Annotated in this window: 104 protein-coding genes and 3 tRNA genes (2 of these 107 cut by a window edge); 50 read left to right on the forward strand and 57 right to left on the reverse strand. The window is 68.3% G+C overall.

All coding sequences use genetic code 11. From position 1 onward, the window contains the following. The 7 genes from pulA to G7043_RS19215 form a co-directional block, all read right to left on the reverse strand. Positions 1-323, reverse strand: partial view of a pullulanase-type alpha-1,6-glucosidase gene (gene pulA / locus G7043_RS19185; RefSeq protein WP_166047225.1) — the 5' end (the start) only. The gene continues 5,074 nt to the left of window position 1, outside the view; 323 of the gene's 5,397 nt are visible here — the first part of the coding sequence; it begins with the start codon at positions 321-323; the stop codon falls past the left edge of the window. A 94-nt stretch (positions 324-417) separates the two neighbouring features. After that, on the reverse strand, positions 418-1,662 hold the full coding sequence (locus G7043_RS47650; protein WP_207311417.1) for a hypothetical protein: 1,245 nt from the start codon (positions 1,660-1,662) through the stop codon (positions 418-420). 21 nt (positions 1,663-1,683) lie between these two features. Beyond that, positions 1,684-3,192, reverse strand: coding sequence for an alkaline phosphatase D family protein (locus tag G7043_RS19195; RefSeq protein ID WP_166047227.1), 1,509 nt, complete (start codon positions 3,190-3,192; stop codon positions 1,684-1,686). A 72-nt stretch (positions 3,193-3,264) separates the two neighbouring features. After that, positions 3,265-3,969 (reverse strand): ESX secretion-associated protein EspG, encoded by a 705-nt coding sequence (locus G7043_RS19200; protein WP_166047229.1) that lies wholly within the window; start codon positions 3,967-3,969, stop codon positions 3,265-3,267. Beyond that, the gene (locus G7043_RS19205) at positions 3,966-5,240 is read right to left on the reverse strand and encodes a PPE domain-containing protein (protein ID WP_166047231.1); all 1,275 of its coding nucleotides are present in this window, start codon (positions 5,238-5,240) and stop codon (positions 3,966-3,968) included. Before G7043_RS19205 ends, G7043_RS19200 begins: the two co-directional genes overlap by 4 nt. Then, positions 5,237-5,860: a DUF3558 domain-containing protein gene (locus G7043_RS19210; protein ID WP_166047232.1), complete on the reverse strand. Its 624-nt coding sequence runs from the start codon at positions 5,858-5,860 to the stop codon at positions 5,237-5,239. Before G7043_RS19210 ends, G7043_RS19205 begins: the two co-directional genes overlap by 4 nt. Next, the gene (locus G7043_RS19215; protein WP_166047234.1) at positions 5,857-6,156 is read right to left on the reverse strand and encodes a PE domain-containing protein; all 300 of its coding nucleotides are present in this window, start codon (positions 6,154-6,156) and stop codon (positions 5,857-5,859) included. Before G7043_RS19215 ends, G7043_RS19210 begins: the two co-directional genes overlap by 4 nt. 143 nt (positions 6,157-6,299) lie before the next feature. Here G7043_RS19215 and G7043_RS19220 point away from each other — a divergent pair, with 143 nt between their 5' ends. Then, on the forward strand, positions 6,300-6,998 hold the full coding sequence (locus G7043_RS19220; RefSeq protein ID WP_166047236.1) for a hypothetical protein: 699 nt from the start codon (positions 6,300-6,302) through the stop codon (positions 6,996-6,998). Here G7043_RS19220 and G7043_RS19225 read toward each other — a convergent pair whose 3' ends face one another. The 3 genes from G7043_RS19225 to G7043_RS19235 are packed head-to-tail and all read right to left on the reverse strand — an operon-like array spanning position 6,999 to position 11,361. Further along, the gene (locus G7043_RS19225) at positions 6,999-7,394 is read right to left on the reverse strand and encodes a DUF4233 domain-containing protein (RefSeq protein WP_166047238.1); all 396 of its coding nucleotides are present in this window, start codon (positions 7,392-7,394) and stop codon (positions 6,999-7,001) included. Then, positions 7,391-8,728 carry a bifunctional tetrahydrofolate synthase/dihydrofolate synthase gene (gene folC, locus G7043_RS19230; RefSeq protein ID WP_166047240.1) on the reverse strand — a complete coding sequence of 446 codons (1,338 nt, stop codon included), beginning with the start codon at positions 8,726-8,728 and terminating at the stop codon, positions 7,391-7,393. Before folC ends, G7043_RS19225 begins: the two co-directional genes overlap by 4 nt. Before the next feature lie 5 nt (positions 8,729-8,733). After that, positions 8,734-11,361, reverse strand: coding sequence for a valine--tRNA ligase (locus G7043_RS19235; protein WP_166047242.1), 2,628 nt, complete (start codon positions 11,359-11,361; stop codon positions 8,734-8,736). A 263-nt stretch (positions 11,362-11,624) separates the two neighbouring features. On the opposite strand from G7043_RS19235, the gene G7043_RS19240 reads away from it, so the two are divergent. Together G7043_RS19240 and G7043_RS19245 are read left to right on the forward strand one after the other, a co-directional pair. Further along, positions 11,625-12,323, forward strand: coding sequence for a hypothetical protein (locus G7043_RS19240; protein ID WP_166047244.1), 699 nt, complete (start codon positions 11,625-11,627; stop codon positions 12,321-12,323). A gap of 147 nt (positions 12,324-12,470) precedes the next feature. Beyond that, on the forward strand, positions 12,471-14,756 hold the full coding sequence (locus G7043_RS19245) for an FdhF/YdeP family oxidoreductase (protein ID WP_166047247.1): 2,286 nt from the start codon (positions 12,471-12,473) through the stop codon (positions 14,754-14,756). Here G7043_RS19245 and G7043_RS19250 read toward each other — a convergent pair. Together G7043_RS19250 and G7043_RS19255 are read right to left on the reverse strand one after the other, a co-directional pair. Continuing rightward, positions 14,749-16,956, reverse strand: coding sequence for a glycosyl hydrolase family 28 protein (locus G7043_RS19250; RefSeq protein ID WP_313887968.1), 2,208 nt, complete (start codon positions 16,954-16,956; stop codon positions 14,749-14,751). The genes G7043_RS19245 and G7043_RS19250 overlap by 8 nt on opposite strands. Before the next feature lie 239 nt (positions 16,957-17,195). After that, entirely contained in the window at positions 17,196-17,753 is a 558-nt protein-coding gene (locus G7043_RS19255) for an ArsR/SmtB family transcription factor (RefSeq protein WP_166047249.1), read from the reverse strand. A 72-nt stretch (positions 17,754-17,825) separates the two neighbouring features. Here G7043_RS19255 and G7043_RS19260 point away from each other — a divergent pair, with 72 nt between their 5' ends. Next, complete coding sequence (locus G7043_RS19260) at positions 17,826-18,410, forward strand: DUF2238 domain-containing protein (protein WP_166047251.1); 585 nt, start codon at positions 17,826-17,828, stop codon at positions 18,408-18,410. Here G7043_RS19260 and G7043_RS19265 read toward each other — a convergent pair. Both G7043_RS19265 and G7043_RS19270 read right to left on the reverse strand, forming a co-directional pair. After that, positions 18,355-18,846 carry a hypothetical protein gene (locus G7043_RS19265; RefSeq protein WP_086667632.1) on the reverse strand — a complete coding sequence of 164 codons (492 nt, stop codon included), beginning with the start codon at positions 18,844-18,846 and terminating at the stop codon, positions 18,355-18,357. The genes G7043_RS19260 and G7043_RS19265 overlap by 56 nt on opposite strands. 47 nt (positions 18,847-18,893) lie before the next feature. Next, positions 18,894-20,408 (reverse strand): phytoene desaturase family protein, encoded by a 1,515-nt coding sequence (locus tag G7043_RS19270; RefSeq protein ID WP_166047253.1) that lies wholly within the window; start codon positions 20,406-20,408, stop codon positions 18,894-18,896. Positions 20,409-20,473: 65 nt separating this feature from the next. Here G7043_RS19270 and fdhD point away from each other — a divergent pair, with 65 nt between their 5' ends. The 3 genes from fdhD to G7043_RS19285 are packed head-to-tail and all read left to right on the forward strand — an operon-like array spanning position 20,474 to position 23,338. Further along, positions 20,474-21,301 carry a formate dehydrogenase accessory sulfurtransferase FdhD gene (gene fdhD / locus G7043_RS19275; RefSeq protein WP_166047255.1) on the forward strand — a complete coding sequence of 276 codons (828 nt, stop codon included), beginning with the start codon at positions 20,474-20,476 and terminating at the stop codon, positions 21,299-21,301. Next, on the forward strand, positions 21,288-22,418 hold the full coding sequence (locus G7043_RS19280) for a CaiB/BaiF CoA transferase family protein (protein WP_166047258.1): 1,131 nt from the start codon (positions 21,288-21,290) through the stop codon (positions 22,416-22,418). Before fdhD ends, G7043_RS19280 begins: the two co-directional genes overlap by 14 nt. 38 nt (positions 22,419-22,456) lie before the next feature. Next, the gene (locus G7043_RS19285; protein ID WP_166047260.1) at positions 22,457-23,338 is read left to right on the forward strand and encodes an alpha/beta hydrolase; all 882 of its coding nucleotides are present in this window, start codon (positions 22,457-22,459) and stop codon (positions 23,336-23,338) included. Here the strand turns inward: G7043_RS19285 and G7043_RS19290 are convergent. The 7 genes from G7043_RS19290 to tig all read right to left on the reverse strand — a co-directional run bounded on the left by G7043_RS19290 (position 23,335) and on the right by tig (position 30,934). Then, complete coding sequence (locus tag G7043_RS19290) at positions 23,335-24,630, reverse strand: serine hydrolase domain-containing protein (RefSeq protein ID WP_166047261.1); 1,296 nt, start codon at positions 24,628-24,630, stop codon at positions 23,335-23,337. The genes G7043_RS19285 and G7043_RS19290 overlap by 4 nt on opposite strands. Further along, entirely contained in the window at positions 24,627-25,931 is a 1,305-nt protein-coding gene (locus G7043_RS19295; protein WP_166047263.1) for a serine hydrolase domain-containing protein, read from the reverse strand. Before G7043_RS19295 ends, G7043_RS19290 begins: the two co-directional genes overlap by 4 nt. A gap of 22 nt (positions 25,932-25,953) precedes the next feature. Beyond that, a complete protein-coding gene (locus tag G7043_RS19300; RefSeq protein ID WP_166047265.1) occupies positions 25,954-26,532 on the reverse strand; it encodes an RBBP9/YdeN family alpha/beta hydrolase in 579 nt (192 codons plus the stop codon). 65 nt (positions 26,533-26,597) lie between these two features. Then, positions 26,598-27,878, reverse strand: coding sequence for an ATP-dependent Clp protease ATP-binding subunit ClpX (gene clpX / locus G7043_RS19305; protein ID WP_030468156.1), 1,281 nt, complete (start codon positions 27,876-27,878; stop codon positions 26,598-26,600). Between the two features lie 326 nt (positions 27,879-28,204). Further along, positions 28,205-28,819 carry an ATP-dependent Clp protease proteolytic subunit gene (locus G7043_RS19310; RefSeq protein ID WP_086661641.1) on the reverse strand — a complete coding sequence of 205 codons (615 nt, stop codon included), beginning with the start codon at positions 28,817-28,819 and terminating at the stop codon, positions 28,205-28,207. 35 nt (positions 28,820-28,854) lie between these two features. Then, complete coding sequence (locus G7043_RS19315; protein ID WP_086661640.1) at positions 28,855-29,442, reverse strand: ATP-dependent Clp protease proteolytic subunit; 588 nt, start codon at positions 29,440-29,442, stop codon at positions 28,855-28,857. A gap of 145 nt (positions 29,443-29,587) precedes the next feature. After that, a complete protein-coding gene (gene tig, locus G7043_RS19320; RefSeq protein ID WP_166047269.1) occupies positions 29,588-30,934 on the reverse strand; it encodes a trigger factor in 1,347 nt (448 codons plus the stop codon). A 211-nt stretch (positions 30,935-31,145) separates the two neighbouring features. On the opposite strand from tig, the gene G7043_RS19325 reads away from it, so the two are divergent. Both G7043_RS19325 and G7043_RS19330 read left to right on the forward strand, forming a co-directional pair. Beyond that, complete coding sequence (locus tag G7043_RS19325; protein ID WP_166047272.1) at positions 31,146-31,859, forward strand: hypothetical protein; 714 nt, start codon at positions 31,146-31,148, stop codon at positions 31,857-31,859. 294 nt (positions 31,860-32,153) lie between these two features. Further along, complete coding sequence (locus G7043_RS19330; RefSeq protein WP_166047273.1) at positions 32,154-33,053, forward strand: LysR family transcriptional regulator; 900 nt, start codon at positions 32,154-32,156, stop codon at positions 33,051-33,053. 259 nt (positions 33,054-33,312) lie between these two features. Here G7043_RS19330 and G7043_RS19335 read toward each other — a convergent pair whose 3' ends face one another. Continuing rightward, the gene (locus G7043_RS19335) at positions 33,313-34,299 is read right to left on the reverse strand and encodes a LacI family DNA-binding transcriptional regulator (protein WP_166047275.1); all 987 of its coding nucleotides are present in this window, start codon (positions 34,297-34,299) and stop codon (positions 33,313-33,315) included. 114 nt (positions 34,300-34,413) lie between these two features. Between G7043_RS19335 and G7043_RS19340 the strand changes: the two genes are divergently transcribed. From G7043_RS19340 to G7043_RS19370, 7 genes are all read left to right on the forward strand, one after another. After that, complete coding sequence (locus tag G7043_RS19340) at positions 34,414-35,667, forward strand: ABC transporter substrate-binding protein (RefSeq protein WP_166047277.1); 1,254 nt, start codon at positions 34,414-34,416, stop codon at positions 35,665-35,667. Next, the gene (locus G7043_RS19345) at positions 35,664-36,533 is read left to right on the forward strand and encodes a carbohydrate ABC transporter permease (protein WP_207311419.1); all 870 of its coding nucleotides are present in this window, start codon (positions 35,664-35,666) and stop codon (positions 36,531-36,533) included. Before G7043_RS19340 ends, G7043_RS19345 begins: the two co-directional genes overlap by 4 nt. Next, positions 36,530-37,336: a carbohydrate ABC transporter permease gene (locus tag G7043_RS19350; protein ID WP_166047279.1), complete on the forward strand. Its 807-nt coding sequence runs from the start codon at positions 36,530-36,532 to the stop codon at positions 37,334-37,336. Before G7043_RS19345 ends, G7043_RS19350 begins: the two co-directional genes overlap by 4 nt. Before the next feature lie 3 nt (positions 37,337-37,339). Further along, positions 37,340-38,473: a glycoside hydrolase 5 family protein gene (locus G7043_RS19355; protein ID WP_166047281.1), complete on the forward strand. Its 1,134-nt coding sequence runs from the start codon at positions 37,340-37,342 to the stop codon at positions 38,471-38,473. A 4-nt stretch (positions 38,474-38,477) separates the two neighbouring features. Beyond that, positions 38,478-41,384 carry an alpha-mannosidase gene (locus tag G7043_RS19360; protein ID WP_166047283.1) on the forward strand — a complete coding sequence of 969 codons (2,907 nt, stop codon included), beginning with the start codon at positions 38,478-38,480 and terminating at the stop codon, positions 41,382-41,384. 110 nt (positions 41,385-41,494) lie between these two features. Next, positions 41,495-43,006 carry a PKD domain-containing protein gene (locus tag G7043_RS49400; protein ID WP_166047285.1) on the forward strand — a complete coding sequence of 504 codons (1,512 nt, stop codon included), beginning with the start codon at positions 41,495-41,497 and terminating at the stop codon, positions 43,004-43,006. Positions 43,007-43,170: 164 nt separating this feature from the next. Next, positions 43,171-43,347 (forward strand): hypothetical protein, encoded by a 177-nt coding sequence (locus G7043_RS19370; RefSeq protein ID WP_158102606.1) that lies wholly within the window; start codon positions 43,171-43,173, stop codon positions 43,345-43,347. A gap of 67 nt (positions 43,348-43,414) precedes the next feature. On the opposite strand, the gene G7043_RS19375 is transcribed toward G7043_RS19370, so the two are convergent. From G7043_RS19375 to G7043_RS19385, 3 genes are all read right to left on the reverse strand, one after another. Beyond that, positions 43,415-44,368 (reverse strand): ABC transporter substrate-binding protein, encoded by a 954-nt coding sequence (locus G7043_RS19375; protein ID WP_166047287.1) that lies wholly within the window; start codon positions 44,366-44,368, stop codon positions 43,415-43,417. A gap of 12 nt (positions 44,369-44,380) precedes the next feature. Continuing rightward, entirely contained in the window at positions 44,381-46,243 is a 1,863-nt protein-coding gene (locus G7043_RS19380) for an ABC transporter permease (RefSeq protein ID WP_207311421.1), read from the reverse strand. A gap of 79 nt (positions 46,244-46,322) precedes the next feature. After that, the gene (locus G7043_RS19385; protein WP_242642460.1) at positions 46,323-47,240 is read right to left on the reverse strand and encodes a quaternary amine ABC transporter ATP-binding protein; all 918 of its coding nucleotides are present in this window, start codon (positions 47,238-47,240) and stop codon (positions 46,323-46,325) included. Positions 47,241-47,678: 438 nt separating this feature from the next. Here G7043_RS19385 and G7043_RS19390 point away from each other — a divergent pair, with 438 nt between their 5' ends. Beyond that, the gene (locus G7043_RS19390; protein ID WP_207311422.1) at positions 47,679-48,524 is read left to right on the forward strand and encodes an ABC transporter substrate-binding protein; all 846 of its coding nucleotides are present in this window, start codon (positions 47,679-47,681) and stop codon (positions 48,522-48,524) included. On the opposite strand, the gene G7043_RS19395 is transcribed toward G7043_RS19390, so the two are convergent. Then, a complete protein-coding gene (locus G7043_RS19395) occupies positions 48,521-50,293 on the reverse strand; it encodes a hypothetical protein (protein ID WP_166047295.1) in 1,773 nt (590 codons plus the stop codon). The genes G7043_RS19390 and G7043_RS19395 overlap by 4 nt on opposite strands. A 43-nt stretch (positions 50,294-50,336) precedes the next feature. Here G7043_RS19395 and G7043_RS19400 point away from each other — a divergent pair, with 43 nt between their 5' ends. Then, the gene (locus G7043_RS19400; protein WP_166047297.1) at positions 50,337-51,092 is read left to right on the forward strand and encodes an alpha/beta hydrolase family protein; all 756 of its coding nucleotides are present in this window, start codon (positions 50,337-50,339) and stop codon (positions 51,090-51,092) included. Between the two features lie 54 nt (positions 51,093-51,146). On the opposite strand, the gene G7043_RS19405 is transcribed toward G7043_RS19400, so the two are convergent. Beyond that, positions 51,147-51,220, reverse strand: a tRNA-Pro gene (locus tag G7043_RS19405). A 61-nt stretch (positions 51,221-51,281) separates the two neighbouring features. Here G7043_RS19405 and G7043_RS19410 point away from each other — a divergent pair. Beyond that, positions 51,282-51,352, forward strand: a tRNA-Gly gene (locus G7043_RS19410). Between the two features lie 703 nt (positions 51,353-52,055). Here G7043_RS19410 and G7043_RS19415 read toward each other — a convergent pair. Beyond that, positions 52,056-52,610: an NAD(P)-dependent oxidoreductase gene (locus G7043_RS19415; protein ID WP_166047299.1), complete on the reverse strand. Its 555-nt coding sequence runs from the start codon at positions 52,608-52,610 to the stop codon at positions 52,056-52,058. Between the two features lie 57 nt (positions 52,611-52,667). Here G7043_RS19415 and G7043_RS19420 point away from each other — a divergent pair, with 57 nt between their 5' ends. The 3 genes from G7043_RS19420 (at position 52,668) to G7043_RS19430 (ending at position 53,860) form a co-directional block, all read left to right on the forward strand. Further along, positions 52,668-52,979, forward strand: a complete 312-nt coding sequence (locus tag G7043_RS19420; protein ID WP_313887969.1) for a winged helix-turn-helix transcriptional regulator — start codon at positions 52,668-52,670, stop codon at positions 52,977-52,979. Continuing rightward, positions 52,969-53,304, forward strand: a complete 336-nt coding sequence (locus tag G7043_RS19425) for a VOC family protein (protein WP_166047301.1) — start codon at positions 52,969-52,971, stop codon at positions 53,302-53,304. The genes G7043_RS19420 and G7043_RS19425 overlap by 11 nt, the downstream gene beginning before the upstream one ends. 220 nt (positions 53,305-53,524) lie before the next feature. After that, the gene (locus G7043_RS19430; protein WP_166047303.1) at positions 53,525-53,860 is read left to right on the forward strand and encodes a histidine triad nucleotide-binding protein; all 336 of its coding nucleotides are present in this window, start codon (positions 53,525-53,527) and stop codon (positions 53,858-53,860) included. Here G7043_RS19430 and G7043_RS19435 read toward each other — a convergent pair. Together G7043_RS19435 and G7043_RS19440 are read right to left on the reverse strand one after the other, a co-directional pair. Further along, on the reverse strand, positions 53,841-54,479 hold the full coding sequence (locus G7043_RS19435) for an MBL fold metallo-hydrolase (RefSeq protein ID WP_166047305.1): 639 nt from the start codon (positions 54,477-54,479) through the stop codon (positions 53,841-53,843). The genes G7043_RS19430 and G7043_RS19435 overlap by 20 nt on opposite strands. Continuing rightward, positions 54,476-55,177 carry a 2-phosphosulfolactate phosphatase gene (locus tag G7043_RS19440; RefSeq protein WP_166047307.1) on the reverse strand — a complete coding sequence of 234 codons (702 nt, stop codon included), beginning with the start codon at positions 55,175-55,177 and terminating at the stop codon, positions 54,476-54,478. The genes G7043_RS19435 and G7043_RS19440 overlap by 4 nt, the downstream gene beginning before the upstream one ends. A gap of 21 nt (positions 55,178-55,198) precedes the next feature. Here G7043_RS19440 and G7043_RS19445 point away from each other — a divergent pair, with 21 nt between their 5' ends. After that, positions 55,199-55,663: a ribose-5-phosphate isomerase gene (locus G7043_RS19445; RefSeq protein WP_166047309.1), complete on the forward strand. Its 465-nt coding sequence runs from the start codon at positions 55,199-55,201 to the stop codon at positions 55,661-55,663. A gap of 4 nt (positions 55,664-55,667) precedes the next feature. After that, the gene (locus tag G7043_RS19450) at positions 55,668-56,468 is read left to right on the forward strand and encodes an Fpg/Nei family DNA glycosylase (protein WP_166047311.1); all 801 of its coding nucleotides are present in this window, start codon (positions 55,668-55,670) and stop codon (positions 56,466-56,468) included. 58 nt (positions 56,469-56,526) lie between these two features. Here the strand turns inward: G7043_RS19450 and G7043_RS19455 are convergent, their stop codons facing one another. From G7043_RS19455 to G7043_RS19475, 5 genes are all read right to left on the reverse strand, one after another. Beyond that, complete coding sequence (locus G7043_RS19455) at positions 56,527-57,270, reverse strand: hypothetical protein (protein ID WP_166047314.1); 744 nt, start codon at positions 57,268-57,270, stop codon at positions 56,527-56,529. Positions 57,271-57,327: 57 nt separating this feature from the next. Then, positions 57,328-58,542 carry a GNAT family N-acetyltransferase gene (locus tag G7043_RS19460; protein ID WP_166047316.1) on the reverse strand — a complete coding sequence of 405 codons (1,215 nt, stop codon included), beginning with the start codon at positions 58,540-58,542 and terminating at the stop codon, positions 57,328-57,330. A 41-nt stretch (positions 58,543-58,583) separates the two neighbouring features. Next, on the reverse strand, positions 58,584-59,936 hold the full coding sequence (locus G7043_RS19465) for an aldehyde dehydrogenase family protein (protein WP_166047318.1): 1,353 nt from the start codon (positions 59,934-59,936) through the stop codon (positions 58,584-58,586). Between the two features lie 126 nt (positions 59,937-60,062). Beyond that, a complete protein-coding gene (locus G7043_RS19470) occupies positions 60,063-60,908 on the reverse strand; it encodes a DNA-3-methyladenine glycosylase family protein (protein ID WP_166047320.1) in 846 nt (281 codons plus the stop codon). Positions 60,909-60,967: 59 nt separating this feature from the next. After that, the gene (locus G7043_RS19475) at positions 60,968-61,576 is read right to left on the reverse strand and encodes a mycothiol-dependent nitroreductase Rv2466c family protein (protein ID WP_166047322.1); all 609 of its coding nucleotides are present in this window, start codon (positions 61,574-61,576) and stop codon (positions 60,968-60,970) included. 173 nt (positions 61,577-61,749) lie between these two features. Between G7043_RS19475 and pepN the strand changes: the two genes are divergently transcribed. Next, on the forward strand, positions 61,750-64,311 hold the full coding sequence (pepN, locus tag G7043_RS19480; RefSeq protein ID WP_166047324.1) for an aminopeptidase N: 2,562 nt from the start codon (positions 61,750-61,752) through the stop codon (positions 64,309-64,311). A gap of 83 nt (positions 64,312-64,394) precedes the next feature. Beyond that, a complete protein-coding gene (locus G7043_RS19485) occupies positions 64,395-66,713 on the forward strand; it encodes a GNAT family N-acetyltransferase (RefSeq protein WP_166047326.1) in 2,319 nt (772 codons plus the stop codon). Between the two features lie 43 nt (positions 66,714-66,756). On the opposite strand, the gene G7043_RS19490 is transcribed toward G7043_RS19485, so the two are convergent. Both G7043_RS19490 and ctaJ read right to left on the reverse strand, forming a co-directional pair. Beyond that, positions 66,757-67,236 carry a DUF5130 family protein gene (locus G7043_RS19490; RefSeq protein ID WP_166047328.1) on the reverse strand — a complete coding sequence of 160 codons (480 nt, stop codon included), beginning with the start codon at positions 67,234-67,236 and terminating at the stop codon, positions 66,757-66,759. After that, positions 67,223-67,468 carry an aa3-type cytochrome oxidase subunit CtaJ gene (gene ctaJ, locus G7043_RS19495; protein ID WP_166047331.1) on the reverse strand — a complete coding sequence of 82 codons (246 nt, stop codon included), beginning with the start codon at positions 67,466-67,468 and terminating at the stop codon, positions 67,223-67,225. The genes G7043_RS19490 and ctaJ overlap by 14 nt, the downstream gene beginning before the upstream one ends. A 590-nt stretch (positions 67,469-68,058) precedes the next feature. Between ctaJ and G7043_RS19500 the strand changes: the two genes are divergently transcribed. Beyond that, positions 68,059-68,484, forward strand: a complete 426-nt coding sequence (locus G7043_RS19500; RefSeq protein ID WP_207311423.1) for a DUF2345 domain-containing protein — start codon at positions 68,059-68,061, stop codon at positions 68,482-68,484. Positions 68,485-68,496: 12 nt separating this feature from the next. Here G7043_RS19500 and G7043_RS19505 read toward each other — a convergent pair whose 3' ends face one another. Beyond that, on the reverse strand, positions 68,497-69,165 hold the full coding sequence (locus tag G7043_RS19505; protein WP_390827466.1) for an HNH endonuclease: 669 nt from the start codon (positions 69,163-69,165) through the stop codon (positions 68,497-68,499). 151 nt (positions 69,166-69,316) lie between these two features. Between G7043_RS19505 and G7043_RS19510 the strand changes: the two genes are divergently transcribed. The 4 genes from G7043_RS19510 (at position 69,317) to G7043_RS19525 (ending at position 74,491) form a co-directional block, all read left to right on the forward strand. Continuing rightward, positions 69,317-71,413 carry a prolyl oligopeptidase family serine peptidase gene (locus tag G7043_RS19510; RefSeq protein WP_313887970.1) on the forward strand — a complete coding sequence of 699 codons (2,097 nt, stop codon included), beginning with the start codon at positions 69,317-69,319 and terminating at the stop codon, positions 71,411-71,413. A 74-nt stretch (positions 71,414-71,487) separates the two neighbouring features. Then, positions 71,488-72,339, forward strand: coding sequence for a mechanosensitive ion channel family protein (locus G7043_RS19515; RefSeq protein WP_313888015.1), 852 nt, complete (start codon positions 71,488-71,490; stop codon positions 72,337-72,339). Between the two features lie 118 nt (positions 72,340-72,457). After that, entirely contained in the window at positions 72,458-72,841 is a 384-nt protein-coding gene (locus tag G7043_RS19520) for a globin (protein ID WP_166047338.1), read from the forward strand. Between the two features lie 57 nt (positions 72,842-72,898). After that, positions 72,899-74,491: a glycoside hydrolase family 13 protein gene (locus tag G7043_RS19525; RefSeq protein WP_166047340.1), complete on the forward strand. Its 1,593-nt coding sequence runs from the start codon at positions 72,899-72,901 to the stop codon at positions 74,489-74,491. Here the strand turns inward: G7043_RS19525 and G7043_RS19530 are convergent. The 3 genes from G7043_RS19530 to G7043_RS19540 all read right to left on the reverse strand — a co-directional run bounded on the left by G7043_RS19530 (position 74,488) and on the right by G7043_RS19540 (position 76,732). Beyond that, on the reverse strand, positions 74,488-75,606 hold the full coding sequence (locus G7043_RS19530) for a low temperature requirement protein A (RefSeq protein ID WP_207311424.1): 1,119 nt from the start codon (positions 75,604-75,606) through the stop codon (positions 74,488-74,490). The genes G7043_RS19525 and G7043_RS19530 overlap by 4 nt on opposite strands. A gap of 75 nt (positions 75,607-75,681) precedes the next feature. Further along, positions 75,682-76,308: a hypothetical protein gene (locus G7043_RS19535; protein WP_166048185.1), complete on the reverse strand. Its 627-nt coding sequence runs from the start codon at positions 76,306-76,308 to the stop codon at positions 75,682-75,684. Continuing rightward, positions 76,301-76,732: an acyl-CoA thioesterase gene (locus G7043_RS19540; protein WP_166047344.1), complete on the reverse strand. Its 432-nt coding sequence runs from the start codon at positions 76,730-76,732 to the stop codon at positions 76,301-76,303. Before G7043_RS19540 ends, G7043_RS19535 begins: the two co-directional genes overlap by 8 nt. Positions 76,733-76,817: 85 nt before the next feature. Between G7043_RS19540 and G7043_RS19545 the strand changes: the two genes are divergently transcribed. Continuing rightward, positions 76,818-77,315, forward strand: coding sequence for a DUF2975 domain-containing protein (locus G7043_RS19545; protein ID WP_166047346.1), 498 nt, complete (start codon positions 76,818-76,820; stop codon positions 77,313-77,315). Positions 77,316-77,335: 20 nt separating this feature from the next. Here G7043_RS19545 and G7043_RS19550 read toward each other — a convergent pair whose 3' ends face one another. The 4 genes from G7043_RS19550 to ssb all read right to left on the reverse strand — a co-directional run bounded on the left by G7043_RS19550 (position 77,336) and on the right by ssb (position 89,577). Then, a complete protein-coding gene (locus G7043_RS19550; protein WP_166047348.1) occupies positions 77,336-82,279 on the reverse strand; it encodes an NAD-glutamate dehydrogenase in 4,944 nt (1,647 codons plus the stop codon). Between the two features lie 348 nt (positions 82,280-82,627). Then, positions 82,628-87,214 carry a hypothetical protein gene (locus G7043_RS19555; RefSeq protein ID WP_166047350.1) on the reverse strand — a complete coding sequence of 1,529 codons (4,587 nt, stop codon included), beginning with the start codon at positions 87,212-87,214 and terminating at the stop codon, positions 82,628-82,630. Positions 87,215-87,232: 18 nt separating this feature from the next. Further along, a complete protein-coding gene (gene ettA / locus G7043_RS19560) occupies positions 87,233-88,909 on the reverse strand; it encodes an energy-dependent translational throttle protein EttA (RefSeq protein ID WP_166047352.1) in 1,677 nt (558 codons plus the stop codon). Between the two features lie 272 nt (positions 88,910-89,181). Continuing rightward, positions 89,182-89,577 (reverse strand): single-stranded DNA-binding protein, encoded by a 396-nt coding sequence (gene ssb / locus G7043_RS19565; RefSeq protein WP_166047354.1) that lies wholly within the window; start codon positions 89,575-89,577, stop codon positions 89,182-89,184. 255 nt (positions 89,578-89,832) lie between these two features. On the opposite strand from ssb, the gene G7043_RS19570 reads away from it, so the two are divergent. From G7043_RS19570 to G7043_RS19580, 3 genes are read left to right on the forward strand one after another with little or no spacing between them, the layout of a single operon-like run. After that, the gene (locus G7043_RS19570) at positions 89,833-90,441 is read left to right on the forward strand and encodes a TetR/AcrR family transcriptional regulator (protein ID WP_166047356.1); all 609 of its coding nucleotides are present in this window, start codon (positions 89,833-89,835) and stop codon (positions 90,439-90,441) included. After that, positions 90,434-91,357 (forward strand): ATP-binding cassette domain-containing protein, encoded by a 924-nt coding sequence (locus G7043_RS19575; protein WP_166047358.1) that lies wholly within the window; start codon positions 90,434-90,436, stop codon positions 91,355-91,357. Before G7043_RS19570 ends, G7043_RS19575 begins: the two co-directional genes overlap by 8 nt. A 9-nt stretch (positions 91,358-91,366) precedes the next feature. Then, complete coding sequence (locus tag G7043_RS19580; protein WP_207311426.1) at positions 91,367-92,164, forward strand: ABC transporter permease; 798 nt, start codon at positions 91,367-91,369, stop codon at positions 92,162-92,164. Here the strand turns inward: G7043_RS19580 and G7043_RS19585 are convergent. Next, a complete protein-coding gene (locus G7043_RS19585) occupies positions 92,161-94,092 on the reverse strand; it encodes a cytochrome c oxidase assembly protein (RefSeq protein WP_313887971.1) in 1,932 nt (643 codons plus the stop codon). The genes G7043_RS19580 and G7043_RS19585 overlap by 4 nt on opposite strands. A 35-nt stretch (positions 94,093-94,127) precedes the next feature. Here G7043_RS19585 and G7043_RS19590 point away from each other — a divergent pair, with 35 nt between their 5' ends. Continuing rightward, the gene (locus G7043_RS19590; RefSeq protein WP_166047360.1) at positions 94,128-94,643 is read left to right on the forward strand and encodes a lipoprotein; all 516 of its coding nucleotides are present in this window, start codon (positions 94,128-94,130) and stop codon (positions 94,641-94,643) included. Here G7043_RS19590 and G7043_RS19595 read toward each other — a convergent pair. Then, on the reverse strand, positions 94,621-95,784 hold the full coding sequence (locus tag G7043_RS19595) for an MFS transporter (RefSeq protein ID WP_166047362.1): 1,164 nt from the start codon (positions 95,782-95,784) through the stop codon (positions 94,621-94,623). The genes G7043_RS19590 and G7043_RS19595 overlap by 23 nt on opposite strands. Positions 95,785-95,848: 64 nt before the next feature. Between G7043_RS19595 and G7043_RS19600 the strand changes: the two genes are divergently transcribed. Continuing rightward, positions 95,849-96,937 (forward strand): LacI family DNA-binding transcriptional regulator, encoded by a 1,089-nt coding sequence (locus G7043_RS19600; RefSeq protein WP_207311427.1) that lies wholly within the window; start codon positions 95,849-95,851, stop codon positions 96,935-96,937. A gap of 127 nt (positions 96,938-97,064) precedes the next feature. Continuing rightward, positions 97,065-97,140, forward strand: a tRNA-Arg gene (locus tag G7043_RS19605). Between the two features lie 132 nt (positions 97,141-97,272). Here the strand turns inward: G7043_RS19605 and G7043_RS19610 are convergent. After that, complete coding sequence (locus G7043_RS19610) at positions 97,273-97,971, reverse strand: TetR/AcrR family transcriptional regulator (protein WP_166047366.1); 699 nt, start codon at positions 97,969-97,971, stop codon at positions 97,273-97,275. Positions 97,972-98,051: 80 nt separating this feature from the next. Between G7043_RS19610 and G7043_RS19615 the strand changes: the two genes are divergently transcribed. After that, the gene (locus G7043_RS19615; RefSeq protein WP_166047369.1) at positions 98,052-98,735 is read left to right on the forward strand and encodes a DUF4386 domain-containing protein; all 684 of its coding nucleotides are present in this window, start codon (positions 98,052-98,054) and stop codon (positions 98,733-98,735) included. Between the two features lie 34 nt (positions 98,736-98,769). On the opposite strand, the gene G7043_RS19620 is transcribed toward G7043_RS19615, so the two are convergent. Beyond that, positions 98,770-100,359: an MFS transporter gene (locus tag G7043_RS19620; RefSeq protein ID WP_166047370.1), complete on the reverse strand. Its 1,590-nt coding sequence runs from the start codon at positions 100,357-100,359 to the stop codon at positions 98,770-98,772. A 101-nt stretch (positions 100,360-100,460) separates the two neighbouring features. On the opposite strand from G7043_RS19620, the gene G7043_RS19625 reads away from it, so the two are divergent. From G7043_RS19625 to G7043_RS19635, 3 genes are all read left to right on the forward strand, one after another. After that, positions 100,461-101,042 (forward strand): helix-turn-helix domain-containing protein, encoded by a 582-nt coding sequence (locus tag G7043_RS19625; RefSeq protein WP_166047373.1) that lies wholly within the window; start codon positions 100,461-100,463, stop codon positions 101,040-101,042. Between the two features lie 113 nt (positions 101,043-101,155). Further along, positions 101,156-101,887, forward strand: coding sequence for a MerR family transcriptional regulator (locus tag G7043_RS19630; RefSeq protein WP_313887972.1), 732 nt, complete (start codon positions 101,156-101,158; stop codon positions 101,885-101,887). 8 nt (positions 101,888-101,895) lie between these two features. Next, positions 101,896-102,279 carry a hypothetical protein gene (locus tag G7043_RS19635; RefSeq protein ID WP_166047376.1) on the forward strand — a complete coding sequence of 128 codons (384 nt, stop codon included), beginning with the start codon at positions 101,896-101,898 and terminating at the stop codon, positions 102,277-102,279. Here G7043_RS19635 and G7043_RS19640 read toward each other — a convergent pair. Continuing rightward, a complete protein-coding gene (locus G7043_RS19640) occupies positions 102,255-103,172 on the reverse strand; it encodes a LysR family transcriptional regulator (protein WP_166047378.1) in 918 nt (305 codons plus the stop codon). The genes G7043_RS19635 and G7043_RS19640 overlap by 25 nt on opposite strands. A gap of 24 nt (positions 103,173-103,196) precedes the next feature. Next, positions 103,197-103,766 (reverse strand): TetR/AcrR family transcriptional regulator, encoded by a 570-nt coding sequence (locus G7043_RS19645; protein WP_166047380.1) that lies wholly within the window; start codon positions 103,764-103,766, stop codon positions 103,197-103,199. Positions 103,767-103,851: 85 nt separating this feature from the next. Between G7043_RS19645 and G7043_RS19650 the strand changes: the two genes are divergently transcribed. Beyond that, positions 103,852-104,487, forward strand: a complete 636-nt coding sequence (locus tag G7043_RS19650; RefSeq protein WP_166047381.1) for a class I SAM-dependent methyltransferase — start codon at positions 103,852-103,854, stop codon at positions 104,485-104,487. Here the strand turns inward: G7043_RS19650 and G7043_RS19655 are convergent. After that, the gene (locus G7043_RS19655) at positions 104,435-105,226 is read right to left on the reverse strand and encodes a DUF3152 domain-containing protein (RefSeq protein WP_166047383.1); all 792 of its coding nucleotides are present in this window, start codon (positions 105,224-105,226) and stop codon (positions 104,435-104,437) included. The two genes, G7043_RS19650 and G7043_RS19655, sit on opposite strands and share 53 nt — an antisense overlap. A gap of 79 nt (positions 105,227-105,305) precedes the next feature. Between G7043_RS19655 and G7043_RS19660 the strand changes: the two genes are divergently transcribed. Continuing rightward, positions 105,306-105,971 carry a response regulator transcription factor gene (locus G7043_RS19660; RefSeq protein WP_313887973.1) on the forward strand — a complete coding sequence of 222 codons (666 nt, stop codon included), beginning with the start codon at positions 105,306-105,308 and terminating at the stop codon, positions 105,969-105,971. Positions 105,972-106,001: 30 nt separating this feature from the next. On the opposite strand, the gene G7043_RS19665 is transcribed toward G7043_RS19660, so the two are convergent. Then, positions 106,002-107,027 carry an RNA-guided endonuclease InsQ/TnpB family protein gene (locus tag G7043_RS19665; RefSeq protein WP_166047388.1) on the reverse strand — a complete coding sequence of 342 codons (1,026 nt, stop codon included), beginning with the start codon at positions 107,025-107,027 and terminating at the stop codon, positions 106,002-106,004. A gap of 122 nt (positions 107,028-107,149) precedes the next feature. Between G7043_RS19665 and G7043_RS19670 the strand changes: the two genes are divergently transcribed. After that, the gene (locus tag G7043_RS19670) at positions 107,150-108,877 is read left to right on the forward strand and encodes a sensor histidine kinase (protein ID WP_166047390.1); all 1,728 of its coding nucleotides are present in this window, start codon (positions 107,150-107,152) and stop codon (positions 108,875-108,877) included. Here the strand turns inward: G7043_RS19670 and G7043_RS19675 are convergent. Next, positions 108,861-109,667 carry an NAD(P)/FAD-dependent oxidoreductase gene (locus tag G7043_RS19675; protein ID WP_166047392.1) on the reverse strand — a complete coding sequence of 269 codons (807 nt, stop codon included), beginning with the start codon at positions 109,665-109,667 and terminating at the stop codon, positions 108,861-108,863. The genes G7043_RS19670 and G7043_RS19675 overlap by 17 nt on opposite strands. Positions 109,668-109,717: 50 nt before the next feature. On the opposite strand from G7043_RS19675, the gene G7043_RS19680 reads away from it, so the two are divergent. Together G7043_RS19680 and G7043_RS19685 are read left to right on the forward strand one after the other, a co-directional pair. Continuing rightward, positions 109,718-110,278, forward strand: coding sequence for a helix-turn-helix domain-containing protein (locus tag G7043_RS19680; protein WP_166047394.1), 561 nt, complete (start codon positions 109,718-109,720; stop codon positions 110,276-110,278). A 32-nt stretch (positions 110,279-110,310) separates the two neighbouring features. Continuing rightward, a complete protein-coding gene (locus G7043_RS19685) occupies positions 110,311-110,580 on the forward strand; it encodes a DUF2277 domain-containing protein (protein WP_166047396.1) in 270 nt (89 codons plus the stop codon). On the opposite strand, the gene G7043_RS19690 is transcribed toward G7043_RS19685, so the two are convergent. Next, positions 110,577-110,783 (reverse strand): hypothetical protein, encoded by a 207-nt coding sequence (locus G7043_RS19690; RefSeq protein ID WP_166047398.1) that lies wholly within the window; start codon positions 110,781-110,783, stop codon positions 110,577-110,579. The two genes, G7043_RS19685 and G7043_RS19690, sit on opposite strands and share 4 nt — an antisense overlap. 357 nt (positions 110,784-111,140) lie before the next feature. On the opposite strand from G7043_RS19690, the gene G7043_RS19695 reads away from it, so the two are divergent. Both G7043_RS19695 and G7043_RS19700 read left to right on the forward strand, forming a co-directional pair. Next, complete coding sequence (locus G7043_RS19695; RefSeq protein ID WP_242642462.1) at positions 111,141-111,791, forward strand: hypothetical protein; 651 nt, start codon at positions 111,141-111,143, stop codon at positions 111,789-111,791. Positions 111,792-111,897: 106 nt separating this feature from the next. Next, entirely contained in the window at positions 111,898-112,623 is a 726-nt protein-coding gene (locus G7043_RS19700) for a class I SAM-dependent methyltransferase (RefSeq protein WP_166047400.1), read from the forward strand. On the opposite strand, the gene G7043_RS19705 is transcribed toward G7043_RS19700, so the two are convergent. Both G7043_RS19705 and G7043_RS19710 read right to left on the reverse strand, forming a co-directional pair. Then, a complete protein-coding gene (locus G7043_RS19705; protein WP_166047402.1) occupies positions 112,610-113,260 on the reverse strand; it encodes an HNH endonuclease family protein in 651 nt (216 codons plus the stop codon). The genes G7043_RS19700 and G7043_RS19705 overlap by 14 nt on opposite strands. Positions 113,261-113,326: 66 nt before the next feature. Beyond that, on the reverse strand, positions 113,327-114,277 hold the full coding sequence (locus G7043_RS19710; protein WP_166047404.1) for a methionyl-tRNA formyltransferase: 951 nt from the start codon (positions 114,275-114,277) through the stop codon (positions 113,327-113,329). A 92-nt stretch (positions 114,278-114,369) separates the two neighbouring features. On the opposite strand from G7043_RS19710, the gene G7043_RS19715 reads away from it, so the two are divergent. After that, positions 114,370-115,343, forward strand: the 5' portion of a protein-coding gene (locus tag G7043_RS19715; protein WP_166047406.1) for a lysine N(6)-hydroxylase/L-ornithine N(5)-oxygenase family protein. It continues 277 nt past the right edge of the window; only the first 974 of its 1,251 coding nucleotides appear in the window; it begins with the start codon at positions 114,370-114,372; its stop codon lies beyond the right edge, outside the window.

A 115,343-nucleotide genomic window follows, 5' to 3' on the forward strand; every position in this document is an offset into this window, starting at 1 on the left:
TTCCCGCGCAGACCCTTGAGGTCGCCGCCGTGGTAGAAGCCCTTGTCAGCGGGGTTGAACCCGTTCTCGGCGCTGGTGCTGCGACCGCGGTCGTTGCCGGGGTCGCCGTTCGCGAACCGGTCGGGCATCACGAAGTAGAAGCGCTCGCCCCTCAGGTCGTCGCGCTTCGGCGGCAACGCGAGCTTCGCGTCCCCGTCGCGCACACCGGGCGCTATGTCCACCACCTCCCCCACGGCCAGGCGTTGCGGTGGTGCGGCAACGGCCTGGACCGGTGCCAGGGGGAGCAAAACCAGTGCAGCGAGCGCGGCGACGACCCGACGCATCGCGACCTCCTTGTCGCAACTTCTTGCAGGGTTGCTGCACGAAACCACGACAAACGGCGGGAAACAATACGTCGGGCTTTGCAAATATTTGCGATCAGCCTGCTGGACGCTGGTAGGTGATCGCCAGTCGGAGCGGGTGCGAGCGCCACTCGTTGACCGCCATCCCGGCGATCACGCCGATGCCCTCGACCGACTCCGGGGTCGCCAGGGCGCTGCGGCTCGGCGACCCCGCCAGCGGGCCCTCCGCGGGTGGCGGCGAGAACTGGGCGATGACGACCTGCTGTCCCTCGTGCTGCTGCACGATCAGCAGAACGTGGGGGTTCTCCTGCTCGCCCTGGCTCACGACGGGTTCGAGCGAGAGGTACTCGCCGCGTTCCGCCGCCGCTCCGGTCATCCGGCCGACCCATTTGAACGCGTCCATGACGTCGTCGTCGGACAGTTGGGCGTCCGCTTCCTGCAACGTGACCGGCACCAGGTGCGTGCTGTGCGCGGTCATGTTCCCGTTGGTGGTGTAGCGATCGGGGATCATCGCTTCGCCGGTCTCGACGTCGATCATGAGCATGTCCCGGAACCTGGTGTCCGCGAGCGGTGACCGGCCCATGAGGCCGCGGCCGAGCATCTCCTTCAGCTTCGGGTCCGTCATCCGCCAGTACGTGGTCTGCTCACCGATCTGCAGACCGATGAAGTCCTTCACCGGCAGGCCGGGCAGCGCCGTCACCAGGGTCTGGCCGGGCGCGACCGGAGGCGGCGGTGGCTGGACCTGGAACGCCGGAAGGGACGCGAACTGCGGGTCCACCCGTGCCGTGCGGACGACGTGATGCGCCCACGCCCGCACGCGTGACAACGGGTGGTCGGGGAACCTGGCGTCGTGCCGCGGATCGTCGCCCGCGTGGAACGGCAGCACACCTTGGAGTTCCGGCGCGTACGGGTGCGGCCTGACCCAGTTCTGGAACCCGATCTCGTCCGCCAGCACGGCTTCGCGCATGCCCGTCATGCCGCGTTCCATCGCGCCGAGCTGGAGCACGGCGCTGCAGTTCGCCTTGGGGATGGTGAAAGAGCAGACGAAGCCCTGCCCGTTCGGCTGGTTCGGCAGCGGCATCTTGACGATCCGCAGCAGCGCGGGCACCCCGGCGAGCTGGACGACGTGCGCCTCGATCAGGCACCCGGTCTCGCCGTGGATCAGCGCGAGGTCGTGCCGGAGCTTGGGCAGGTCGTCCAGCGCGGCGGGCAGGTCGGGGACCAGGCCGTAGTAGGTCAGCTCGGCCTGGTCGCCGCTGGCGTGCTGCCAGGTGTTCTGGTCGAGCTGACGGAAGCCGGTGGTGTCGAACGAGATGGGCACACACCGACACTACGGCGATCGTCAGGCGGCCTTGAGCGTTTTGGACCAGAGCGAGGCACCCGTCGCGTCGCGCAGCCAGACCGTGAGCTCGTGGCGGTCCGCCTCGACCTCGCCGAAGTGCTGGAACCCGTCCAGCGGCGTGGTGTTGGCGGCGGGCGGGGCGTGCACGAACACAGCCTGCGGACCGAACGTCGGGTCGAGCGTGTTCGGGCCGAACGCGCCGGCGTGCAGCGGTCCGGACACGAACTCCCAGAACGGGTCGAAGTCGCCGACGGCCGCGCGGTCCGGTGAGTAGTGGTGCGCCGCGGTGTAGTGGACGTCCGCGGTGAGCCACACGGTGTTCTTGACGCGCCGCTTCTTGAGCTCCCGCAACACCCACGCGATCTCGTGCTCACGGCCGTTGGGCGCACCCGGCAGGCCGTTCGCGACGCCCTCGATGTCCGTGCCGTCCGGGACGGTGAGCCCGATCGGCAGGTCCGCCGCGACGATCTTCCACGTGGCCGTGCTGCGGGCGAGCTCGGTGACGAGCCACTTCGCTTGGGCCGCACCGAGAATCACGCCCGGCTGGTTCTTCGGCGAGGTGTTCTTGTCCTTGTAGGTGCGCATGTCGAGCACGAAGACCTCGACGTTGCGGCCGTAGGAGAACTTCCGGTACACACGACCGTCGACGGCGCGCTGCTGATCGATCGGCATCCACTCGTGGAACGCCTGGAAAGCGCGCTGTGCCAACACGTCCACGCGCTTCTCGGTGTACTGCGGGAGGTCCAGGATCTCGCCGGGGTACCAGTTGTTGGTGACTTCATGATCATCCCATTGCGCGATGATCGGGACCTGGGCGGCGAAGCGCTTGAGGTTCTCGTCGAGCAGGTTGTAGGCGAACTGGCCGCGGTACTCGTCGAGCGTCTCGGCAACCTTGGCCTTCTCCGGCGTGACGAGGTTGCGCCAGATCCGGCCGTCCGGGAGCGTCACGGTGTCTTTGAGCGGGTTGTCGGAGTAGACGCTGTCGCCGCTGTGCAGGAAGAAGTCGGGCCTGCGGTCCGCCATCGCCTTGAAGATCGGCATGCCGCCGATGTCGGGGTTGATGCCCCAGCCCTGGCCCGCGACGTCACCGGACCACACGAACCGGACCTGGTCACGGCCGATCGGGGCGGTGGTGAAGCTGCCTGCGACGGCCTCGCTGCAGGTGCGGCCGTGCAGGTCTTCGGCCGTGACGCGGTAGTAGGCGGGGCGGCCGGGCAGGAGGTGGCCGACCCGGACCTGGCCGGTGCCGCCCGTCTCCGGGGTCAGCAACGGACCGCGGATGCGGCGGGAGAGCCGGAACTTCGGGTCGTTGGACAGCTCGACGAGCATCCGGGAGGGACGGTCCGCGCGGGTCCAGACGATGCCGCCGTCCCAGGTGACGTCGCCGGACTGCACGCCGTGCGTGAGGACCGGGCGGTCCGTCCTGGCGAGGCTGATGCCGGAGGGCACCAGCGCCGCGGCCGTGCCGAGTGCGCCTGCCTTGAACAACGTGCGACGGTCGAAGGTCATGCGCGGTTTGTAGTCGCCGGTTCTGACCGGGGGTGAAACCGCGGATGAACTCCGACCGTCAGACGTCGTGGATCACGTGAGGCGCTTGAGCCAGTCCGTGATGATCTGGCGCGACGCGGGCGTGGCGTGCACCCACGTCTGGTGGTTCTGGTCGGTGTACTTGACCACGAGCCAGCGGCCGTCCTCGAAGTCGATCGTGGTGAGGAAGGTCTTGGCCCGTTGCCGGCCCTCGCCGTTGCGCTTGGCGGCGTACAGCTTCGCCGTGCCCTTGCGGGGCTGGGCGAGCAGCTTGCGCAGCGAGATCGACGGCGACGCCTTGCCCGGCTGGTGCACGTTGATCTCCGACTCGTGCACGTTGATCGACGCGCCGCGACCGGCCGGCACGTCCGGCAGCTGCATCGCGAGGACCTCCGGCGCGTTCTCCGGCCGGATCGGATGCAGCTGCACGTACCCGTTGTCGTGCACCGCGAGCACACCGTGCTGCGAGTTCGCCGCGACCACCACGGGCTTGGTCTCGCTCGGCGTGAGCGCGATCCACGCCGAGTAGTCCTCGTCCGCCTTGGCGATCAGGTGCAGCGTGCCCCGGACGTCCGGGTGGTCCAGCCCGATCCTGCGCAGTTCGCCGATGACGTCGCGCTCGATCAGCGCGCGCTCGTCCTCGGTCTCACCGGGAGAGTCGACGTGCAGCGCCGGGTGGTACTCCCCCAGCTTCTCCTGCTTCCACAACACGTCGAAGGCGAGGTCGGACAGCTGAATGGACGAGCGCAGCACGCTCACCCCCCGATCGTCGGCGGTGCGACCATCGGCATGTCACCGATGATCTCGTTCGTGTTCTCCTCGTTGATCAGGTAGTCGGCCGACTTGTGCTCCAGGTCGTCCTCCCCCTGGCCCTTCTGGCCCTGACCACCCATACCGCCCATGCCCGCCGCACCGGCCCGGCCACCCGCGCCCGCGGCACCACCGCGACCACCGGCGTTCGGCCCGGTCTCACCCATGGCGCCGAACACACCGGACTTGCCACCGGGCTGCTGCCCCGCACTGCCGGTACCCGTGCCGCCGAGGCCACCGCCGCCGAACCGGCCGCCGGCTCCGCTGCCGCTGCCGCCACCTCCGCCGAACTTGCCGCCGCCGGCGCCACCGCCGCTACGACCGCCACCACCGGGACCGCCACCCAGGCCAGGCCCGGTGGGCACGCCGATGGGCGGGATGCCGGTGTTCGGCGGCCGTTCGATCACGCTGCCGGCAGGAGGCTTGCCACCGCCGGTGAGGTCACCGGGCTTCAGACCGCCGGTGGTGCTGTCGCCGGGCTTCAGCCCACTGATGTTGGTGTCGTCGCCGGTCACGGTGTCCGGTGGCGTCCACGTGCCGGTCGGCCCCTGCGGAGAGCCGGTCGTGCTCGGGAACGTCGGGTTCGGGTGGCCGGACGGACGCGTGGGGTTGCTGTTGGAGGTCTTGTCATCGCCGTTGCCGCTGCCGGTGTTGATGACCTCGACGTTCAGCGTGTCCGCCATGACGCCCGGGAACTCCTTGGGCAGATCACCGCGGTTGGTGTTGCTGGCGCTCTGGAACTCGCTGTAGACCTTGCGGTTGTGCGCCTCTTTGGAGTTGTAGCTGTTGACGGCGTCCTCGGCGTCGGTGTCCCACGGTGAGATGTCGTCCCAGAAGCCGGTGTCCGGCTTCTTCTCCGGCATGTCCTTGAGCTGACCCTTGTTGTAGTTGAACTGGTAGACCTGGTTCGACAACGAGCGGTCGGCCTGCCGGAGCGCGTCCTGCATCTGGATCATGGCCTGGTTGATCGGGTTGGCGGCGGTCTGCGCGGCGTCCGCGCTCGCCCCGGTCCACGCCTCGCCGAGGGTCTCGCCGACCTTCTTGAGCCGCGCCTCGACGCCGGCGTACGTGCGCTCCAGCTCCGACGCCTTGTTGGCGGCGTTCTGCGCCGATCCGGTGCCGGGCCCGCTGGTCATCTGGGTGTAGATCGTGTAGCCGGAGAGCCCGTCCGCGCGGGTGTTGTCCTCCGAGTAGCAGCTTGGCGCGGCGGACCCTGTCATTTCGCACCTGCCTTTATCGTCGTGATTGCGAGGTTCGCGAACTCGGTGACCCCAGCGCACGGGTCCGCGAAGTACTTGCTCTTCTCATCGCTGAGGAAGGTGAAGGTGATCGCCCTCGCGTCGGACGCGCCGACGACGACCTCGCAGTTGCCTTCCTTGCGCTGGTCGACGATGAGAGCGACGGCCACGGGGTAACCCTGGATCGCGGGCCGCTCTTCGAACACGGGGTACTTGTCCTTCTTGGCGTAGATGGAGTCGAGGCTCGTCCCCGAGGGGAGGACCACCATGCCCAAGGACATCTCCGCGGCGGTGAACGTGCCGGACCACTGGCAGGCGGGACCTGGAGCACCGGTGTTCACCGATCCGCTGACACCGGGCAGGCCGTAGGCCGTCAACTGGGCTGCGGTGACCGCGTTGCACGGAGCGGCCTCGACGGCCGCCAGGTCGAGCGGGTTCGAAACCTTGGGCGCTCCGCCGCTGTTGCCGGCGCTGGTACTGGTGGGCTGGGGCGCGTTCGTCGGCGTACCGGTGGTGCCGCCGCCGGTGCCGCAGCCCGCCAGCAGCACGAGTGCGGCGGTACCTGCGACGATGTTTCGGATGCGCAACTGCTCAGTCCTCACGGCTTGAAGGTGTCCTTGTTGCCCTGCTCGGTCGTCTCGTACTGAGCCAGCGTGGCCTTCAGGTTCAGAATTCGAGTCCTCAGCACCTTGCGCAGTTCGTCGTTCGACTTCTGGTGCGCCGCGCCCGCCGTGAGAGCCCAGTTGTTGTAGACCACGCTCGGCCGGTCTTCCCCCGCGGCCTCGACCTTGACCAGCGCGTCGCCCGTCGTGTGGGCCTTCTCGAGGTCCAGGTAGATCGACTCGTACTCCTTGATGGCAGCGCGCAGTGTATCGAGATCGACTTTGGTCCCGCTCATCCCCAGCACCCTCCCCTGAATATCGTGCGCCAAGCAGCATAGCGCGGGGCCCAACGCCTTGTCCCGGTTTCAAACCTCGTTCGGGTGAACACGACGAAGTGTCACCTGGGCATTGGGACGAGCAAGGCGGTACGAAGTGCGACATGGTTCGTTCTTCGGCGCTTTTCGTCAGCACCGCAATGCTTCTCGCCGCCTGCTCCACGCCCAGGCCGGTGGCCGCCCCCGTGATCACACCGCCCGCCCCGGCGATCGGCGCACAGGCGGACTGCGCTGAGCTCATCGCCATGGAGGACTCGCGGTGTCTGGGGTGGACCGCGCCTGAGCCGCACGGGTTCTTCGACGTCCGGAGGATCAACGACGACGAGGCCGGCGTCGGCAAGGAACTCCAGTGGGGTCCCTATTACTGGTGCGCCGCGTTGAATGACAACGTCGTCGAGGACGCATTGGGCTCGACGGATGTCGCGCGGGTAGTCACCGACAAGTTCTACTGTCAAATAGTGGTGCGCGGACACAAGGCGAGTGGAATTTACAACAAGCTTTCCGTTTACCTCTCGCCTTATGAACCGGGCAATCCGGCATTCGACTGGTTCGTCGAGCCGAACGAACTCGGCGAGGTCACCGAGTACAAGGGCCGGAAGGTCACCCGCAACGACAAGCTGAGCTACTCGTCCAGCGACCGCATCCAGTACACGGTCGAGATCCCCGGTCACGGCTCGGTGTGGAACCTCGAGCTGCAGCGGAGCCAGTCCAACCCGAGGTTGGAGTTCACGTCCGATCTCGCGGACGCCGAGCGGCGGACCAGGGTGGTCGTCGACGCGTTGATGGCCTACGACCAGACGTGATCAGCCGGCTTGCTGTTGCTGCGCGGGCAGCCGACCCTCGGCCATCCGCTTGAGCAGGTCCTTGCGCAGCCACAGCAGATAAGCCCACACCAGGCCGAAGATCACGCCGATCACGCCGAGAGCGGGCAGCAGCAGCCACGAGGCGATCAGCAGCACGTGCAGGGCAACCACGGCGGCGATGGCCCAGGACCGGCGGACGAAGGCGCACATCGCGATGAACACCGCGATGAAGCCGAACGCCACCCAGCCGGCCAGGGAGGTGACGCCGCCGTGCAGCTTGGCGATCACCGGCAGGGCCAGGGCTACGACGATGACCTCGAGGATCAGGGTGCCGGCCATGATGCCCCGGAACGCCTTCATCGGGTCCTTCTTCAACGGAGCGGGGGCCTCGCTCATGCCGGCTCCTTCCCGAACAGCGCGCGGGCCTCGCCCGCGGTGACCACGGAGCCGGTGACGATGACGCCGCCGCCGGAGAGTTCGTCCTCGGTGAGGTGGATGGCTTCCTCGATGGCGTCGTCGAGCCGCGGGCGGACCTCGAAGCGGTCCTCGCCGAAGATCGGGATGGCGAGACCGGCCAGGACGTCCGGGTCCATGGCGCGCGGGGACGAGTTGGTGGTGATCACCAGCTCCTGCACCACGGGCTCCAGGGCGGAGAGGATGCCCTCGGCGTCCTTGTCGGACATGACGGCGACCACCGCGACGAGTTTGCGGAAGCCGAACTCCGAGTCCAGGGCGCGAGCCAGCGCCGCAGCGCCGTGCGGGTTGTGGGCCGCGTCGACGAAGACGTTGGGCGCGGAGCGGACTCGCTCCAGGCGACCCGGCGTCACCACCGTGGCGAAGCCTTCGCGGACGGCCTCCACGTCCAGCTGGCGGTCGGGGCCGGCGCCGAAGAACGCCTCCACCGCCGCCAGTGCCAACGCCGCGTTGGCTGCCTGGTGTTCGCCGTGCAGCGGAAGGAAGATGTCCTCGTAGACGCCGCCGAGGCCCTGCAACGTCACCAGCTGGCCGCCGACGGCCACGGCGCGCGACACGACGCCGAACTCGCTGCCGAAGCGAGCGATCATGGCGTCCACGGAGGCCACGCGTTCCAGGATGACCTTCATCGCCTCGGGCGTCTGCTCGCCGACGATCGCGACCGAGCCCGGCTTGATGATCCCGGCTTTTTCAAGAGCGATGTCCTCGATGCGCGTACCGAGGTACTCGGTGTGGTCGAGGCCGATCGGGGTCAGCACGGCGATCTTCGCGTCGGCGATGGACGTCGCGTCCCACGTGCCGCCCATGCCCACCTCGACGACGGCCACGTCGACCGGGGCGTCCGCGAAGGCCGCGTAGGCCATGCCGGTGAGCAGCTCGAACTTGCTCATCCGGATTTCGGACCGGCTGTCCACCATCGCGACGTACGGCTCGATGTCGCGGTAGACCTCGACGTAGCGCTCGGGGCTGATCGGCTGGTTGTCGAGGCTGATCCGCTCGGTCGCGAGCTGCAGGTGCGGGCTCGTGTACCGGCCGGTGCGCAGGCCGATGCGCGTGAAGAGCGCATCGGCCATGCGCGACGTCGACGTCTTGCCGTTCGTGCCCGTCAGCTGCACGACCGGGTAGTTCGTGTGGGGGTCGCCCAGCACGTGCGCCAGCGCCTTGATCCGGTCCAGCGACGGCTCGAGCTTCGTCTCGGGCCACCGCTGGTTGAGCTCGTTCTCGACGTCGAAGAACTCGTCGAGGTTCTGTTCCACGGTGACTACGCCTCCGGCAGCGCGGCCAGGCGCTCGTTGATGCGGGTGATGTCGGCTTCGGCTGCGGCCTTGCGGGCCTCGATCTTGGCGACGACGTCGGCCGGGGCCTTGCCCAGGAACGCCGCGTTGCCGAGCTTGCCCGAGGTCTGGGCGAGCTCCTTCTCCGCGGCCGCGAGGTCCTTCTGGAGCCGCTTGCGCTCGGCCACGACGTCGATCGCGCCGGACAGGTCCAGCTCGACCTTCACCGCGCCCTTGGGCAGACCGACCTCGAGCGTCGCCGAGACGGTGAACTCGTCGCCCGGCTCGGTCAGGCGCGTCAGCGCGCGGACCGACGGCACCTGGTCGGTCAGGCCGACGCAGCACGCGCCGCGGACCTTGCCCGCGACCTTCTGGCCCGGCTTGAGGTCCTGCTCGGAACGGAACCGGCGGATCTCGGTGGCCAGCTTCTTCAGACCCTCGATCTGGGCGGCGGCGTCCAGATCGCGCTCCGCACCGGAAGCCGTGGGCCACGACGCGATGACGAGCGACTCCTCGCCGGTCAGCGCGGTCCACAGCGTCTCGGTGATGAACGGGATCGCCGGGTGCAGCAGGCGCAGCAGGACGTCGAGGACGTGGCCCAGGACGGACTGCGTGGCCTCGACGCGGCCGTCCGCGATCTGGACCTTCGCGATCTCCACGTACCAGTCGCAGAACTCGTCCCACGTGAAGCTGTACAGCGCCTCGCAGGCCCGGGAGAACTGGAACGCCTCGAAGTTGGAGTCCACAGTGGACACCAAAGCGTCGAGCTCGTCGAGGATCCAGCGGTCGGCCGCCGTCAGCTCGTCGCGGGGCGGCAGCGGACGGGCCACCGTCGCACCGTTGGCCATCGCGAACCTGGTGGCGTTCCACAGCTTCGTGGTGAACTTGCGCGAGCCGGCCGCCCAGTCCTCGGCGACGGCCATGTCCGAACCGGGGTTCGTGCCGCGCAGCAGCGTGAACCGGGTGGCGTCCGCGCCGTAGCGCTCCATCCAGTCCAGCGGGTCGATGCCGTTGCCCTTGGTCTTCGACATCTTCTTGCCGAACTGGTCCCGGATCAGGCCGTGCAGGAAGACGTGGTCGAACGGCTGCACGTCGTCCATCGCGTACAGGCCGAACATCATCATCCGGACGACCCAGAAGAACAGGATGTCGTAGCCGGTCGACAGGACCGACGTCGGATAGAACTTGCGAAGGTCCTCAGTGGACTCCGGCCAGCCCAGCGTCGAGAACGGCCACAGGCCGGACGAGAACCACGTGTCGAGGACGTCCTCGTCCTGGCGCCAGCCCTCACCGGTGGGCGCCTCGTCGTCCGGTCCGACGCAGACGACCTCGCCGTTCGGGCCGTAGAAGACCGGGATCCGGTGGCCCCACCACAGCTGGCGCGAGATGCACCAGTCGTGCAGGTTGTCGGTCCAGTCGAAGTACCGCTTGTTCAGCTCGGCCGGGTGGATCTTGGTGCGGCCGTCGCGGACGGCGGCCGACGCGGCCGCGGCGATCGACTCGACCTTGACCCACCACTGCAGCGACAGGCGCGGCTCGATGACCGTGTCGCACCGCGAGCAGTGCCCGACGGCGTGGACGTACGGCCGCTTCTCCGCGACGATCCGGCCGTCCGCGCGCAACGCGGCGACGATCGCCGGACGCGCCTCGAACCGGTCGAGCCCCTCGAACGGGCCGTGCGCGGTGATGGTCGCGCGGCCGTCCATGATCGTGAGGTTCGGCAGGTCGTGCCGCTGGCCGATCTCGAAGTCGTTCGGGTCGTGCGCGGGGGTGACCTTGACCGCGCCGGTGCCGAACTTCGGGTCGACGTGCGTGTCGGCGACGATCGGGATGCGCCGGCCGGTCAGCGGCAGCTCGACCTCGGTGCCGATGAGGTGCTGGTAGCGCTCGTCGTCCGGGTGGACGGCGACCGCGGTGTCACCGAGCATCGTCTCGGCGCGCGTGGTCGCGACGACGATCGAGTTCTCGCCGTCGCCGTAGCGGATGGAGACGAGCTCGCCGTCGTCCTCGCTGTGGTCGACCTCGACGTCCGACAACGCCGTCTGGCAGCGCGGGCACCAGTTGATGATCCGCTCGGCCTGGTAGATCAGGCCGTTGTCGTACATCTTCTTGAACATCGTCTGGACGGCGCGCGACAGCCCCTCGTCCATGGTGAAGCGCTCACGCGACCAGTCGATGCCGTCGCCGAGCCGCTTCATCTGGTCGAGGATCTTGCCGCCGTACTCCTCTTTCCACTCCCAGACGCGCTCGACGAACTTCTCGCGCCCGAGGTCGTGCCGCGACAGGCCCTGCTTGGCCAGGTCGCGCTCGACGGCGTTCTGGGTCGCGATGCCCGCGTGGTCCATGCCCGGCAGCCACAGCACCTCGTAGCCCTGCATGCGGCGACGCCTCGACAGCGCGTCCATCACGCTGTGGTTCATGGCGTGGCCCATGTGCAACGAGCCGGTGACGTTGGGCGGGGGCAGCACGATCGTGAACGGTGGCTTGTCGCTCTTGACGTCCGCCTCGAAGTAGCGCCGGTCGACCCACCGCTGGTACAGCTCCGCCTCTACCTCCGCCGGAGTCCACGCGGCGGGGAGGTCAGGACGCTGGGGTGCGGTCTCGCGTTCAGTCACAGCTGTCAAGTCTACGGAGGCGGGGGTATCGACTTAAATCGAGATACCTGCTAGGGCCTGTATCGAGGTCTGGGTTCGATGAAAGTCGCGCCTGAGGTGGTTCCTGGTGGTGCGGCCGAGCGGCCCGCATACCGGTGTTGTACGTGGGTCGTTCGGCCGTGCCGCCAGGGGCCGCCTCAGGCCCGGCTATCGCGGATCCAGACCTCGATACAGGCCCCAGCGGCGACGGGCAACCTCGGCGCGCCCGCGAACGTGCTGTTCTCGTGAACAACAAGGTGGTGTCCGGCGTCGCGTTGCTCGTCATCGGCGCGGTGCTGTTCGGGCTCTACCTGCGAGCTCAGGTGCCCTCGGTGAACGTGGCGATCCCGTTCGCCGGCACGCCTGCCGAGCAGTGGCAGGACGGCGACGAAGGCATCGGCGTGCCCGGCGCCGACCCCGTCTACGAGCAGGTGCGGCAGGCGCTCATCGCGTCGCGGACGGACCCCGTGATGATCAGCGAGCACAGGCCCGACAGGTTCCTGGCGATGCTCGCGCCGGACGTGCGCGACCAGGTGGCCCGCGATCTCTCCGGCTGGACCACCCGGCTCAAGACGGGCACGAAGCTGATCGGCCTGAAGGTGTCCGGGCGGATGACGCTGGGCCAGAAGAACGGCTACCCGGCCGTGGTGACGGACTACGTGTTCGCCTACGCGTTCGAGCCGCCGGATCCGGGGAAGCTGCGCAACCAGATGGAGATGGTCGCGGCGAGCCGCCAGCAGGTGACGTTCACGATCACGCCGGCCGGGTTGTGGCCCTCGGACGCAGCGGGTTTCCAGTACTCGATCGCGTGCCGGGCGGCGCGGGACGGGTTCCTCGCGCCGCAGTTCACGGAGCCCGCCGTCCAGAGCGACGGCGTCCCGAAGGACGACCGCAGGTACTTCTCCACGGACGGCAGCGTGCCGACCGAGAACACCTGCGATTGATCACCCTTTCAGAGGTGCCGGGCAGGAGTGACGGCGATCACAATTAGCCGTCACGGACCGTCTAACCCCTTGGGGCCCGTGCGACGGCGCCGCCGCGTTCTTCGGGGGCGCTGGCGGCGCCGACGTCGATCAGCGAAGAATGAACGCATGAGCAGCAAGCCCCCGCAGCACGACGTCGACGAGTCCGCGCTCGAAGTCAGCACCCCCAAGACATGGGCAGCGGGTATTCCCGGTGTGCTCGTGTCGCTCGACCGAGCGGTCGAGCAGATGGGTGTCGGGCGCACCGTCAAGACGTTGCGACTGCTCAACCAGCGTGAAGGTTTCGACTGTCCCGGTTGCGCGTGGCCGGAGCCGCAGGGCCACCGCAAGATGGCGGAGTTCTGCGAGAACGGCGCCAAGGCCGTCGCCGAGGAAGCCACCAAGCGACGGATCGGGCCGGAGTTCTTCGCCGAGCACTCGGTGCAGAGCCTGCAGACCAAGACCGACTACTGGCTCGGCCAGCAGGGCAGGCTCACCGAGCCGATGGTCCTCAAGCCCGGTGCCACCCACTACACGCCGATCAGCTGGGACGCCGCGTTCACGCTGGTCGCGGAAGAGCTGAACGCGCTGTCCTCGCCGGACGAGGCGATCTTCTACACCTCGGGCCGCACCAGCAACGAGGCCGCGTTCCTCTACCAGCTGCTGGTCCGGTCGTTCGGCACGAACAACCTGCCGGACTGCTCGAACATGTGCCACGAGTCCTCCGGTGCCGCGCTGAACGAGACCATCGGCATCGGCAAGGGCTCGGTGTCGATCAAGGACTTCGAGCTCGCCGACCTGATCGTGGTCGTCGGCCAGAACCCCGGCACGAACCACCCGCGCATGCTCAGTGCGCTCGAGGACGCCAAGAAGAACGGCGCGAAGATCATCGCCGTGAACCCGCTGCCGGAAGCGGGCCTGATGCGGTTCAAGAACCCCCAGAACGTCGCCGGCGTCGTCGGCAGGGGCACCGCGCTGTGCGACGAGTTCGTGCAGATCAAGGTCGGCGGCGACCAGGCGCTGTTCCAGGCGATCGGTCACCTCCTGCTGGAGTGGGACAAGATCGACAAGGAGTTCGTCTCCAGCGTCACGCACGGCTTCGAGGAGTACGCGGCGAGCCTGCGCGACCTCGACTGGGACCGCGTGCTCACCGCGACCGGCCTCACCCGCGAGCAGATCACCCGCGTGGCAGGGATGTTCGTCGACTCGCAAGCCACGATCGCCTGCTGGGCGATGGGTCTCACGCAGCACAAGCACAGCGTGCCGACCATCCGCGAGGTCGCGAACGTGATGTTCCTGCGCGGCATGATCGGCAAGCCGGGCGCGGGCCTGTGCCCGGTGCGCGGTCACTCGAACGTGCAAGGCGACCGGACCATGGGCATCTACGAGAAGATGCCGGAGAAGTTCCTGCTGGCGCTGGAGACCGAGTTCGGCATCCCGGTGCCGCGCAAGCACGGTTTCGACACCGTCGACGCGATCAACGCCATGCGCCACGGCCGCGGCAAGGTGTTCATCGCGATGGGCGGCAACTTCGTCAGCGCCACCCCGGACACCCCGGTGACCGAGAAGGCGCTGGAGCAGTGCTCGCTCACGGTCCACGTCTCCACGAAGCTCAACCGCTCGCACGTGATCCACGGCCGCACCGCGCTGATCCTGCCCGCGTTGGGACGCACCGAGAGCGACGTGCAGCACTCGGGCGAGCAGTTCGTGACGGTCGAGGACTCGATGTCGGTCGTGCACCGCTCGCGCGGCCGGTTGAAGCCCGCGTCGGACCAGCTGCTGTCCGAGATCTCGATCGTCTGCCGGATGGCGCGCAAGGTGCTGGGCGCCTCGCACCCCGTCGAGTGGGAGACGTTCGAGAAGGACTACGACATCATCCGCGAGCACATCTCTCGTGTGGTGCCGGGTTGCACGGACTACAACACGCGCGTGCGTCAGCCCGACGGTTTCGTGCTGCCGCACCCGCCGCGTGACTCGCGCGAGTTCGCCACGGCGACCGGCAAGGCGAACTTCACCGCGAACGAGCTGACGGTGCTGGAGGTGCCGGAGGGCCGACTGCTGATGCAGACCCTGCGCAGCCACGACCAGTACAACACCACGATCTACGGCCTGGACGACCGCTACCGCGGTGTGAAGGACGGGCGGCGCGTGGTGTTCGTGAACCCCGACGACATCAAGGCGCTGGGGTTCAAGGACGGTCAGATGGTCAACATCATCTCGGAGTGGAAGGACGACCCGACGGGCGTGGTGGAACGCCGCGCCGAGTCGTTCCGGATCGTCTCGTACTCGACCGCGCGAGGCTGCGTGGCCACGTACTTCCCCGAGGCGAACCCCTTGGTGCCGTTGGACTCCAAGGCGGACATCTCGGGAACTCCGACCTCCAAGTCGGTGATCGTGCGCCTCGAAGCTATTTGACCAACACCGTGTAGTTGCTGGCACCACCGTTGGGTCCCAGTTGGACCTCTCCCGCCGGGAAGCCCTTGGCGTACAGGCGGAAGGTCTTCGGGGACCCTTCGGTGTTGACCAGCTGCAGGCCGCTGTCGAGCCACAGCGCGTCCATCCACGGACGTTTACCGAGCCGCGTGTCGACCGCGACGTAGACCACCGCGTCGCGGTTGATCGTGAAGCGCGCCAACGGGTTCTGCGTCGCCGACTTCGAGTCGTTGGCGGTGCGGACCCACTGCGCGCCCACCACCTCCGCCGGCATCGCGCTGAACGTGAAGTCGCGGTCGCCGTACTGCGCGACGCCGGTGCGCAGGTTGGTCTGCAACGACCAGTCCCCCGCGTTCCCGGTGTCCGCCACCGCAAGCCCGCTCAGCACCAACTCGTCCGGCGCGTCACCGATCGTCAGCTTGGCGATTGCGGACTTCGTGATCGTGCCCGCCGTGCCGGTCACGGTGATGTTCGACGTGCCCTCCGGGGTGTCCGGCAGCGTCGCGACGGTCATGGTGGCGGTCTGGCCTGGGCTGACCGTGGTCGGGTTGAACTGGACCACGGCACCCGGCGGGATGTTCTCCGCGTCCAGCGCGATCGGTCCCGGCGAACCGGTCGCAGAGGTGCGGATCGCGTAAGACGCGGTCTCGCCGGGCTGGATCGTCCGCGCCGCCGGGTCGACGGTGAGGCTGAAGTCGTTGCTGACACCGCACTTCTCGGTGGAACCGGTGTTCTGGATCCGCGGCGAACCGCTGCCCCGGACGCAGAACCCGTTGGTGTTGCGGAACAGGAAGTCCGTCGGGCTGTTGCTGCCGCGCTCCCAGCCGAACGTGTCGAACGTCAGGTCGGTCGAGTTGTCGGCGATCACCGCGGGCCGGCCGTCGTTGCTGGTGAACGAAACCGCGCTCCCTCCGACCCACTTGACGCGGTCGGCATAACGGACGTACCAGCCGTACGCGGGCCGCGTGCCGATGCTGTTCGGGTTGTAGTTGGTGCGCTCGTTGCTCGGCGGGTTGGTCGACATGGTGCCGTTGCCGCCGGGCACGTTGATCTTGACGTTGGTGAAGGTCACGTCGGTGACGTGGCCGTCGACGTCACCCATGATCGTGGGGCTGAACGACGGCGAGGCACCGTTGATCGTGATGTTGTCGTAGGTGACGTTCTTGATGGTGCCGACGCCGGGGCTGTTGCCACATCGCTTGCGAGCCCCGACCTTGAGCATGATCGGCGACCGCACGCCGCTGACGGTGATGTCCTTGTAGTGCACGTCGGAGATGACCGAGCCGTCCATCGACACGAGCCCGAGCCCGGACTTGTTGGAGCCCTTGATGTCGATGCGCTGGAAGTCGTAACCGGTGAAGTCACCGCACGTCTCCGAGCCGAACATCAACGCGTTGCAGCACCCCGCGCTGAGCTTCGTGTCGTAGACCTTCACGTTGCCGTTGCTCAGCTTCTGCCCGAGCGCGTAGTCGCTCTTGAACGCCAGCGCGTCGTCGTTGCCCGCGAAGTTGCCGTTGGTGATCGTCACGTTCGTGGTGCTGATGACGTTCCAGCCGTCGCGGTCGCTCGCGGTGTCGATCGTCAGCCGGTCGCTGACCACGTTCTTGCAGCCGTTGATCAGCATCGCGAAGTGCCCGCCGCGGCGCAGCTTGATGCCGCTGACCGTGAGGTTCTCGCAGCGCGTCAAGGAAATGATCTTGTCGGCCTGCCCGCTGTCCGGATTGCCGGTGATCAGCGCGCCACCGCCGTCGATCGTGCCGGCGCCGACGAAGCCGATGTTGGTCAGCCGGTCGCCCCAGATCATGGCGTTGTGGAAGTGACTGTGCCCGTAGTCCTGGTAGTCGTCCCACGGGTTCGGCTCGGGCTTGTCGTACCCGCTGCCGCTCGCCCCCATGATCGTGGCGCCCGCGTCGAGCTGCAGGGTCACGTTGCTCTTCATGTGGATCGAGTTGGGCGAGCGGTAGGTGCCGGACGGGAACCTCACCGTGCCGCCGCCCGCGCTGTTCGCCGCCGTGATCGCCCTGTCGATGGCCGCCGTGTCGTTGGCGCTGCCGTTGCCGACGGCGCCGTAGTCCTTGACGTTGAAGTCCGCCGCCCGTGCTTGATTCCCTTGGGCGGGTTCCGCCAGCACTGATGCGGCCAACAGTGCCGCCAGAGTCGCCGCGCCGAGTCTCCGGAACACGCATGCCTCCCGGTGAAAGGTGTTGAAAACCTTTACAGCGGCGGCGAGGTCACACGCTACGCCGGTCGAACTCGAACGAACAGCCTTAACCGGCGCCGCTCAGGCTTGGCCGACACTTCCGCGGCTTTCTTCGCGAGCCGACGCGCGGCGGCGTCAGCCTCGAAGTCGGCCTGCCTGTACTTCGCGATAGCAAACGCTTGATCGTGCGACAACATAGTGAATCCCCTCAGTTCGTTCGGTCAGTCCTGCGAAACTGCCGTGCTCACGAAGAAGCGCACCGCTCGCGCGCCTTCTGGACGGAGCTCCGGGTTCTCGACGCGCTCGTCGAAGCGGTCGAGCAACGCCCGCATCTCGTTCTGGATCTCACGCAACTCTTCACGCGTCAGGAATGTCGTGGTGCTGCTGATGCCGTAGTGGTCGCGCCACTCCTCGGACAGGTGCTCGTGCAGCTTCTGGTAGTCGCGGATGCGCTCGAACTCCTGCTCCAGATAGGCCAGCTCGGCGGCTTCCGCGGCCAGCGCACCCTCTTCGTCGAGCCCTTCCGTCGAGATCATCTGATGCCGCTTGACGATCCGCCACGGCTTCTGCCGGCCAGGGCCTTCCACCTCGGCCACGAAACCGTACTTGGCCAGCATGTTCAGGTGGTACGAGCAGCTCGCAACACTCTCTCCGAGCTTCGCCGAGCACTGAGTGGCCGTACTCGGGCCCTGCTCGGTGAGCAGGTTGATCAACTTCCAGCGGAACGGGTGCGAGAGCGCACGGAGCACCTTGGGATCGGTGATGGGAGCGTCCGTCATGAGACCACCGTACGCGTAGCAACAAACCTTTAGCAAGGTTCCTTGATATAGAAGTGCTGATATAAGTGCCGCATGACTCGGGGGCAGCTATGGCTGTTGGGGGCGTTCGGGGCGCTGGCGGCAGTCACATGGATCAACCCGCCGTGGCCGGCAGAGCAGGCGTTGCACAGTTCGTTGACGGCCGTCGCGCTGGTGGCGTTGTGGCTGCTCAGGAAGAGGCTCGACACCGCGCAGTGGGCGTGGGCACTGCTGTTCCTCGCGCTGCACACGATCGCGGCGCGGTGGATCTACTCGTTCGTGCCGTACGACGACTGGACCGACGCGCTGTTCGGCGTGCGGCTGTCGGAGGCGTTCTCCTGGGACCGCAACCACTTCGACCGACTCGTGCACTTCGCGTACGGCGTGTGCCTGACCGCGGTGCTGCGGCAGAAGTGGTTGCGGTCGCTGGAGATCGTGCTCGCGACGAGCGCGGCCTACGAACTGCTGGAGTGGGCGATCGCGATGACCCTCGGCGCCGAAACAGCCGAGGCCTACAACGGCCAGCAGGGCGACATGTGGGACGCCCACGCGGACATGGCGCTGGCCGCGTTGGGCGCGCTCGTCACCAGTCTGGCGAGTTGCGCGCGACGGCGGTCACCAGCGGCAGCGACTCGATGACCGGCACCCGCAACAGCTCGGCGGGCACGTCCGGATCGCGCACCGGCTCGATGAGCTCCCGCAGCAACGCCCCGACGACGTCGTCCGCGGCCTGGTCGACCTCGTGGATGAGGTCGCGCAGCTGATCAGCGGCCTCGTTGAGCACCCGCGGCCGTTGCGGCTCCTCCAGCATCAGCGCGGCCAGCCGCAGCACCCGCCGGCACGTGCGCAACCTCAAGCTGCGACTGGCGGACTCACGGGCACCCGCGAGCCCCAGCCGGCCGCGCGTGCGCTCGATCCACGGCTCGACCGTCTCGCGGCGCCAGATCGGACCCGACGCGAGCTCGGCGTCCGGCTCCGGGATGCCGTGCGAGCGTCTCTTGCGCCACACAGCCACCAGCTGCCGACTGAGCCCCATGGCGTCGGCGATCTCGGCGATTCCGTAGAAGTCCCCCACGCCGTCACATGTAACCAGAGATGACGCGTGGTGTCATCAAAAATGTCTCAAATGCGTTCGAGAACGGCCCGCGCCGCGTTGTGGCCGCCGATGCCGCTGACCCCGCCGCCGCGCCGGGAGCCCGCACCGCAGACGAAGACGTTGTCCACGTCGGTCTCGACGCCCCACTTGCCGACCTCGTCGTCGGTCTCGGCGAACGGCCAGTCGAGTTCTCCGTGGAAGATGTTGCCACCCGGCAGTCCGAGCTCTTCCTCCAGGTCCAGTGGTGTGCGGGCCTCGATGCACGGCCGGCCGTCGGCGTCGAGGGCGAGACAGTCCTGGATCGGCTCGACCAGGTGGGCGTTGAGCTGGTCCAGGTAGCGCCGCACCAGCTCGTCACGCAGCTCGGAGTTGCGTCCTTCGAACAACGACGCGGGCAGGTGCAGCCCGAACAACGTCAGCGTCTCGTGGCCAGCCAGCGACGGCCCGAGGATCGACGGGTCGGTCAGCGAGTGGCAGTACATCTCGCCCGGCAGCACCGACGGCACCTGGCCGGCGGCGCTCTCCAGGTACGCGGTCTCCAGCTGGTCGTAGGACTCGTCGAGGTGGAACGTGCCCGCGAACGCGAGCCGTGCGTCGACCCCGGACTTCAGCTCCGGCAGCTCGCGCAGCAACATGTTGATCTTCAACTGGCAGCCGGGCGCGTCGTGGACTTCCTTGCCCTGCAACCGTCCCAGCACGGACGGCGCCACGTTGGACAGCACGAACCGGGCCTCGAAAGTCTCCGAGCCGCAGACGACGGACGCGGTCTTGCCGTCCGACTCGACGGACGTCACCTCGGCACCGGTGACGATCTGCGCACCGGCCTCCCGCGCGACCCGTTCCAGCTCGGCCGTGACGGCGCCCATGCCGCCGACCGGGACCTTCCACTCACCGGTGCCGTTGCCGATGATGTGGTAGAGGAAGCACTTGTTGGCGCGCAACGAATGCAGCGACGAGTGCGTGCCGATCAACGCGTCGGTGGCGACGACTCCGCGCACCAGGTTGTTGTCGAACAGCTCCTGCAGCGTCGCGCCGATAGGGCGTTCGAAGACCTGGTCCCACAACCGGCCGCGCGCCACCGCGTCGACGTGCACACGCAGGTGTTCGCGTGACACCAACGGTTCCAAAAGAGTCGGGGCGAGCACCGACGCCATCGACTCCAGGTCGGCGTACCAGCGCTGCCACCGCTCCCAGTCGTCCAGCGACCCGCACACGGCCTCGAACGACTTGAGCGTCGCCGCACCCGGCGACCGTTCGACCAGCAGTCCAGTCCTGCCGTTCGGTGTGTAGGAAGAGGCCGAACGAGACCGCAAAACCAGGTTCAGGCCCAGATCGCCGACGATCTGGGCCGGCAGGAGCGACACCAGGTAGGAGAACCGGGACAGCCGGGCGTCGACACCAGCCCACGGTGACGCGCTCACCGCCGCGCCGCCGACGTGCGGCAGCTTCTCCAGCACCCTGACCGACTTCCCCGCCCGTGCGAGGTACGCGGCCGCCACCAACCCGTTGTGGCCGCCTCCCACGATCACGACGTCGTCCATGCCCCGAGATCCCTCCCACGTAGCCTGGTCGTGGGGAAACATAGCGGTCCGAAGGAGAAGTGCACATGGGCCGAGTTACGGTTCGCCGAGCGGTCGAGCGGGTGTCGCCGAACGGTCGGCGGCGCCGGGTGGACGCGCTGGCGGCCGAGGAGCCGCTGGAGCTGAGGGTCAACGGCAAGGCGTTGGCCGTCACGATGCGCACACCCGGCCAGGACGTGGAACTCGCGCACGGCTTCCTGCTCAGCGAAGGCGTGATCGGGACGCCGCAGGACATCTCGATCGCACGGTTCTGCGAGGGCACCGGGCCGGACGGGATGAACACCTACAACGTGCTGGACATCGCGCTGGCCGACGGGGTGCCGCCGCCGGACACCGGGGTGGAGCGGAACTTCTACACCACGTCGTCCTGCGGGGTCTGCGGGAAAGCCGCGCTGGACGCCGTGAAGCTCAAGACGCGCTACTCCCCCGCGCTGGACGAGGTCAGGGTCACTCCGGAGGCGCTGACGGGGTTCCCGGACGCGTTGCGAGAAAGGCAGAAGGTCTTCGAGAGCACCGGCGGACTGCACGCCGCCGGGCTGTTCGTGGACGGCGAACTGCTGGTCGTGCGGGAGGACGTGGGCCGGCACAACGCCGTCGACAAGGTGCTGGGCTGGGCGGTGCTGCAGAACCTCGTGCCGTTGCGCGGCGCGGTGCTGATGGTGTCCGGGCGGGCGTCGTTCGAGCTGGTGCAGAAGGCCGCGATGGCCGGGATTCCGGTGCTCGCCGCGGTGTCGGCGCCGTCGTCGCTCGCCGTCGAACTGGCCGAGGAGCAGGGCATGACCCTCATCGGGTTCCTGCGCGGCGACTCGATGAACGTCTACACCGGTGGGGAGCGCGTGCTTGAGACCGCTTGACGGCGTCGTCGTGGTGAGCCTGGAGCAGGCCGTCGCCGTGCCGTACGCGACGCGGCTGCTGGCGGATCTCGGAGCGCGGGTCATCAAGATCGAACGGCCGGGCGTCGGCGACTTCGCGCGGCACTACGACTCGTCGTGCGGCGAGGTGTCGTCGTACTTCGCGTGGACGAACGTCGGCAAGGAGTCGGTGTCCCTCGACATCTTCGACCCCGACGGCCGTGAGGTGCTGGACCGGCTGATCGCGCGCGCCGACGTGCTGCTGTGCAACCTGTCGCCGCGCGTCTGGCAGCGGCTCGCCCTGGACCTGCCGGAGTCGTTGATCGTCGGCGAGCTGTCCGGTTACGGCTGGGACGGCCCGTACGCGGACCGCAAGGCCTTCGACGCGCTGGTGCAGTCCGAGGCGGGGCTGGTGTCGCTGACCGGCGAGGGCGACGTGATGGCCCGCGCCGGCATCTCGGTGGCGGACATCGCGGCCGGGGTGCAGCTGCAGGCAGCCGTGCTGGCGGCGTTGTTGCGGAAGGCTCGCACGGGTGAGGGCGCGCGGTTGCGGTTGTCGCTGTTCGAGGCGATGGCCGAGTGGATGCACCAGCCGATGCTCTACGCCGCCGGAACCGGTGCCGCCGCCCCGCGGTCGGGCGCGCACCACCCGAGCATCGCGCCGTACGGGCCGGTGGCCTGTGCGGACGGTGCCGTGCATCTGGCCGTGCAGAACGACGGTCAGTGGCAGCGGTTGTGCGGGTTGATCGGGCTCGATGCCGAAGAGAGGTTCGCCACAGTGGCCTCTCGCGTCGAGCACCGTTCCGAGTTGCAGGAACTGCTTGAACGCGCCTTTTCCGGCATGAGTTCGGCGGCTCTGCTGACCGCTTTGGACTCCGCCGACGTGCCTGCCGCACTGACCAGGCCGATCACCGAACTGCCCACTCACCCGCAGCTCGACACCTGGGTTGACGTGCGGGTTCCCGGCGGAACGGCACGAATGCTGCCGCCTCCGGTCACCGGTTTCGAATGGTCACCGGGTGCGGTTCCGGCACTCGGCGCGCACAATGATCACGTGTTGCGCTGGCTGGGTTACTCGGACGAGGAACTGTCCTCATTACGCGTGCGTTCCGTCCTCTAGAAGGAAACGAGGAACGGTTCCCACGCGATGAGGTGAGCATGGGGGATCCGAAGTACAGCCGCCGCACTCTCTTCGCGGCACTCGGCGCGGTCATCGCGACAGCCACCGGCGTCGCGACGTACGTGTCGTCGGCCTCCGAGGCCACCGAACGGCAGATCGCCACAGCGGACCGCGTGAACAGCACGCCGGCCGCCAAGCCGACGGTCCGCTTCGAGCGCGTGTACTCGGCCGCCCGCCACCGTGAGGTGACCCTCGCCTTCTACCTCCCGACCGGCGTGAGCTCCCGCGGCCTGCCGATGTCGATCCTGCTGCACGGCCTGCACGGCGACGCCCGGCACGCCGCCGGCGGCGGCCTCGCCGAGGTGCTGACCGCCGCCGTGGCGAAGGGTTCGGTTCCCGCGTTCGGCTTCGTGGCCGTCGACGGCGGCGACCACTACTGGCACGAGAACGTTCCCGGCGACGACCCGATGGCCATGCTGCTCGACGAGATCCCCGGCTGGCTCAAGGAACGCGGCTACGGCCAGCCGTTCGCGGTCACGGGCGTGTCCATGGGCGGTTTCGGCGCCCTGCTCTACACGCGGCGCCGGGCCGAACGCGGTGACCCGATCGCGGCCGCCGCCGCCATCTCCCCCGGCCTGATCACCACGTGGCCGGAGATGGCCAAGCGCAAGGCGTTCAAGAACGAGGGCGAGTGGGCCTCGCTGGACCCGCTGCGGCACCTGAAGTCGACCGGCCCGACCGCGCTGGGCGTGTGGATCGGCGACCGCGACCGGTTCATCGAGGGCACCCGCCAGTTCATGCACGCGGTGCGGCCCGAGGTGGGCGTGGTCAAGGACGGCGGGCACGACGACGGGCTCTACCGCAAGGTGATGCCCGACGTCGTGCAGTTCCTCGCCAAGTACGCCAAGCGCGCCGTTTAGACCCGCATCGCCGCCCGGCTCCAGTGCACCCAGCCGACCCGGCCCTGCTCGTCCCGGCCGCCGAGCGGGAGCACAGCGCTCCCGTCCGCGGCGATCAGCCTGTCGTCAGCCAGGTGCACGTAGTCGCACTCGTCCGTCGAGAGCAGCGCGGCGCTGACCGGGTCACGGCCGACCAGTCGCACCTTCACCCTGCCGTCTTCTCCGGGCGTGACGTGGATGTCGAGCGCTGAGCAGCGGTAGTGCCCGACCACCAGGTCCGGGTCCACCGGCTCCGGGTCGGCCGGCACGTCGGCGAACTTCCGCCTGCGCACCCCGGCCAGTTCACCCAGCACGTGATCGAAGATCCCGGAGAACAACTTGCCGACGGCCTGCCCACCGTTGGCGAGCGCGGCCACGGCGACGCCGGACGCAGGAACGACCCGAAGCAGCGCCTCGTAACCCACGGTCAAGCCGGAGTGGCCGATCACCCCGCCGCCCTCGTGGTTGGACAGCTCCCAGCCGAGGCCCCACCACCACTCGCCGGTGCCGAAGTCCGGGTGCGTGACCTGCCTTTCCCGCATCGCGTCGAACTCGGTGGTCTCCAGGTGCATCCGCACGAACCGGAGCAGCTCGCGGGCGGGCATCGCGAGCACCGAACCTCCGGCCAGCCACGACTCCGGCAGGTGTTCGGTGACCGGCTTGCCCTCCAGGTGCCCGTCCGCCATCTCGTGCTCGGTGTACTCGGCACGGGACGCCGCGACGTTCCGCAGCCCGACCCCGTCAGCCAGCTCGCGCAGCACGGCACTGAAAGGCTTGCCGCGCTTCACTTCGACGATCCGGCCGAGCACCGTGTACCCGCTGTTGCAGTACGAGTAGAGCTCACCCGGCGGGCTGGACTGCGCGGCGTCCGCGAGCAGTTCGACGTACCGCGCCAGCATGTCGTCGCCGGAGCCCGTCTCGAACTTCAGGTCGCCCTCGAAACCCGCCGTGTGGCTCAGCAGGTGGCGCGGCGTGATGACCTTCGCCGCCTGTTCGTCCGCGACCCGGAACTCCGGCAGCACGTCCCGCACCGGCCGGTCGAGGTCCAGCAGGCCCTCGTTGGCCAGTTGCATGATCAGCGTGGCCGTCCAGACCTTGGTGATCGACCCGATCTGGAACAGCGTGTCGCTCGTGACCGGCTCGTTCGTGACGTTGTTGCGCACACCTGCCGCCGCCTCGACGATCTCCCCGTCGTGCAGCACAGCTACTTGTGCGCCAACGACTCCGTGCTCCTCGAGCAGTTCCGGCAGCCTGCGCTCGATCCAGCCCTTCACTGTCGCACCGCCACTCGCCCCCAGTGCAGCCACTTGACTTTCCCCTCTCCATCACGTCCACAAAGGACGACAACCTCGTGACTGCCGTTCTCCGGCTCGACCGCGATCAACGCGTCGTCGCGGAATCCGGTGTACTCCTCGACCACGACCGGCGCGTCCGCGACGTCCCTGAGCACGCCCCGCACGCTCACCCGCCCGTGCTCGCTCGCGGTGACGTGAAGGTCGGCCCGCCGAGTGCGGTAGACGCCGGTCACCTTGTCGAGGTCGATCGGAACAGGAACGTCAGGCGGCTTCGGCGGCTCGCGCAAGGTGAGGTTCGCCAAGTCTCCCAACACCTTCCCGTGCACCGCCCGCACGACCGGCAGGGCCGCTCCGCCGTTGGTGAGGACCGCGACCGCGAGGCCGGCCTCCGGGATCACCCGCAGGTAGGCCCGAAAGCCGGGTGTCTGGCCGGCGTGCCCCAGCCCGCTGAGGCCGTTGTCGTAGTCGTGCAGGATCCAGCCGAGGCCTTGCCCGCCACCGAAGCCGAAGTCCGGTGTCACGACCTGGATTTCCCGCATCGCGTCGAACTCGGTGGTGCCCAGGTGCATCCGCACGAACGCGAGCAGGCTTCGCGCGCTCATGGCGAGCACGGAGCCGGCCGGTGAGTCTCCCTCGGGCGTCTTCTCCTCGACGAGCTTCATCCCGTCGTGTCCCGACGCGCACAGTCGGCCCGCGTACTCGGCGTGGCGCGTGGCGGCGTCGATGCCGAGCCGGTCGATCAGACGTTCGCGCAGCACAGTGTTGAAAGGCTTGCCGCGCAAGACTTCCACGATCCGGCCGAGCACCACGTACCCGCTGTTGCAGTACACGTACAGCTCACCGGGCGGAGACGTCTGCTCCGTGTCGGCCATGCGCTCCAGGTACTTCACCAGGATGTCGTCGCCGTTGCCGGTGTCGTAGAAGAGATCGCCCTCGAACCCCGCTGTGTGGCACAGGAGCTGGCGTGTCGTGATGACGCTGGCGGCCTGGTCGTCGGCCAGCCTGAACTCCGGCAGGACCTCCCGCACGGGACGGTCGAGGTCCAACAGGCCCTCGTTCACCAACTCCTGGACCAGCGTGGCCGTCCAGACCTTGGTGATCGACCCGATCTGGAAGATCGCGTCTCCGGTCACCGGTTCGTGGGTGACGTTGTTCAGCACGCCTGCTGCTGCGTCGACGATCTCGCCGTCGTGCAGCACGGCTACCTGGGCGCCGACGACCCCGTGCTCGGCGATGAGTTCGGGCAGCCTGATGCGCAGCCATTCGGCTGTGTTGTTCACGTTCCCCCCAGAAAGTGACGGTCTAGCGCGGTGAGAGCGGCACCGTCTTCGACCGCACCCACTTGAGCACCGCTGGCCACTCCCCGTAGCCCGCGTCGATGTTGATGTGTCCGGCGTCGGGAAGCACGTCGATTTCGATCCGCAACGCCTCGGCCAGCTGCTTGGCCGCCGGCATCGAGCAGTACGGGTCGCCGTCGCCCACGACCAGGCGCGTCTCGGTGGCGGCGCGGCGCAGTCCTGCCGGGTCGAGCGGGGCCGGGAAGAACGACTTGATGGCCGGTTCCGCGTAGTCCGGTGCGGGCGGGGCGACCAGCAGCACGCGGTCGACGTGACCGATGCCCTCGCGGGCGGCGTGGTGCAGCCAGAGGTAGCAGCCGAGCGAGTGCGCGACGACGACCCGTTCGCGGTCGGTGGGTGCGGCTTCGAGGTGGGTGTCGAGCTCACGCAGCCAGGTGTCGCGGTCGGGCTGGTCGGGGTCGCTGAAGTGCGGCATGTCGGCGAGGCCGCCGTGCTCGGACACCGTCTGGGCCAGCCAGCGCTGCCAGTGGCCGGGACCGGAACCGGTGTAGCCGTGGATCAGGAGCACGTGAGGCAGCGACATACCTCCACCTTAGAACGCAGAGAGGGCGCCGGTGTGATCACCGGCGCCCTTGTCTGAAGATCGAACTACGCGGACTTCTCCCGCCGCTCCCGGCGCGAGGGCTGCCGGGCCACGATCGTCGGGTTCACGTTCTCCTTCACCGTCTGCTCGGTGATGACGACCTTGGCGACGTCCGTGCGGCTCGGGATGTCGTACATCACCGGGAGCAGGACCTCTTCCATGATCGCGCGCAGACCACGAGCACCGGTACCGCGCAGGATCGCCTGGTCGGCGACCGCTTCGAGCGCGGTCTTGGTGAACTCGAGCTCGACGCCGTCCATCTCGAAGAGCTTCTGGTACTGCTTGACCAGCGCGTTCTTCGGCTCGGTGAGGATCATCACCAGTGACGGCTTGTCGAGGTTCGTGACGGAGGCGACCATCGGCAGACGCCCGATGAACTCGGGGATCAGACCGAACTTGATCAGGTCCTCCGGCATGGAGTCGGCGAAGTAGTCCGCCGCGTCCACCTCGGCCTTGGAGCGCACCTCGGCACCGAAGCCGAGGCCTCGCTTGCCGACGCGGTCCTGGATGATCTTCTCCAGCCCCGCGAACGCGCCCGCCACGATGAACAGCACGTTCGTCGTGTCGATCTGGATGAACTCCTGGTGCGGGTGCTTGCGGCCGCCCTGCGGGGGCACCGAGGCGGTGGTGCCTTCCAGGATCTTGAGCAGTGCCTGCTGAACACCCTCGCCGGACACATCGCGCGTGATCGACGGATTTTCACTCTTTCGAGCGATCTTGTCGACCTCGTCGATGTAGATGATGCCCGTCTCGGCGCGCTTCACGTCGTAGTCGGCGGCCTGGATGAGCTTCAGGAGGATGTTCTCGACGTCCTCACCGACGTACCCGGCCTCCGTCAGTGCCGTCGCGTCGGCGATGGCGAACGGCACGTTCAGCATCTTCGCGAGCGTCTGCGCGAGGTAGGTCTTGCCGCAGCCCGTCGGGCCGAGCATCAGGATGTTCGACTTCGCCAGCTCGACGCCGTCGTCACGACCCTCGCGCCCGCGGTCGCCCGCCTGGATGCGCTTGTAGTGGTTGTAGACGGCGACGGAGAGGGTGCGCTTGGCATCACTCTGGCCGATGACGTACTGGTCGAGGAACTCGTGGATCTCGGCGGGCTTCGGCAGCTCGTCGAGCTTCACGTCGCCGGCTTCGGCCAGCTCCTCCTCGATGATCTCGTTGCAGAGATCGATGCACTCATCGCAGATGTAGACGCCGGGGCCGGCGATGAGTTTCTTCACCTGCTTTTGGCTCTTTCCGCAGAAAGAGCACTTCAGCAAGTCGCCGCCGTCACCGATACGCGCCATGACCGCTGACCTATGTCCCCTCCGGCGCACACCTGCTGTAGTGCGCCTGCTGACTTGCTGTGGCAGTCCCACTGGCTGTGGGTGCTGAGCCCGTTCTCCTGACGGTACCTGGCCGACCCCGTTTCAGGGGAGGACCAGCGTCCTCCGACGCGCCGATCAGGCCGGTTAACCGGTCACATCGGCGTGTCGGGTGGGCGCGCGGTGCCCGGTGGCTGGGGTTTCCCAGCCACCGGGACGGGACCCGGGATCTGGGGTGTCCCCCAGACGACACCGGGCGGCGGAGAGGTGAGCGCTCTTCGCGAGCACACTCCGCCCCGCCGACCGCGTCAGGACTTGGCGGAAAGCTTCCGGTAGGGCAGCACCGTGTCGACGATGCCGTATTCCTTGGCCTCGTCGGCCGTGAGGATCCGGTCGCGCTCGATGCTCTCGCGGACCTCCTCTGCCGTCCGGTTGGTGTGCCGCGCGAGGGTGGACTCCATCAGGCGGCGCACGCGCTGGATCTCGTTCGACTGGATCTCCAGGTCGGACACCTGACCGTACGCGCCCTCCATCGAAGGCTGGTGGATCAGGATTCGCGCGTTCGGCAACGCGTGGCGCTTGCCGGGCGTGCCGGCCGCCAGCAGCACGGCCGCGGCGGAGGCCGCCTGGCCGAGGCAGTACGTCTGGATGTCCGGGCGGACGAACTGCATGGTGTCGTAGATGGCCATCAACGAGGTGAACGAGCCACCCGGCGAGTTGATGTACATCAGGATGTCGCGGTCCGGGTCCTCCGACTCGAGGACCAGCAGCTGCGCCATGACGTCGTTGGCCGAAGCGTCGTCAACCTGCACGCCGAGGAAGATGATGCGCTCCTCGAACAGCTTGTTGTACGGGTTCGACTCCTTCATGCCATAGCTCGTGCGCTCGACGAACGACGGCAGCACGTACCGCGACTGAGGCATGTGGAACTGGCTCACTTGAGGTCTCCTAGCTGACGTCAGTTGTTCGAGTCGCCGACGGGCTGGGCCCTGGTGACGACCTTGTCGACGAAGCCGTACTCCAGCGCTTCCTGCGCCGTGAACCAGCGGTCGCGGTCGGAGTCGCGGGTGATGGTCTCGAGCGTCTGGCCGGTGTGCTCGGCAATCAGCTCGGCCATCTCGCGCTTGGTGCGCGTCAGCATGTCCGCCTGGATCGCGATGTCCGCGGCCGTACCGCCGACACCGGCCGACGGCTGGTGCATGAGGATCCGGGCGTGCGGGAGCGCGTGGCGCTTGCCAGGGGTGCCCGCGGAGAGGAGGAACTGCCCCATCGAGGCCGCGAGGCCCATCGCGTACGTGGCCACGTCCGGCTCGATGAGCTGCATCGTGTCGAAGATGGCCATGCCCGCCGTGACGGAGCCACCAGGCGAGTTGATGTAGAGGGTGATGTCCTTCTCGGGGTCCTCAGCGGCGAGGAGCAGCAGCTGAGCGGTGATCTGGTTGGCGATGCCCTCTTCGACCTGCGATCCCAGGACGATGATCCGCTCGCGGAGCAGCCGCTCGTACACCGAGTCGTTGAGGTTCATCCCGGCGGTGGCCGACCGCATCTCGGGGGTCGGGAAGGAGTGCTGCGTCACGTCTGCCTGCCTAACTCCAGGTGGAACGAATCTGGATGCGAAAACTCTCTGCATTCGACCTTAACGAAGGCGGGCGGCGTCAGATGCCCGACACCGCCCGCGTTCGCTCTAGGCGTTACTCCTGGCCGTCCTCATCGGACTTGGTCTCGCCGAAGAGCTCGTCGAGGTCCAGCTTCTGACCGGCCGTGTCGCTGACCGTGGCCTGGCGCACAACGCTCGCAAGCGCCTTGCCCCGGCGGACGTCGGCGAAGATCGCGCCGAGCTGGCCGGACTGCTGCGCGCGCTTGACGTACTCGTCGGGCGAGATGCCGAAGCGCTGGGCCTGGTAGATGATCCGCTCGGTCAGCTCGCCGTCGGACACCGTGACCTGCTCGGCGTCGGCGATCGAGTCGAGCACCAGCTGCGTCTTGACGGCCTGCTCGGCGGCCTTGCGCAGCTCGGCGTCGAACTCCTCCTCCGTCTGGCCCTGCTCCTCGAGCCACGCGGCGAACTTCGCGTCGTCGTGGTCGAAGGCGTGCACGGCGTCGTGCTTCCGCGCGTCGATCTCGCCCTGGACGATGCCCTCGGGCAGCGGGACCTCGGTGGTCTCCAGCAGCGCCTCGAGGACCTTGTCGCGCGCCTGGACGCCCTGCTGCATCTTCTTGACGCGGCTCAGGCGGGTCTTCAGGTCGTCCTTGAGCTCGTCGAGCGTGTCGAACTCGCTGGCGAGCTGCGCGAACTCGTCGTCCAGCTCGGGCAGCTGACGCTCCTTGACGGAGTTCAGCACGACGGAGACCTCGGCCTCGCGGCCGGAGTGCTCACCCGCGACGAGCGTGGTGGTGAAGGTCTTGGTCTCACCCTCGGCGGCGCCGACGAGCGCGTCGTCGATGCCCTCGACGAGCTGGCCGGAGCCGATCTCGTAGGACAGGCCGGCGGTGCGGGCCTCCTCGACCTCTTCGCCGTCGACCGTCGCGGACAGGTCGACGCTGACGAAGTCGCCGGTCTCGGCCGGGCGGGAGACACCGGTCAGGGTGCCGAAGCGGGCGCGGAGCTCGTCGAGCTGGGTGGTCACGTCCTCTTCGGCGACCTCCTGCTCGTCGACGGTCACGGCCAGCTCGCCGAACGCGGGCACGGTGATCTCGGGACGAACGTCGACCTCGGCGGTGAACTCGAGCGTCTCGCCGTCTTCGATCTTCGTGACCTCGAAGTCGGGGCGGCCGAGCGTGCGCACCTCACCCGCGTTGACCGCCTCCAGGTACTTGGCCGGGATGGCCTCCTGGATGACCTCGTCCAGGACCGGAGCGCGGCCGATGCGGCTCTCCAGCACCTTGGCGGGGGCCTTGCCCGGTCGGAAACCGGGGATGCGGACCTGCTTCGCGAGCTTCCGGTACGCCTGGTCGAAGTTCGACTTGAGCTCGTCGAACGGCACCTCGACGTTGATCCGGACCCTCGTCGGGCTCAGGTGCTCGACGGTGCTCTTCAACGTGGACTCCTCGTAACGAACAAGAACGTGCAGACAGCCGGTACCGCCTTAGCTGGCGCCCGGATTCCCAGCGAGTCTAGGCGAGACCCGCTCTGTGACCGCCGCCACCCCGCTTTGACCCCGTGACAACCCCGCCTGGGAGCCGCTAGCGTCTGCGCCGCGGGCGATCTGTCCGCCTTGGGGGCTTCAACGTGATCCTGGGGGAACACGCATGTCCAAAACTTCCGCGCGCCTGCTCGCAGCCGGCGCCGCCCTGCTCAGCCTGACCGCCGCACCGGCGGCCAACGCGGCCGAACAGCCCGAATCCACAGTGGCCGCGTACATCTTCAGCAACGGCACGACGACCCACGGCATCTACACCGAACAGGGCGACCTCACCGCGCCGTACATCGCCTCCGGCTACACCGCGGTCCACCCCGGCTGGGACGTCCGCCTGTCCGACGAGACCTACGGCGCGGGCCTGCCCAGGCAGGACTTCCGCGCCAGCGCCTCCGCCACGTCCACCTCCGCGAGCGCGGGCACCAGCGGCTTCATCTCCCTGGTCGACGGCGACTCCCGCGACGTGCCGTTCGCAGTGCTCAAGCTCGGCAACCGCGGCGTGTCCTGCACGGTCGACGGCCCGCTGTTCACCGGCGGCAGCGGCAGCCCCCGCCTGTGGCTGCGCCAGCACGCGGGCGAGCTCTACGAGGTGACCAGCCTGGAGGGCACGACCAGCGCCGTGGTCGCCGACGAGGCGACCGGCACCCGCACCCCTACCACCGTGAAGGTCAACTCCATCACGACCACCGCCCTGGCCGCCGCGTACCCGCAGTTCGCCAAGTACGACGGCCGCGCGAAGTCCGGCGCCAGCGGCTACGAACTGGAGATCACCCAGAAGGGCAAGACCTTCCGCGTCCTGGCAGGCACCTCCGCCGCCTCCTGCTAGTCCCGCACCGCTCCCAGCGCCGCCGCCCACTTCAGGGCGGCGGCGCTTTTTTGTTCGCCTGGCGAACCACCTAACAGAAAAGAGTCACCCAGCTACCGCCCGTCAAAGACCCTCGACCCAATTTCACTCTTTCGGCCGAAACAGCCTTTCGCGACCGATCAAGATGACTCCGTTAGCACTAATCGCGACCTCGCGACTGACAGGTAGCGTTACTTCTCCCGCACCATCCGTAACAGGACCACGGGAACGAACGAGAAAAAGTCGTCGCACCGTTTTACCCCGAGGATCCGCCTGATGGAGACACGCCAGCTTCTCGCGTTCACAACCGTGGTTCAGACAGGGAGCTTCACCAAGGCCGCTGCCACGCTCAACTGCTCGCAGCCGACCATCACGACCCGCATCAAGGCACTCGAGGAGGGCCTCGGGGTCGTCCTTTTCCGGCGCCTCCCGCGAGGTATCCAGATGACGTCCGCGGGCGTGGAACTGCTCCCGTTCGCGCGAAACATCATCAACCTCACCGAAAAGGCCCGAAAAGCCATAACGATGAACGGTGAGCCCCACGGCAAACTGGTCATCGGCTCCGCACAGAGTTTGACCGACTACCGTCTGCTACCACTCATCGAATACATGTGCTGGCGCTACCCGTCCGTCCAACTCTCCCTGCACTCGCGCAACACCCTGAACAACCTCGCCTCAGTGCGCGACGGCCAACTCGACTGCGCCTTCTTCATCGGCGCGATAGAACCCCGCGAAGGCCTCGAAACAACAGTCCTCTGCCCCGAGCCCCTGGTCATGGTCGCAAGCGCGAACCACCCGCTGACCCAACGCCAGTCGCTCACCGAGGACGACCTGACCAGCAGCACCCTGATCAGAGCCGAGAACGGCGCCTCCTACCACGAACTGTTCGAACACTCCCTCGGCTACGACGACACCAGAGCCCCCATCCTGGAACTCGACTCAGTCGACGCCGCCAAACGCGCCGTAGCCTCCGGCCTGGGCATAGCCCTGATGCCTGAAGTCACCGTCTCCACCGAGCTCGCCGACGGCAGGTTGGTCCGCTTGCCCTGGTCCGCGTCCTTCCGCGTCTACACGCAGTTCGGCTGGCGCCAGGACAACTCGACGAACCCGGCGGTGACCGCTCTGGTCTCAGCCGCGGCCCAGGTGGTCAGCGACCAGGTCGCTTCCCTGACCTGATCAAGCCCGATGCCGCAGGCGAGGCACCCCGAAGGCGGAGCCGAGGCGCTTGGCGACGGCGGAGCTGAGCTGCTCTTCGCTTTTCCCGTGCGGTCCGGGTGGGGTCCCGCCCGGACCGCACCACCTACGGAACTGGCAGCCTCCCAACGGAACAGGCGTGCCATCAACCCGCCCGCGGCGCTGGCCCCCCTGATCAGATTGGCGGGGTCACTCGCGCCCCACCCGGAACGTGACCCGCCCGCTCGCCCCGCGCCCCCACCTACCGCCCAGGCGCAACCCCAGTACTCCCCCGAACCACCAACTCAGGCAAAACATCCTCAACGTCAGTAGGCGAAGCCCCCTCCACCACGGCCAACAAAGCCCGAGCCGCCCGAGCCCCAAACGCGAACGTGTCCCGAGACAACGCAGTCAACCGCCCGTGCTGACACAGAACCGAGTCGTCCCAAGCCACGATCGACAACTCGTCCGGCACCACAACCCCAAGAGACAGAGCCACCTCAGCCCCAGCCACCGCCATAACATCGTTGTCATAAACGATCGCAGTAGGCGGCTCAACCGACCCCAACAACGAACGAGTAGCAGCCGCCCCAGCCTCAGCCGTGTAATCCCCAGAAACGATCACACCGTCCACAGCAGACTCAAAAGCCTGATCCCGCCGCACCGTGTGCAACAACGACGACAACCCGGCAACCCGAGCAATCCGCCGATGCCCCAACGACTTCAGGTACTCCACCACAGAAGTCATGGCCGCGTAGTCATCGGCCCACACCGAGGCCAGCGACCCGTGGTGCCCCGCCCCACCCACCACGACGGCCGGCAGCCCGAGCGAAGACATCAACTCGACCCGCGGATCCGACACCAGCAGATCCACGAGGAACACCCCGTCGACCCGGTGCTCGGCCCACCACCGCTGGTACAGAGCGATCTCGGCGTCACGAGAAGAAACCACCTGCAACAACAACGCGGATGACATCTCGGACTGCATCCCGGCGATCAACTGGAAGAAGAACGCCTCGTCCCCCAGAGCCCGAGGCGGCCTCACCAGCACCAGCCCCACGGCGTCAGCCGAGGCGGAAGACAACGCCCGAGCGGTGACCGACGGCCGATACCCCAGGGTCGACGCCACGTCGAGCACGCGAGCACGCGTCGACTCGGACACCCCGGCCCGCCCGTTCAGGGCGAGTGAGACAGCCCCCTTCGACACCCCGGCCGCGGCCGCGATGTCCTTGATGGTCGGCCTCTTCACCGCAACACCCTCCAGCCGGCCCTGCCCTGTCCGGAACAAGACAACAAGACGTCCGGAGGCTAGCCGGAGATAAACCGGTTTAGCTAGGGTCCGCGACCAAGGAGGTGGGTGTCAATGAAGAGGCGCACGTTCCTCGCGGGCCTGGCGGCGGTGCCCGTCGCGGGCTGTGGTCTGTCGAGCAACACCACGAGCAACTCGTCGGCGTCCGGCCAGGTCACCGGCGAGATCACGTTCCAGACCTGGTCTCTCAAGCCCAAGTACACCGACTACGTCAACGGTGTCGTCGACGCGTTCCAGAAGCAGCACCAGGGCACCACCGTGAAGTGGGTGGACCAGCCCGCGGACGGGTACCTGGCCAAGGTCATGGCCGACGCGAGCGCGGGCAGCCTGCCCGACGTGATCAACGTGCCGCCGGACCTCAGCTTCCCGCTGGCCAAGGCGGGTCAGCTGGTCGACCTGGACCAGGAACTCAAGGACGCCAAGCCCGAGTACCTCGAGAACGCCTGGCAGGCGTTCGAGATCCCCGGCAAGGGCGGCTGCTACGGCTTCCCCTGGTACCTCAACACAGGGCCGGTCTTCTACAACAAGGCGCTGTTCCAGCAGGCCGGGCTCGACCCGAACAAGCCGCCGGCGAACTTCAAGGAGCTGGAACAACAGGCGCTGCAGCTCGCGCAGAAGAAGGTCGCGATGCTCGGCCAGACGCCGACCATCGCGGACTTCGGGCTGTACGGCGTGAAGTTGTTCGACAACGACAAGTTCACCTTCAACGAGGCCAAGGGCGTCGAGTTCGTCGAGAGCTACAAGCGGATGTACGACGCGGGCGCGCTGATTCCCGAGGCGCTGACGCAGAACTACACCGGCTCCGGCGCGAAGTTCATGGCGCAGCAGACCGCGCTCAGTCCCGGCAGCGCTTACGACCTGGGCAAGTTCAAGACCGACGCGCCCAGCCTGTACGCGAACATCGGCATCACCAAGCCCATCACGAACACGGGCAGCGCCAACATGTTCCTGCACGGCGTGAGCGTGCCGAAGAGCAGCAAGAACCAGGCGACCGCGCTCGCGTTCGGCCGGTTCCTCACCAACGCCGAGAACCAGGTGAAGTTCGCCAAGCTCGCGTCGATCTTCCCCAGCACCAGCAAGGGAGGCGACGACCCGTACTTCACCACCGAGGACGGGTCGGACGAGGCGCGCGTGCGGGTCGCGGCGGCCAAGCAGCTCAAGACCGCCGTGAACTACACGCCGGTGCAGTTCAGCGACCAGATGCGGGAGGCACTTCTGCAGCAGCTGGCCGACGCCATGCTCGGCAAGAAGTCTCCCAAACAGGCGCTGGACGACGCCGTCAACGAGTGCAACAGGCTCCTTAAGTGACCCACCGCCCGTACACGCCGTGGCTGTTCCTGTTGCCGGGACTGGCCGTCAGCCTCCTGTTCGTGATCTTCCCGTTCCTGAACATGATCGTGCTCTCGTTCACCGACGCGAGCGCGCTGGGCGGCGGCCAGTTCACCGGCGTGGACAACTTCGTGCGGATGGCCCAGGACCCGAAGTTCTGGGTGGCCGCGCGCAACAGCCTGCTCTACATGGTCGGCGTGGTGCCGCCGCTGGTGCTGTTGCCGCTGCTGATCGCGATGCTCGCGCAGAAGGTCGTGCCGGGCATCGGGATCTTCCGCACGGCGTTCTTCACACCGGTGATCGCGTCCGCGGTCGTGGTCGGGCTCATCTGGACGTGGCTGCTGGACAGCCGCGGCCTGGTGAACAACGTCGTGGAAGCGTTGGGCGGCACCAGGATCGGGTTCCTGACCGACTCGACGCTGCTGCTGATCAGCTCGATGGTCGTCACGGTCTGGCGCGGTCTCGGCTACTACATGGTGATCTACCTGGCCGCGCTCGCGAACGTGCCGAAGGACCTGCACGAGGCCGCGATGGTCGACGGCGCGGGGCCGATCAGGAGGTTCTGGTCGGTCACCGTGCCCGCGCTCCGGCCGACCATGGTGCTCGTCGCGGCACTGAGCGCGGTCAACGGGTTCCGCGTGTTCTCCGAGATCTACCTGCTGTCGGGCGGATCCGGCGGGCCGGGTGGGGCGAGCACGACGATGGTGCTGCTCATCCAGTCGGTCGGCCGCGGCCTCACCGGCGAGGTCGGGTACGCGTCGGCGTTGAGCTTCGTGCTGTTCGTGATCCTGCTGGGCCTGCTGCTGGTCACCCTCAAGCTCAACCGGCGGGAGGAACAGCTGTGAAGCTCGCACTGCGCTACAGCGCACTTCTGGCGATCCTCGCGATCAGCATCGGGCCGTTCCTGTGGCAGTTCGCGACCAGCATCAAGGGACCGAACGAGGACGTCTTCGTCCCCGACTTCATCCCGGACGACCCTACGTTCGCCAACTACGCCGCGGTCGCCGACGTCGTGCCGGTCTGGACCTTCGCGCTCAACTCGCTGACCGTGGCGAGCGTCAACGTGATCACGAACTGTCTCGGCGCGGCGATGGCCGGCTACGCCCTGGCACGGCTCAAGTTCCGGGGCCGCAGGTTCGCCGCGGTGGTCTTCGCGAGCAGCATCCTGGTGCCGTTCGAGGCCATCCTGATCTCGCTGTTCCTGGTGATGCGCGGATTCGGGCTCACCAACACCCTGACCGGCGTCGTGCTGCCCGGCTCGATCGCCGCGCTCAACGTTCTGTTGCTGCGCAACGCCTTCCTCGCACTCCCCGCCGAGGTCGAGGAAGCCGCGATCATCGACGGCGCCAACGCGTGGCAGCGGTTCACCCGCCTCGCGCTGCCGTCGGTGAAGGGCACGCTGGTCGTGGTGGCGCTGTTCTCGTTCATGTTCAGCTGGGACGACTTCCTCTGGCCGCTCGTGGTGCTGAGCGACCAGGAGAAGTACACGCTCACCATCGGTCTGGCGTACCTCCAGGGCACGTTCGTGCAGAACCAGCGGCTGGTGGCGGCGGGCACGATCATCGCCGTCCTCCCGCTGATCCTGCTTTTCCTGTTGCTGCAAAAGCACTTCTTCCGCGGTGTGGGAGAAGGCGCGATCAAGGGGTGACCATTGCGTTTCGGCGTCAACTACACGCCCTCGACCGGCTGGTTCCACCACTGGCTCGACTTCTCCATCGACGACGTCAAAGCCGACTTCGAGTCGATCGCCGCTCTCGGCCTCGACCACGTGCGGGTCTTCCCGCTGTGGCCGGTCTTCCAGCCCAACCGCGGCCTGGTCCGCCCGAAAGCCGTCGAGCAGTTGGCCCAGATGCTCGACGCCGCCCACGAGACCGGCCTGGACGTGCAGGTCGACGTGCTGCAGGGTCATCTGTCGAGCTTCGACTTCTACCCGTCGTGGGTGCAGACCTGGCACCGGCGCAACATCTTCACCGACCCCGACGTGATCAGCGGGCAGCGGTTCTACGTCCGCACGCTCGCCGAGGCCCTTCGCGACAAGCCCAACTTCCTCGGCTTCACCCTGGGCAACGAGGTCAACCTGCTCACCGAGTCGAACCCGTGCACGCCGGAACAGGCCGCGGCGTGGATCGACGCGCTGCTCACCGAGTGCGACAGCGCCGCACCGGGCTTCCCGCACGTGCACTCCGAGTACGACGCCGTCTGGTACGAGAGCGAGCACTCGTTCCTGCCGGCGCACGCGGCCAACCTGGGCGCGATGACGACCGTGCACTCGTGGGTCTTCAACGGCACCGCGCAGCGCTATGGACCGATGAGCACCGAGAGCGTCCACCACGCCGAATACCTCGTCGAGCTCGCCAAGGCGCACGCGGAGGACGTTCGGCGGCCGGTGTGGCTGCAGGAGGTCGGCGCGGCCCAGCCCGAGATCAGCGCGGAGCAGGCGCCCGAGTTCGCCGAGCAAACGCTTGCGAACGTGCTGACCTGCGCGAACCTGTGGGGCGTCACGTGGTGGTGCTCGCACGACGTCGACCGCGCGTTGGTGGACTTCCCCGAACGCGAGTACGAGTTGGGGCTGTTGACGACGGAACGCAAGGTCAAGCCGCTCGGGGAGGCGATCGCGAGGATCGTGCGAGATGCCCAGCATGAGACACAACAGTCGACGCCGGCCGTGCGCACGCCGATCACGCTGCACGGCGACCGTCCCTCGTGGGGACCGGGTGGCGCCTTCTTCGAAGAGTGGATGACTCTCGCGCGCGATGGCGTGCGGGCCTCGATCGAGCTGGGGTGATCACGTGCACGACGAACGCGCGCTGCTGGAAGAACGACTCAACCGCACGCTGAAGGAACGCATCCGCCCGGCGATCTACGGCGAGACCGCGCCGTTGGAACTGGCCGTGTGGAACGTGCCGGACGAGCCCGTCCCGGTCACCGAAGCACTCCAAGCCACCTACGCGCCGGCGAGTGTCGGCGACGCGTGGGGCGCGCCCTGGAGCACGAGCTGGTTCCGGCTGACCGGCCAGGTTCCGCGGGCGTGGCAGGGCAAGCAGGTCGAGGTGGTGCTGGACCTCGGCTTCACCCACCCCGGCCCCGGCTTCCAGTCCGAGGGCCTCGCCTACAACGCGCAGGGCGAGCCCATCAAGGGCATCGAACCGCGCAACACCTACCTGCCGGTGGACGGCGACGAGGTCCTCTTCTACCTCGAAGCCGCGGGCAACCCGACGATCCTCGACTTCCACCCGTTCCTGCCGACCCAGCTGGGCGACAAGGAAACGGCGGGCTCCGAGCCGTTGTACAGGATCCTCAAGGCCGAGCTCGCGGTGTTCCAGCCTCAGGTGTGGCACCTGATGCTCGACATCGAGGTGCTGCAGTCGCTCATGAAGGAGCTGCCGGACCACGACCCGCGCCGGCACAAGATCCTGCACGCGCTGGACCGGGCGATGGACGCGCTGGACCTCAACGAGGTCGCCGCCACCGCCGACCTGGCCCGCGCCGAGCTCGAACACGTGCTGTTGTTGCCCGCCAACGCTTCCGCGCACAAGGTGTCCGCGATCGGCCATGCGCACATCGACTCCGCCTGGCTGTGGCCGCTGCGCGAGACGGTCCGCAAGTGCGCCAGGACGTTCTCGAACGTCACGAAGCTGATGGACGAGTACCCGGACTTCTACTTCGCGTGCTCGCAGGCCCAGCAGTACGCGTGGATGAAGGACCATCACCCGCACGTGTGGGACCGGGTCCGCGCGAAGGTCCGGAGTGGACAGTTCGTGCCGGTCGGCGGCATGTGGGTCGAGTCGGACACGAACATGCCCGGCGGTGAGGCGATGGCCCGCCAGCTCGTGCACGGCAAGCGCTTCTTCCTGGACAACTTCGGGGTGGAGACCGAGGAGGTCTGGCTGCCGGACTCGTTCGGCTACAGCGCCGCACTTCCCCAGCTGATCAAGCTGAGCGGGTCGCGCTGGTTCCTCACCCAGAAGCTGTCGTGGAACCAGATCAACAAGTTCCCGCACCACACCTTCTGGTGGGAAGGCATCGACGGCACGCGGATCTTCACGCACTTCCCGCCGGTCGACACGTACAACTCGTCGCTGTCGGGCGAGGAGCTGGCCCGCGCGTCCCGCCAGTTCGCCGAGCACGCCAAGGCGTCCCGGTCGCTGGTGCCGTTCGGCTACGGCGACGGCGGTGGTGGCCCCACCCGCGAGATGATGGAGACCGCGCACCGGGTCGCGAACCTCGAGGGCTCGCCGACCGTGCGGGTCGAGCCGCCGCGCGAGTTCTTCCAGGCCGCGCAGGACGAGTACCCGGACGCACCGGTGTGGGCGGGCGAGCTGTACCTGGAGAAACACCGCGCCACCTACACCACGCAAGCCAAGACCAAGCAGGGCAACCGGCGCAGCGAGCACCTGCTGCGCGAGGCCGAGCACTGGGCCACCGCGGCCGCGCTCCAGGGTCACGACTACCCGTACGAGGACCTCGACCGGCTGTGGAAGACCGTGCTCCTGCACCAGTTCCACGACATCCTGCCGGGCAGCTCGATCGCCTGGGTGCACCGCGAGGCCGAGGCCACCTACGCCCGCGTGGCCGCCGAACTGAAGGCGCTCACCGCCGACGCGATCGACGCGATCAAGGGCGACGGCGACGACGAGATGACGTTCGACGTGCTCGGCGGCGACGCACCGAAACCGTTCGTGGCGCCGGAGAACGGCGTCCTGGACAACGGCCGGCTGCGCGTCACGATCGACCCCGACGGCATCGTGTTGTCGGTCTTCGACCTGGAGGACGACCGCGAGGTCCTGCCACCGCACGGGTTCGCCGGCATGCCGCAACTGCACCGCGACAACCCGAACCAGTGGGACGCCTGGGACATCGACCCGTTCTACCGCAACTGGAAGGCCGACCTGATCCCGTCCGAACGCGTCGACGCCGAGGACGGCGTCGTGGTGCGGGCGAAGTTCGGCAACTCGGTGCTCACCCAGACCATCCGGCTGCGCGAGGGCGCGAAGCAGGTCGACTTCGAGACCGAGGTCGACTGGCAGGAACGGGAGAAGCTGCTCAAGATCGCGTTCCCGCTCGACCTGCGCGCCGAGGTCTCGACCGCGGAAACCCAGTTCGGTCACCTGCACCGCCCGGTGCACACCAACACCTCGTGGGAGGCCGCGAAGTTCGAGATCTGCGCCCACCGCTTCCTGCACGTCGGCGAACCCGGCTACGGCGTCGCGGTGGTCAACGACTCGACCTACGGCCACGAGGTCACCCGCACCACCCGCGAGGACGGCGGCACCACCACGACCGTGCGGCTGTCCCTGCTGCGCGCGCCGCGGTTCCCCGACCCCGAGACCGACCAGGGCGAACACCGCTTCCGCTACGCGCTGGTCGTCGGCGGCCTGCCGGAGGCCATCGACGCGGGCTACCGCATCAACCTGCCACCGCGGTCCGTCCGCGGCTCCCGGGCACCGGAACCGCTGGTCCGCACGAACAACCCGGCGGTCAGGGTCGAGGCCGTGAAGCTCGCGGACGACCGGTCGGGCGATGTCGTCGTCCGGCTCTACGAGGCGCACGGCGGTCGTGCGCGTGCCTCGATCAGCACCTCCTTCGCCTACCAGGGCGTCCAGGAGACCGACCTGCTCGAACGGCCGCTGGCGGACGCGTCCGCGGACGTCGGGCTGCGCCCGTTCCAGGTGATCACGCTGCGCTTCGCGAGGTAGCACGGACGAGGCAGCTCGGGGCGGGGGGCAACCGGCACCCCGCCCCGTGCGTGCAGGAGGTGGGGACCCCCATCGCTGGGGGTGGGGGCAGGAAGAGGGGGAACTCGTCCATGCTTGTCCTGAGATCACTCGCGGTCGCCGCAGCGCTCGCGCTGGGAGTGCTGACGCCGGGCATCGCCCAGGCGGCACCACCGGCCAACGACGACTTCGGCGCATCGACACCGGTCACGACGTTGCCGTTCACCACGCAGGTGGACCTGGCCGCGGCCACGGTGGCGCCCGACGACCCGCACGAGTGCACCAGCGCCGGCTCCAACGGCCACACGGTCTGGTTCCACCACACCGCCACCGAGGACGGCCTGCTGCGGTTCGGCACGACCAACAAGCCCTCCCCGCCGCACATCGCGGCGTTCACCGGAGACCGCGGCAACCTGCGGAAGGTCGAGAACGGGTGCAACTGGGGCGCCCCCGGTCCGAGTCCGATCACGATCCAGGTGACCGCCGGCCAGACCTACCACTTCATGCTGAGCACGTGGAACGGCGGCGCCGGCTCGGCGGAGGACGTCACGGTGCAGCGGGTCCAGCGGCTCGCCAACGACGACTTCGCCAACGCGCAGCCGATCACGTCACTGCCGTTCAGCATGCCTTATCCGGACTTCGCACTGGCCTCCCACGAACCAGGCGAACCGTCGGCGACGGAGTGCAACGGGACGTACAAGCGCTCCGCTTGGTACTCCTACACGCCGACCCGCTCGCAGTCCGTCGTCGCCAGGGTGAAGGGAGGCGGCGCCAACGGTCCCAGCCTCGCCGTCTACGAGGGCGCGTCCCTGCCGGAACTGCGATCGCTCGGGTGCACCCAGGCCGCGTACAACGACCCCTCCAAAACGGTCGGACTCGTCGCCGGCAAGACGTACTACGTGCAGGTGGAAGGCCTCGACTACTACGCCCTGCCGCCCACTGTGGAGCTGGCGGAAGCGCCGCCGCTGAGCACGGACCTGTACACGTACGGGAGAGACGAGCGGTCGATCTTCGAGGACATCTCGTTCTCGGTCTACCACAACGGCAACCTGAACGAGCAGGTCACCACGGCGTGGGACTTCGGCGACGGCACGACCACGCCGCCGAGCACCGAGACGAACGCGACGCACCGCTACGCCAAGGACGGCACCTACACCGTGTCGGCTCGCGCGACGTCCGCGGACGGACGCACGGCGACTGACAGCGTCACCGTGGTGGTGAAGACGCACGACGTCGGCATCACCAAGTTCTCCGTGCCCTCGTCCGCGCAGGTAGGACAGCAGAAGGAGATCACCGTCAAGGTCGGGAACACCCGCTACCTCGAAAAGAACACCTCGGTCAAGCTGTACAAGGCCAAGGGCGCCAACTTGGATTGGGTGCTGGTCGGCGTGCTCGAGCGCGATGTGGCGGCGCACCCGACCGACACGGTCAGGTTCAAGTTCACCTACACGTTCACGAACGAGGACGCGGCACTGGGCAAGGCGACGTTCCGCGCCGACGTCTCGTTGCAGGCCCCGGCGTGGGACGCGCTGCCGATGGACAACTCCGTGATCGCGGTCGCCACGACCGTCCGCCCGGCGGCAGTGACCGCCACCGTCGACTAGCCGCGGTGGCCCCTTACCCGGCTGGGGAGAGCCCTCCGAGGCCGACCTCGGCAGCCGGGTAAGGGGTCTCACGGCCCAGCCTTAGGTGATCGTCCGATGTAAGGGGTCGTCCCTCAGGAGCAATCTCAGTCTCGTCAACAGAGCGAACTGAGGAGCTGGGTCAGATGGAGTGGACGCCCGAAGCGATCAAGGCGGAGATGGACTACCGGCAGGCGGCTCTGCGTGAGGACGCCCGTCGGGTCCAGGAGTTCTACCGCAACGGCGGGAAGCCGCGTTCGTGGTGGCACCGCATGACGCACCGCCACGAGCCTGAGGTGCCCAACGGCCAACAGGCTGCGTGATGCCGGGGGTAGCCGTGAGGGGTGGTTCCTCTCGTCCGGGAACCACCCCTCACGGCTGTTGCGCTGCCTAGGCCTTAGCGGTCCACGCCTTGACCTTGTCGGCGTTGGCGTCGACCCACTTCTTGGCCGCGTCCTCGGGCTTCATCTTGTCCTCGGCGATGTACTTCGCCACGGTGTTCTGGTCCTCGTTGGTCCACTTGAAGTTCTTGACCAGCTGGAAGGCCGGGCCGTTCGCGTCGGCGAACTTCTTGGACACGATCTTGTCGAGGTCGTAGTCCGGGTAGTCGCAGGCGACCTTCTCGGCGTCGGCGTCACAGCCCGCCTTGTACTCGGGCAGCTTCACCTTCTCCAGCTTGATCTCGTTGAGCAGCCACTGCGGCGAGTAGAAGTAGCCGATGACCCACTTCTTGTCCTTCTCCGCCTGGCGGAAGGCCTGGATCAACGCGGTCTCGCTGCCGCCGTAGACGACCTTGTAGTTGAGGTTCAGGTTCTTCACCAGAGCCTCGTCGTTGGTCACGAACGACGGGTCGCCGTCGAGCAGCTGGCCCTTGTCGCCGGACTCGGACGTCTTGAACTTGTCGGCGTACTTGTTGAGGTTGTTCCAGTCGAGGATGTCGGGGTGCTCCTTGGCGAGCCACGGCGGCACGTACCAGCCGATCTGGCCCTTCACCCCGGTCGACCCCGCGCTGACGGCGGTCTTCTGCTCGTCGATGTACTTCTTGCGCAGGTCGTCGTGGCCCCAGTTCTCGACCACGGCGTCGACCTCACCGGTGCCGAAGCCCTGCCAGGCCACCTCTTCCTTGAGCTCCTTCTTGGTGACCTTGCACTTCAGCTCCTTCTCGGCCACGTACGCGAGCACAGCCGCGTTCGCCTCGTAGCCGACCCACGGGTTGACCGCGAGGTTGAACGTGCCGCAGTCGCCGGTCGCGCCCGAGGAGGAGTCACCGACCTTGGCGCCACTGCAACCAGAAAGCGCGAGTGCTCCTACAAGCACCGCTCCCAGCACGTTGTGCCTTGCCACTTTCCAGACCTCCTAGTTGGTCCACCGCTTGGCGGCCGCCTGGGTGAGGCGGTCGAGCATCACGCCCAGCACGACGATCGCGACACCGGCCGCGAGCCCCTTGCCGTACAACTGGCCCTGCGAGAACCCGGCGACGACGTCGTAGCCGAGTGCGCCGGCGCCGACGAGACCGCCGACGACGACCATCGAGAGCACGTAGATCAGTCCCTGGTTGGCGGCGAGCGTCAACGCCCCGCGCGCCATCGGCAGCTGCACCTTCACGATCGTCTGCCACGAGCTCGACCCGAGCGCGGTGGACGCCTCGACCGTCGTGGGCGACACCGCGCGGATGCCGTCCGCGATGATCTTGATGGCGACCGGCGCCGCGAACACCACGGCCGCGATGATCGCCGTGAACCGGCTGGCCGAGAACAACGCCAGGAACGGCACCAGGTACACGAACGCGGGCATCACCTGACCGGCGTCCAGGACCGGCCGGATGAACCGGTCCGCCCGCTTGCTGCGTCCCATCCAGACGCCGACCACGATGCCGAGGACCATCACCATGATCGTGGCGACCAGGGTGGACGCCAGCGTGATCATCGAGTCCTGCCACAGACCGGTCGCGACCAGCAATCCCAGGCACACGGCCGAAACCACCGCGGCCCGGACCCCGCCGATGAGGAACGACAGCGCCACGATCACCAGCGCCACCAGGAACCACGGCGACTCGGCCAGCAGCGCCTGCAGCGGGTTGATCAACACGAACGTCACGAAGTCCTTGAAGCCACCGGTGATCAGCGGCAGCGAGTCCTGCGCCCACTCCGTCACGGCCGTCGCGCCCTGCCGGATCGAGCTGCCGATCTCGACGTCGGACTGGAACTCGGCCGCCCACAGGTAGGTGTAGGAGAGGTACACCAGGACACCCGTGACACCGAGCCCGCCGAAGAAGGCCCAGCGCGGCAGCTTGCGGCGTTCGGTCGCTGCGGTCGTCACCCGGTCCAGCACGATCGCCAGCACCACGATCGCCAGACCCGCGTTGAACGCTGTACCGACGTCGAGCGTCTGCAACGCCTTCACGACCGTCTTGCCCAGACCCGGCGCGTCGATCAACGCGGCGATCGTGACCATCGACAACGCGGCCATGATCGTCTGGTTGACGCCGAGCACGATCGTCTTGCGCGCGGACGGCAGCAGCACCTTCACGAGCGTCTGCTGCCGAGTCGCCCCGAGGGATTCGGAAGCCTCGACGGTGTTGCGCGGCACCGAGCGGATGGCGTGCGCGGTGATCCGGATCGCCGGCGGCGCCGCGTAGATCAGCGTGGCGATCGTCGCCGAGGCCGGGCCGATCAGGAAGAACAACGTCAGCGGCGCCAGGTAGACGAACGTCGGCATGGTCTGCATGAAATCGAGCACCGGTGTCATCACCCGGTTGGCGCGATCGGACAGTCCCGCCCAGATCCCGAGCGGAATGCCGAACAGCAACGAGATCACGACGGCGGCGAGCGTCAGCGAGAGCGTGTCCATGCTCTCCTGCCACAAACCCTGCAGCCCCAGGAAGACGAAGCCCGCGATCGTCAGCAGCGCCACCCGCCACCCGGCGACGGCGAGGCTGACGAAGCCCGCGATGCCGACCACGCCGAGCCAGCCGATCACCGGCACCGGCCGGCCGAACGACGGCTGCGCGATCAACGCCTGCACGAAGGTCACGAACTCGTCGATGACAAGCCGGATCTCGTTGAAGAAGTAGAGGAACACCGGGTTGGAGTTCCTGGACGCGCCGACCGCGTCGTTGATGTCGTTGATCCACCGGTGCAACGGCGTCAGCGCGGAGGCGTCCAGCGGCAGCGTCCCGATGTTGCGGAACAGCAGCCACAGCACCAACCAGGCGAGCACGATCCCGCCGATTATCAGAGCCTGCTTGTATCGATGTAGCAGCCGCGGTAGCTGCCGAGGGGCGGCGACGGCAACCATCTCACGCCTCCCCGGCGACGACCCCGAGGATCTCCTCGTCCGCCACGACACCGAGCAGTTCGCCGTCCCGCACGACCTTCACCGGCTTGTCCGCGCTGAGCACGCTGCGCACGGCCTCGCGCACCACGGTCTCCGGCGACAGCTCGGGGCCGTCCAGATCGTCCTCGGGACGCGGCGGCCGCATGATCCACTTGAGCGTCAGCACGTTCGAGCGGGGCACGTCCTTCACGAAGTCGCGCACGTAGTCGTCCGCGGGCGCGCCGACCAGCTCGTCACCGGTGCCGACCTGCACCACCTGGCCGTCCCGCATGATCAGGATGCGGTCGCCGAGCTTGAGCGCCTCGCTCAGGTCGTGGGTGATGAAGACCATCGTCTTGCCGACCTCGCGGTGCAGCCTGATGACCTCGGACTGCATGTCGCGCCGGATCAGCGGGTCGAGCGCCGAGAAAGGTTCGTCGAAGAACAGCACATCTGGATCACCGGCAAGAGCGCGAGCAAGACCGACGCGCTGTTGCATACCGCCGGACAGCTGATCCGGATAGGACTTCTCGTAGCCGGACAGACCAACGAGGTCGATCACTTCCTGCGACCGCTCGCCACGTTTCGCCCGCGGTACCCCGCGGATTTCCAGCCCGTAACCGACGTTGTCGGCGACTGTCCGGTGAGGAAGCAACCCGAAGTGCTGGAACACCATCGAGAACTTGTTCCGGCGCAGGTCGCGCAGACGTTTCGGATCTGCTTCGAGAATGTTCTCACCCTCGAACATGATCGTGCCCGCGGTCGGTTCCACCAGTCTCGTCAGACAGCGGACCAGTGTGGACTTGCCCGAACCGGACAGTCCCATGACCACGAACATCTCACCCGGAGCGACGTCGAAGTCCACTCCGCGCACGGCCGCGACAGCACCTGTGCGATCCATCAGCTCCGACCGTGGCAACGATTTCAGCTCGTCCGATGCCACCACTTGAGACGCGTTGGAGCCGAACACCTTCCACAGGTCCCTGACCGAAATCACGGGATCCACGCCAAACCACTCCGACCTGTTGCGGACTACGCACACCGTTTCTCGATGCGCGACAGCATCGACCTTCACACGGGTGCGGTCAAGGGTTACGACAAATGGAGTCCAAAAAGGACAACCAATCATCCCATGACTTGACTGGGTTAGTCCGATCGGGAAAAGCTGAACTGAGCGGTCTCCTGCGCCGCTCTTCCCCTCCACGAGGAGCTGTTCGTGCAAGCCCCCAGAATCGCTCTGGCAATGATCGTCGTCTTGACTGTTGCCGGTTGCGGTGGTGGATCGACGTCGTCATCACCGCGCTCCAGTTCCGCAGCACCCACAGAGCCCTGCGACTCCATGACCATCGCGGTCAACCCGTGGGTCGGCTACGAGGCGAACGCGGCCGTCGTCGCGTACCTCGCCGAGAAGCGGCTCGGCTGCAAGGTCACGAAGAAGGAAGTCGACGAGCAGACGGCCTGGCAGGGCCTCGACTCGGGCGAGATCGACGTGGTCCTGGAGAACTGGGGCCACGAGGACCTGAAGCAGAAGTACATCGAGGAGAAGCACACCGCCGTGCGGGTCGGCCCGACCGGCAACAAGGGCGTGATCGGCTGGTACGTGCCGCCGTGGATGAAAAAAGAGTTCCCGGACATCACGAACTGGCAGAACCTCAACAAGTACGCGGACAAGTTCAAGACCGCGCAGTCCGAGGGCAAGGGCCAGGTGCTCGACGGCGACCCCTCGTACGTGACCAACGACGAGGCACTGGTGAAGAACCTGGGCCTCAACTACAAGGTCGTCTACGCGGGCAGCGAGCAAGCGCTGATCAAGGCGTTCCGCCAGGCCGAGGAGAAGAAGGCGCCGCTGATCGGCTACTTCTTCGAACCCCAGTGGCTGCACCTCGACATCGAACTGATCAAGGTCGACCTGCCCGAGTACACGGCGGGCTGTGACGCGGACGCGGCCAAGGTCGCCTGCGACTACCCGCGCTACGAGCTCGACAAGATCGCCTCCAAGAAGTTCATGGACAAGGGCGGCCCTGCCGCCAGGCTGATCCAGAACTTCCAGTGGAGCAACGACGAGCAGAACACGGTCGCGTCGTTCATCGCGAAGTACAAGATGTCGCCGGACGAGGCGGCGAAGCGGTGGGTCGAGGCGAACCCGGACCGGGTCGAGGACTGGCTGGCCAAGCCCAAGCCCTAATCCTTCGTCCTGGAGCTCCTGCCGCGCGACCACCACTTCTCGTCGGGGCCGGAGATGTCCTCGACGCTGAGCCTGCGCACGGACCCCGCTCGCTTGAGCCGGGCCTCCAGCTGGTCCTTTCGCTGGGCGAGCCGGCGGTAGATCTCCACCGCGGAGGTCTCCCGCCGGCTCTGCTGTCTTTCCACAGTTCGCCAGTTCCCGAGGAACTCCAGCGTCAGGTCGGCGACGGCCTGCCCGGCGTGCGCGGTCAGCTCGTCCGCCGGCGTGGCGAACCGCCCGGCGTGGAACGCCAGGTTCCTGGTGACGTAAAGCCACTCCAGCACCGCGGTCATCGTGTCCTCCTGCTCCCGCAACCACCGCGCGAGCGCCTTGGAGTCCGCGAGCCGCGCCTGCCAGATCTCGGCCAGGTCCTGCACCAGCCCGCCCTCGTTCTCGGCCAGTGCCGCGACGGCGTCCTGGGCGGCCCTGAGCTGTTCGCCCGGCCGGTTGTGCTCGACCAGCACCTCAAGCCACGCGTCCACCGACTTCAGGTGGTGCTTCACGCCGGTGGTGGGCACCTGCGCGTCGAGGGGTCCACGCATCGCCTTGTCGTGGTTGGTGACGACGACGTGCAGGCTGATCAGGTGCTGCCGCAACATCTGCAGCGCGCACGCCTTGGCCAGCCACGCGATCTTGCTCGGGTCCAGCCCCGTCGCCTCCAGCGCACTCCACGCCAGCCCGGCACTGGCCATCGGCGCGTCGACCTGACGGGCGAGGTTCGCCACCCGCATCGCACTGCGCAGCTCGGCGGGCCAGTACGGCGTGAGCGGATAGGCGTTGCCGACCGTGCGCTGGTGCTCGGTACCGCGCGTGACCCGTCCGCCGGGCCCGCTCACGTGCCACAGCGGCGCGATGTTCAGCTCGGTCAGCCGCTCCCCCGCCGCGTACTGGTCGAGCACCTCGCTGAGGATCCGCCTCCCGAGCAACGCCGCCGTGTGCGCGTCGGCCGCGTTGACCGGCAACCGCACCAACACCGACGAACCCACCACAGCGTCCTTCAGGAAGTCGTCCTTCGGCAACCTGTTGCGGTGCAACGGCTCCTGCCTAGCCAACGGCAACAGCTGGTCGAGGTGCCGAAGAACACGCGCACCCCGCACCACCAACGCCACGACGTGCCGGCGTGGTTGCGGCCAGAGCACCTCTTCGAGGTCGTCGCCGGGCTTCTTGAGCCACCGCATCAGGTCGGCGCGCAGCTGCCTGCCGTCCCGGCCGTGCACCGCCACCACCACCGCCACCTCGGCGATCATCCTGGCGCGCAACGGAAGTTCGACTCCGTTCCACAGTGGAGTGATCCACTGCTTGACCGCCACCTCCAACGCCCGCGGATCGAGCTTCGCCGCAGCCGCAGCCGTGACCTGCGGATCGAGCTTCGGCCCGTCAGCCGCGATGGCTGCCTCGACGTCCAGCAGCGTCCGCCGCGCCTCGGCCAGCTCCTGAGCACCACCGTGCGCATACGCGGGCCTGGCGGCATCCATGCACGCGAGCGAGGTGGCGATGATGCGGCGCAACAGGTTCCACCGCGGCTGGTCCTCGGCCGCGTGGCTCTCCAGAGCGGTCTGCGCACGCGTAACAGCGAGAAACGCGCTGTTGAGCCCCGCCACGTGCTCACCGAGGTGCGCGTCAGGATCGAGCGCCCGCAACACGCCCTGCAGCAACGCCCGTTGCCCGCGATCGAGCTTGGCGTCGTCGAACACCTCCCGCAACCGGGCATCGAGGTACTGGTAGCGCACGCAACGACCCTAGTGGCGCGAGGCCACTGGAACACTGGACTTCATGGACAACAGGAAGGCGCTCTTCGCAGGCGCGGACGGCCAGTCGCTCGCCGGTCGCCTCGAACTGCCCACCGGAGACGTCGTGGCGACCGCCGTGTTCGCCCACTGCTTCACCTGCGGCAAGGACTCGGTGGCCGCCACCCGCATCTCCCGCGAACTGGCCACCCGCGGCGTCGCGGTCCTGCGCTTCGACTTCACCGGCCTCGGCCAGTCAGACGGCGACTTCGCCAACACCACCTTCACCTCCAACGTCGCCGACCTGGTGTGCGCCGCCAACCACCTGCGCGACACCATCGGCGCCCCGAGCGTCCTCATCGGACACTCACTGGGCGGCGCCGCAGTGCTGACCGCCGCCCGCCAGATCCCCGAGGCCAAAGCCGTCGTCACCATCGGCGCCCCCGCCGACACCACCCACGTCGAACACCTCCTCGGCTCCTCCAAGAACGAGATCGAGAGCCACGGCATCGCCGAGGTGGTGCTGGCCGGCCGGCCGTTCCGGATCAGCAACAACTTCCTGCTCGACATCAACCAGCAGGACCAGACGGCGTGCATCGCCGGCCTGAACCGCGCACTCCTGGTCATGCACTCGCCACAGGACGACCTGGTGGGCGTGGACAACGCCAGGATCATCTTCGACTCGGCCCGCCACCCGAAGTCGTTCGTGTCACTCGACGGCACCGACCACCTGCTGACCGACCGCGCGGACGCGACCTACGTGGCAGAAGTGCTCGCCGCCTGGGCCAGCCGCTACCTGTAGACGCCGCAGACACGAAAACCCGCAGCGATGAACGCTGCGGGTTTTCGTCAACCGTCGGGGCGACAGGATTTGAACCTGCGACCCCCCGCTCCCAAAGCGGGTGCGCTACCAAACTGCGCCACGCCCCGGTTGCAACCAGCTTACCGCCCTCCGCTAAGGTATTGACCGCAGCCCCTCAAGGGCGGCAACGCGGGCGTAGCTCAATGGTAGAGCCCTAGTCTTCCAAACTAGCTACGCGGGTTCGATTCCCGTCGCCCGCTCGCGACCGAGGCTGACCAGTGTCTGCAGAAAGCGCAGACCCTGTTCGGCCTCTCGGTTTTTATCTGGGGGCCGAGCCCCCAGACCCCCAGCCGGGGGATACCCCCGGACCCCCATGGCCGGCTTCGCCGGAACTGGGGGGCCAGGGGCGGGGGCAGACATTGGGTGGCTTCTCGGTTCCTGGTTGGGGTCGAGCCCGGCCCCTCATCGGCCGGGCACGCCGGGGAGCGGAATCGGGGCACGTACAGGCCTGGATGGCATCACGGTTCTTGTCGGGGGCGACTCCTCGAACTTGTCATCCGGGCTCGCCGGGAGCGGGGCAGGACGAGCGCAGACATTGGTCGGGCTTGGTCTCATCTGGGCTCAGGCTCCCAGTGCGTGGGCTCGCCTGGAGCGGGGGCGGGTCGAGTGCAAACGCTGGTCGGGTTTCTTGGTCTTCTCAGGGCTCAGGCCCCTAGCGCCCGGCTCACCTGGAGGGGAACTGGTCGCGCACAGACGCTGGTCGGTCTCTCGGTTCTCATTTCAGGCCTGGGCCTCAGCGGCCGGGCTGGTGGGAGCGGAAACAGGATGGGCGTAGGCCTGGCGGCAGGCTGCGGGTGCCATCGGCCGGGGTTTGCCGGAGGGCTCGTGGGTCCACTGTGTCAGTGGGAAGTGCGGGCGGGCTCTCGTGAGCCGCGCGATGGGTGTGCTTGGGAGTGAGGTGGATCACTGTGAGGTGACGCCTAGTTGGGTGTGGTGGTGGGTGGGGTGTTCGATTTGGTCTACGACGGCTAGAGCGAAGTCCTCGTAGGTCAGTTCGTCGGACGGGTTCACCGGGCCCAGTTGGTAGGTGCCTGTGGGGGTGCCGCCGAACATGCCTGCCGGGCTCATCACCAGCCAGTTCGCGGCGGACTTGGCCAGGACCTCCACGCCTGCGGCGTGGCCCAGGGAGAACGGGCGGTACTCGGGCGGGAAGTCCGGGCTGTCGATCACCCGTACGCCTGGCGCCGTTTCCATCAGGGTGTAGATGCCCACCACGATGATTCGGCCTGCCCCGGAAGCCACCAGGGCGTGGGCTGCCTCGCGGTAGAACTCGGCCGGGTCGCGGGACAAGTCGGCCACCGCGCTCACCGCCACGTCGTGGCCGGCTGCGATCTCCGCCGCGGCCTGTACGCCGGGGTTTCGGCCGATCTTCGTCACCTCGTGGCCGCGCGACTGTGCCACGGCCGCGATCTCCCGTCCCGCTTTGCCGGACGCTCCGAAAACAACGATCTTCGTCATGAGCGCGAAGGTAGGGTGCGGGTGTCCGGTTTCCGCAACGATATCGGGAGTGACCAGGTGCGATGCCAGCACGGGGACCTGCCCTACCGCATCGGTGACAAGTGGACCGCGCACGTGTTGCGGGCGTTGCAGGACGGGCGTCGGCGGTTCACCGAACTGCGGGCCGGACTGCCGGGCGTGACGCCCAAAGTGCTCACCGAGACGTTGCGGGCCATGGAGCGCGACGGCACGGTGAGCCGCGAAGCGTTCGACGAGAACCCGCCGCGGGTCGAGTACGAACTGACCGAACAGGGCCGCAAGGTGCTCGGACTGCTCGACCTGTGCTGCAACTGGGCCCGGAAGAACCTGGTGGAGACCAATGCGTCTTGAGCAGATCGTCATCGACAGCAACGAGCCCGCGCGCCTCGTGCGGTTCTGGGCCGAGCTCCTCGGCGGCGAGCCGGTGAACCGCGAGCACGGCTGGGCGCACGTCGAACCGCCCGACGGGCCGCGGATGTCGTTCCAGCCGGTGCCCGAGCGCAAGGACGTGAAGAACCGGCTGCACCTCGACTTCGAGGTCGACGACATCGAGGCAGCGGTCGTGAAGGCGGTCAACCTCGGAGCGGAGCGCGAAGGCCTGGTCGTCACCGACGAACAGGGCAGCTTCCAGGTCATGCGCGACCCCGAGGGCAACGAGTTCTGCTTCGTCCACTGAGGAGACGGGTCCGGGCAGACGGGTTTTCGGGGAGACGGCTACTGGACCGCGCGCCAGAGCGCCTCACCGAAACGGATCGCGAGGACCAGGAGCAGCACGCCGATCGCGAAACTGATGAGGCACCGGACGATGACCAGGAGCTTGGCGCCCTTCACGCAGCCATGATTCATCGGTGCCCGGCAAGAACAACAGGGCCCAACGGAACCAATACCATGCAGGCGTGACCGATTGCCTGTTCTGCCGCATCGTCGCGGGCGAGATCCCGGCGAACGTCGTGACGGAGACCGACACGACGCTCGCGTTCCGCGACATCGACCCCAAGGCGCCCACGCACGTCCTGGTGATCCCCAAGGAACACCACCGCGCGATCGGCGACGTCGACCCGGTGCTCGCGGGCCAGATCCTCGCGACCGCGCACCAGGTCGCGAAGCAGGAGGGCGTCGACGAGTCCGGCTACCGGCTCGTCTTCAACACCGGCAAGAACGGCGGCCAGACCGTCTTCCACGTGCACTGCCACGTCCTCGGCGGACGCGGCCTCACGTGGCCTCCGGGGTAACCCCTTCGGGACTGGTCACTGCCGGGAGAGCCATCGCCTCCACGAACCGCGCGTCGACCGGGTCCCCGTGGCCCGGCACGACGATCCGCGGGTTCAGCTCCAGCATCAGGTTCAGGACGTTGCGCCAGTTCGACGGCGTGGCATCCGACCCGGCCTGAGCGGGCGCGCCCTCCTCCACGAGGTCGCCGGCGAACACCACGCCGACGTCCGGCACGTGCACGATCACGTCGTGCGAGCTGTGCGCGGGGCCGAAGTGGTACAGGTCCACCCGCCGGCCGCCGACGTCCAGCGTGACGGTGTCGCGGAACGTGTGTGTGGGTGCGATGAGCCTGCCTTCGAAGGGCTCCGAGTAGTACCTGGCGCGGCTTTCGAGCAGGGTTTCGTCCACGACGCAATCCTCGTGCGCCCACACCTCGCACGGCAGGAACGCCTCGGTGGCCAGCACGTGGTCGAAGTGGTTGTGCGTCAACACGATCCGCGACGGCCGGACTTCCAGGGCGAGCGCCGGATCCATGCCGGAGTCCACCAGCAACGAATCACCTGATCCGGTGATGAGGCCGAGGGTCAGATCCAGCTCGGTGTGCCGCCGGATGAACACGCCGTCCGCGATCTCGATCACCGCAGCACCCCTTCGACCAGCACCGGCACCGCGCCGCTGACATCGACCTGCACCGCGAGATCGACGTCGGCGGCATGACCGTTCTCGATCAGCTCTCGCCCCGAACCGCACTCACGTACGGCGGTCACGACGTCCGTGCCGGTGAACGCCGCCGCCGCGAGCTGCGCCTCCGGAGAGGCCCTGCCGGAGAGAGCACTGCCGGAGAGAGCACTGCCTGGTAGCGCCGCCAGCACCGCGCCCGCGCCCAGGTAGTCCTCGACGCACGGCCGCAACGGCCCGAACTCGCGCGGTCCGGAGTTGAGGATGTCGAGACCCCACCGTTCGCCGCCGGGGATCACGCCGATCGTCTCTCCCAGTTCCGCGGCCCGCGCAGCCACCGCCGACGCGTTGCGCAGGCACGCCGCGAGCACGTGTGCCCCGGTCTCGGCGGCGAGGAAGCACAGGTTCGACCCGTTCGGCGACGGCAGCTCGACCAGTCCCGTCGCGTCGACGAGTGATGCTGGTCGCAGCGTCTTGCCCGACGAAGGCTTCCAGCGCGACGGCCGCACCTGGCCGCCGTTGCCGACCACCAGGTCGACCGACGTCGTGAACGACAGCACGTCAACGACGACCAGCACGTCACAGTCCCGAAGCGCGTTGACGCCCTCGGGCCCCCATTCCAGCTTCAGCTGGTACCCCTCCTGGCTGAACACACCCACCAGCGTGTCAGACTCCCGGACGTGCGCGTTTATCTGGCAGCAGACCACGCGGGCTTCGAGCTGAAGTCCTACCTGTCCACGGCTCTCACCGAGCAGGGTTACGAGGTCGTCGACGTCGGCGCCCACACCTACGACGCCCAGGACGACTACGTGTCGTTCTGCGTCGACGCGGCCGAGCAGGTCGTCGCGAACCGTGCCGCTGGTGGGGACAGCCTCGGCGTCGTGATCGGCGGCTCGGGCAACGGCGAGCAGATCGCCGCGAACAAGGTGAAGGGCGCCCGCGCCGCACTGGCGTGGAACGTCGACACCGCCCAGCTGGCCCGTGAGCACAACGACGCCAACCTCGTCGGCATCGGCGCCCGCCAGCACACCACCGAGGAAGCGACCGCGATCGTCCTGGCGTTCCTCGAGACCAAGTTCTCCGGCGAGCCCCGGCACCAGCGTCGTATCGACAAGGTCGGTGCGTACGAAGACAGCGCCCGCTAAGGCAGTGCCTGAGGGTCACACGCTGCACCGCCTCGCGCGGCTGCACCAGCGCCGGTACGCGGGCAAGACCGTGTCCGTCACCAGTCCACAGGGACGCTTCGCGGCGTCCCTTGTGGACGGACGCAAGCTGGTCAGGGCCGAGGCGCACGGAAAGCACCTGTTCCACGTCTACGGCCCGGACGCGATCGTGCACGTCCACCTCGGCCTGTACGGCACGTTCACCGAGTCACCGCTGCCCGTGCTGCTCCCCGTCGGCCAGGTCCGGATGCGGATGGTCGGCGAGACGCACTGGACGGACCTGCGCGGCCCGACGGCGTGTGAAGTGCTCAACAAAGACGAGGTCAAGGCGATCCGCGAGCGGCTCGGACCCGACCCGTTGCGCAAAGACGCCGACCCGGACCGCGCCTACGAACGGATCATCCGCTCCAAGCAGCCGCTGGCCGTGCTGCTGATGGACCAGAAGATCCTCGCGGGCGTCGGCAACGTCTACCGCGCCGAGGTGCTGTTCCGGCACAACGTGAACCCGCTGCTGACCGGCGACAAGGTCAGCCGCGAGCTGTGGGACACCCTGTGGGACGACCTGGTCGTGCTGATGAAGGACGGCGTGAAGGTCGGCCAGATCAACACGGTCCGCCCCGAGCACCTGCCCAAAGCCATGGGCCGCGCGCCACGCGTGGATCGGCACGGCGGCGAGGTGTACGTCTACCGCCGCGCCGGGGAGCCGTGCCTGATCTGCGGCACCGAGGTCCTGACCACGGCACTCGCGGCGCGCAACCTCTTCTGGTGCCCCGCCTGCCAACCCTGAGAATTCGGGTCGGGGTGGGTTTTTCGGTCCGGCCGGAAAGTGCTCAGTTCGTGAGCACTTAAAAGTCGAACCCGCCGCCCATGTCGCCGAAGTCGAAGCCGCCGGCGTCACCCATGTCGGCGGCACCGCTCATGTCGCCTCCGAAGTCACCGGCACCAATGTCACCGGCGCCCATGTCCGCCATGCCGTAGTCGCCGATGCCGTGCATGCCGGAGAACATGGCGTCCATCAGCAGAAACGTGCCCACGCCCCATGCGCCGGCCACGAGCGCGGGCTTCCACCACGGCTCGGAGTACCAGCCACGCGGCACCGGACGTCCGGCGACCATGCCACCGGGGTAGTAGTAGGGCGTGCCCGAACCGGAGTGCGGCGACGCGGCGTACTGGTGGCCTTCGACGCTGACCTGACGGTCCTCGCTGACAGCACCCGCCTGCTTCTGACTGGCGCTCTCGGGCAGCGCGGGTCCGGGGTCCATGCCCATGGCCTCACGCGCCGCGCGCACGTAGTGCAGGCCCTCCATCGCGGTCTCGGTGACCAGCCGCGCCTGCGGGATCGTGCGGGCCTGCTCCATCTGCGACCCGGCGGCGGTGAAGCGCTCGGACGCGTCGGCCATCGCCTGGGTGGACGCGGCGTTGGTGCCGGTGAGGCTCATCACCTGCCCGCCCAGCCGTTCGACCCAGCGGCGCGCCTCCGCCTTGGCGTCGTCGAGCTCTCGCGCCTTGCGCGCGTTGCTCTGGCTGACCAGGTAAAACACCCCTGCGACCAGCAATACCAGTACAACCACCCACACGATGGCGCCCACGGCTTTACCTCCCACACCAGGTAAACCGTCAACGAGCAACAACGGCCGTGAGTTCCGTCAGAAGACCTCTGGGCAGTGCGGCTCGCACGCGCTGAGGAACGCCATCGTCAGCGCGTCCACGTGTCCGGGCGTGTGTTCGACCACGCGGTGTGCACGCTTGAGCACGGAAAGCCGTACGCCACCGAGGAAAGCACTGCCGAGAGCGGCTGCGTCGAGCGACACGTCCGCAGGCTCCTCGGTGCGCGCCACGACCGCCTCGCCGTTCTTCACGGTGAAGCGCCAACGGCCGGAGTTCCACGGGCAGAAGGAGTCCTCGACCTCGAGCACACTGTCCACATCGGACGAATAACGCCGCAGCGGCAGAGCCCGGTCGACATCGACGATCCGCAACCACAGCGCGTCGCCGAGGTCGCGCGACACCTTCCGCGGGTTGTCGACCATGTGCAGGATCGGGTCGTCGGTGGCGGTGTAGAAGGAGATCTCCGTCGCCAGGTCGATGTCCAGCAGGAACCGGTACAGGTCGGCGTACGCCTGTTCGGTCTCGCACACCAGCTCCCGCACGTGCAGCTCGTCCTGCGGCCCCCGCGGACCACCGTCGCCCTTGACCCGGAACACCACATAGCCCTCGGGGTGCAGGCAGTAGCGGTAGGACGTCAGGCCGTCGCGATCGACCTCGCGATCGGCGAGCTGGACCTCCCACGTCGCGTCGACCCGGCTCAGCCAGCCGACCCGCGTGCGGCGCACCCGGTCGTGCACCTCGCGCATGAACGGCATCGCTTCCTCACGGGTGACCTGCCGGATCCGGGTGTCGCTGACCGAGACGCCGGGATGGAACGCCATCCGCGTCGGCATCGTCATCCGGTTGATGCTCGTGGCCAGCTCGCCGTAGCCGAACCGGCGGTAGATCGAGCCCTCCGACGCCCAGAGGATCGCGATCGCCTCACCCGACTCGTGCATGGTGTCCAGCTGCGTCTTCATGAGCAACGACGCGACGCCCCGCCGTCGATGGCCCGGTTTGACGGTCACCACCGTGACCGCGCCGACCGGCGCCAGGACGTTGCCCGGCAGGGTGATCTCCCGGCTGAGGATCCCGGCGGTGCCGACGATCTCGTCGCCGTCGAGGACCACGTGGGCTCGGTCGTGCTCGAGGACCTTCAGCCACTTGCTGTCGACGCCACGGGGATCGTCGAGGAACGCCCACGCCACCACCCGCGAGAACTCGGGCAGGTCGGATTCGGTGATGGTCCTGATGCTCAGCGCCGAGTCAGCCATGGCAGCAGTGATACGCCGCCACGACATCGCTCGCAGCTCAATTACCGCTGGACGGACTTGACCTCGCAGAACTCGTCCAGCCCGAACCTTCCGAACTCACGGCCGTTGCCCGACTGGCGGTAGCCGCCGAACGGCGCGCTCGTGTTGAACGCGGCGGCGTTGATGTCGACCTGGCCGGTGCGCAGCCGCTTGGCCACGCGGAGAGCGCGCTCGGTGTCCGTGGAGAACACGCCGCCCGCCAGGCCGTAGATGGTGGAGTTCGCGATCCGCACCGCGTCGTCCTCGTCCGCGTACGGCATGACCGACAGGACCGGCCCGAAGATCTCCTCCTGCGCGATGGTCATCTCCGCCGTCACACCACCGAACACCGTCGGCGTGACGTAGAAGCCTTGGGGCAACGGAGCGTCCGGCCCACCGGCCGCGAGCCGCGCGCCCTCGTCCACACCCTTGCGGATGTAACCGACCACGCGGTCGCGCTGCGCCTTGGACACAGCCGGGCCGATGCGCGTCGACGGATCCGCCGGATCGGCTGACGTGTACTTGGCAGCGGCTTGGGCAGCCAGTTCGACGGCCTCGTCGTGACGGTCGGCGGGCACGAGCAGACGGGTCCACGCGCTGCACGCCTGGCCGTTGTTCATGAACGCGTTGGCGACCGCGATCTTCACCGCGCGCCCGAAGTCGGCGTCGTCGAGCACGATGCACGCCGACTTGCCGCCCAGCTCCAGCGCGACCCGCTTGACCGTCTCGGACGCGACCGCGGACACCCGCCGCCCGGTCCGCGTGGAACCGGTGAACGACACCATGTCCACGTCCGGGTGCGCGGCCAGCGCCTCGCCGACGACCGGCCCGGTGCCGTGCACCAGCCCGAAGACGCCCTGCGGGGTCACAGCGGTGATGATCTCGGTGAGCAGGTCGGCGGTCCCCGGCGCGAGCTCGCTCGGCTTGAGCACCACGGTGTTGCCCGCGGCGAGCGCCGGCACGACCTTCGCGACCATCTGCTGCAGCGGGAAGTTCCACGGCGTGATGGCGGCGACGACCCCGATCGGCTCGCGGAAGATCAGCGAGTTGCCGATCTCCTCGGGCTCGAAGTAGCCGCGCTCCAGCACGTCCGCGACGCCCTCCGCGATGGCGATGGGGTTCGCGACCTGCACCTTTCGGCTGAAGGTGATGGGCGTGCCCATCTCCCGGGTCATGGTCGCCGCGAGCTCGTCCGCACGGGCGCGCAGTCCGTCGATGATCGCGCGGACCACCTTCGCCCGTTCCTCCACCGAGGTCTGCGACCACGCCGCGAAGGCGGCCACCGCGGCGGCCACGGCCGTGTCGACGTCGGCCGGCGTGCCTTCGGCGAGCGTGCCGACGACTTCCTCGGTGGCGGGGTTGACGACCTCGATCACGAGAGCCCTCCAGGCGGATGTGACACCTAACGCGCTGACAGCGGTCAGACTGTCACATCGACTCGCGATGGTCACCCCCACGGGTGTGGTACGTGCCGGCGAGGCAGGAGGTTCGTGAGGGGCGACTCAACGACCCGAAGCTGCCACAGCACCCCCAAGCCGCCGCTCGCGCAGCACTCGCAGGTGCACCGACGCCCACGTCCGGTACGGCCGCCACGCCTCGGACACCTCCGCCAACGGCCTGCCGTACCGCTCGCGGACCTCGTCGGCGAGCCGGGCTTCGTTGTGCGGCACGGCATCCGGCACGTTCGCCCCGCGCAGCACCACCAGCTCGGCCGCGAACGGCCCCAGCCCCTTGACCTGCTGCACCGCGAGCACCGCCGCCGCGGGCTTCATCGCGCGCAACGTGACCGCGTCCAGCAGACCGTCCAGCGCCGCCTCGGCAACCGCCCGCAGGTACTCGGGCTTGCGGCCGGGCAGGTCCAGGTCGAGCCCGAGCAACTCCGCCGGTGCCGGGAACACGCCGTCCCGCAGCAGCGAAGCCTTCAACCGGGCCGCCTGCGACATGCTGATCCGCTGCGACAGCACCGACCACGCCGCCGCCTCGTAGGGCGAGTAGAAGCCGCACGGCCGTAAGCCGGGCAAGGAGGCCTGAGCCTCGGCGATCACCGGATCGCGATCACCGACCTCCGGCCACGCCCGCCCGTCGACGTCCAGCGACAGGAACCGGCACACCTGCGCCGCCGCCAGATCCAGGTCCCCGGAACCGGACAACGACAGAACAGCAGCGGCGCCGAGCTGGGTCACGGAGACCGAGGCACGACGCCACTCACTCTCGACCAGGAACGTCGACCGCAGCGCCTCACCCTCGCGCTGAGGCAACGCCGACGGCCGGAAGCCCTCCCAGAACGCCCTGGACGTCGCCACCGACCAGGGCCCCTGAACTGCGACTTCGACGTGGTGCTGGGCCATGTCTGAAGACGCTAGCCAGCACCTCTGACAAAAAATCCAGCCGAAGACCCCAGCGGGGCTCAGCTGAAGTCGAGTTCACCCGTACGAGTGCGCTTGAGCTCGAAGAAGTACGGGAAGCCGGCGAGCATCCGGGCACCGTCGAAGATCGTGCCGGCGTCCTCGCCCCGCGGGATCTTCGTGAGCACCGGGCCGAAGAACGCGACACCGTCGATGTGGATGGTCGGCGTGCCGACGTCCATGCCCACCGGGTCCATGCCGCGGTGGTGCGAAGCCCGCAGCGCCTCGTCGTACTCGGTCGAGGTGGCGGCCTCAGCGAGCTCCGCCGGCAGCTCGGCGTCGGCCAGCGCGAGCTTGATGACCTCGTCGAACTCCTCGATGTCCTCGTTGTGGATGCGCGTGCCCATCGCCGTGTAGAGCTTCGGCAGCACCTCGTTGCCGAACTTCTGCTCGGCGGCGATGGCGACGCGGACCGGACCCCAGCCCTTGGTCATGAGCTCCTGGTACTGCTCGGGCAGGTCGCGGCCCTCGTTCAGCACGGAAAGACTCATCACGTGGAAGCTCAGGTCGATGTCGCGGACCTTCTCCACCTCGAGGATCCACCGGGAGGTGATCCAGGCGAACGGACAAAGAGGGTCGAAGTAGAAGTCGACCTTCGCCTTGGCGGCCATGCGTGCCCCTTCGGTCGCGTTCTGTCGCGTTGGGTGTGGTTATCGCCCCATCAGCCCAACCAGATCACCCTGTCATCTCTTCCCGTACGCCGGTTCCGTGATTGGATGCGGGAGTCATAACCATTCCCGACGACGTCAGCGCGTAACCAAACGCGTGGCAGACGAGGTGACCAGTGGCCGCGCCCAACCTCACCCGCGACCAGGCTCAGGAACGTGCTGAGCTGCTGGAAGTGGAGTCCTACCGGATCGAGCTGGACCTGACCGACGGCGGCGGAAAGCCGGGTTCGGACACGTTCCGCTCCACCACCACCGTGGTGTTCCGCAGCCGGACTCCGGGTGCTTCCTCGTGGATCGACATCGTGGCGGCGACCGTGCACCGCGCTGTGCTCAACGGCAGCGAGCTCGACGTCTCCGACTACCGCGAGGAGGACGGCGTCAAGCTGCCGGACCTCGCGGAGCGCAACGAGCTCACCATCGAGGCCGACTGCCGGTACATGAACACCGGCGAGGGCCTGCACCGGTTCGTCGACCCCGTCGACGGTGGCGTGTACCTGTACTCGCAGTTCGAGACCGCGGACGCCAAGCGCATGTTCGCGTGCTTCGACCAGCCCGACCTCAAGTCGGTCTACTCGATGAAGGTCACCGCACCGCACGACTGGAAGGTCATCTCGAACGGCGAGATCACCGCCACCGAGCCCGGCGAGGGCGGCGCGGACGTGCACACGTTCGCCACCACCAAGCCGATGTCGACCTACATCGTGGCGCTGGTCGCGGGCCCGTACGCGGAGTGGCGCGACGAGTTCGTCGAGGGTGACTTCCGCATCCCGCTGGGCATCTACTGCCGTGCCTCGCTCGCTCCGCACATGGACCACGAGCGGCTGTTCACCGAGACCAAGCAGGGCTTCGGGTTCTTCCACAAGGCGTTCGGGGTGCAGTACCCGTTCGGCAAGTACGACCAGTGCTTCGTGCCGGAGTTCAACGCGGGCGCGATGGAGAACGCGGGCTGCGTCACGTTCCTGGAGGACTACGTCTTCCGCAGCCGCGTGACCCGCTACCTCTACGAGCGGCGCGCCGAGACCGTGCTGCACGAGATGGCGCACATGTGGTTCGGCGACCTGGTCACCATGCGCTGGTGGGACGACCTGTGGCTGAACGAGTCGTTCGCCACCTGGGCGTCCGTGCTCGCGCAGGCCGAGGCCACCGAGTACCGCCAGGCCTGGACGACGTTCGCGAAGATCGAGAAGTCGTGGGCCTACCGGCAAGACCAGCTGCCGAGCACGCACCCGGTCGCCGCGGACATCTCCGACGTGCAGGCGGTCGAGGTCAACTTCGACGGCATCACCTACGCCAAGGGCGCTTCCGTGCTGAAGCAGCTCGTCGCGTACGTCGGGCTGGAGAACTTCTTGGCGGGCCTGCGGGTCTACTTCGCCAAGCACGCCTGGGGCAACGCGACGCTCGCGGACCTGCTGGGCGCGCTGGAGGAGGCGTCCGGCCGCGACCTGTCGTGGTGGAGCGCGCAGTGGCTGGAGACCACGGGTCTCAACCTGTTGCGTCCCAAGTTCACCGTTGACGCGGACGGCCGCTTCACCGAGTTCGCCGTGCTGCAGGGCGGCGCGCGTCCGGGCGCGGGCGAACTGCGCACGCACCGCATCGCGGTCGGCATCTACGACGACGACGGCTCGGGCAAGCTCGTCCGCACGCACCGCCACGAGCTCGACGTCACCGGTGACCGCACCGAGGTGCCCGAGCTGGTCGGCGTGCACCGCGGCAAGATCGTGCTGGTCAACGACGACGACCTCACCTACTGCACGATGCGCCTCGACCCGGACTCGCTGGCCGGGCTGATCGACCACATCTCCGACATCGCCGAGCCGCTGCCGCGCACGCTGTGCTGGTCGGCCGCGTGGGAGATGACCCGTGAGGCCGAGCTGAAGGCCCGCGACTTCGTGAACCTGGTGCTCGGCGGGCTGCACTCCGAGTCCGAGGTCGGTGTGGTGCAACGACTTCTGCTGCAGGCCCAGACCTCGCTGTCGTCCTACGCGGACGACTCGTGGCGGGCGGAGGGCTGGCGCCGGTTCGTGGCGAAGGCGCTGGAACTGGCGCAGGCCGCCGAGCCGGGCTCGGACCACCAGCTGGCGTTCGTGAACGCGCTCTCGTCGTCGGTGCTCGACGAGTCCACTTTGGAGATCCTGCGCGGCTGGTTCGACGGCAGCGCGGTCCTGGAGGGTCTCGACGTCGACACCGACCTGCGCTGGCGTCTGCTGCAGGCCCTGGTCGCGCACGGCAAGGCCGACCTGGCGGAGATCAACGCCGAGGAGGAGCGCGACCCGACCTCCACCGGCCACCGCCGTGCCCAGTCCGCTCGTGCGCTGCGCCCGACGACCGCGGCCAAGGACGAGGCGTGGGACCGCGCGGTGAACGACGACGACCTGCCCAACGCGGTCAGCGAGGCGATCATCGCCGGCATCTCCCACCCCGGACAGAAGGAGCTGCTCGCGCCGTACGTCGAGCGCTACTTCCGGGACGTGAAGGGCGTGTGGGACCGCCGCACCTCCGAACGCGCGCAGTCCATGGTGGTCGGCATGTTCCCGGCGTGGTCGATCGCGAAGTCCACTGTGGAGGCCGCCGACGCGTGGCTGGCGGACGAGCACCCGCCGGCGCTGCGCCGTCTGGTGTCCGAGGGCCGCGCGGGCATCGTGCGCGCCCTGGCCGCCCAGGAGTTCGACCGCTCCTGACTTCGCTGATGTGAAAGCCCCGCAATGCGTTCGCGCGTTGCGGGGCTTTTCGCGTAGCGTCGAAGTGGCTCTGGGGAGGTCCGTTGCGGTACGAGATCGCGCAGGCGTGGTACGACGGCGGACGCAAGTACGAGGTGCTGGCGCGGGCGGTGGACGTCGACGGCCTGTTCTCCCTTCCCGTACCACCTGAGCGGGAGCGGGTGGTGCTGCGCGGATGCACGGCCCCGGTCGACTCGCTGACCGGTGACGTGTTCCTGGAGATCAAGGACGGTCGCGCCTGGGAGTTGTGGCGCCTCGGCGACCTCGTCGTCCACGCCGAGCTGCCCGGCGGTGATCTCGTCTGCAGCGCTTCCGCGTTCCAGCTGGACAACAACGATGAGCCGGTGCGGCCGCGATACGTGCTCAGCAGCACGGGCGGCGGCAGCACCGTGCTGGGCACATGTCGTGTGGTGGAAGGGTTTCCGCGTTCGTTCGACGAGATGCGGCCTCCGGTGACGTTGATCGGCTGCACCGTCTCGGAGTTCACTGCGTCCGAGCGGCCGGGTGTCCGGATGGTTCTGCGTGCCCTGGACCGCGACGGCAGGGTCGTGGCGGAAACGGGAGTCAGGCTGGACATCGTGTCGGCGCACCCGTCCGCGGTAGGGCCCGGACTCTTCGACATCGTGCTCGACGGCGTCGTCCTGCTGGACGAACACGTGCCCGATGCCCGGCCGGTGTGGCGCATCTGGATGGAAGGCACCCCGACGGAACGGAACCTGTGGGCACCGCTCAGCCCGGACGGCCGCATGGTGTGGAAGGAAATCGCCGCCGATGCACCCCGCGTCCGCCCCACCGCAGGGGTGCACCACGTGGACGGCGCCCACGCCACCGAGAAGCACGGCCTGCACCTGGCGCTGAACGAGGCGCTGGTCGGGTCTGGCCATTACCTCGGGATTCCGTACTGGGCCGCCGGCCCGCCCGACCTGTGGGGGCTCCCACCCGGTCTCACCGTCGTGTGGCACGACCCCGGCGTGGCACTGGAAGCCGTACCGGACCTGTTCTTCGGCGTGCTGAAATACCTGCGACGCACCGGAATCGACGTGTCGTTCGAACCGTCCACACCAGACCTCACCGACCGGCTCTCCCGCTGGGTGGACCTCGGCGCGATGGTCGACCGCTGGATCGCGGGCTCGGCCTGGACATCGACGGCGGGGTCGGACCGTGTGATGGACAACTGGCAGTTCTGGAACGGCCCGCAGGAACGGGAGTACGACCGAATTCTCACCGGTGACGCTGACGTCGTGGGACACGCCGAGAACATCGCGAGTGGGTTCTCGGAGACCTGGCTGACGGTGCCGACGGATTCTCCGGACGAGGTGATCCGGACAGTGGAGAAGGCCGGGCTGGCCGTTCGCTCGCTGGAGACGTTCATGCGACGCTCACTCACGGACCATCCCGCACCGGAACCACCCGATGGGTACGCCGTCGAGGTGACTCGCAAGGACGCCGTCATCGAGGTCCGGGTGCTTTCCGGCCGCGCTGAAGCCGCCAGTGGCCTGATCGCCGTGGTGGGCTCGGACGCTGTGCCACGCCGCGTCACCACCACGGCCGAGCACCGGCGGCGAGGACTCGGCAGCGTCGTGATGGGTGTGCTGGCACGGGAAGCGGTGGCGGCCGGAGCGGTGGACGGGCTGCTGTTCGCCACGGCGGACGGCCTGCACCTGTGCCGGAAACTCGGCTGGCAGAAGATTTCCGACGTCGTGATCGCGTCCAGGAGGGGAAGCATGATCAGTGAACTGGTGGAGCGCTGGCACCGCGGCTGGATCGCGGCCGACGGGCTGACCTCGTCGTACCGCGACGGCTACCTGGTCGTCCACGTGAACCGCGCGCACCGCGCGAACGAGTGGATCGCCACCGACGACGCGGAAACCGCCGCCATGGCGAGGATCGTTGCCGCCACTGAGGAACCGAACTGGCTGAGCGTTCCGACGGACGTGCCGGAGAAGGTGACCGCGGAGATGGAAGCGGCCGGGTTGATCGTGGCCAGGCCGGACGAGACGTTCATGCGGTGCGAACTCATCGCGCACCCGCCGCTGTTCGAGCCGCCCGCGGGCTATGCCGTCGAGGTGAGCCGGGGCCCGGTCATCGGGGTACGGGTGGTGAAGGACGGCGAGGTAGCGGCGAGCGGGCTGATGGCAGTCGTCGGTGAAGACGCTGTCGCACACCGCATCGAGACCGCGCAGGCGCATCGGCGGCGTGGGCTCGGCAGCGTGGTGATGAGTGTGCTGGTACGGGAAGCGATGAAGGACGGCGCTACGACCGGGCTGCTGTTCTCGTCCACCGAGGGAGTGCACCTGTACCGCAGGCTCGGCTGGGAGCGGATCTCCGACCTCGTGGTCGCGAAGAACCAGGTCGAGGTGTGAGAAAGGCCCCCGGCGCGCACGCCGGGGGCCTTCGAACAGCAAATCAGGAACGCGGCGCGTTGCCCGCCTGGTCGGTCAGCATGCGCAGGCCCGACACGAGGCCGCCCGCGAGGTCGCCCTCCTTGAAGGACGCCACCATGCTCATCACCGCGAGCTTGGCCCCGCGGTCGGCGAGACGGCGGTGGGACTCCTCGCCTGTCACGATCTCGACCACGCGCTCGCCCGGCGACACGGCCACGAGGACGTGGTGCGACGGACGCTCGGTCGAGGCGTGCAGCTCCTGTGCGCGCTCGTGAGCGTTCGTGCCGAGTTCGCCCAGGTACACGCTGAAGTCGAGGCCCGTGGTGCGGCTGGACAGCGTCAGCGCCTCGTCCAGCTGCGCGAGCTGGGCCGGCGTGAACGGCAGTTCCGGCGCGTGCGGCTCGTACATCTTCGCTGCGGAGACGCGGCCGCTGTTGGTCACAACAGAGCCGAGCGGCAGCGTCGACGGGTCGACGGCCTCGATCGCTTTACCAGTTGCCACGGGCACCTCCCTTGGCGGTCGAACCCGAGGCAGCGGGCTCGGCGGCGCCGTGGTGGTCCGCGCTCAACCCGGCCGGGTTCGCGCTCCACCACACCGGGGCGTAGCCCCATTCCTGGCCGGGCCGGTACCGGGGAATCCGGGTGGCCTTTGGCCTCACCGTCAGCAGCGTGATCACGCCGTAAATCGCCAGCGGGATCAGCGCGAAGACGAGAACGGTCTCCACGATGGTCACGGCGGGTACGGTAGCCGAACTCGGCCGCGCGCGAACGGCCGGGCCAGCAAGATCGCGGTCAATCGCACGATCGAGCCGCTAGCAGAGCACCGGCCGCCGTGCACACGGCAAGGCCGGAAACCACCGGTTCGATGAGACCCAATACCTGGATGGCCTAGAGCGCCTGCACGGCCAAGCTGTGATTGCAACGGCAACTACCAGTGACCACAGGCCGGCCACGGGTTCGGGCGCGAACCACCACGGCATGCGCTCGCGACGGCGAACAACGGCGGCACGACGATGCGATCGCCGTTTCTACTATGACGCACGTCACGTTCCACCCGTTTGAACGCTACGGAACGTGTCCATACCGGCCAGTAAGGCCAATGAGTGCTCTCGTGCGGCGCAGCGGTTACACCCGGTCAGTCCTCACCCGGTCGGATGCGAACGGGTGCCGGTTTGGGGTCTTGTTCCCGGAACACCCACCTCTTAGCTTTTCACCTATACGGGTCTTGCGCACCCGCCCCGAGCGTCTTGGAGGACACAAAATGTTCACGATGACCCGCCCCCAGGCCGTGACCTTCACTCTTCCGAGCTACAAGGACGATTCAGTGCGTATCACGGCCAGTGACTCCGTTCGCATCACGGCGAGCGACTCCGTTCGGATCACCGCGGCCGATTCGGTGCGCATCACCGCCGGAGACTCGGTGCGCATCACCATGTCGGACTCGGTCCGCATCACGGCGAGCGACTCGGTCAGGATCACCATGTCCGATTCCGTCCGAATCACGGCGCGTGAGGACTCCGTTCGGATCACCGCCGAGCAGGATTCCGTCAGGATCACCGCGCGTGAGGACTCGGTCCGCATCACGGCACACGACGACTCGGTCCGCATCACGGCACACGACGACTCGGTCCGCATCACCGCTCAGGACGACTCGGTCCGCATCACGATGGACGACTCCGTGCGGATCACCGCGCACGACGACAGCGTCCGCATCACGGCACGTCAGAACGACTTCTCCCTCGCGGCCTGACCCACCAGCAGATCAGGCCGCGGGTTCACCCAGGTACGGCAACCACTGCGGATCAGCCTCGGCCACCCCGGCGAGCAACCGCCAGTGCGGACCCCGCGGCGCGGCAGGGACGACCCGCAGCCGCCAGCCCAGTTCGGACAGCAGCTTGTCCGCCTTGCGGTGATTGCACTTCGCACAGCAGGCGACGCAGTTGGTCCAGGTGTGAGGTCCGCCACGCGAACGCGGCACGACGTGGTCGATCGTCTCGGCCCGCCCGCCGCAGTAAGCGCAGCGATAACGGTCGCGGTGCATGAGCCCGGCACGGGTCATCGGCACGCGACCGCGATAGGGCACGCGAACATAGGTGCTCAGCCGGATCACGGACGGCACGAGCACCTCGGACTTCGACGAGTGCAGCACGAGCCCTGAAGCGTCCCCGTGCACGACTTCAGCCTTCCCGCACACCACCAGGACGACCGCCCGGCGCAGTGACAACGCCGTGAGCGGCTCGAACGTGGCGTTCAGCAGCAGGACCTTGCGTCTTCCCCAGGGGAACACCGCCGGCGTCGGACCGGAACCTCCCCCGTCTCGATCCGCATCCGGCACCGCCCGCAACTCGGGCTGATTTCGGCATGGGGGGACCGTCGGCGCCGTCTCGCCCGAGAGCGAGCCGCCGATAGGGGTCGGTTGTCGGTCTGGCACGCGACCACCTCCACCGGTTCAGCCATAGGAGACCACACTTACCAGGAAAAAATCACGTGTGATAAGTGACGCGTCATGGATGTGTGATCAAACCCGAGGTGAACGCGCTCCCTATCGGGGATGGTTTTCATCGCCCGCTACGCTTGACAAGGTGACAGAGGTTCCTTCCACTCCACTGCCTGCGACGATCACCTACCCGATCGCCGAACGGCTAAACCTCACCGAGCAGATTCACGGCCGCGACATCGCGGATCCGTATCGCTGGCTCGAGGACACGGCGGACCCCCGCACCGAGGCGTGGTCGCAGGCGCAGGACGTGCTCGCCCGCTCCTGGCTCGACGCCGTACCGGGCCGCGAACGCCTCGGCACCAGGCTGAAGGAGCTGATGCGCACGGGTTCGGTGTCCACCCCGACCTGGCGCGCCGGCAGGGCCTTCTTCACCCGCCGCGGTCCCGAGCAGGACCATCCCGTGGTCATGGTGCGGGAGACCGACGGCACCGAACGCGCGCTGCTCGACGTGAGCGCCCTCGACCCGTCCGGCCGGACCACTCTGGACAGCTGGTCCCCCAGCCTCGAAGGCACGCGCCTGGCGTACCAGGTGTCGGTCGGCGGCAACGAGCACTCGTTGCTGCACGTCATCGACGTCGAGACGGGCGAGCTCATCGAGGGCCCGATCGACCGGTGCCGCTACTCCGCGATCGGCTGGCTGCCGGGCGGTGAGGAGTTCTTCTACGTCCGCCAGCTCGACCCGGCGTTGCTGCCCGACGACGAGAAGCTGTTCCACCGCCGTGTGTGGCGCCACCGCGTCGGCACCGACCCGGCCACGGACCTCGAGGTGCACGGCGACGGCCAGGCGCACACCTTCTACTACTCGCTCACCCTCTCGCAGGACGGCCGCTGGCTGATCGTGAGTGGTGCGCCCAGCACGATGAAGCACGACTCGGTGTGGATCGCGGACCTGCACGGTGACGCCGCCCTCAAGCCCGTGATCCTGACCGAGGCGGGTGCGCAGTGCTCGGCGTTCGTCGCCCGTGACGGCAGGCTCTACCTGCACACCAACCACGGCGCTCCCCGGCAGCGCCTCTGCGTCGCCGACCCGGCGAACCCCACCGAGTGGACCGAGCTCATCGGCGAGGAGCCGGACTCGGTGCTCGACGGCGTCCGCTGGATGAACGGCGACCTGGTCGTCCTGCGCACCAGGCACGCGGTGTCCGAACTGCACCTGCACGACGCCGTGACGGGCGCGCACAAGCAGGCGATTCCGCTGCCCGGCACGGGTTCGTTGCACGGCATGTCGGTTGTGGACGCTCTCACCGACCACGACCAGGACACGTTGTGGTTCGGGTGGACTGACTTCGTGACGCCGCAGTCGGTGTTCCGCTTCTCCAAGTCCACCGGCGAGACCGTGCTGCACGAGGCCGCGCCCGGCCGCGTCGAACTGCCCGCGGTGACGACGCAGCAGATCGCGTACACGTCCAAGGACGGCACGACGGTCCGGATGTTCGTCGTGAGCGGCGAACAGCAGCCCGACCTGCCCCGTCCCGCGCTGCTCACCGGCTACGGCGGTTTCGCGATCGGCCGCGGTCCCGGCTACAGCGCGACCACGCTGGCCTGGGTGGAAGCGGGCGGCGTGTGGGTGCACGTGTCGTTGCGCGGTGGCGACGAGGAAGGCGAGGACTGGCACGTCGCCGGCATGCGCGAGAACAAGCAGAACGTGTTCGACGACTTCCACGCCGCCGCGGAGCGTCTGGTGCGCGACGGGTGGACCACGCCGCAGCAGTTGTCGATCATGGGCGGCTCGAACGGCGGTCTGCTCGTCGGGGCCGCCCTCACCCAACGCCCCGAGCTCTACGCGGCGGTGGTGTGCTCAGCGCCACTGCTCGACATGGTGCGCTACGAGAAGTTCCTGCTCGGACGGTTGTGGGCCGATGAGTACGGCAGCGCAAGCGTTTCCGAGGAGCTGGGCTGGCTGCTTTCCTACTCTCCTTATCACCAAGTGGTAACGGACGTTGAGTACCCTTCTGTCTTGTTCACGGTGTTCGAGTCGGATTCTCGTGTGGACCCCAACCACGCCAGGAAGATGTGCGCGGCACTGCAGCACGCTTCGTCAAGTGATCCGACCAAGCACCCGGTGCTGATCCGCCGCGAGACCGAGGTCGGTCACGCGGGACGGTCGGTCAGCCGGACGGTCGCTCTCGCCGTGGACCAGCTGACGTTTCTCGCGAATGCCACCGGCATGGAGTTGTAGGAGGGCACGACCACGTGCTGAGGACGAGTCCCGTGGACGACGTCTCGAACAAGGCCGCGGAAGCGGTCGACTTCGTGGACAGGTACGGCCCCACGATCCTCGCGGGCGCGATCAAGATCGTCGTGGTCCTGATCGCCGCCTTCGTGCTGAGAGCCGTGCTCCGCAAGATCATCGACCGGATCACCATCCCCGGCAAGGAAGGCAAGAAGCCGGGGCTGCTCAAGCCGTTGCGCGAACGCGCGCCCCAGGCGCTCGGGAACCTCGTCTCCGAACGCCGGGAGCAGCGCGCCCGCACGATCGGCTCGGTGCTGAAGTCCATCGTCACGATCCTGATCTTCGGAATCGCGTTCCTGGAGATCATGATCGTGATCGGGCTGGACATCACGCCCGTGCTGACCTCGGCGGGCATCCTGGGCGTCGCGATCGGTTTCGGCGCCCAGAACCTGGTCAAGGACTTCCTGTCCGGCATGTTCATGCTGCTCGAGGACCAGTACGGCGTCGGTGACGTCGTCGACCTCGGCCCGTCGATCACCGGCACCGTCGAGGCGGTCGCGCTGCGCACCACCACGATCCGCGACACGGGTGGCACCGTCTGGTACGTCCGCAACGGCGAGATCCTGCGCGTCGGCAACTCGTCGCAGGGCTTCGCGGTCGCGGTCGTCGACCTGCCGCTGAGCTACGGCGCCAACCTCGCCGAGGCGACCAAGGTGCTGGAGCGCCGGGTCGCCGACGTGGCCGAGAAGGAACCGCTCAAGACGGACATCACGGCCAAGCCCGAGGTGCTCGGCGTCGAGAAGTTCACGCCGGAGGGCATCACCCTGCGGGTCACCGTGAAGACCCGCCCCGGCCGGCAGTGGGCGGTCCAGCGCAACCTGCGCGCGCAGCTGATGCCGGCGCTGGAAGAAGCGGGCTTCACGGCCAAGTGAGTTAGAACACCCATTCGAGACGGTGATCACCCGGCGTCCTGCCAGTTCACACCCCTATGGCGAAACCAACAGCCGGGGCGGCCTGCGCGCGGTGGCTCGCGTGAGTCAGGATGGTTGGGTGGGAAACCCCGTGAGCTTCTTCGAACAGGTCGGTGGCGAGGAGACGTTCCGCCGTATCGTCGCGCGCTTCTACAAAGAGGTGAAGGCCGACGACGTCCTCCTGCCGCTGTACCCGGAAGAGGACCTCGGACCTGCGGAGGAGCGGCTGCGGCTGTTCCTCATGCAGTACTGGGGCGGCCCGCACACCTACTCGGAGAACCGGGGTCACCCGAGGCTGCGAATGCGTCACGTGCCGTTCTCGATCGGCCCGATCGAACGCGACGCGTGGCTGCGCTGCATGCGGATCGCCGTCGACGAGGCAGGCCTCGACGAGGCCCACCGCAAGCAGCTCTGGGACTACCTGGAGATGGCCGCGAACAGTCTGATGAACAGCTGGTCCTGAGCGCCCATCACCCGATCGGGTCCTTTCGCAGCGAGACGAATGGCAGGATGACCCCCCGTGCGACGTTCCTCCGACCTCAGCCCCGAGATCGCCGAAGAGTCCGTCTGGTGGCGTGACGCCGTCTTCTACCAGGTGTACGTGCGCTCCTTCGCCGACTCGAACGGCGACGGCGTCGGCGACCTCGACGGCATCAGGTCCCGCCTCGGCTACCTGGAACTGCTCGGTGTCGACGCCCTCTGGCTCACCCCGTTCTACCGCTCGCCGATGGCCGACCACGGCTACGACGTCGCCGACCCGCGCGACGTGGACCCGCTGTTCGGCGACCTGGCCGCGTTCGACCGGCTGGTGGCGGACGCGCACGAGCACAACATCCGCGTGACGGTCGACCTGGTCCCGAACCACACGAGCGACCTGCACGAGTGGTTCCAGGAGGCGCTGCAGGCCGGTCCGGGCAGCATGGAGCGGTCGCGCTACATCTTCCGCGAGGGCCGCGGTTTCGACGGCTCGCAGCCGCCGAACAACTGGGTGTCCGTCTTCGGCGGTCCTGCCTGGACCCGCGTGCCCGACGGCCAGTGGTACCTGCACCTGTTCGCGCCGGAGCAGCCCGACCTGAACTGGGACCACCCTGAGGTCCGCGCCGACCTGGAACAGACGCTGCGGTTCTGGCTGGACCGCGGTGTCGACGGGTTCCGCATCGACGTGGCGCACGGCATGGCGAAGCCGGAAGGCCTGCCGGACATGGAGATCCGCACGCAGGTTCCGGGCGTGCTGTCCGACGACGTGCACGACCCGCGGTTCGACAACGACGGCGTGCACGAGATCCACCGCATGATCCGCAAGGTCATGGACGGCTACCCCGGCACCATGGCCGTCGGCGAGATCTGGGTGAAGGACGACGAGCGCTTCGCCGCCTACGTCCGTCCCGACGAGCTGCACCTGGGCTTCAACTTCCGGCTGGTCGAGGCCGACTTCGACGCCGACGCCGTCCGTTCGGCGATCGAACACTCGCTGGCCGCGGTGTCGTTGACCGGCACGCCCGCCGCGTGGACGTTGTCCAACCACGACGTGGTGCGCCACGTGACGCGGTACGGCGGCGGCGCTCTGGGCGAGCAGCGGGCCCGCGCGATGACGCTGGTCGAGCTGGCGCTGCCGGGCGTGATCTACCTCTACAACGGCGAAGAGCTCGGCCTGCCGAACGTGGAACTGCCCGACTGGGCGCTGCAGGACCCGACCTGGGAGCGCTCGGGCCACACCGAGCGCGGCCGGGACGGCTGCCGCGTGCCGATCCCGTGGGAGGGCGCCACCCCGCCGTTCGGGTTCTCCACGGCCGTCAACACCTGGCTGCCGCAGCCGAACGAGTGGGACCACCTCACCGCCGAGGCGCAGCTGGAGGACCCGGGCTCGATGCTCTCGCTGTACCGCGAGGCGCTGGAGCACCGGAAGTCCCACGCGGGCTTCTCCGGCGAGGAGCTGGAGTGGTACGGCGCCCCGGCGGGATGCTTCGCGTTCCGACGCAAGGGCGGCGGGCTGATCTGCGCGCTGAACACGTCCGGTGCGTCCGTGCCGCTGCCGCCCGGCCAGGTGCTGCTGTCGTCCGGGCCGATGGACGGCGACCAGCTTCCGCCGGACACCGCGGTCTGGCTCGCCTAAGCCCGCTCCTTCTCCTCCACCGCCAGCAGCGCGCCGACCACGAGAACGAGCGCGGTGACCTGCGCGATGGCGAGCCACAGTCCGATCGGCACGGTCGCGAGCGCCGCGACCGTGCCGATGACACGCCACTTGACCGTGCCGATCCGCAGCCTGAGGCGGAAGTAGACCTGGCCGGCCAGGAAGATCGCGACACCGCCGCCCAACGCGAGCGCGCCGCTGAGGTAGAGGTGCTCGGTGGCGTGGCCGATCGTCTTCTTCACGCCGACCGCCACGACGACGATGCCGAGCAGGATCGGCGCGTGGGCCCAGCCGAACGCCGACAGCGCCGCGCGGGCCCGTTCGGACCGCGTCATGTTCAGGAGACTGTGTTCGGCCCGCACGTCCTGGTCGCGGCCGAAGTAGCACCACCACATCTGGTAGACGAGCGCGAGACCGAGCAACGCGGCCACCACGAGCTGCAGGTTGAGCGGCAGCCCGGCCGCCCCGATGCCGATCGCGATGATCGACTCGCCGAGCGCGACGATGACCACGAGGCCGTGCCGTTCCACGAAGTGCGCCGACCTGATCTGGAACTCCCCGTGCCGCCGGTTCACGTACGGCGACACGATCATGAGCACCACGGCGGCCGTCCAGGCCACCGCTCGCCACGTGCTGGGCAGGAACCCGCCGATCATCACCAGGCCCGCTGAGCCGAGGTTGAACGGCGCCAGGCGCGCCATCGCCGCGGCCGAGCCCGGTCCGCCCGCCGAGATGAACAGCCCGGAGTGCACCAGGTTCACGATCAGGTAGCCGATGCCGAACGCCGGTCCGGCCGCCTCGAACGCGTTCGGGATCGCGAGCGCGATGACGAGGAACCCGCCCATGCCGGCCATGAGCAACACCCGCCGCAGCGCGGTGTTCGGCGGGACGGCGTTCGTGAGCCAGACGTACCCGAAGTACATCCAGAGGATCACGAACAGCATGATCACGACCTGGCCGAAGCCCAGCGGCGACGTGTCGTCGGCGAGCTTGCGGGTCAGCTGCGTGATCGTGAAGACGAACACCAGGTCGAAGAAGAGCTCCAGGGTCGAAACCCGGTACTCGGTCTCCTCCTGCGGCTGCGTTTCGGCGGACACGCGCGACATCGTGCCCCGCGCATCCGCTTGGGGCGCCCCGAATTCTCCGGCGGCGAAGCTGGACCTAACTCCAGGTCAGACGATCAGCGGCAACATCGAGTGCCGCCGGCGCACCACCGCGCCGTACTTCGCGTCGATCCGCAGCCAGGCGTCCGTCGCGGTGACCCGAACCTCGCCGTTCTCACCGAGGAAACCCATGCCCGACAACGCGAACAGGACTCGCAGCGGCACCTTCACGTCCAGCCCGGACCCGCTGATCGTGAGCACGGTCTGGTCCAGCAACGACGCCGGCGGCGTCCCGTGCGGTCCGGTGTTCTCCCGCGCCACCTCGGCGCCTTCGTCCGCGAGCTTCGCGATCACCTCGACGGGCAGCCGGTCCACGAGCAGCCAGCCCTCGGCGGGTGGGAGGGCCGAGCGCCACATCAGGTCCTTGGCGGGACCGGGATCGATGCGTTCGTCCCGCATGACCGCGAGCCCCGTCAGCAGGTCCGGTCCGGACACCGTGACGTCGGCCGGATTCGCCTGCCCCGCAACGGTTCGCGTGGCCAGCGCGTCGAACGGCGTGGCGACCCACGCGTCGAGCAGTTCCTCGTTGCGGTTGCGCAGCCGCACCACGGTCTGCCCGTCCAACCGCACGGCCCTCGCGGCGAACGCCCCGAGGTCGTCTCTCTCGGCCGCATCGGCCAACACCAGTTCAGGCACCATTTCCCCCTGCCCGCCACCCGGCGAGAAAGTCACGCTCGGCCTCGGTCAGCCGACGCGGCCGCGCGGTGGTCACGTTGTAGGGCGCCATGAGCGTCTCCGCCCTGGTGACCACCGGGCTGTTCGGCTCACGACTGCCCCGCACGACGTAGTCGAGTGTGAACGACGCGGACTTCAGCTCTCGCACCGACATCTCCACCACGATGTCCTCGCCGGTGAACACGATCGGCGCGAGGTACTCGACCAAGAGCTTGGCCACGACCATGCCCTCGGCCATCTCCTTCACCCCGTGGCGGGCCGCCTCGGTGAACAGCAGCTCGATCCGGGCCTCTTCCAGCAACGTCACCGTGTTCGCGTGGTTGACGTGGCCGAACGCATCCATGTCCGACCATCTCGGCCGCACACCAGTGACGAAGACACCCATGCAGGGACCCTACCGTTCACGAACCTTCACAGGACCTCCACACCAGCCGATTGAAAGTCGATAGGCAGCTCTCGATACTCGATCTATGTCTCGCGCACCGGTGATCTTCCTGCAGGCTCTGCTCGCCATCGCGTTCCTCGGCGGGCTGTTCGCGCAGGTCGTGGTGATCCCGACGACCGCGGTGGATGAGGTCGAGCTGTTCCCGCCCTACGAGTCCGTGAGAGTGCCGTTCGTGGTGTCCGCGATCGTCTTCGTCGCGTGCCTGCAGGTCCTGGCGGTGGCATTGGGCGGAATGCTGCACAGGGCGGGCAAGGGCACGGTGTCCGAGGCCGGCACGCTCATGTGGACGAACATCGCCATCGGCGCCGTCGCCGCCGGTGCCGTGGTGCTCGCCTGGCTGTTCGTCTACGTCACTTTCGCCGAAATCCCCTCGCCCGCCGACGGCATGGAGACCCTGAGCCTGTGGATGGGGTCCGCCGTCGGCACGGTCGCGGCGATCGGCGTCGCGCTGCTGCTCGTGATCGGACGGCAGTGGCTGCGTCGCGCGATCGAGCAGGGCGCCGAGCTGGAGCAGGTCGTCTGACCTGCTCCAGCTCTTCAGCACTACCTGACCATGCTCCGCACCTGGCGGGCAGCGACGGACAGGGTGGCCAGGTCCAGCTGGTGCACCCGGTTGATCTCTTCCAGCGCGCCGCGCGAACGAGCCAGGCGGGAGGCGTTGGCCTGCTCCCACTTGGAGATCTTCTCGCTCGCCGTGTCGCCCTCGTCGCTGGCCCTCAGCACGTCGATGGAGATGGCCCGCAACGACGAGTAGAAGTCGTCGCGCAGAGCCAGCCGGGCCAGGGCGTGCCAGCGGTTGCCACGTTCCAGGTTGGTCACCGAGTCCAGCATGTGGTCGATGTCGAGGTGGGCGGACAGCGCGAAGTACACCTCGGCCGTCTCCCGGTGCGTGCGCTCCGGGCCCGCACCGCCGGTCGGGCCGAACTCGCGTTCGGCCAGCTCGGCGATCTCGGTGACGTCGAGCAGGCCGTACATGTAGAGCAGCGCGGCGACCTTGCGGGCCAGCTCAGCCGGGACGCCCTGTTCGACGTACCGCTCCGCCTTGCCGGCGACCACGTCGAACTCCTTGCCCTGCAACAGCTCGAAGGCGAACGGGCTGAGCTCCCCGACCACGCCGCGGAAGCGGTTGATCGTCGAGCCCACCGCGAGCGGCTGCGGGCGGTTCGAGAGCAGCCAGCGGGACGCGCGGTCCAGCAGGCGGCGGGTCTCCAGGACCATGCTGTCCTGGACCTCCGTCGGCACCACGTTGTCCAGCGCCTGGATCTCGCGCCAGATCGACGGCAGGTCGAAGACCTCGGTGACCACGGCGTAGGAGCGGACCGCGTCGGTCGCCGACGCGCTCATCTCCTCGGCCAGGCGGAAGGCGTAGGACACGCCACCGCCGTCGACCACCTCGTTGACGACCACCGTGGTGATGATCTCCTTCGCCAGCGGGTGGTTCGGGATGGCCAGACCGAAACGCTCGCGCAACAAGCTCGGGAAGTAGTCCGGCAGCTTGTTCTTGAACGTGTCGATCGTCGGGATCTCGCTCGCGAGCAGCTCTTCCTTCAGCGTGAGCTTGGTGAACGCGAGCAGCGTGGCCAGCTCCGGTGAGGTGAGGCCCGCGCCCTGCTTCTCCAGCGCCTTGAACTCCGCGACGCTCGGCAACGCCTCCAGCTTGCGGTTGAGCGCCCCGCGCTGTTCGAGGTCGGCCGTGAGCCGCGCGTGCACCGACAGCATCGGACCGGCGTGCGCCCGGCTGACGCCGAGGACGTTGTTCTGCGAGTAGTTGTCCGCCAGCACGAGCTCGCCGACCTCGTCGGTCATCTCGGCCAGGACCTCGTTGCGCTGCTGCTGCTCCAGCGACCCCTCGCGGACCAGGTGGTCCAGCAGGATCTTGATGTTGACCTCGTGGTCGGAGCAGTCCACGCCGGCGGAGTTGTCGAGCGCGTCGGTGTTGACCTTGCCGCCGGCACGCGCGAACTCGATGCGGCCGCGCTGGGTCAGGCCCAGGTTGCCGCCCTCACCGACGACCTTGACCCGCAGCTCGTCGCCGTTGACGCGGATCGAGTCGTTCGCCTTGTCGCCGACGTCTGCGTGCGACTCGGTCGACGCCTTCACATAGGTGCCGATGCCGCCGTTCCACAGCAGGTCGACCGGCGCCAGCAGGATCGCCTTCTTCAGCTCCGGCGGCGACAGCTTGTCGACGCCCTCGGGCAGTCCCAGCGCGACACGGGCCTGTTCGGAGAGCGGGATCGACTTGGCCGTGAGCGGGAAGATGCCGCCGCCCTCGCTGATCAGCGAGCGGTCGTAGTCGTCCCACGACGAGCGCGGCACGTTGAACAACCGCACGCGCTCGGCGTAGGAGGTGTCCGCGACCGGGTTCGGGTCGATGAAGATGTGCCGGTGGTCGAACGCGGCCACGAGCCGGATGTGCTCGGACAGCATCATGCCGTTGCCGAACACGTCACCGGACATGTCACCGATGCCAACGACGGTGAACTCCTCGGTCTGCGTGTCCACACCGAGCTCGCGGAACGAGCGCTTCACGCTCTCCCACGCGCCCTTGGCCGTGATGCCCATGGCCTTGTGGTCGTAGCCGATCGAGCCACCGGACGCGAACGCGTCGCCCAGCCAGAAGCCGTAGCTCTGGCTCACACCGTTCGCGATGTCGGAGAACGTCGCGGTGCCCTTGTCCGCAGCCACGACCAGGTACGTGTCGTCGCCGTCGTAGCGCACGACCTGCGGCGCGGGCACGACCTCGTTGTTGATCAGGTTGTCGGTGAGGTCGAGCAGGCCCGAGATGAACATCTTGTAGCAGGCGATGCCCTCGGACATGAAGTTCTCGCGGTCGATGCCGGGGTCGCCCGTCACGGCGATCGGCTTCTTGACCACGAAGCCGCCCTTCGCGCCGACCGGCACGATCACCGCGTTCTTCACGGCCTGCGCCTTGACCAGGCCGAGGATCTCCGTGCGGAAGTCCTCCCGGCGGTCGGACCAGCGCAGACCACCGCGCGCGACGCTGCCGAACCGCAGGTGCACGCCCTCGATCCGCGGCGAGTACACGAAGATCTCGAACTTCGGCCGCGGCGCGGGCAGGTCCGGGATGGCCTGGGGGTTGAGCTTGACCGACAGGTACGGCCGGGCGTTGCCGTCGGCGTCGCGGAAGAAGTAGTTCGTCCGCAGCGTGGCGTTGATCAGCGTGAGCAGGCTGCGCAGGATGCGGTCCGCGTCGAGGCTCGTCACGTCGTCGATCAGCTTGCCGGTCTCGACGACCATCGTCTCGGTGCGGCCGGCCCGCGTGGCGTCGTCGAGCCGCGGGTCGAACCGGGACTCGAACAACGCCACCAGCGCGATCGCCACGCTCGTGTGGCCGAGCACGGCGTCCTCGATGTAGTCCTGCGAGTACGGCGTGCCGGCCTGCCGCAGGTACTTCGCGTACGCGCGCAGCATCGCGGCCTGCTGCCAGGTGAGCCCGGCCTGCAGCACCAGCGAGTTGAACCGGTCGACCTCGGCCTCACCACGCCACACGGCCGCGAACGCGTCCTGGAACCGCACCCGCACGTTGTCGAGGTCGGCCTCGGACAGCTGGGCGAGCGCGGCCTGGTCGATGCGCAGGCCGAAGTCGTAGATCCAGCACTGCACGCCGTCTTCGCGCGCGATCTCGTACGGCCGTTCGTCGACCACGATGACGCCCATGCGCTGCAACATCGGCAGCACGTCGGACAGCGTGATGCCTTCGCCGGTCAGGAACAGCTTGAAGCGCCGCTCCCCCGGCTCGGCGTCCTCGGGCACGTAGAACACCATGTCGAGGCCGCCCTCGACGAGCGCCTCGATGCGCCGGTAGTCCTCGAGACCCGTGCTCGCCGGGAAGTCCTCCTTGTAGGCCTCCGGGAAGACCGCGGCGAACCGCTGGCCCTGCTCCGTGGCCGACTCGGCGCCGAGCTCACCGCTGTCACCGGTGACGGCCTCGACCATGCGGTCGTCCCAGCTGCGCACCGCCTCGGCCAGCTTGGCCTGGATCGCGTGGACGTCCGGCTCCAGCGTGCGCGCCGGGTCCGTGTGCACCATGAAGTGCACACGCGCGAGTGCGGACTCGCCGATGCGCGCGCTGTATTCGAGGTTCAGCCCCCCGAGCTCGGCGAGCAGCACCTCCTGCATCGCGAGGCGGCTCGTCGTCGTGTAGCGGTCGCGCGGCAGGTAGACCAGGCACGAGAAGAAGCGGCCGAACGGATCGCGGCGCAGGAACAGCCGCAGCCTGCGGCGTTCGGCGAGCGCGATGACACCCGTCGTGGTCTGGTACAGCGTCTCGCTGTCGACCGAGAACAGCTCGGTGCGCGGGTAGTTCTGGATCACCTCGAGCATCCGCTGGCCCGAGTACGACTGCAGCGGGAAGCCCGCGCGGTGGATCACCTCGCGCACGCGGCGCTCGATCACCGGGATGTCGAGCACGTCCTCGTGCAGCGCGGTGGTGCTGAAGATGCCCAGGAACCGGTGCTCCCCGGAGACGTTGCCCTCGGAGTCGAACGTCTTCACGCCCACGTAGTACGGGTAGACGCTGCGGTGCACGCTGCTCTGCGCACTCGCCTGGGTGAGGACGAGCAGGTCGGGGCTGAGCGCCTGCGCGCCGTTGTCCGGCCCGGCGGTGAGGCTGCGCGCCGCGAGGCTGTCCTGCCGCAGCACGCCGAGCCCGCTCGCGAGCACCGCCCGCAACGCCGGCTCGCCGTCCTCCTGCACCAGCTCGTACTGCCGGTAGCCCATGAAGGTGAAGTGCCCGTCGGCGAGCCACTTGAGCAGCTTCGAGCCGTCGGTGGTGTCCTCGGCCGAGTCCTTGCCCAGCTCCTCGGCCAGCTGCAGGGCAGTCGTCACCATCCGGTCGGTGTCCTCGACGACCTCGCGCACGTCGGTCAGCACCGTCAGCAGCCGGGTCTCGAGCTCGCGGGCACGATCGGGGTCGGTGATGAGGTCGACCTCGATGTTCATCCACGACTCGGCCAGCGCGTCCGCCGGCGGATCGGCCGGGTCGGCGGTGGGCAGCACCTCGGTGCGCTCGCCGGTGACCGGGTCACGCCGAACAACGACGATCGGGTGCACAACGCGCTGCACCTGCACACCACCGCGGGTGAGCTCGGACGCGACCGAGTCCACGAGGTACGGCATGTCGTCGGTGACGACCTGGACCACCGTGACGGGGCACTGCCACCCGTCGGTCCCGCGCGTCGGGTTGAGGATGCGCACCGCGGCGCGTCCCGGGACGCGGCTCTCGGCGAGCTGGTAGTTCGATCGCACCGCTCCGACCAGGTCCACCGGGTCGTCGTCGTTGACTTCCTCGGCGGGCACGTGCCGGTAGAAGAGGCGGATCAGATCAGCGAGTTCGGGTGCATTGGCGGCGGCCCGTTCGATCAGCTCGTCACGGACCTGTTCAGGACTGGCCGTTGGACTCTCGCCGTCCGCGGTGGTGACCGCGGGGGCGTCGTCGGTTCGGGTCGGGGCTCCAGTCGAGGTCATCTTCAGGCGACTCCACGCTATCCGGCACCTCTGTGTGCCGGGTTCGCCCCCACCCTAGATGGGATGGGAGCCGCCACCGGCAACAGGAGGGGCACTGACGAACCACTGAATCGAGGGCTGAATCGAGTCACATCATCAGTCGCGACAACGCATTCCGCATGGTGGACGCGACAGCACACGAGCGAGCCCGACGGGCTGGCCGGACCGGCCATCCGGCCGGTCCGCAGCGCACGATCGATCATGGGCCCCGGCGGTCCCTGGAGGACCGCCGGCGACGTTCACCAAGCCTTGGCTCGCACCCGGCGGGCTGAGCACTTCGCGGTGCCGGGAGTGTGGTGTTTCCCACCATCACGCGCCCGGCAGAGTCCACCCCGCGGGACCGTGCGGCCCGACCGGGCGGATGGGCCCGGTGGTCTCGCTGTCCGGCGCCGCGCCCACGGGGACGATCGGGCCGGTCTTCTCCTGCTCGGTCTCCGCTAAGGGTGGAGCGGACTCCGGGCCGGGTTGAGCTCCCGGCTCCACGGCGGCGGGCGAGGTGTACGGCTGTGCCGGGAGGAAGTACTCCGAACCCGGTCCTTCGCCTGCCGACGGCGGCTGCGCGCCGAACGAGCTCAGCGGGCTGTCGCCGGCCGGTTCAGCCGGGAACTGCTGGCTGCCGAAGGACGGTGTTGAGCGGTAGAGCGAGTCGGCGACGGGTGAGCCCGCGGCCGAGTCCTGGTGGGCACCGAAGGACGAGCCGGGCCGAAAGAGGGGGTCCGCGCCGGACTCGCCCGGCAACGCCTGCGTGCCGAAGGAGGAGCCAGGCCGGAACCCCGAGTCGTCGCCGGGTTCCGCTGGCACCGACGGCGAGCCGGCCGACTGATCAGACCCGAACCTGAAGCCGACACCGGACTCCGCCTGCGAGCCGAACGAAGAGCCGGCCCCAAATCCGGATCCCTCACCCGGCTCCGGCTGCGAGCCGAAAGGCGAGCCGGGCCGAAATCCCGAGTCCTCGCCGGACTCCACCGGCATAGACGGCGAACCGAACGACGAACCAACCCCAAGCCCGGAACCCTCACCGGACTCCGACTGCGAACCGAAGGACGAGCCCGGCCCAAACCCCGATTCCGTGCCCGACTCCGACACGGAAGGCGAGCCAACCCCAAACCCCGAACCCTCACCGGATTCCGGTTGCGAGCCGAACGAAGAGTCCCGCCCGAACCCCGAGCCCCCGCCGGACTCCACCGACGGCGAACTAGGGCGGAGCCCGGCGTTCCCACCCGACTCCTCCCCCGACACCGGCTGCGTACCGAAGGACGAGCCCGGTCCAAATCCCGAGTTCTCGCCCGGCTCCGCCGACGGCGAACCGAAGCGGAACCCGGCGTTGCCACCCGACTCCTCCGCCGACATCGGCTGCGTGCCGAAGGACGAGCCGGGGCCGAACCCCGAGTCCTCGCCCGAGTCCGGCACCGACGGCGAACCGAAGGACGAACCAGGCCGGAAGCCGGAGTCCTCACTCGACCGCGCCGACACCGGCTGCGTGCCGAACGACGGGCCAAGGCCGAAGCCGGGGCTTTCGCTGGACGCGGCTTCCGCGGACGACTGCGTGGCGGACGGCTGCGCGCCGAAGGACTCCCCTGGGCGAAAGAGCGGGTCCGTGGTGGAGGACCGCTCCCCTTCCGCGCCGGATCGCTCGGAAGCGACGGCGGAGTCCGCGGCGGCCCCTGGTTCGGCGGCCGACCAGTCCGGGACGCTCAGGTCGGTGGCTTCGACCTGCTCCTCGTCGGAGCGGCGGCCCGTCTCGTAGGCGACGAGCGCTTCCGCCAGCAGGTCGGCGAGGCTCAGGTCGCTGGGCTTGCGGCGGCTGCTCGGGCGGCCCGTTCGCGTGCCGGACTCGCCGGTGCTCTCGGTGCCGGTCGCGGCGGCGATGGTGAGTCCGGTTTCGGTCGGCGCGTCCGCCTGCGATGCCTGGTCGACCGGGTCTGACGGGGTCGCGGGCTCGGTTGCGAAGTAGTCGTACTGCGGGGTCGAGTCGGACTCGGTGCCCACGCCGGATCCGGCATCGATGGCGCGGTCGGGCTGGTCGCCGAAGCCGCCGAAACCCGACTGGGTGCCGAAGCCGGGTGGTGTGCCGAAGCTGGGTGGTGTGCCGAAGCTGGTCTGGGTGCCGAAGGTCGGCTGCGTCCCGAAGTTCTGGGTGCCGAAGCTCGACTGACCGCCGAAGCCGGGCTGGGCGGTGCTGTCGGGCGGTGCCGGCTGGTCGGCGGCGCGGGGCAGGCGGACCGGGACGGTGGGGACGTCCCCGGTGTCGTCCTCCACGTCCGCCGAGCTCAGGAACGTGCTCGACAGCAGGTCCGGTTCCGGGGCCTGCGGGACCTCGTCCGGGGTGGGTACCGACGGGATCGGATCCGGGAGGGGCGGCAGCGGTGTGTGGTCGGGGTCCGGTTTCGGTTCCTGGTCCGGGTGCTCCGCCGGCTCCGGGGAGGGGACGGAGGCGGACGGCCGCTGGGACTTCGGGGTGCTGAAGTCGAGCGAGCTGAAGTCGAGGTCGGGGAGCTTGCGCTCGTCGTCCGGGTCGGAGGGCGTGGCCGGGAAGCCTCCCGCCGGGGTGTGCAGCGGGTAGGACGGTTCGTCGAGGTGCGGGCCGAAGTCCGGGGCCGCCGGGGGACGGCCGAACGCCGCGGCCAGGCCGGAACGGCCGGGGCGGTCCGGCATGTCCGGCGAGGGTGAGTCCGCGAAGTAGTTCGGGTGGTCGGCGGGTGCGGCGTGCGACCCGGAGGAGTCCGGGGTCGCGGCGTCGTCTTCACGGAGGCGGGACGGCGGTTCCACGCGCCACGACGGGGTCGAGGGCTCGGCCTCGCTGTCACGGGCACGGCGGCGGCCACCTGCTCGCAGGCCCTGGGCCTTGAGCATGTCCAGCACGCTCTCCGGCTGGGAGTTCGAGGCTTCCGCACGAGCAGCGGCTTCCGCGCGGGCAGCCTCCTCGCGTTCCGCGGCCTGGCGGGCGACTTCCTGATGTGCCGCTTCCTGACGCGCGACGTCCCGGCGAACCGCTTCCAGCCGGGCGGCCTCGCGCCGAGCCTCCTCCAGGCGAGCGGCCTCCTGACGCGCCGCTTCCTGACGGGCTGCTTCCTGGCGTACCGCTTCCTGACGGGCTGCTTCCTGGCGTGCGGCTTCCGCACGAGCGGCTTCCTGGCGCGCGGCCTCTTGGCGCGCGGCTTCCTCCGCCTCGCGGGCCTCGCGTTCCGCCTGGGCGCGTTGTTCCTCGCGCGCCTGGCGTTCCGCCTCGATCTGGCGGCGGGCCTCGCGCTGCAACTCCATGAGCTGCTGCTCGACCTTGCGCTTTCGTTCCTGCTCCGGGCTCAGCGGCGGCTCCGACGCCGGCGTCGCTTCGGGCTGGGGTGTCTGGGGCTGGGATGTCGGGGGCTGGGATGCCTGCGGTTCGGAGGCGGCCGGGGTTTCGGCGAGGGTGTTCGGCTCGTCGTCCTCGATCTCGCCCGCGGCCACTCGAGCGGCGCGGCGGCGACCGCTCACCATGGCACCCGCGGAGGCGATCAGGCCCGAGGCGGGGACGGTGCGGTCGGAGGACGGGGTTGCGGGGGGCGGTTCCACGGGCTCCGGGGTTTTGTCGTCGGGCTCGCCGAACGGCTGGACCATGCGCCACCGATCGGCGGCGTGCTGGCGTGCCGCGGACAAACCCTCCACGGTCATGTCTTCGGCAGCGCGGCGAACGCGCTTGACCGACAGGCCATCGCCTTTGCGGACCTGGACAGGTCTCCACTGGCGCAGCTGTTGTTTCAGGGCGGCGGACAGCACGCCGTCGGTGACGATCGGCATGCCCTCGACCGGGCGGAGCACGCTCGCCAGTTGCTGGTGCAGGTCGGCCGGCTGGCGGTGGACGCCGGAGAACTCGGCGGCCAGTCTCGCGCGCACCGCGTAGACGGCGCGGGCTCGGCGGCGTTCGGCGGCGTGCGCGGAGCGCAGGTTCGTGAGCGCGTCGGCCAGCTCGCCCGACACCTCGTGCACGTGGGCCAGCGCGAGCAGGCTTTCCGCGAGCAGGGTGTCGAGCTGGTGGCGTTCGGCACTCGTCGCGGCCTCGCGCAGCATCTCGCGGGCCAGCGCGACCCGACCGGCGGGCAGGTGCACGCGGGTGGCCAGCGCCAGGCGCAACCAGCCGGTCGTCGACGCCGACGGTGCCCGCACCGGGAGGTCGAGCACCGGGCCGCCGACCTCGCTCGCGTCGAGCAGACGGTTCGCGTCCATCAATGCGAGCACCAGTTCCAGCGTGAGCCGCCCCATCCCCTCGCCGCTGTCCGCGGACGGGTCGGAGAACCTGCTCAGCAGGTCGAGGCCTTCGCGCGCGGCCCCGATGGCGGCGGCGATGTCGCCCCACCGCCGGTGCTGCGCGGCCTGCACCGCGCGGATCACGCCGCGCAGCAACAGACGGGTGTCGTCGTCGAGCGTCGTGTCGGCGACGTAGAGCTGGTCCGCTTCCGCGAGCGCCCGCGTGGGTTCGTCGCCGCGGCCGACCGTGACGAGGCATTCGCTGGCCTGCACCAGAGCCGACGCCCGCAGCTCAGCGGGCACGTCCTGCGCTTCCAGCACGGGCGTCACCGCGGCGAACCCCGTCAGCGGGGCTCCCACGGACCGCGCGCACGCCGCGAGTTCCACCCGCAGCAGCCACGCGGTCTCGTGTTCACCGGCTGCTTCGGCGGCCTTCAACGCGTCGATCGCCCGGTCGGCGATGCGGACGCCGCGGCCGACGCGGTTGCCCGCGAAGACCACCAGCGACTCCGCCCGCAGGCGGTCGGCTTCGTCGTGACGGGCGGAGGCGAGCGCGAGTGCGCGCTCACCCAGCACCAGAGCGAGCTCCGGTGCCCGCCAACGCAGCCGCCAGGCGGGCACGACCAGCGTGCTCACCTCGACGTTCGCCTGCGTCTCGCCCCTCGCCGCCACGACGTCGCCGTTGCCCTCTCAGTCCCGTGTCAGCTTGCGGTACGTGACACGGTGCGGCCTTGCGGCATCGGCACCCAGGCGCTCGAGCTTGTTCTTCTCGTAGCCCTCGAAGTTGCCCTCGAACCAGTACCACTTCGACGGGTCTTCGTCCGTGCCCTCCCACGCGAGGATGTGCGTGGCGACGCGGTCGAGGAACCACCGGTCGTGGGAGATCACCACGGCGCAGCCGGGGAACTGCTCGAGAGCGTTCTCCAGCGAGCCCAGGGTCTCGACGTCCAGGTCGTTCGTCGGCTCGTCCAGCAGGATCAGGTTGCCGCCGAGCTTGAGCGTGAGCGCGAGGTTGAGGCGGTTGCGCTCACCACCGGACAGCACGCCCGCCGGCTTCTGCTGGTCCGGGCCCTTGAAGCCGAACGCGCTGACGTACGCGCGGGACGGCATCTCGACGTTGCCGACGTGGATGTAGTCGAGTCCGCCGGACACGACCTCCCACACGTTCTTCTTCGGGTCGATGCCGCCGCGGTTCTGGTCGACGTAGGACAGCAGGACCGTCTCGCCGACCTTCACGCCGCCGGCGTCCGGCTGCTCGAGACCCACGATGGTCTTGAACAGCGTGGTCTTGCCGACGCCGTTCGGGCCGATGACGCCCACGATGCCGTTGCGCGGCAACGTGAACGACAGGCCGTCGATCAGGACCCGGTCGCCGAAGCCCTTCTTCAGCTTGTCGACCTCGACCACGACGCTGCCCAGACGCGGGCCCGGCGGGATCTGGATCTCCTCGAAGTCGAGCTTGCGGGTCTTCTCGGCCTCGGCCGCCATCTCCTCGTAGCGGTCGAGTCGCGCCTTGGACTTGGCCTGGCGGGCCTTGGCGCCGGAGCGCACCCACTCCAGCTCGTCCTTGAGGCGCTTCTGCAGCTTCTGGTCCTTCTTGCCCTGGACGGCCAGCCGCTCGGCCTTCTTCTCGAGGTACGTGGAGTAGTTGCCCTCGTACGGGTGGGTCCGGCCGCGGTCGATCTCGAGGATCCACTCGGCGAGGTTGTCCAGGAAGTACCGGTCGTGGGTGACGGCGAGCACGGCGCCGGTGTACTGCGCGAGGTGCTGCTCCAGCCACAGGACGCTCTCCGCGTCCAGGTGGTTGGTGGGCTCGTCGAGCAGCAGCAGGTCGGGCTTGCTCAGCAGCAGCTTGCACAGCGCGACGCGGCGGCGCTCACCACCGGAGAGCTTGGTGACGTCGGCGTCCGGCGGCGGGCACCGCAGGGCGTCCATCGCCTGCTCCAGCTGGGAGTCGAGGTCCCACGCGTCGGCGTGGTCGAGCTCCTCCTGGAGCTTGCCCATCTCCTCCATCAGCTCGTCGGAGTAGTCGGTCGCCATCAGCTCGGCGATCTCGTTGAAGCGGTCCAGCTTCACCTTGATCTCGCCCAGGCCCTCCTGGACGTTGCCGAGGACGGTCTTCTCCTCGTTGAGCGGCGGCTCCTGCTGCAGGATGCCCACGGTGTAGCCGGGCGACAGGTACGCCTCGCCGTTGTTCGGCGTGTCCAACCCCGCCATGATCTTGAGCACGCTCGACTTGCCGGCGCCGTTGGGACCGACCACACCGATCTTCGCGCCGGGGTAGAACATGATCGTGACGTCATCGAGGATGACCTTGTCACCGTGCGCCTTGCGCACCTTTTTCATGGTGTAGATGAACTCGGCCATGGCGGCGATCGTAGAGCGGTGCCCGGAGGCCACTGACCTCGGTCGCCGACAAGCAGGCGTTCACCCTCGCGACGAGCGTCACGCGACTCGGTGACCTGCTCGTTCCGTTCGAACGTGAACGACTCTCGGCGATCGGTCCTCGTCGGCCCCGATCTACGAGCTTCCCTCCTTCTTCGTGGTTCGCAGTGCGTACATCTTCACCGGCGGCGTGTTCGGATCGGGTGGGTTCCCCAACACCCGGAACCCGTTTGCCCCGAACGGCGCAAGCCGGATCAGAACGGAATGGGCTCTTCGGCGAGATCCTCGCCGACCCGCGGTTCAACGACCGGGGCGGCGCCCAGTGACTGCACACGGCTCAAGTCCAGCCCGACGTGGAGCGCGTCCAGGTTGAACGCCGTCCGCTTCTGGTCGTCCTTCTCGTAGTGCCGCATGCGCAGCTTGCCTTGGACGATCACGGGATCACCTTTGGACAGCGTGGTCTTGACGCTGTCGGCGAGCTTGCGCCAGCACGAGATGCCCAGCCACAACGTCTCGCCGTCCTCCCAGTCGCCGATCGACGTGTTGTACCGGCGCTCGGTGGAGCTGAGGCGGAAGTACGCGTTGGTCTTGCCGTCCTCGCCGTGCTTGTACGTGATCTCGCTCGCCACAGAACCAACAACGGTGATCACGGTGGAATTCCAGGCCATCGGGTTTGCCTCCGGGTTCGAGGGGGTGCCGGTCCAGGTTGCTCCGGTGGCGGGCGGGGTGGGCGGGGCGGACGCGGATCTGTGGATTACTCGCGGGTTGTGGACAGGTCGCGATCTTGGGACGCCTCGGACCGCGAAATTGTCGGACCTGTGTGCTAGTGCGGCGCTGGAGCGGGAGCGAGTGAGTGAGCGCCCACTCATTGACATGAGTGAGTACTCACTCATATAGTTGCGGACGTGTCAGAGGAACCACGCCGCCGCCGCGCCCCCGCGATGAGCCCGGAAGATCGCCGCGAAGCGATCGTCCAGGCCACGCTGCCGCTCGTCGTGAAAGCCGGCGCGAACGTCACGACCAGCCAGATCGCGGCCGCGGCCGGCATCGCGGAAGGCACGGTCTTCCGCGTCTTCAAAGACAAGGCGGAGCTGCTGGACGCGTGCATCCAACGCGCGCTGCACTCCGACGAAGAGGTCGCCCGCCTCGAAGCGATCCCGGCGGACGTGCCGTTGGAGGAACGGCTGACCTCGGGAGTCGCCACGTTCAGCGGCTACCTCGACCGCATGTGGGGTGTCATCGGCGCGTTGCGCGAGTCCGGCTACCAACCCCGCGACGAGGACCACAAGAAGCACAAGGGCCCGCCGATCGGCATGCAGCAGCTGTCCGAGGCCGTCGCGGGCCTGTTCGGCGAGGAGGAGCTGCGCGTCAGCCCCGACCTCGCGGCGCGGATGCTGCTCGGCGCCGTCTTCACGAACCGCATGGGTTCGGGCTTCGGCCAGACCACCGCCGAGCCCGCGACCATCGTCGACCTTTTCCTGCACGGCGCGCTCAAGGGGGAAACAGATGAGTGAGCTCATGATCGAAGCCACGGACGTGAGCAAGAAGTTCGGTGACGTGCACGCCCTCGACGGCGTGAGCGTCACCGCGAAGAAGGGCTCCGTGCTCGGCCTCCTCGGCCACAACGGCGCCGGCAAGACCACCCTGGTCAACGTCCTCACCACGATGTTGCCGCCCTCCGCCGGCAGCGCGAGGGTCGCGGGGTTCGACGTGGTGCGGCAGAGCCACGAGGTCCGCAGCCGCATCGGCCTGACCGGCCAGTTCGCCGCCGTGGACGAACAGCTCAGCGGGCACGACAACCTCGTGCTGATCGCCCGCCTGCTCGGTGCCAGTCGCAAGCAGGCCCACCAGCGCGCGGACGACCTGCTGGAGCAGTTCGACCTCACCGACGCCGCCAAGCGCAACGCCAAGACCTACTCCGGCGGCATGCGGCGCCGGCTCGACCTGGCCGCGTCGCTGGTCGGCAACCCCGAGGTGCTGTTCCTGGACGAACCGACCACCGGCCTCGACCCCGCCAGCCGCCTGGCGATGTGGGAGATCGTCGAGAAGCTCGTCGCGGACGGCACGACCGTGCTGCTCACGACGCAGTACCTGGACGAGGCCGACCGGCTCGCCGACACGATCACCGTGCTGTCCCACGGCAAGGTCGTCGCCTCCGGCACGTCGGCCGAGCTCAAGGCCCAGGTCGGCCAGCGCACGGTGACCGTCACGCTCGAATCGGCGTCCGAAGTGGACACCGCGCTGAAGGCCATCAACGCCGTGGGCCTCCACCCGGTCGCGGAAGGTCTCACGCTCACCACGCCCGTCAGTGCGTCACGCGACCTTGCGACGGTCGTGCGCGCGTTGGACGACAACGGCCTGGAGGCGCACGAAATCGGCCTCGGAGAGCCCACTTTGGATGACGTCTACCTCACTCTCGCCGCGAACTAGGGGGAAATCATGGCGACTCTGACCTGGCACGGCAGCAACTACCCGACACAGGTTCTGGTGCTGACCGGCCGTTCGCTGCGCGCGCTGCTGCGCACGCCCGCACTGGTGTTCTTCAGCATCCTGCAGCCGCTGATCATGCTGACGCTGTTCAGCCAGATCTTCGGCAGCATCACGTCCACGGCGAACTTCCCGCCGGGCATGAGCTACATCAACTACCTGCTACCCGCGATCCTCGTAAACACCGCGATGCAGTCCTCTCTCGCGTCCGGCATCGGGCTCGTGCAGGACATGTCGAACGGTGTGCTCGCACGGTTCCGTTCACTGCCCATCAGGCCGAGCACGGTTCTGTTGGCGCGCAACCTCTCCGACGCGGTCCGCACCGCGTTCCAGCTGATCCTGATGATCGCGTTCGGCGTACTGGTGTTCGGGTTCCGGCCCGATGGCGGCGTGCTCGGCACCCTCGCCGCCCTGGGCCTCGCGCTGGTCGTGGGATGGGCGCTGAGCTGGGTGTTCATCGCGATCGCCGCGTGGGTGCGCAAGGCCGAGCTGATGCAGACCGTCGGCTTCCTGGCGATGTTCCCGCTGATGTTCGCGTCCAGCGCGTTCGTGCCGGTCAGCGGCCTACCGGGCTGGCTGCAGGCGATCGCGAAGATCAACCCGCTGACCTACGCGGTCGACGCCGCCCGCAGCCTGGCACTCGCCCACCCCATCAGCGGAGTGGTCGGCGCACTGGTCACGAGCGGCACGATCGCCGTCATCGGAGCGTTCTTCGCGGTCCGCGGCTTCCGCCGGCCGTTGTCGGTCTAGCCCTTGCCTGACATCTTCCGCAGCATCGCGTTATAAGCCTCGAGGTCGGCGTCGTTATCGGCGTCGGCCTTGCGGTCGTACCGCTTCGCGTCCCGGCCGTCCTGCCGCGCCCACTGCGTGAGCAGGGCGACCATGACCACCAGCAACGGGATCTCCCCCGCCGCCCACGCGATGCCGCCGCCCAGCCGCTGGTCCTCCAGCAGGTTCTGCACCCACGGCAGCGACAGGCCCCGGTAGAACTGCTCGCCGATGACGCTCGACGAACTCATCAGAATGACGCCGAAGAACGCGTGGAACGGGATCGACGCGAACAACAGCCCCAGCCGGCCGAGCGGCGGCAGCTTGTTCGGGGACGGGTCGATGCCGATCACCGGCCAGTAGAAGACGTAACCGGCGAGGATGAAGTGAGCGTTCATCGCGAGGTGCGCCCAGTGGAACGGCAGGGCGGCCTCGAACAGTCCCGAGAAGTACAGCGCATAGAAGGACCCGACGAACAGCGCCAGCGCCACAAAGGGGTTCGTCAACAGCCGTGCGACCGGTGAGTGCACAAAGGCCAGCACCCACTCTCGCGGACCCGGCACTTCTTTGTTGACCGGCAACGCGCGCAACGCCAGCGTGACCGGCCCACCCAGGACGAACAGGATCGGCGTCAGCATCGAAAGCACCATGTGCGCTTCCATGTGCACGCTGAACATCGCCGGCGAGAACCGTCCCATGCCCGACGACGTCGCGAACAAGAGAGAGAAGCACCCGCACAGCCACGCGACGGTGCGACCGACCGGCCACTTGTCGCCACGCTTGGTGAGCCTGCGCACGCCCAGCACGTAGATCAGCGCCAACGCCAGCGCCGCAGTGCCGTAGATCAGGTCGAAACGCCAGTCGAACAGGATGCGCGCCAGCGTCGGCGGTCCGGCGAGGTCGTAGCCGATCGCGATCTCCGTGCGGCTGGGCAGTTCGGTGCTTCCACCCGGAGGAGGCGTGCGGGCCAGCGCCACGGCCAGACCGATCGTGAACATCATCAGCAGCACTTCGAGGCCCGCGAGCTTGAGCAACGCGTGCGGCTTGCCGTCGACAACGCCGTTCACACCGCGTTCGCGCTGGAAGTAGCCGAACACGCCGAGCAGCAGCAGACAGGCCAGTTTGCCGAGTGTCAGCCAGCCGTAGGTCGACGTCACGAGGTCGACCGGTGTGACACGCACGAGCGCGTTCACCACACCCGAGACGGCCATGACGATCCAGCAGACCAGCGCCACCTTCGAGAACCTCGTCGCGGCGAGGGGAAGGTGAGCGCCACCACGCCTGCCGTGCGCGAGCAACGCGATGAGGCCGCCCACCCAGAGCACCGCGGCGATGAGGTGGAACAACAGGCTGTTCGTCGCCATGTCGTGCGAGCCGCCGGACGACGAGTGGCCTGTCACCGCGACGGGTACCAGCGCGAAGATCGCCAGGAACAGCAACACCGTCGTCCAGCCCCACGACAGCACGAGCCGGCAGCCCAGTGCGAGCAAGCTCACGATGATCGCCGTCAGCAGCCACGCCTTGGACTGCTCCAGCAGCATCATCGTCGCGATCATCTGGCTGAACGTGAACGAGCTCACCGGCCGGTCGATCGCGGACGCCGTGGTGAACGGCACGGACAGCACGGCACCCACGAGCCACACGAGCGCGAACCACCCTGCGGTGCGCATCGCGGCGTATCCGTCTGCTGCGAGAGTGCCCGACTTCTGCGGTGGCACAAGGAATGCCGCCAACAGCAACGAGCCGATGGTCACCACCGCGCCTGTCTCCGTCAGCACGCGCACGACGAGCACCCCCGCCGGAGGGTTGCCCGAGAGCGCGCTGAACGCGACGGCGGCGAGGGCCGCGATCGCGAAGCCGATGACGACGAGGGGCACCAAACCCGTTCTGGTGGAGCGTTCGATTGCCACGTCGTGGAGCCTACGACCCTCTAGTGTTGCGCCGCGTGAGACGTTCTCTCCTGTTCATCCTCGCCCTGCTCGCGGTGGCCGGTTGCTCGTACCGCATCCAGGGCGAACCGATCTCGGCGCCGCAGCCGCCCCTGACCATCGCGACGCCGCGCAAGACCGAGGGCGTCGACCCGTGCGCTCTCGTCACGGAGAAGGACCTCAAGCCGGTCGGGACGCTCAAGTTCCAGCCCGTGCCGCGTGCCGAGATGGCGAACTCCTGCCTGTACACGCTGAAGGAGAACGCGTACGTGCTGGTAGCGGTCCCCTACCGGTCGTTCGACGAGTCGAAGAAGTCGCAGAAGTCCGGCCGTGAGGTCCAGACCGGCAAACACGCCACGTGGCTCAGTTGCGGCCAGCAGGAGAAGGACATGGTGTGCACGGCCACCATCGCGGTGACGCGCAACGAGTCGCTGCTGGTCGCCATCGGCGTGGCCGGCGGCACCGAGAGCAAGGCGCGGGACGCGCTGGCGCCGATCGGTCAGGAAGCGCTCAAACGGATGCCGACTGCCTAGCGGCCCGCCTGGCCAGCCAGGTCGCCGGGATGATCAGCGCGGTGACCAGGGCCACGAACCCGAGTGACACGACCAGCGAACTGACGTGCGCGAGGCCGCCCACGATCGGCGGGCCCGCGAGGAACCCGGTGTAGGCGATCGTCGTCACGAGCCCCAGTTCCCTCTCACCACCGCTGCCGTCGGCGCGTTTGCCGGTCTCGCTCGCCAGGTCCATGACCACGGGGAACGAGAACGCGAGCCCGAGACCCGCCATGCCGAACCCGACGTACCCGGCGGCGGGGAACGGCACCGCGACCGTCAGCGTCAGCCCCGTCGCGGCGAGGCCACCACCCGTGGCGAGAAGGCGGTGCGGGCCGAGCACGCGTTGGATCGGTTCGCCGAACCACCGTGCGAGCCCCATCGCGACGGAGAAGCCCGCATAGGCGTATGCGCCCGCCGCGTCACCCATGCCCCTTTCACGCACCATGAACAACGCAGACCAGTCCGCCGCCGCCCCTTCCGCGATAGCACTGCACAGCGCGACGCACGCCAACAGCCAGAGAACCGGACTCTTGAGCACGTTCGTGCGTTCGGTGACTTCTTCCCTATGACGCTCGCCTACTCCTCCGGGGATCTTCTTCGCGATTAACGCGGTGATGATGAGACCTACGAACGCAGCTAGGAGGAAATGCTTCATCGGCGTCCAGTGCGCCTGAGCGGCGGCGGCACTGCCCAACGAACCGATGAGACCCCCGAAGCTGAAACCCGCGTGGAACTGCGGCATCAACGGCCGTTGCAGATCGCGGACGACGACGACCGCGGCGACATTCATCGACACGTCCATCGCGGCGATGCTCGCACCTAGTGCGATCAGCGTGAGGCCGAACTGCACTGGTGACTTCGACAGCGCGAGTACCGGCAGAAGCAATGGACTGAGGAGGCTGCTCGCTATCAGGACTCCACGCGACCCGTAGACCGCGCAGATCCGTGCCGCCAACGGTGCCGTGACGGCCAGCCCGACACTCGCCCCGAGCAACGCCAGGCCGAGGCTGCCCACCTCCGCGCCGATCTGCTCGGCGAGCGCGGGCACGCGAGCGGCCCAGGTGCCGAAGACGGCGCCGTTCAACAGGAAGACGACGAACGTGGCCAGGCGTGGGGACATGCGCTCCAGCATGACTGAAGCGCTTCAGCCATGCCAACCGTTCGGGTGCGATCTCTCGCCTACGATGCTGTCCGTGGACTCCGATCGCCGACGCAGGCCGACGCTGGACACCGTCGCCGCCGCGGTCGGGGTTTCCAGGGCAACGGTCTCGAACGCGTACAACCGTCCCGACCAGCTCTCGTCGTCGTTGCGCGAACGCATCCTCGAGACGGCGCGCTCTCTGGGCTATGCGGGCCCGGATCCCGTTGCCCGCTCTCTGGCCACACGGTCGTCAGCCGCCGTGGGTTTCATGCTGCCGCAGGGCCTGTCCGGAGCCTTCTCGGATCCCGCGCTGTCGATCGTGCTCGACGGCCTCGCCTCGACCGTCGACGGCCACGACCACAGCCTGGTCCTGATGCCGGGCGACGCCACCGGCGGCCCGCGCCCGTCGATCGTGACGCGCACCCAGGCGGACGTGATGGTCGCGTACTCGCTGCCGGACTCCGCACCGGCGTTCGAGGCGGTGGCCGCCCGCGGACTCCCCCTGGTGGTGATCGACCAGCCGGTGCTGCCGAACTCGGCGCGGGTCGAGGTCCAGGACTACCTGGGCGCCTCGCTGGCCGCTTCGTTGCTGCTCGGGCTCGGCCACTCGTCGTTCGGCATCCTGACGTTCTCCCTGCACCCGGACGGAGTATCGGGACCGGTTTCCTTCGAGCGCCGTTCGGCCGCGCCGTTCCGCGTGAGCCGCGACCGGCTCGGCGGCTACCTCGACACTTTGGAAAAAGGCGGGGTGAAACCGGACAATGTTCCGGTGTGGGAGGCGCGCGGCAGTGATCGCGAGCTCGGACGTCTCGGCGCGCGGTGGTTGCTCACCCGCACGCCACGGCCGAGCGCTCTGCTGTGCGCGTCGGACCAACTGGCCTTCGGCTGCCTGCGAGCAGCGCGCGATCTGGGCTTGACCGTCCCCCGGGACATTTCCGTGGTCGGCTTCGACGACGTCCCCGAAGCGGCCTACAGCGACCCGCCGCTGACTACTGTGCGTCAACCCTTGGCCGACAAGGGCCGCCGAGCCGGCGAGCTCGCGTTGAAGTTACTGGCCGGCGGCAGACCGCCGAGGCCAACGAGACTCGACGTTTCCCTCGTGGAGAGAGCCTCAACGGCCCCACGAACGTGATACATGTCACGTTTGGACTGTTTTCGCCACCCATTTGGACGTAGGGCGGAAACAGTCGATCGACTCCGGACGATGTGTCCGGTGGGGGCATCGGGCGACCACACTTCGTGGCCGCTTCAGCTCCCAAGCCTCCGTAGCTCAGTGGAGAGAGCGAGGGACTTCTAATCCCGAGGTCGCAGGTTCGAATCCTGCCGGGGGCGCCATGCAGACCTGCTCACTTGAGCAGAGCGTTGCTTCGGAAGGGCCGCGACCACGTTGGTCGCGGCCCTTCCTGCTGCTCCGATCGTGTCCCGTCCAAGCTCCGGGGTCGGCAACCGTACCGACTGTTTCCTTCGCTAGCCCTGGGCACCGGCCGTGCGGCGGAGGCGTTCGAGCCCGTCGAGGAGCAGGTCGAGGGTGAACTCGAACTCGACCTGGCTGTCGCACCATCCCAGCGTGGGATCGGCGCTGTCGTGCATCTCGGCCGCTGTCATGGCCGCGAGATGCGGCATGCGCTCGGCGAGCGCGGCCAGTTCCGCCTCCGAGACACCGTCCTCCGGTCCGCCGTCGGCCGCCCCTGGACTGAAGATCTCCTGTACGAACCCGAGCGGCATGCTGCCGAACGCGTGCAGTGCGCGGTGCGCGAGCCGGTACGAGAACCCGGCGTCGATCATGGTGCCCAGGATGCCTTCGTAATAGGCGAACACGCGTGGCGGAATCGCCCGCCGGGTGCTCAGCAGCCCAGGCATCCACGGATGGCGCAGCATGGCCTGGCGCGCCGCGAGGAACTGTCGGCGGAGCCGCTCGCGCCAGTCGCCGTTCGTCGGGAGGTGGGCGGTCGTGGCGTCGATCTCGGCGAGGACTGTCTCGACGACGCCGTCGAGCAAGGCTTCCTTGGCGGGCAGGTGATGGTAGAGCGACATCGCCTCGATCCCGAGGTCGGCCGCGAGGCGGCGCATCGTCAGCGCCCCGATCCCGTTGGCGTCCACCAAGGCGACGGCGGCGGCCAACACGCGCTCGCGGCTGAGCGGCGTCCGGGATGCCTTGGCTGCCACATGTCTCCTCACTCTTGCCGCTACCTTACATTGTAAGTTACCTTACGACGTAAGGTTGGTCGGTCGTCGAAGGAGCCACGATGCACCCGCTTGTCCGCACCGCCCGCACGACAGGCCTGCTCTACCTCAGCCTGGCCATTGCCGGTGGCCTCGGTTTCCTGCTCATCCGGCAGCGACTCTTCGCAGCCGGCGACCCCGCGGCGACGCTCGCCAACCTGGTCGAGCACGAAACGCTCGCCCGCGTCGGCATCGCGTTCGAACTGCTCGTGGTCGTCACGCAGGCGCTCGCCGCCGCGTGGTTCTACCGGCTGTTCCGCACCGCGGACTCGTTCGCCGCCGCCGGTATCGCCGCGTTCGGCCTCGTCAACGCGGTCACGATCCTCACCAGCGCGGCGATGCTCGCCACCGCGCTCGAGGTGGCACTGGCGCCTGCGGGAGACACGGCCGCCACCGTCCAGCTGCTCTACCTGATCAGCGCGAACCTGTGGGGCGTCGGGGCGTTGTTCTTCGGCCTGTGGCTGATCCCCATGGGCTGGTGCGTGCTCCGCTCCGGGTGGATGCCGCGCGCGCTCGGCTGGGTGCTCGTCGTCGGCGGCGTCGCCTACGTGCTCAACGCGTTCGTGCGCTACCTCGTCCCCGGCTCGGAAAGCGCTGTCGACGCACTCACCGTGCCCGCGACCGTGGGCGAACTCTGGATGATCGGCTACCTGCTCGTGCACGGCGTGGGCGCCCGCGCCCGCGAGGAAACGCCGGCCGCGGTCTGACGGGACAGGACACCGGGTTCGACCGTCCCTCAGGTCACAGGGCTGATCCGACCCGGCTCGACCCGAGACCGGTCTCGGCGTCGTCCGCCGCGGAGCGCACGCGGTTCTTCGGGCCTCGCAGTGCGACGTAGACGGACAACACCACCATGACGGCCGCTCCCGCCCACATGGACTGCTGCCATCCATCCACAAAGGACTCGCGGGCAGCCTGGACGATCTGTGCCGCGTGCGAGCCGGTGCTGCCCGAGACGTCGACGGCGTTGGCGACGCCTTCCCTGGCGACGTCCGCGGCTTCCTGGGGGACACCGGACAGCTTGCCGTTGATCGAGCCGCGGTAGCCGGCGGACAGGAGCGCGCCGAGCAGGGCGACACCCAGGGCGGTGCCGAACTCTCGGGTGATGTCGTTGAGCGCGGAGGCGACACCCTGCTCGTCTCGCGGCAACGAGCCGGTGATGGCCTCTGTGGACGGTGTCATCGACAGGCCCATGCCGAGGCCCATGGCGACCAGCCCCGGAAGAATCGACGAGTAGCCGCCCTCCACCGAGACGAACAGCGCCATGAACACCAGTCCCACGCAGGTCAGCACGACTCCGGTGATCATGGTCGCGCGGGAGCCGATGCGCTCGGCCAGCTTGGCCGCGAGGCCGGAGGTCAGCATCATCGAGATCGCCATCGGCATCATGGCCGCCGTCGACGCCAGTCCCGACCATCCGAGCACGGCCTGGAAGAACGGGAACAGCACCACGCCGATGCCCGCCTGGACGCCGAAGACCACCAGCAACGTGAGCGAGCCTCCTGCCAGGCCGCGGTCCCGGAACAGGCGCACGTCCAGCAGAGAGGTGTCGCGGCGGCGCAGCTCCCAGACCACGAAGCCGATGCCGGCGACGATGCCGACGGCGAGGCTGGTCAACGTCTCGGGGGCGGTCCAGCCGCGTTCGGGTCCCTCCTGCAGCACGAAGATGAGGCCGACGACGGCGACGGTGGAGAGCAGTGCGCCGACGGTGTCGAAGGGGTGAGCCGAGCGCTCGCGGGAGTTGGGCACCGACTTCACCGTCGTCACGAGCGCCACGACGATCAGCGCGGTCGGGAGTGCGAACAGCCAGCGCCAGTCCGCGATGTCGACCAGGACCGCTGAGAGGAACATGCCCAGGATGCCGCCGCCTCCCGCGACGGCCGTCCACACGCCGATGGCTTTGCCGCGCCGTTCCTCGGGGAAGGTGGAGGTGATGACGGCCAGGGTGATCGGCATGATGATCGCGGCGCCGACACCGCTGATCGCGCGGGCCGCGATCATGACCTCGGCGGTCGGGGACAGTGCCGCCACCACGTTCGCGATGCCGAACAAGGTGAGCCCGGCGGTCAGCATGGGTTTGCGGCCCGAGCGGTCGCCGAGCGCGCCGAGCGGCAGCAGCAGCGCGGCCAGGGTCAGGGTGTAGATGTTGATGATCCAGAGAACCGTGCCCAGCGAGGCCCCGAACTCGACGGCCATGTGGGTCTGCGCGACGTTGAGGCCCGAGACCGAGGCGACGACGGCCATCAACGAGATGGACACGGAGATGAGGATGGTGCGCAGTTGACGCGCGTCCGGTGCGGAAGCCCCCTGTACGGGCTGGTTGGTGCTCATCGGTTCCTCTCAGCGTCCTTCTGTCGTGCGCGGCCTGGGTCGTTCCGGGCCACCTGCCCGACGTTACGCAGAGCTTGCAGATCAGGCATACAATCTTGCCTATGACGCAAGAAGAAGGTGCGCTGGACAGCCTCGTGCGCAAACGGATCCGGGCACTGCGGGTCGCACAGGGCCTGTCCCTGGAGGACCTCGCCAAGCGAGTCCACCTGGGACAGTCCTCGCTGAGCCGCATCGAGAACGGCCAGCGCCGCCTGGCACTGGACCAGCTCGTCGCTCTGGCCCGCGCCTTGGACACCACCCTCGACCAACTGGTCGAGAACGCGGCGGACGATGTTGTCATCAGTCCGATGAACCACGGCGCCAACGGCCTGAGCTGGCCGATGAAGGGTGACCCGGCCATGAACGTCATGCGCCGGCGGTTCACCGAGCCACCACCGGACAATCCCGCCAAGATGCGCGCCCATCCCGGCAGGGAGTGGCTCGTCGTGCTGTCCGGCACCGCGACCCTGTTGCTCGGCGACCGCCGCTTCCGCGTCGAGACCAACCGTGCCGCCGAATTCCCGACCATGATGCCGCACGCCATCGGCGCGGAAGGTCGCCCGTGCGAGGTCATGTTCATCTTCGACCGGGACGCCCGTCGCGGCCATCGTGAGAACGGCAACTCCGAGGACAACGACTCATAACCGCGTCACTTGCGTCCACGGCCACCACTGGGGGGCACGTGCGCCCGGCTTGACCGTGCCGTAGCGGCATGGTTTCCACTTGAGGCAAGTTGGAGTGGGGCAGAGGGGATGTCGTGTTGGGGTGGAGCACTCGTCAGCTGGCCGAACTGGCCGGCACGACGTTGCGCACGATCCGGCACTACCACGACGTCGGCCTGCTGGAAGAGCCCGAACGCCGGGCCAACGGGTACAAGAGCTACGGGGTGCAGCACCTCGTGCGGGTGTTGCGCATCAAACGGCTGACAGATCTGGGGCTGTCGCTGCCGCAGATCGCGGAGCTGGGGGACGCCGACGAGCATCCCGAGCAGGCGTTGCGGCTCCTCGACGCCGAGTTGGCCGGGACGATTGAGCGGCTGCAGCGGGTTCGGGCCGAGCTCCAGTTGATTTTGCGGCAAGCGTCGCCCACCGATTTGCCGCCCAGCGTGGCAGGGGCGATTGCCGATGCGGACCTCTCGCAGGCTGATCGGTCGTTCGCGGTGGTGCTGGCGCAGGTGCTCGCGCCGGAGGCGATGGTGCGGTATTCGCGGTCGTTGCAGGGGTATGCGCAGGATCCGGTGATCGTGGAGTTCGACAACCTGCCGGCGGATGCGGACGAGGAAACTCGGCAGCGGTTGGCTGAGCAGATGGGCGCGTTGCCGGTCGTGCGGAAGGTGTGGGAGGTCTTTCCGGAGGGCGTCTACGCGGACGCGCCTCGGGGGAAGGCTTACGCGATCGAGGCTCTTGGACGGGCGTTGGTGGAGTTGTACAACCCCGCGCAGATCGATGTTCTGGTTCGGATCAATCGGCCCAGCGGCGTGTCCGGCTAGGGTGCCGCGTGGACAAGACTCGGTTGGGCGTCGGACTCGTGGTCGTCGTGTTGGTGGTGCAGACGCTGGCCAGCCTTCTGTGGAACGCCGACGCGACGCTGACCGGGGTGGCGCTCGCGTTCAACGCGGTGGCAGCGGTGTCGACGGGGTTGTTCGTGCGCCGGGGCGGGCGCGCTGCCTGGGTGGTTGCCGGGTGGTGCGCTGGGTTTTTCGGTTGGCACGTGGTGGGGCTCGGCGAGTTGGCCGGCTGGTGGACGACCGGGCTGGACGCGGCGTTCCTGATCATGTCGCAGTACCAGCTGTCGGTCGGCTACCAGGCGGTGATGGCCACGGCGGCCGGGTTCGCCGTGCACCTGTTGCTGCCGCGTCAGGACCAGGCTTCGGCCACGTAGGCGTCGAAACCGGTGCGTCGCGACTGCGTGAGGTCCAGGCAGCACCGGACGAAGTCGGCGACCACCTCACCCGCGTCCGGCAGCCACGCGACGCCTACCTCGCTGGGACTCACGCCGCTCACCGGCACGTGAACGACGTCCGGACGCGGGTAGGAGTGCGCCGTGGACGCCGGGACCAGCGCGATCCCGTGGCCCGCGGCGATCGCGCCGAGGAACTCGTCCGGCTGCTCCGCGACGGCACCGACGCGCACCTCACGACCGTCCCTTTCGGACAGTGCCAGCCAGTGCTCGCGCCAGGTGCCCTTGAGCGACGGGGCGACGATGACGGGCTCGTCCCACAACTCGGGGAAGGCGATCTCGTCGCGTCCGGCCAGCGGGTGCGCGGAAGGCAGTGCCACGCAACGGGGTTCACTGAACAGCACCCGCGCTTCGAACGACTCGTCGCCGGGAAAAGGCAGGCGCAGCAACGCCACCGGCACCTCTTCCGCGGCCAGGCCCGCCGTCGGATCCGACCACTGCGCCTGCCGCAGGTCGACCCGCCAGCCCGGCCGCAGCTCGCGGAACGCGGTGACGACGTCCTGCATCGCCGCGTTCGCCGTGCTGGTCAGGAACCCGACGCGGAGCACGCGCGCGGCACCGCGGGTCTCGCTCACCGCGGCTTCCCAGCCGGCGAGCACCGGCGGCACGCGCTCGGCGAGGGCGTGGCCTGCGTCGGTCAACGTCATGCCGGTGCTGGACCGCGTGAAGAGCCGCACGCCCAACTGCGACTCCAGGTGCCTGAGCTGTTTGGTCAGCGATGGTTGTGACACGAACAGCTGGTTCGCTGCGCGCGTGAGGTTGCCTTCCTGGGCGATGGCGGCGAAGTACCGCAGCAGCCTGGTGTCCACATCCATCCCGACAGGTTATGAAAATGGACATCAACCACAGGTGAGCACACGCGAAAGTTGGTGTTCCACCAGGTCTTCCGCCGCCGCCGGTGTCACCTGGCCGATCAGCACCTGAAGCATCAGGCCGTCGACGAACGCCAGCAACGCCATCGCGTCCCGCCTCGGATCACCGCCCGGCCGCACCGCCGTGATCATCCCCGCCAGCCAGGTCACCATCTCGTCGTTGCCCTCGCGCAACGGCTGCCCGAGGCGCGGTTCGACCACGGCCTGCGCCAGGAACGCCGCCAGCACCGGAGCCTCGGCGCGGGCGGCGGGGCTCAGTGGCAGGAGTTCGAGCAGGATCGCGCGCAGGTACGTCGCCGGGTCGTCGGAGTGCACGGCGCCCAGGCGAGCCGCCACGCGTTCGCTGATCAGCTCGAACGCGAACATCAGCAGCTCGTCCTTGGTCGCGAAGTAGTGCTGGACGCGCCCCATGGACACGTCCGCCTCGGCAGCCACGTGGCGCAGGCTCACGGCGTCGAGGCCCTTCGTGGCGATCAACCGGCACACGGCGGCACCGATCTGGCGGCGGCGTTCACCGTGGTCGACCTGCTTCGGCATGAACACTCCCCAATGCGATCGCATTGCATCCTACCCACGACCTGTTTTACGATGCGTTCGCATTGCAAAACGTCAGGGGGACGTCATGCAGTTCTGGGATTTCGCCGCGCTCACCTACTACCGAGTGCTCGACCGGTTCTCCGGATCGCTCAACCGGCTCGTGATCGAGAAGCTCGACCTGTCACCCGGCGAGGCCGTGCTCGACATCGGGTGCGGCACCGGGGCCCTGATCCCCGACCTCGCGGAAGCCGTTGGGCCACAAGGACGTGTGGTCGCCATGGACTTCAGTCCGCGCATGGTCGCGATCGCCGGGAAACGGGCGAAGTGGCCCAACGTCGAGGTGCGCCAAGCCGACGCGTGCGACACCGATCACGGTGCCGGGCAGTTCGACGCGGCGGTGGCGCTCGGGGCGTTCAGCGCGATGCCGGACGTGCCGGCGGCGATCGCGAACGCGGCGGACGCGCTCAAGCCGGGCGGGCGGTTGTTCGTCTTCGACGTGCGGCTGGCCAGGAAGACGCGCACGACCAGGTTCCTGCGGGCGGCCTACCGCAGGATCGCGGGGTTCACCGGGGCCGACGTCGCCACCGAGCTCCGGAAGGTGTTCGAGCAGGTGGAGCCGGTGTTCGCCACAGAGGGAGACACCACGACGGTGGTCATGGCCAGGAAGGTCACGGATACGGCCAGCCGTTCGGAACGCACACCTTCCCGTCCTGCGGGATGACCGCGCCCTGAGGCACGCCGTTGGTGATGCGCACGATCTCGTCGTTGGACACGCTGAACGTCTGCTGCATCATCACCGGCGCCGGACCGCCCGCCACCTCGCACGCCCGGTGGTTCTGGCCGAACGCGTGGCCGACCTCGTGGTTGACCATGTACCGGCGGTACGAGGTCAGGTCCGGCAGAAAGGCTACGGCGCCGCGGAACCAGCGGGCGGCGTTCAGCACGACGAGGTTGCCGTTGCGGCACGAGACGTCGACCGGGATCTCGAAGCCGCACACGGCACGCGCGGTCTGCTGAGAGGCGAGCCTGATGCGCACCGAGGCAGGACCGGTCACCCGGCGGACCGAGAGCGCGCCGCGTGCCGTCCAGCCGCGCGGGTCGGTCAGGGTGGCGTCCACGAAGGCGGAGAAGGCCTGTTCGTCGACGGTGATGCCGTCCTCGACCTCGACGGCGTAGGTGCGCACCGGACCACCAGTGCCCACGACCACGCCCGTGCCCTGGACGACGTGGAACGAACCGGCGCCGGCGACCGGGAAGTCCGGGCCGTCGGGCAGATCCGAGCTGGACGTGTACACCCGCGGCGGCGGAGCTGCCGGAGCGGGCGGAACCGAGGAAGACACCACGGGCGGGGAAGTTGTCGTGGTCGGTGCGGCCGCGGGTGATGTTTCGCCGGCCAGCTGGGTGGTCGTGAGCAGCAGCGCCGTCAGCGCGACGGCCCCCAGGACCAGGTGCACCTTCATGACAGCGAGACTCGCCGGAACTGATGAAGAACCTGTTTGCGTTCCGCTTGACTGTCGTGAAGACCTGCATACTGCGGTGGTGTGTGCCCACATCCTCGTCGCCGAGGACAACGTTCACCAGGCGGAACTCGTCCGCCGCTACCTCGAGCACGACGGGCATTCGGTGGTGGTCGTGCACGACGGACGGGCGGCGATCGACGAGACGCGGCGGCGCAACCCCGATCTGCTCGTGCTGGACGTGATGATGCCGTTGGTGGACGGCATCGACGTGATGCGCGCCATCAGGACCGAGTCGGACGTGCCCATCGTGCTGCTGACCGCACGGTCCACTGAGGACGACGTGCTGCTCGGGTTCGACCTGGGAGCGGACGACTACATCACCAAACCGTTCCGGCCGCGGCAGATGGTGGCGAGGGTGCGGACGATCCTGCGGCGCACCGGACGTGCCCGCGAGACCAGCGCCACCGTGCTCAAGGTCGGAGACCTCGTGGTTGACCCGATCCGGCACGAGGTGCGCATCGACGACGATCTGGTGAGCCTCACGCCCGCGGAGTTCCGGTTGCTGGCCAAGATGGCCGCCCAGCCGCAACGGGTGTTCACGCGCGAACAGCTGTTGGAGGACGGGTTCATCACGGCACGCACGGTCGACGTGCACATGATGAAGCTGCGCCGCAAGATCGAACAGGATCCGCGCCGGCCGGAACGACTGCTCACCGTCTACGGCATCGGGTACAAGCTCGTTTGACTTCCTCCCCTTGGTGAACGAGGGGTAGTCCTACGGCTCGCGCCGCGGGGCTTTCTGCTTCGCCGCCGATCGCCCGCCCGGAGGGTTCCGTTGAGGTCTTACATCGGCTCCACAGACTGTCACCGCCAGCCCGGCGGCCAGAATGTTGCGTGCCGCGTTGACGTCCCGATCATGAGTCGCGCCGCAGCCACAAGTCCACACGCGCGCGTGCAACGGCATCGCCGCCGCAAGTGCGCCGCAGACAGAGCACAGTTTGGACGACGGGAACCAGCGAGTGGTGATCTTGTGCAGGTAGTCGGTGCGCCGGTCGGCAATACGGGCATGGACACGCGCGACCTTGACGCGGGCTCTGTCCCGGTTGTTGCTGCCCTTCTGCTTGCGACACAAGGCACGCTGTGCCCTGGCCAGCGCCATCCGGTCGCGGCGTTCATGCCGCGGATTGCGGATCTTCTCCCCCGTCGACAGCACAGCCAGATGGTCGAGGCCGACGTCGATACCCACCACCGAATCCACTGTGGGCAGCGGCGTCACGCTCGGGTCCTCGCTCGACAGGGACACGAACCAGCGCCCAACCGCGTCTCGCGACACCGTCACTGTCGACGGCACCGCTCCTGCGGGCAGCGACCGCGACCAGCGGATGTTCAACGGCTCAACCATCTTCGCAAGCGCCAACGTCCCATCACGCCACCGGAACGCCGATCGCGTGTACTCCGCCGAGAGGCGAGATTTCTTCCGCGACTTGAACCTGGGATACCGAGCACGCTTGGCGAAGAAGTTCGCGAACCCGGTCTGCAGATGCCGCAACGCCTGCTGCAACGGCACCGACGACACCTCGCCCAGAAACGCCAGTTCCTCGGTGCGTTTCCAAGCGGTCAGCAACGCCGAAGTGGCCTCGTAGCCGATCCGATCCCCTCGCTGCGTCCACGCCTCCGTGCGGGCCTGCAACGCCAGGTTGTAAACCTTGCGGACACAGCCGAACGTGCGCGACAACTCCGCAGCCTGCGCCTCAGTTGGACAGAACCGGAACTTGAACGCCCGCCTCACCTGCCCGTTCACCGTTCACAACCTACCAAGCCCACTGCATGCCCCCAGGTGGGTGGGTCGTCAACGCCATATCGCCCCGGCGACGACACGGCTGTCCCCGCCATGAAGGATGGGTTCTCCTCGAAGGACTCCGTATGAAAAGCCTGCTCGTTCGGTTCTTCCTGTTCTCCGTGGTGATCGCGGCCTGTTCGATCGCGATGACGGCGTGGCTCGCGAGCCAGGCGACGACCGGCGCGATCCGGCGGGAGCAGGGGGAAGCGCTCGCCACGGACGCACAGATCTACGACGGGCTGCTGAAGGCGGCGGCCACGCACCGGAGCTGGGCTGCGGCGAAGTCCGATGTGGACGACTTGGCACGGACGTTCAACCGGCGCATCGCGTTGACCGATCGCAACGGCAAACCGTTGCTGGACACCGGCAACACGAGCTCTCCACCGCTGCCCGTCAACCCCAAGGTGTCCGTCGACCCGCTCAACGTCGACTCGTGGCTAAAGCCCGGTGCGGGCAAGATCGACCCGAGGGCGGCCGGGCCGTTCCGGCTCACCGACGACGAGTACGCGAAATTGCGGGGCTATGCGGACCGGTTGTTGCAGTGCAACGACAAGATCACCATCGTGGAGCAGCCCAACCGCAGGCCGCGGCTCGCGAACGACGAGCCGGGCAGGCCGTCCCAGTGGGAGGACTGCACGGCGGGCGACCTGCTGTACACGCTGACACCGACCGAGACGGCCGCCTACGCCGAGCTGCACGGGCTGTTCACCGGGTGTGTGAGCCGGCTGCCCGAGAACTACCGGTTCGGACCGAAGGACGGGCCGATCTCGCTCGACTGGGAGACCACGGTCGCCCAGTTCTCGGATCCTCCGGTCGCGGAGTGCATGGACAACGCGCGCCGGGAGCAGCTGCGGCCGTGGGTGGCCGAGTACGCGCACGCGTTCATCACCGAGCCGACCGGTGTCGAGCCACAGGCGATCGACCTGTCGACGACCGGGACCAAGCGGATCATCCTGGTGGCGCTGGGAATTCTCGCGCTGGCCGGGTTCGCGTCGTGGATCACCGCGACGCAGCTGGTCCGCCCGATCCGCGCGTTGACCACCGCCACCAAGCGCACCGCCGAGGGCGATCGGACCGTGCGCGTCGACGGCGGCGCCGGCGAGATCGGTGAGCTGGCGAAGTCGTTCAACGCGATGTCCGAGAAGCTCGCCGAGAATGAACGGCAGCGGCAGGCGTTGGTCAGCGACGTCGCGCACGAGCTGCGCACGCCGTTGGGCAACATCACCGGCTGGCTGGAGGCGACGCAGGACGGGCTGGCCGAGCCGGACCCGCACCTGATCGCCATGCTGCTGGAGGAATCCCTTCTGCTGCAACGACTCGTGGACGACCTGCACGATCTGGCACAGGCCGACGCGGGCACACTTCGGCTGCACCCCGAGCCGATCGCGCTCGACGACGTGGTCGACCAGGTGGTGAACGCCCAGCAGAACCGCGAGATCCTGCTGCGGGCGGAAACCACGCCGGTGCACCTCAGCGCGGACCCGGTGCGCCTGCGGCAGGCGCTCGGCAACCTCGTCGCGAACGCCGTCCGCTACACCGCACCGGGTGGCGAGGTCGTCGTGAAGCTGTTCCAGGAAGGCGAAAACGCTGTTCTGGAGGTCGTCGACACCGGCACCGGCATCGCACCGGACGACGTGCCGCACGTGTTCGACCGGTTCTGGCGGGCGGACAAGTCGCGCAGCCGTCGCACCGGTGGCAGCGGGCTCGGCCTCGCGATCACGCGGCACCTGGTGGAGGCGCACGGCGGCACGGTGTCGGTGACCAGCACGCTCGGCCACGGGTCGACGTTCCGGATCAGCCTGCCGCGGTGAGCAGGTCCACGTTGATCATTCCGGCCGCCTGGGCGCCCTGCGCGGCGGCGACGATCACGATGGCCGCGGGGTCCGTGACGTTGCCTGCTGCGTAGACGCCGGGCACGCTCGTGCGGCCCTTTTCGTCCGTGCGCACGAACGGGCCGACCGGGGTTTCCTCGGTTTCGGCACCCAACGCCAGCAGGAACTCGTCGCGCGGTTTCATCGGTGCGGAGTACACGAGCGCATCAGCGGGGATGCGTTCCGAGCCGGAGATCACCGCGACGAGCCGGTCGTCCTCCACCTCGATGGCGTCCACCGTCGGAACGTGCGTGACGTCGGCCGACCACTGCCGGACCAGCTTCACCTTCATCTCCTCGCCGAACACCGCGAGCTTCTGGTCGCGAACCTCGTAGCCGTGGCAGTACGGGCAGCCGAAGACGTCGCGGCCCCAGCGGTCGCGCAGGGCGTCGGGCACCTCGTCGACCAGGCCGGTCGCGAACAGCAGGCGCTTGGCGTGCACCGTGCGTCCGGACAGTTCGACGGCGAACCCGTCGTCCGTCTTGGTCACGTCGACGACCGTGTCGTTGATGATCTCTCCGCCGTAGCCCTCGACCTCAGCGCGACCGTGCTTGAGCAGGTCCAACGGCGATTGGCCGTCGCGAGAGAGGTAGTTGTGCATGTGCGCGGCCGGCTTGTTGCGCGGCTCGGCACCGTCGACCACGAGCACGCTCCGGCGTGCCCTGGTCAGCAACAGGGCGGCGCTCAGTCCGGCCGCTCCCCCACCGATGATGACCACTTCGTATCCCATGACTCGACTGTGCGGTCGACAGTCCAGTTTTGGCAAAGTATGTTGCCGTTATGGCAACAACCGTGGGGCAGCGGCTCGCCGCGCTGCGAGCCGAGCACGACCTGACGCTGGCGACGTTGTCCGAGATGACGGGCATCTCGAAGTCGACGCTGTCGCGACTGGAGTCCGACCAGCGCAAGCCGACGCTGGAACTGCTGCTGCCGTTGTCGCGGACCTACCAGGTGACGCTGGACGACCTGGTCGGCGCGCCCGAGGTGGGCGATCCGCGGGTCGCGATGAAGCCGCGCGAGCTCGACCACGGCCGCGTCGGCATCCCGCTGACCAGGTCGATCGGGCCGCTGCAGGCGTGGAAGATGATCCTCAGCGACGCCACGCTGCACGAACCGCGCGTGCACGAGGGCTACGAGTGGTTCTACGTGCTGAGCGGGCGGATCCGGCTGCGACTCGGCGACAAGGAGGTCGTGCTGCGGGCGGGCGAGGTCGCGGAGTTCGACTGCCGCCAGCCACACGCGCTGAGCAGCGCGGACGGCCGCCCGGCCGAGATCATCAGCCTGTTCGGCAAACAGGGAGAACGCATCCACACCCGCGCCGCGCCACCACAGCGCTCGTAGTGCGACTCCGCCGCAGCGGTCATAGTGGAGCCATGTGCCGAAACATCCGGGTGCTCCACAACTTCGAACCGCCGGCCACCTCCGACGAGGTGCAGGCCGCGGCCGTGCAGTACGTGCGGAAGGTGAGCGGGGCGGCGAAACCGTCCGCGGCGAACCAGGCCGCGTTCGACAAGGCGGTCGCGGCGGTGGCGGCGGCGACGCAGGAACTGCTCGACGCGCTGGTCACCGCGGCGCCACCCAAGGACCGGGAGGTCGAGGCGGCGAAAGCCAAGGCGCGGGCAGCGGAGCGCTACGGGCGTTAGCTCCGCACGCGCGTGTCGAGGTACATGCAGATGAGCTTGGCGGCGACACCGGCGGACCCGACGATGAACGCCTGATCGGGACCCAGCGTGACGGCGATCGCCCACAGCAGCAGAGCGATCAGCACCAGGATGATCGTCACCTGCGCCGCGTGCGGCCACTGGTCGGGATGGACCCGCCACCTCGTGGGCTGCGGAACCTCCACGTCACCCGCTCTATCGGGTGAACGCTCCGCCTGTACCGCCATCGTGCTCCCTCGCCGTGATTCCTCCTGCGGGACCCATTCTCCTAAGTTGATCTTCTACGCAGGGTTACTTCCGCTTGTCGTGCGGTGAGCGTTCAGTGAGCGTCGGCGAACGGCAGACGAACGGTCGTCAGCGCGATCAGCATCCGGTCCGTCACCGTCCGCTTACAGATTGAGGTCCACGCCACCACATTGAGTGGCGACTATCCGGGTAGTCGCTCAACTCTACGTAGTCGTTACACCGTTCGGAGCAGCGCCGTTTTTGTCAGACCCCTCGGATAACGTCAGGTGAAGAGAGCGGTACGAGGGGAGAAAACGTTGCCGGACAACAACGTCAGCGTCACCGCACTGTCGTTCACCGAGTACGTCATGAGCGGTCAGCGTGGACGCATCAACATCGTTTCGGAACAGCGGGGGATGTACCTGGCCACCGACACCAAGGTGTGCGGGTTCTACAACCCGATCCGCGACGCCATGCGACGAGCGGTCAACTCCACCGAACCCGAACTGGAGCTCAAGAAGGCGGTCATGAACGCCAACCGCACGGGCCAGCCGCGGGCGTTCGAGGAGATCGCCGACGGCTTCCTGCCCTGGCTGGCGTCGTTCAAGGCCACCGGCGTGCCGGTCGAGCCCGCCACCTACCGCGCGGGCGAGCTGACCCTGAAGGTCCGCCCACACCTGGGGCTGCGCAAGAAGGACGGGACGACCTACGCCGTGCTCGTGCACACCAAGGAGGTGCCGCTGACCAGGGAGGCGGCGAACGTCGGGCTGCGCATCCTGCAGCACACGATCGCCGACACGCTGCCCGGCGCCACGCCGATGGTGCTCGACGCGCGGCGCGGCAAGGCGTACCAGATGCCGGCGCGGACGAACCTCGGCAAGCTGGACGTGCTGATCGCGGCCGAGGCGATGGGGTACGTGACGCACTGGAAGCTGTCCGGGCTGTTCGAGTCGGTGCGCGCGGTCTGACCGGGGGGGTGAGCGACGCAGCCCGCCGGGGGGGAGGCGGGCTGCGTCGTTCCGCTGTCGGCAGAGTTCTCGGCGCGACCGTGCCGGCCAGGGCAAGGTCGAAGCCATGAGCACGACAGGGCTGGGTTTCAGCGGCGAGGTTGCGGACTACTACGCGAAGTTCCGCCCCGGCTATCCGCCACCGGTCATCGAAGCGCTGGTCCACCGGCTCGGGCTCACCCCCGGCCACCAGGTGCTGGACCTCGGCTGCGGCACCGGCCAGCTCGCGGTGCCGCTGTCGGAGCACGTTGAACACGTGGTCGCGGTCGACCCGGAGCCGGACATGCTCGCGCACGGGCCGAAGCGGCCGAACATCGAGTGGCGGCTCGGATCGGATGCGGACGTGCCAGGGCTTGGCCGGTTCGACGCGGTCGTGGTCGGACAGGCTCTGCACTGGATGGACCACGAAAGGCTGTTCCGCGAGGCGGACACGGCGAAGTTCGCGATCATCGCGAACGGGACGCCGCTGTGGCGCCAGCACCCGGCGATCCGCGAGCTGCTGGCCGACTGGTTCGGCCGCCCGATGACCGCGGCCTGCGGGACGGACGACGTTGCGCGCCAGCGGTATGCAGACGCTCTGGAGGCGGCCGGGTTCTCACCGCAGGAGTGGACGGTCAGCTACACCCACGAGCACACGATCGAAGAGCTGGCCGGCAGTCTGTTCTCCGCGATGTCACCGAAGACCCTGCCGTCACCGCAGGATCGTCCGCGGTTCCAGAACGAACTCCGCGACGCGTTGCGTGCCGGCACCTACACCGAGCCGATCAGCGTGACCGTGATCAGCACGTCTTGAGCAGCACGGCCAGCGCGTCGTGCTCGGCCTGATCGACGGTCAGCTTGTAGGTGATCTTCACCGAGATCCAGTGCTGCGCGTACGTGCAGCCGTACGCCGCGACCGGCGGCTTCCACTTCGCCGGGTCCTGGTCGCCCTTGGACCGGTTGGACTTCGCGGTCACCGCCAGCAACTGGATGCCGCCGAGGTCGTTCGCGAACGCCTTGCGCTGGTCGTCGGTCCACTTGTCCGCACCGGAACGCCACGCTTCGGCCAGCGGCACGGTGTGGTCGATGTCGACCTCGGCCGCGTCCTTGATCACCACGTTGTCGTAGGGGCTGTTCCAGGTGCCCGACACGGCCTTGCAGTCCTTGTCGGTCTTCACGTCAGTGCCCTGGCGCTGCAGCACGATCTCCCTGGTGTCGCAGGAGTTCCCCTGCGAGGCCCAGTGCGGGAAGCGGTCGCGGCTGTAGCCCGCCATCTTGCTCTCCGGCGCGATCTGCAGGGCGCCGAGATCGGACGAACCGGCCGGAGCGGACCCGGTGGGCGCGGGCGTCGTGGGCGAATTGTCCTGGGGTGACTGGAGTTTCGTCAGGTACCAGCCCAGTGCCACGAGCAGTACGAAGACCACCAGGGACGTCACCGCCGCGCGATTCATGCGCTCATGATCGGGCATACCGATCACGGACCGATCAACCGGCCCGCGATCGGCATGTCGTCGTTACTACTTGGGCTGCGAAGTGAGGTAGCCGCCCATGTGCTTGAAGTACTCGTGCGCCTTGAGCTCAACGCCGTCGGCGGTGCGAACCTTCTTGACCAGCAACGCCTTGCTGCGACCGCGCCGGGCCTCGGCGCCCGCGACGATCGCCACGCCGTCGCCCTCGCGGTAGAAGATGCGGCCGGGCGTGCCGCCGTAGACCTCCGCGGACACCTCCGCCTCGATGATCTCCAGGCGCTGACCGCGGTGGAAGCAGAACGCGCTCGGGTACGGCGCGCACTGCGCGCGCACCAGGCGGTCGAGCTCCTCGGCGGTCCACGTCCAGTCGATCCGCAGGTCCTCCTCCGCGCGCTTGTGGAAGAACGAGGCCTGCGAACGGTCCTGCTTCACGAAGTCGGTGCGGCCGGACGCGATCTCGGCGAGGCCGTCGACGGTGATCGGACCGAACAGCTCCAGCGTCTTCTCGAAGAGGATCGCGGTCGTGTCGCGCGGGCCGACCGGAACCGAGCGCTGCAGCACGATGTCGCCGGCGTCGAGCGTGTCGTCCATCATGTGCGCCGTCACGCCGACCTCCTTCTCGTCGTTGAGCAGCGCCCAGATCAACGGCGAGAAGCCCGCGTACTTAGGCAGCAGCGAGTCGTGCACGTTCAGCGTGCCGCGCTTGGGCAGCGCGAAGACCTGCGGCGGGATCCAGGTCCGCCAGTTGCAGGCGACGATCACGTCCGGGTCGGCGGCCTTGAGCGCGTCGAGCAGCTCCTGGTCCTCCGGGCGTTCGCGGATGAGGACCTCGACGCCGTTCTCGCGGGCCAGGTCCTCGACCGAATCGCTCCAGATCTTCTCGTACGCGCCCTCACCCTTGGGGTGGGTCACCACCAGGACGACCTCGTGCTCGGACGCCAAAAGTGCCTGCAGGGTGCGATGACCCCAGGTCTGGAACCCGAACATGACGACCCTCATGGGGGTGTCCTCCTCTACTCCGGTGCGATACGGTCAGGCTAACCTAACTGAGACTTGCCAAGTAAGCTTAGGCTTCCCTAAGTTAGGTGCTCATGCATCCGATCTACGACATCGTCGGCATCGGGTTCGGTCCCTCGAACCTGGCACTCGCCATCGCTCTGACCGAGCACAACGAGCAGGCCGAAACCCCCGTCACCGCGGTGTTTCTGGAACGCCAGCAGGCGTTCGGCTGGCATCGGGGCATGCTGCTCGACGACGCCACCATGCAGGTCTCGTTCCTCAAGGACCTGGTCACCATGAGGAACCCGACCAGCCGCTTCTCGTTCCTGTGTTATCTCCAGGACCGCGGCCGGCTCGTCGACTTCGTCAACCACAAGAACCTGTTCCCGCTGCGCGTCGAGTTCCACGACTACTTCGAGTGGGCCGCGGCGCAGGTCGACGACGTGGTGTCCTACGACACCGAAGCCGTTGGCGTGGAAGCGATCCAGGACGACCTCTTCGAGGTGACCACGGCCATGGGTGACGTGTACCACGCCCGCAACCTCGTCTTCGCCACCGGACTGCGCCCGACCGTGCCCGAGGGCATCGCGCTGTCGGACCGCGTGTGGCACAACAGCCAGTTCCTGCACCGGGTCGGCGAGCTGCGGGACCCGAAGCGCTGCGTCGTCGTGGGCGCGGGCCAGAGCGCCGCGGAGGCCGTGGCGTACCTGCATCGCGAGTACCCCGGCGCCGAGGTGTGCTCGGTGTTCTCGCGCTACGGCTACAGCCCCGCGGACGACAGCTCGTTCGCGAACCGGATCTTCGATCCCGCGGCCGTGGACCACTACTACGACGCGCCGGACGCCGTGAAGCAGCGGTTGATGGACTACCACCGCAACACCAACTACTCCGTGGTCGACATCGACCTCATCACGCAGCTCTACCGCACCGAGTACCAGGAGAAGGTCCTCGGCAAGCAACGGCTGAAGATGATGAACATGACCCGTCTCGTCGCCGTCGAGGAGTCCGTGACCGGGGCGCGTGCGGTGATCCAGTCGCTCGTCACCGGCGAGCAGGAGTACGTCGA

This window comes from Lentzea alba (assembly GCF_011067745.1).
Lineage (GTDB): Bacteria > Actinomycetota > Actinomycetes > Mycobacteriales > Pseudonocardiaceae > Lentzea > Lentzea alba.

What these genes read in the sequence shown, in the direction of transcription:
- G7043_RS19195 (WP_166047227.1), bottom strand. Translation starts at nt 3,192, where the DNA reads ATGACCTTCGACCGTCGCACGTTGTTCAAGGCAGGCGCACTCGGCACG.
- G7043_RS19205 (WP_166047231.1), bottom strand. Translation starts at nt 5,240, where the DNA reads ATGACAGGGTCCGCCGCGCCAAGCTGCTACTCGGAGGACAACACCCGC.
- G7043_RS19215 (WP_166047234.1), bottom strand. Translation starts at nt 6,156, where the DNA reads ATGAGCGGGACCAAAGTCGATCTCGATACACTGCGCGCTGCCATCAAG.
- G7043_RS19220 (WP_166047236.1), top strand. Translation starts at nt 6,300, where the DNA reads ATGGTTCGTTCTTCGGCGCTTTTCGTCAGCACCGCAATGCTTCTCGCC.
- G7043_RS19225 (WP_166047238.1), bottom strand. Translation starts at nt 7,394, where the DNA reads ATGAGCGAGGCCCCCGCTCCGTTGAAGAAGGACCCGATGAAGGCGTTC.
- G7043_RS19245 (WP_166047247.1), top strand. Translation starts at nt 12,471, where the DNA reads ATGAGCAGCAAGCCCCCGCAGCACGACGTCGACGAGTCCGCGCTCGAA.
- G7043_RS19255 (WP_166047249.1), bottom strand. Translation starts at nt 17,753, where the DNA reads ATGACGGACGCTCCCATCACCGATCCCAAGGTGCTCCGTGCGCTCTCG.
- G7043_RS19260 (WP_166047251.1), top strand. Translation starts at nt 17,826, where the DNA reads ATGACTCGGGGGCAGCTATGGCTGTTGGGGGCGTTCGGGGCGCTGGCG.
- G7043_RS19270 (WP_166047253.1), bottom strand. Translation starts at nt 20,408, where the DNA reads ATGGACGACGTCGTGATCGTGGGAGGCGGCCACAACGGGTTGGTGGCG.
- fdhD (WP_166047255.1), top strand. Translation starts at nt 20,474, where the DNA reads ATGGGCCGAGTTACGGTTCGCCGAGCGGTCGAGCGGGTGTCGCCGAAC.
- G7043_RS19285 (WP_166047260.1), top strand. Translation starts at nt 22,457, where the DNA reads ATGGGGGATCCGAAGTACAGCCGCCGCACTCTCTTCGCGGCACTCGGC.
- G7043_RS19300 (WP_166047265.1), bottom strand. Translation starts at nt 26,532, where the DNA reads ATGTCGCTGCCTCACGTGCTCCTGATCCACGGCTACACCGGTTCCGGT.
- clpX (WP_030468156.1), bottom strand. Translation starts at nt 27,878, where the DNA reads ATGGCGCGTATCGGTGACGGCGGCGACTTGCTGAAGTGCTCTTTCTGC.
- G7043_RS19310 (WP_086661641.1), bottom strand. Translation starts at nt 28,819, where the DNA reads ATGCCTCAGTCGCGGTACGTGCTGCCGTCGTTCGTCGAGCGCACGAGC.
- G7043_RS19315 (WP_086661640.1), bottom strand. Translation starts at nt 29,442, where the DNA reads ATGCGGTCGGCCACCGCCGGGATGAACCTCAACGACTCGGTGTACGAG.
- G7043_RS19325 (WP_166047272.1), top strand. Translation starts at nt 31,146, where the DNA reads ATGTCCAAAACTTCCGCGCGCCTGCTCGCAGCCGGCGCCGCCCTGCTC.
- G7043_RS19330 (WP_166047273.1), top strand. Translation starts at nt 32,154, where the DNA reads ATGGAGACACGCCAGCTTCTCGCGTTCACAACCGTGGTTCAGACAGGG.
- G7043_RS19340 (WP_166047277.1), top strand. Translation starts at nt 34,414, where the DNA reads ATGAAGAGGCGCACGTTCCTCGCGGGCCTGGCGGCGGTGCCCGTCGCG.
- G7043_RS49400 (WP_166047285.1), top strand. Translation starts at nt 41,495, where the DNA reads ATGCTTGTCCTGAGATCACTCGCGGTCGCCGCAGCGCTCGCGCTGGGA.
- G7043_RS19370 (WP_158102606.1), top strand. Translation starts at nt 43,171, where the DNA reads ATGGAGTGGACGCCCGAAGCGATCAAGGCGGAGATGGACTACCGGCAG.
- G7043_RS19385 (WP_242642460.1), bottom strand. Translation starts at nt 47,240, where the DNA reads ATGGATCGCACAGGTGCTGTCGCGGCCGTGCGCGGAGTGGACTTCGAC.
- G7043_RS19390 (WP_207311422.1), top strand. Translation starts at nt 47,679, where the DNA reads ATGACCATCGCGGTCAACCCGTGGGTCGGCTACGAGGCGAACGCGGCC.
- G7043_RS19400 (WP_166047297.1), top strand. Translation starts at nt 50,337, where the DNA reads ATGGACAACAGGAAGGCGCTCTTCGCAGGCGCGGACGGCCAGTCGCTC.
- G7043_RS19415 (WP_166047299.1), bottom strand. Translation starts at nt 52,610, where the DNA reads ATGACGAAGATCGTTGTTTTCGGAGCGTCCGGCAAAGCGGGACGGGAG.
- G7043_RS19425 (WP_166047301.1), top strand. Translation starts at nt 52,969, where the DNA reads ATGCGTCTTGAGCAGATCGTCATCGACAGCAACGAGCCCGCGCGCCTC.
- G7043_RS19460 (WP_166047316.1), bottom strand. Translation starts at nt 58,542, where the DNA reads ATGGCTGACTCGGCGCTGAGCATCAGGACCATCACCGAATCCGACCTG.
- G7043_RS19470 (WP_166047320.1), bottom strand. Translation starts at nt 60,908, where the DNA reads ATGGCCCAGCACCACGTCGAAGTCGCAGTTCAGGGGCCCTGGTCGGTG.
- G7043_RS19475 (WP_166047322.1), bottom strand. Translation starts at nt 61,576, where the DNA reads ATGGCCGCCAAGGCGAAGGTCGACTTCTACTTCGACCCTCTTTGTCCG.
- G7043_RS19540 (WP_166047344.1), bottom strand. Translation starts at nt 76,732, where the DNA reads ATGGGTGTCTTCGTCACTGGTGTGCGGCCGAGATGGTCGGACATGGAT.
- G7043_RS19545 (WP_166047346.1), top strand. Translation starts at nt 76,818, where the DNA reads ATGTCTCGCGCACCGGTGATCTTCCTGCAGGCTCTGCTCGCCATCGCG.
- G7043_RS19550 (WP_166047348.1), bottom strand. Translation starts at nt 82,279, where the DNA reads ATGACCTCGACTGGAGCCCCGACCCGAACCGACGACGCCCCCGCGGTC.
- ettA (WP_166047352.1), bottom strand. Translation starts at nt 88,909, where the DNA reads ATGGCCGAGTTCATCTACACCATGAAAAAGGTGCGCAAGGCGCACGGT.
- G7043_RS19575 (WP_166047358.1), top strand. Translation starts at nt 90,434, where the DNA reads ATGAGTGAGCTCATGATCGAAGCCACGGACGTGAGCAAGAAGTTCGGT.
- G7043_RS19580 (WP_207311426.1), top strand. Translation starts at nt 91,367, where the DNA reads ATGGCGACTCTGACCTGGCACGGCAGCAACTACCCGACACAGGTTCTG.
- G7043_RS19595 (WP_166047362.1), bottom strand. Translation starts at nt 95,784, where the DNA reads ATGTCCCCACGCCTGGCCACGTTCGTCGTCTTCCTGTTGAACGGCGCC.
- G7043_RS19600 (WP_207311427.1), top strand. Translation starts at nt 95,849, where the DNA reads ATGCTGTCCGTGGACTCCGATCGCCGACGCAGGCCGACGCTGGACACC.
- G7043_RS19615 (WP_166047369.1), top strand. Translation starts at nt 98,052, where the DNA reads ATGCACCCGCTTGTCCGCACCGCCCGCACGACAGGCCTGCTCTACCTC.
- G7043_RS19620 (WP_166047370.1), bottom strand. Translation starts at nt 100,359, where the DNA reads ATGAGCACCAACCAGCCCGTACAGGGGGCTTCCGCACCGGACGCGCGT.
- G7043_RS19625 (WP_166047373.1), top strand. Translation starts at nt 100,461, where the DNA reads ATGACGCAAGAAGAAGGTGCGCTGGACAGCCTCGTGCGCAAACGGATC.
- G7043_RS19640 (WP_166047378.1), bottom strand. Translation starts at nt 103,172, where the DNA reads ATGGATGTGGACACCAGGCTGCTGCGGTACTTCGCCGCCATCGCCCAG.
- G7043_RS19645 (WP_166047380.1), bottom strand. Translation starts at nt 103,766, where the DNA reads ATGCCGAAGCAGGTCGACCACGGTGAACGCCGCCGCCAGATCGGTGCC.
- G7043_RS19650 (WP_166047381.1), top strand. Translation starts at nt 103,852, where the DNA reads ATGCAGTTCTGGGATTTCGCCGCGCTCACCTACTACCGAGTGCTCGAC.
- G7043_RS19655 (WP_166047383.1), bottom strand. Translation starts at nt 105,226, where the DNA reads ATGAAGGTGCACCTGGTCCTGGGGGCCGTCGCGCTGACGGCGCTGCTG.
- G7043_RS19670 (WP_166047390.1), top strand. Translation starts at nt 107,150, where the DNA reads ATGAAAAGCCTGCTCGTTCGGTTCTTCCTGTTCTCCGTGGTGATCGCG.
- G7043_RS19675 (WP_166047392.1), bottom strand. Translation starts at nt 109,667, where the DNA reads ATGGGATACGAAGTGGTCATCATCGGTGGGGGAGCGGCCGGACTGAGC.
- G7043_RS19680 (WP_166047394.1), top strand. Translation starts at nt 109,718, where the DNA reads ATGGCAACAACCGTGGGGCAGCGGCTCGCCGCGCTGCGAGCCGAGCAC.
- G7043_RS19685 (WP_166047396.1), top strand. Translation starts at nt 110,311, where the DNA reads ATGTGCCGAAACATCCGGGTGCTCCACAACTTCGAACCGCCGGCCACC.
- G7043_RS19700 (WP_166047400.1), top strand. Translation starts at nt 111,898, where the DNA reads ATGAGCACGACAGGGCTGGGTTTCAGCGGCGAGGTTGCGGACTACTAC.
- G7043_RS19705 (WP_166047402.1), bottom strand. Translation starts at nt 113,260, where the DNA reads ATGAATCGCGCGGCGGTGACGTCCCTGGTGGTCTTCGTACTGCTCGTG.
- G7043_RS19710 (WP_166047404.1), bottom strand. Translation starts at nt 114,277, where the DNA reads ATGAGGGTCGTCATGTTCGGGTTCCAGACCTGGGGTCATCGCACCCTG.